The sequence below is a fragment of the Streptomyces sp. NPDC091376 genome, from assembly GCF_044757085.1.
Lineage (GTDB): Bacteria > Actinomycetota > Actinomycetes > Streptomycetales > Streptomycetaceae > Streptomyces > Streptomyces pratisoli.
In genome coordinates this window covers 1-92,218 of record NZ_JBIVUF010000023.1, presented here as the reverse complement: position 1 = coordinate 92,218, position 92,218 = coordinate 1, and the positions used below count along the sequence as shown (strand labels likewise).

The following is a 92,218-nucleotide window of genomic DNA, read 5'->3' as shown; positions in this document are numbered from 1 at the left end:
CGCCGGCGTGCAGGACACCAACGGCGGCAAACTCGTCGCTGACGAACTCGCTACGAAGCTGCCCAGCGTGACAAAAGCCTGGGTGGATGCCGGCTGCCGCGAGACGCGAAGCGGAAAGGCTTCGTAGTCCAGAAAGTCCGCTGGCGTGTGGAGCAGACCTTCGGGATCATGAACCGGTACCGGCATCTGCACCGCGACTACGAGGCACTGCCGACCCGGTCCCGGTCAATGATCCACTGGGCCATGGTCAACTCCATGACCAACCGGCTGACCGCCGACCCGGACAAAGTCGGGCAATACCTCCGCCCGAAACCGCCCGCAGCAGCCTGAAACAAGCACCCATTCGGCGTCTGGCCTGTCGGGCTGGCGCGATGACCGTGGTACGGGGTTGCTCAGTCAGGTCATCGAGCACGGCCGTCCGATCGTCTCATACGGAGTTGTGAGCTCACCCGAGTCTGCGACCGCTGGTGGCGGTTACCGAGGCCTTGTCGGTCAGTGGTGGGGCGATCTGCGGCCGAGGAGGTCGGGGTCCACTGCGCCGGAGGGTTTCAGCGGGACGTGATGGTCGTGCTGGGGTTCGCGCGTCGTTAGGCGCGTGGTTCGGAGGATGTGCCGCATGTGTCGGAGGACGTGGCGGATCTGGTTCATGGTGTGGTTTCCGGGTTCTGTGCGGGGTGGGGGTCCGGGGGCAGTGGTGGGTGGTGTGGAGCAGGGGTCCTGGGATGCGGCAGTCCCGTTGGTGGGGCGATGTGTTGGGGGGTGGTGATGGCGGTGGGTTTGGGGTTCGTGCCGCGTTTGGTGGTGGGGGCTGGTCCGCCGAAGACGAGGCTGACGTGGGCGCCTCCGGTGGCTCCTTCTCCGATGAGGAGGCGGCCGCCGGACATGGTGGCGGTGCGGCGTGCGATGTCCAGGCCCAGGCCGCTGGAGCCGCCGGTGCTGCGGCCACGTTCGATGACTCGGTAGTCGCTGAACCCGGGTCCGTCGTCTTCGAGGGTGACGGCCGCGCCTCCCTCGGGGTTCCTGGAGACCTTGATGCGCATGGCGGTTCCGTCTGGAGTGTGGGTGAAGACGTTCTCGAGGAGGGCGTCGATCGCCGCCTCGAGTTCCGGAGCGGGCACGTAGACCCAGCAGTCGGTGTGCTCGACGGTGAGGGCGCAGACGCGGTCTTGTTCCTCGGCGAGGGCGGACCAGAAGGCGACGCGCTCGGTCACGACGGCGTCCAGGCGGGCCGTGAGGCTGCCTTGGTGGCCGATGGGGTGTCGTGCGAGGCGGATGATGCGGGTCACTTCGTTGTTGAGGTCGCTGAGGCCGGTGAGGAGGCGTCGTGCGTCCTCGTGGTTGGTGACTGATTCCGCTTGGAGCATGAGCGAGGTGATGGGTGTGCGCAGCCGGTGGGAGAGGTCGGCCAGAGCCTCGCGCTCGTTGGTGATCAGGGCGTCGATGCGGGCGGCGAGGGTGTTGAGTGTCATGCCGAGGTGCTGGAGCTCCTTGGGGCCTTCGCCGTGGAACCTGGCGTCGAGTTGTCCTTGGCGCAGTTTGCTTGCGACGTCGGTCAGTTGCTCGGCGGTGCGTACGACGGAGCGGCCGAGTCGGTCGGCGACCAGGGCGGCGAGGATGGGTAGGACGACGGCGGCCAGGGCCACGGAGGCGAAGACGCCGTTCATCTCGCGGGAGACGTTGGCGGCGTCGACGGCCACGTCCACTTCGGCCCTGTGTCCGCCGGGCATTGCCACGGCTGTGCTTGCCACGCGGTGGCCGCCGCAGGTCCAGATGACAGGGGGGTGGGAGATCTCGGCTCGCGGTCGTTCGGGGCACGGCAGAGCCTGCCCGTATCGGTGGCCGGAGGGCAGGGTGACCGTGGCTCGGACGTTGACGGGCTGTTGCGCGATCCAGGAGGAGAGCGGTTCGGGGCCGTTGTCGGCGGAGTCCCTGGTCAGGCTGGCCAGCGTCTCGGCTTGTGTGGCGGCGTACTGGTTGGTGTTCCCGACGTAGGCGTGGTGGGCGTAGAAGCCCAGCGGCACGGCGAGGAGCAGCACGGTCAGCAGGGTGGTCAGTGCGCTGACGAAGGCCAGTTTCTTGCGCATCACGCTGCGGGGGCGGCCAGTTTGACGCCGACGCCACGGACGCTGTGCAGGTAGCGTGGCTCGGCTGCCGTCTCGCCCAGTCGGCGGCGCAGCCAGGAGAGGTGGACGTCGATGGTCTTCTCGCTGGCGCCGAAGGCGTCGTCCCAGAGTGCGGAGAGGAGTTCGTCCTTGCTGACCACGCGGCCGGCGTGCTTGGCGAGGTAGGACAGGAGGCTGAATTCCTTGGGGCGCATCTCCAGGAGGGCTCCGTCGTGCGTGACGACGTGGGCCTGTGGGTCGATCTTCAGGCCGCCTACTTCGTAGACGGTGTCTTCCCTCTTCTCCCCGGCGCGTCGGAGGACGGCACGGATGCGGGCGTCGAGGTGCTCGGCCGAGAACGGCTTGACGACGTAGTCGTCGGCTCCGAGGTCGAGCGCGCGGACGATGTGGGCTTCGTCGTCGCGGGCGCTGGCGACCAGGACGGGGGTCCTGACGAGGGCGCGGAGCATCTTGAGCACGTCGAGGCCGTCGATGTCGGGGAGTCCGAGGTCGAGGATGATCACCTGGATGGGGTCGGATGCCGCGCAGCTGAGGCCTTCGGCGCCGCGGGAGACCGCGTGGACGTCGTATTTGAGCCGCCTGAGCGAGGCTGAGAGGAATTCACGGATCTCCGCGTCGTCCTCTATCACCAACGCGCTCGTCCACGCCATGCCCGTCTCCATGTGATCGGTCTACCGGATGCGTCTTTGGACAACAGAGTGCGCTGCCCGACTTGGAAGCGAATCGGTCGACTGGGGGAAACTTGAGGAGAGCGATCGCCCGCCGATTGGATGACCGAAAGGGCACCACCGGTTAACGTACCTCAGCGCCTCTCATTCAATTCCCCTTGTTTCAGGGGCAGTTGGTGCTGTTGTTTGTGTGAAAGGCGTGGCGGCCGGTTTTTTGGCGGCCTCGGGAGGGTCCCGGGTTCTTGGTGGCGGGGAGTGTCGTCGTATCATGCGGGGGCTTGTCGGCGTGGGTGAGCAGCTCCCTTGGGTGCGGCTGTTGCATCCACCGGTGGTGCTGGTGTGTCGTGCAGCTTGTCCAGGTGGGGGTCTGTCGCCGGCTGGCGTGGTGTCCTGCTTCTCGCCGGAACCAGAGAGACCGTGGGGCCGCGCTTGAGAATGCCGCGACATCGGAGTCGGGCGTTTTTGATCTTAGCAGTGCGTTAGCGGGGAACTCCTGTGAGTTTTCAGAATCGCTTCCGTCAGCGCGCCCGGCTCCGGTGCTGTGGATCGATCACGGAAAGCTTTTTGGGGGCCGGTGATTGGCGTCTGGCATACAAATGACCGAACGGGCAGGGCTTTGCCGGTGCGGGCCCTTTTCGGGAATCGCTGAGAGCGTGGTTTCGCGGGGGTGCTCGGGCACGTCGCATCCAGCGGTTCCGGCGATCTTTCGGTGCGGGCGTCGCGGCGCTTGAAGATCTTTCGACCAAGGGGGTCGCGGGGCTGCCTTCTCCTCTTGATCACCGCCTCGGAGGGCCTGGCACAGTAGCTCGTGCCCTGTGGTGGCAGGGTTGTAGCTAGGAGGCGGCTGCGGTCCTGGGGGATGTGGCGTGGCGGGAGTGGCCGTCGGCAGGGTGCTGGGTGTGTGGTGTCGGTGCCGGGCTGCTTTTAGTCGAGCAGGCCGCGTCGCATGCCCTCGGCTACGGCGGCAGCCCGGTCGCTGACGCCGAGCTTTTCGTACACGTGCTGGGCGTGCGTCTTGATGGTGCTGGGGGCGAGGAAGAGTTTTTGCGCGATCTGGGGGATGCTGAGGCCTTGGGCGAAGTACCGCAGGACTTCCAGTTCGCGGGTGCTGAACACCGGTCCGGAGGACTGGGCTCGCATGCGGATCTCTTCGGCCACACCGCCGGCGAGGGTGGGGGGAATGACGGTCTTGCCGGCGGCTGCTTGGCGGACGGCTTCGATGAGCTCGGAGCGGTTGGCGTCCTTGGGGAGGTAGCCGGCGGCTCCTTCCTCGAGGGCGCGGAAGACCAGCTCGCTGTTCTCGAAGGCGCTGACGACGACGACCTTGGTGGACAGCTTCCACTGGCTGACGGCGTGGGTCACCGCGATGCCGTCCATTTCCGGCATCTTGTAGTCGACCACGGCGACGTCGGGCTCGAGTTCCTTGATCATGGTCAGAGCTTCTCGGCCAGTCGTGGCCTCTCCCACGATCTCGATCGAGCCGCTCCAGGTCAGAGCCCGTTTCACGCCTTCACGGTACAGCGGGTGATCGTCGGCGATGATCACCCGAAGGCGGTCGTCCATCAGGTCACCCTCTGGCTCGGGGCTCAGCCCCTCGAGGCGGAGCCTACTGACTTCGAGGATAGTCCAGCGGGCTCGCGGTGGCCTGGTGAGGTAGCGGCGCGGCGCTTTGCCGATGACATGGTGCGTCCTTCGGGGCTCCAGCCTCGCTCAAGGGCTGTCACACCACCCCAGATGCCGTAGGGCTCGGGACTGGCCTCGGCGTGGGCGCGGCATTCGGCGCGTACGGGGCAGGATCGGCAGATGGCTAGCGCGAGGGCGCGTTGTCTGCGGCCTTGTGCGAAGAAGATCTCGGCGTCGGCATCGAGGCATGCAGCGGCCCGCGTCCACTTTCCGAGGCCCTTTTCGATCCGCTGCACCGGTTCACCTTTCACACGAGAAAACCACCGTTTTATCGCAATTGTGATGAAAGGGGCATGTCCGATACCTCGACCAGTCGGCCGGCGCGGTGGTGGAGGCCCACTCCCCCGATCAGCACACCGGAATACACGCGCGGGGGGTGAGCCTGTCCAGGATGCGGGAGCGCAGGTCGGGCCATTCCGTGTCGAGTACAGAGAAGAAGGCGGTGTCTCTTACTTCCCCGTCCCTGCCGAGGGTGTGGGCGCGGCGGATGCCGTCGCAGGTGATCCCGAGTCGGGCGACGGCTGTCATGGACCGGGTGTTGCGCGCGTCGATCTGCAGCGCGACACGGCGTACTCGCCAGCTCTCGAAGGCGTGGGTGAGCAGCAGGTACTTGGATTCGGTGTTGATGGTGCCGCCTCTGGCGTCGGCGGCAAGCCAGGTCGCGCCGATCTGGGTGGCGCAGGGGACGGCGAGCGCGGGGTCTCCCGCGGGCAGGCGGGTGGTGTGGTGGGAGGGGGCGCGCCAGTAGTCGAAGCGACACAGCCGGGTGGACCCGACAACGCTCTCGTCGGCGAGGCGGACCACGGCGAAGGGCAGACTCGCGCCGATTTCCTGTTCCTCCAGGGCCTGGCGGATGTAGGTGTGGGCTTCCTCCAGGCCGTGGGGCACGGACAGGAAGGCGAAGGTCTCGGGTTGGCTGGCGGACACGGCGGCGAGGGCGGGCGCGTGCCGGTCGGCAAGCGGCTCCAGCCGTACGGCGCGGCCCGCCAGGGTGACGGGCTCGGGCATCAGGGGACTCCGTTCACCGGGTCAAGCGCCGGCCGCGGTGTCGGCGCTGGGAGCGCGGTTCAGCAGTCCCAGCGCCGACAGCAGGGTTTCGCAGTCGGTGGCGTCACGTGCGCTGGAGGCGACGAGCAGCTGGGCCGCCCGTGCCTGCGCATCGGCGGGGCGGTGGGATGCCGCCGTGCCGTCCGGCAGGAAGAGGTTGCGTTTTCTGTTCACGGTCGGTCCTGTGGCCGGGTTCGGGTCTAGAGCTTGAGGCCCAGGGACTGGAGGTAGGCGACGGGGTCGACGTCCTGGCCGTATTCGGTGCCGTAGCGGGCCTCGAAGTGCAGGTGCGGGCCGCTGCTGTTACCGGTGGAACCGACTCGGCCGATGACTTCGCCTGCCCTGACCTCGTTTCCGACCGACGTCTCGAACTTGCTGAGGTGGGCGTAGAGGGTGTAGCGGTCCTGGCCGTTGACCTTGTCAGCCATCTTCACCAGGACGTGCTTGCCGTAGGCGCCGCCATCCAGGACACGCACCACCTGTCCGTTGCCGACGGAGCGCACCGGAGCCCCGTCGATGCTCTTGCCGGTCGTGGTGCCGACGAAGTCGACGCCGGTGTGGTAGCCGCTGGACCAGACCGCGCCGCCCGCCTTGTAACCGCTGCCCATGGTGCCGTTGTCGACGGGCAGGGAGGCCTTGATGCGCTGGGGTGCGGTTGCCGGTGCGGCCTGCCGGGCGGTGGCGGTCGTGGCGGTGGACGCCGCGGCGGGGGCCTTGGCCGCGCCGAGGACGAGTTCGTCACCGGGCTGGATGACATTGGGGTCCGGGCCGATCTCCGCCCGGTTGGCCTCGTACAGCTGCTGCCAGGTCTGGTCGGTCTCGCGCTCGGCGATGCGGGAGAGGGTGTCGCCGGTCTTGACGACGTAGCGCGTGGACGGGCCCTTCTCGCGCTGCTGACTCTTCTCGCTCCGCTCGGTGGATGTCTTGGGCGGTGCGGACTTCTTCTCCGTGGTGTCCTTCTGCTCGGAGCCGGCGAGGTTCGGCTGGGGGCCGCCCTTTTGCAGGTTCGCAGCCTTACCGCAGACGGGCCACGCACCCGGTCCCTGGTTGGCCAGGACCTTCTCGGCCACGGCGATCTGCTGCTCCTTGGTGGCCAGGTCCGCCCTCGGGGCGTACTGCAGGCCGCCATGGCCTTCCCAGGTGCTCTGCTTGAACTGGAGTCCGCCGTAGTAGCCGTTCCCGGTGTTGATGCGCCAGTTGTCGGTACTCTCGCACGCGGCGACAGCGTCCCAGGTCTCCACCGACGCGGCGGAGGCCGGGGAGCTGAGCAGGAGTGGCAGTGTCGCGCCGGCGCCCGCGACGCCCGCGCTCGTGGCGACGCGCTTGGTATAGCTGGCCTTGTATCGCCGGTGTCGGCCGGTTCCCTTCGAGAACATAACTACGCACCCGGTCCTTTCGAAGCCGCAGCAGCGGAATAGATCTGTTGAAGCGTCACTTCCGGTGTTGTGTCGGCTAAGCGGTGCCGAGGAAGGGACTTCAGTCAACGTAGGCACTGCTTGGTTAACGGCGGCCTAGATGGACCTGGTCGCGGTGACAATGCTGTGACAGTCACTCCCGTCCCATCCGCACGTCACCTCAGGCCTCAAGGTGGGACGTTGGCGGTGAACTTCACGCCAGGCGAGAGGAAGGGAACGGCCCGTGGCGGCTCTTTTGGGCATGCCGTGACAAGCCAGTGGGACACGAATGCGTGGGATGTTCTCGCGTACGGCCGGTCAGGTTGCGCTGCTCGCGGCCGCCGGACGGCGCGGGGCGCGGCCGGCTCGGACGAGTCTCTTGGTGAGCTTGCCGGTGGCCCTGTACAGCACTTCGAAGCACTCGTCCTGCGGGAGGGGCTCGAGCGAGGTGTCGATACCGGAGAGGTCTTCCATCGTGAGGTTTGTGACGATGGTGTCGATGGCCCCGACCAGTTGCTGGTTCTTCTTGATGAGCTGGGCGGCTGCCTGGACGAGGACGGTGGCTATGACTTGTCGCTGGCCAGCCGGCTTCGTGTCGAGCCAGGACAAGAAGACGTCATCGCGTAGAGCGGCTCTCGGCAACGCGCCGCTGAGGTACTCGCCGGCGGCACGCAGATGCTCATTGCAGCGCTTCACGCTTTCGGCGATGTTCTCAATCGCCGCTGTGTCGGGCCGGTCCATGGATTCAAGGACTTCGCGGTAATGCTCCAGGACAGCCGTCTCGTCCCCGGCCTTCTCGATGCGTCTGATAATTCGTTGACGAATTTGCCCGTACAGCACAGAGCCCGAGAGCTGTTCGTATTTCGCCGGATCGTATCCCGCCTGCACGCAGACAGTTGTGCGGAATTGCGGCATCTCGGTTTTGAGGAAGAATTGAACCCCCCTCTGTGTATCATTGGCTTTTTGGCAGTAGGCCTGGACGGCGCTCTTGAGGTCGTCCAGTGGGACTTTTCGCTTCTTGCGGCGCTTGAAGACGGAGAGGAGCTTGTCGGCTTTGGTGCGGGGTCTCGGTTTGGGGCTCTTCTTCCGGGGCCGGGCCTTCGGCCGGGCCTGGTTCGAAGAGGCCGCGCCGTTCAGCCCCACTGCGGCCGGTGTCGCCGACGCGGGGGCGGGGTTCGACGTGGCCGGATTGTTGGACTCGGGCTTCGCAGCTACGGCGCCGGCGGCCGGAGAGTTCGCCGCGCGCTGCTGCCCGGCCGACGGGTAGACGGCGTTGTACACCTCGTTGACGGCGTGCGCCACCGCTGCTGTCAGTGCGTTGACGTCCGGCGGCGGTGGGGTGTCGAAGGATTGGTTCGGGGCGAGGGAGTGGTTGGAGACCACGGTGTCCCGGAGCGTCAGGGCTGCGGTGAAGAACTCCTCGTACGCTTTGGCGAGGTATTCCAGGGTCTGCCCCAGGAGATCCGGGGTAACGGTGTGCGGGAGCTCTCTCTTCACACTGTTTCGTATCCAGGTCCAGACCTCGTCCTGGGACATCCATGGGAGGAGTTCTTCGCACACCTCCCTGACCCATTTCACCTGCTGCGTGTGAATGGGCTCGAAATGGGTCACCCAATTGGGATTCTCCGGGATGTATTCCTCGAGCCAGGAAAAATAATTTCCACTGGTTTCTGCGATGCAGTAGGCTTCAAATTCTTTGAGCCATCCGGTGAACTCTTGTAGTAGGCCCTGACTCACGGGCGCGAGCACATCGCCGTCGTAGATGCGGTTCACCTGCGCCAGCGTCTGGAGGAACCTTTCGCGTGCCTGCGCGTAGTGGGTGGCTTGTTCCGTATGTGCCACTTAGGTTCAACTCCTTCTCGGCTCGGGCGTGGTGGAGGTGTGCAGGCGCAGTTCCTCGACGTTGCGCGCGATGGCGGCGGGTTCGGCCGGTGCGAGTTCGGCGGTCAAGGCGAGGTGGAGTGTGGTGCGCCAGGGGACTTGCGCGGCGGACCAGAGGTGGCCGGAGGCCGCGCCGCCTTCGGGGGCGAGGGTCAGGCGGGTCGCGGCGCCGGAGGCGAGGGTGCCTTCCAGGCACCAGGGGGGCAGGTGGTAGTGGGCGGCCAGGAGGGTCATGGCCCTGCTGAGCAGGTCGCTCTCGTCGTCGGGGCTGTGTGGGGACCAGGCCCACAGGATGTAGGAGAGCTGGAAGCGGCGGGCGGGGCCGCGTCGGGCGACGACTCGGCCGCCGCTGTCGCGTACGTCCTGCCAGTCGCCGGCCATGCCGCCGGCTTGTTCCTCGATCTGGTGCAGGAACACGCCGATGCCGCCGGGTCGGTCCGCTGCCTGGGCTGTCCAGTGGTGGAGGGACCCGGCGAAGACCGTCTCGTCGCCGTGGAGGGCGGACTGGAGGAGTTTGCGCAGCGAGGCGGTGGCATCGGTCAGGAACATGGTGCCGATTGTGCGAGCGCGACGGACACGGCGGCCGGGACGGGCGGCCAGCCCAATGCGCCGCGCCGTTGCCCGGGGCGTTGCCCGTTCGGCTGGCCGTCCTTCCTGCCCGCTCGTGCATGATTCGTGGTCGTTCGGCCACCTCTTTGCCTCTGCCGGACGAAGAGTGTCGCGGTAATTGTGGGCAGACGAGGATTTTTGAACGGCCGGAGGACAAATGCCCAATTACCTGTCACCAGGAGTCTACGTCGAGGAAGTCTCCTCGGGTTCCAAGCCCATCGAGGGTGTTGGCACCGCGGTGTGCGCGTTCGTCGGCTTCGCGGAGAAGGGGCCGGTGAACGAGCCCACTCTCGTCACGAACTGGACGCAGTTCGCCCAGGCCTTCGGTGACTTCATCGAAGGGTCTTATCTCGCTCACAGCGTGTACGGCTACTTCCTCAACGGTGGTGGCAGCGCGTACATCGTGCGGATCGAGGCTCCCGAGGGCACCGAGGTCGAGCCGGTCGCCGCCGCCGGGGTGCTGGTCGACGCCGCGGGTGGCCCTGCGTTGAGGGTTCGCGCCGCGCAGGCCGGCCCGCAGGGCAACACGCTGCGTGCGGTGGTCGAGGCGGCTCCGGAGCGTGGCGAGGAGCTCTTCAAGCTGACTGTGCTGAAGGACGGACGCGCAGCGGAGACGTTCACCCGGCTGTCGCGGGCAGGCGTCGTCGCCTCGGTCAACGAGCGGTCCCGACTCGTGGTGATCGAGGCCGCGGGCGAGGGCGCTGCGGACCCGGTGCCGCAGGAAGTGGTGTTGGAGGGCGGCGCGGCCGGCGGCGCGGAGCCGGTGTTCGGTCCGGCCAGTTTCGTCGGGGATGCGCTGGAGCGCACGGGTATCGCGGCGCTGGAGGCCGTCGACGAGGTCACGATGCTGGCGGTTCCGGAGCTCATGGCGGCCCTGGAGCGGGGTTTGCTCGACCGTGACGGTGTCAAGGCGGTCCAGCTCGCGATGATCGCGCATTGTGAGCTGATGGCGGACCGTGTGGCGGTCCTGGACACGCCGGCGGGCATGAATGCCAAGCAGGTCAAGGACTGGCGGGTGGACGAGGCGGGGTACGACTCCAAGTACGCCGCACTGTACTGGCCGTGGGTCAAGATCATGGAGCCAGCGTCGGGCAAGCCGCTACTGCTGCCGCCGAGCGGTCATGTGGCAGGAATCTGGGCGCGCAGTGACGACGCGCGGGGTGTGCACAAGGCCCCGGCCAATGAGGCGGTGCGTGGTCCGATCGCCCTGGAGCTGGCCATCACGCGGCGTGAGCACGACCTGCTCAACCCTCTGGGCGTGAACTGCATTCGGGCGTTCCCCGGGCAGGGGATCCGCGTGTGGGGCGCGCGGACTCTCAGCAGCGATCCCGAGTGGCGTTACCTGAACATCCGTCGGCTCTTCAATTTTGTGGAGGAGTCGATCCTCCAGGGCACCAACTGGGTCGTCTTCGAGCCCAACGATCCCAAGTTGTGGGACTCCGTCAAGCGGACGATCACGATGTTCCTGCGGGGTGTGTGGCGCGACGGGGCGCTGTACGGGCGTACTCCTGACGATGCGTTCTACGTGAAGTGCGATGAGGAGAACAACCCGCAGGAGAACCGCGATCGGGGGATTTTGACCGTGGAGGTCGGTATCGCGGCGGTGAAGCCGGCGGAGTTCGTCGTCTTCCGTATTGCGCAGTACTCCGAAGGCGCGTCGCTGGACGAGTAGTTGGCGCCCCTCGCCCGATTCGGCGGTGCCCGGCCGGTGCCGCTGAGGGGCGAGGGGGTCCGGCGTGTTCTCGCGCCGTGGGGCTTGTTCCCCGCTCTATCCGCATGATCATGAAGGGAGTCTGCCCGTGACGGTAGGACTCGATCAGCACGACGCGCTCACAGCGGCGCGGTTTTCGATCACCATCGACGGCTACGAGATCGCGTCGTTCTCGGAGCTGTCCGGCATCACCACGGAGGTGGAGCCGGTCGATTACCTGTCGTCGACCGACAAGGAAGTCATCTTCAAGAAGCTGCCCGGCAAGGCGAAGCCGCCGACGGTGGTGCTACGGCGCGGCAAGACCGGTGGTATGGAGTTGTGGGCCTGGCACCAGTCGGTGCTGGCGGGCAACATCGCTGCCGCTCGCAAGAGTTGTTCCTTGGTGATGTACAGCTTCGACGGCAAGCCGGTGGCTCGCTACTACCTGTCCAACGCGTGGCCTTCGAAGTTGGAGATCGGCGCGCTGAAGGCGGGCGCGACCGAGGTGCTCATGGAGACGGCCACGTTGGTGTGTGAGCACATTCAGCGGGTGTCGGCATGACGGACATGGCGCTGCGGACGGAGTACCCGTTCACGCTGCCGCGCGGATACGTGGATCAGCACGGCGCGGTGCATCGTGAGGGGGTGATGCGTCTGGCCACCGCGCGGGATGAGATCACGCCCCAGTCCGATCCTCGGGTCCGTGACAATCCCGCGTATCTCACGGTGCTTCTTCTGGAGCGCACGGTGCTGTCCTTGGGGGAGGTCCCCGAGGTGAACGGGTATGTGATCGAGAACCTCTTCGCTTCTGATCTCGCTTTTCTGCAGGACCTTTACAAGCGGGTCAATCAGCAGGGGCACACCGAGGCGGCCGTGTCGTGCCCGGAGTGCGCCCACGAGTTTTCAGTGGATGTGTCGGGTGATGCGCCGGGGGAATGCTGACGTACGCCGCTGACCGCCTCTGGGAGGAGGCAACGTATGTGGCGTACTACCTTCACTGGCCTTTGGATTCGATTCTCGGCCTGGAGCATCCGGCGAGAATTCGGATCATCGAGGAAATCGGAAAGATAAACCGGCAGCTTTCGGAGGAATGACCGGGGGCTGCCGGGGATGAGCCCAGCGCGTAAGGAATGAGATGATCTGGCCCTTCCGCCGCCGTGGCGGTGCCCGAGCAGGTCGGCGGCAGTCCGCTGTTCCCCAGGTCCAGGCTGCCGCAGCGCCGGGCGGCGGCAGCCCCACTCCGGCGTGGGCGGGGCTGCGGCCGTTGGCGGGCCCGTTGGCGCGCCGGAAGGCTCCGCTGACCGCTCCTGTCAGGACCGGGCAGGCCTCGCTGGCCGCCACGGACATGCTGACCACCGGCATCGCCGGGCCGGCCCCGTCCGAGGCCGCTGTGGTGGGCCGGGTGGAGGGCTTGGTCAAGGTCAGCTCCCTGCGGCATCCTTCCCCGCGCCGTCAGCCGGAGGGTGCACTGCCGTTCCCCGGCCTGCTGCCGCCGAGACCGGAGACGGAAGTGCCGGCGCCTGCCCCGTCGCCCATCGACGTGCCGCTGCCCGTGGTGCGCCCGGCGGTCGTCGACCGGGGGGCGCAGCCGCAGCCGGGCCTGCTGGAGGCGACGAAGTCGTTCGTGGGAGAACCCCGACCCGCGACCGAGTCGACCCATCCCCCGGCGTGGATGAACCCGATGGGCATGTCCGGCCTGCCTTTGGACCTGCAGTCTTTCCTCTTTCCCGCAGCCGCCGAGGACAGCACGCCCGCCCCGGGCCCGCCGGCCGCGGCGGCGCGGCCCGAACGGGCGCACCCGCCCCTGCAGCAGGCCGCCCGCTCCCGGCGACGGAATCTGGGCGAGAGCAGGCGGCTCGGGCTGGGCCCGGCGCTCTCGCACGCGCCACGGGCCGAGGAGCCCGACTCCCCCGGCGAGAGCAGGCCCCCGCCTGCCGCGCCGGCTGCCGACGTACCGCCCCCTGCGCCCGGCCACGGGCACAGCGCGACACCCACTCCCCCACCGGCCGTCCCACCGACCCTCGAGAGCGTCCCCTTCTTCCCGCCCGCCCGAAGCGCACCTCTGCCCGATGACGGGGGTATGCCGCCCGCCGCGCTGTGGCGGGACGACGAAGAGACACAACCCGCGGAACGCTCCCCTGCAACCGAGCTGGCTCACCGGCCCGCGGGGCGCAGTGATCGCCGCTCGCGTGCCCCCCAGGACCTGGCGAGCGCGATCTCCGCCCTGCACGGGGTCGACGTGACGTCAGCCACGGTGCGTCAGGGGCCCGAGGCGTCGCAAGAGGCTTCCGACATGTCCGCCCGGGCCTTCACGCGCGATCAGGAGGTGCACCTGCCTGAGGCGGCCGGAGACCCCGATGCGCCGCGCACCCGCGGACTCATCGCGCACGAACTGACGCATGTGGCCCAGCAGAAGCGCTACGGCGGAAGCCTGCCGGCGGAGAACACTCCCGCGGGCCGGGCTCTGGAGGCGGAAGCGCTGTCGGCGGAGCGGTACTTCCGCGGCGACGCCGGTGCCCCGCCGCCCCTGGTGCACCGCCGACCCGTCACCTCGGGACTCGACCCCGACGAGGTACGGCGTCTGGTCGCGCAGATGATGCCCGGGCAGCAGCGGCCCGCTCCCGAGCCCGAGCCGGGTGCCGGCCCGTCCTCGGGTCCGGAACCGGCGGCCCACGTCCACGAACTGGCGGGCGCGTCGTGGACGCCGGACACCGGGCTGGTGAGCCCGGGAGTCCAGCGGGCGAGCAGTGAGGAGATCCTGAAGGACTACATCGACGAACTGAACCACGAACGCCGCTACGACGGCCTGGAGAAGCTGTCCAACATCAGTGACCTGACTGCGCGCCAGAAGGACACCTACGAGTTCCGGGTCGGCCGCGAACGGGAGAGGGGCCGTCTGAACGCGGCGGACCAGGAGGACGTGATCGAGGGGCCGCTGGACGGCCATTGGCTCAGCGGTCAGGTCGGCCTCGGCCTCAGTCAGGGGCTCGCCTCGACATTCGGCGTGAACATGGACAAGGACCGGCGCGCCGCCGTACGCGATTTCTTCTCCGCGCGTCCCGAGGACGACGACGAAGACGACGACGAGGACGAGGACGTCGAGGAGGAGGGCGAGGGTCTGCCGGGCCAGGCCGCTGAGGCGCCCGCCCACGGTGGCACGGGCGGGCCGCGTCCGCCGGCTCGCGGCGCCGTACCGGCTGTTCCGGGTGCCGGGCGGCCGACCGCGAGTTCCGTACCGCCGGCGGTCGCCGCACCCCCCGCGATGTTGCCGGAAGAGGAGGAAACCCCCCGTAAGGGGAGGCTTAAGGGTCTGAGCGGGAAGAATGAGGAGCCTTCACAGCACTGGCTTCTGAGCGAGGCGAAGAAGTCGGTCACCGAGCAGCTGATGCGGCAGTTCGGTCTGGAACCGGGTGGGGCGCAGACCGCGGCGCGGGCCGAGGAGGTGGCGAAAGCCGCCCCCGCGCCGGCGCCTGCGGCCACGGCGCCGGCGAAGTCGGCGCAGCCCGAACTGGACGAGCTGTACCTGGACAGACTGGCCAGCAGGATCTACGGCCGGCTGCGCAGTCAGCTGCGCGGCGAGCTGCTGGTCGACCGCGAACGTTCCGGCAGATTGAACGACTTCGGCTAGGGAGAAACACATGGGACTGACCGACAACAGCACACTCGCGCTTGCCAACCGGTTTGCCGTCGTGATGGACGCCGGCGAATACGACCTGGGCAGTTGGAACAAGGTCCAGGGTTTGGACGTGCAGTGGAAGATGTGTGAGTACCGGGCTGGTGACTCCGGGAACGACCGTTGGTTCTTCCCCGGTTACACCGAGTACAGCACGCTGAAGCTGACGCGCGCCGCCTGCAACGATTCCCAGAAGGTGAAGAAGTGGCTGTCGAGCAACTCCTTCGCCAGCAAGCCCCACAGTGGGTCGATCACGCTGATGGATCCGTCCAACATGCCCGTGATCGCCTGGGAGATGCGGTGCATCATCCCGGTGAAGTGGTCGATAGACAGCTTTGAGGCGGGCCAGAGCAAGGTCGCGTTGGAAACCCTGGAACTTCAGCACAAGGGCTTCCTGGACGACGGCTGCCAGGTCTGACCGGGCCGCTGGCGCGAACGAGGCGGCGAACACGTGCGGATGAGACACGACGCGATGCTCGGCCTGGTCATGCGGTTCACGGTCACCGTGGACGGTATCGACCTGGGTGGCTGGTCCTCCTGCAAGGGCCTGGGAGTGCAGTTCGAGCACGAGGAGATCGAGGTCGGCAGCAACTACGAGTACAACGTACTGCTGCCCAAGCGGCTGAAGTACAACAGCATCACGCTGCAGCGGGCGATGAACTCCGAGGACTCGGCCCGGGTGCAGGCCTGGCTGCGCCATGTCAAGGACGACTGGTACAGCAGTGACACCGGCGAGGAGTTCGCGGGCAGCACGGCACGCATCACGCTGCTGGACGCCCACAACGATCCCGACAAGCCCGTGGCCAGTTGGTCGTTGCGCGGTGTGTTCCCCAAGACGTGGAAGGGCCCTGACATGGACGCCTCCAGCAGCCAGGTCGCGCTGGAGTCCCTCGAGCTCGCCCATCACGGATTCCTGTAGGAGGAGCCATGGCTTACGTCAACGCCATGCTGGTGTGCACCCAGGCGCCGATGGTCGGGGCGGTGCCCTTCCTCTTCCCGCCCGACAAGGTCCAGATGACGCGTGACGTCCAGTTCTCCTCTCACGGGAGTTCCTCGCCCAACGGCGCCAAGCCGGCGGGTGGTCTGGAGTCCTTCAAGAAAGCCGAACCACTCAAGATCAACCTGAGTGAGGTGCTGTTCTCGGGCCCGGAAACGAAGCCGTTGTGCGACCAGCTGCTGAACTGGATGAGCCCGGGTTCAGGCCGCCTGGGGCAGATGGTCGGCGGGGCGCTGGCCGTGAAGACGAAGAGCATGAACCACGTGAACCGGCTGCCCGTCCTGACGTTCCAGATGGGGCCTCCGAGCGCGGGTTTCCTCTATGACGTGATGCTGCAGAGCGCGCAGATCTCCTTCACGCGTTTCAACCGGACCGGGATCCCGATCCGCGCGCGGGCCACGCTCACGCTCAAGGAGCAGCCGAGTCTGCTGGGCACGTTGCCGACGAACCCGACGTCGGGCGGTCTTCCCGGCCGGCGCACCTACACCGTCACCGAGGGCGAGGACCTGGTCAACCTCGCCCGGTCGCACTACGGGGGCACCTCCGACTGGCGTCGCCTGGCCGACGCCAACGGCATCGACGACCCACTGCGGATGCGGCCGGGAACGACGATCTACCTGCCCAACCCCGACGAGTTCACCGACTGACACGGACCGAAAGGAGTCCTAGCAGTGCCTTCCCCCGTCGCCAGCCTGTCCACGGTCCGTGCCACGATCAAGATCGGCTCCATCAGGCCCGAGCCGCTGCGGCCGCACGTCGAGCAGAAGATCATCCGCACGGTGGTGGATACGCATCTGCACCTGCCGGACATGTTCGAGATCACCTTCCTCGACGACGACGCGACCGTCGCGCAGGAGGCGGGGTTGCGGGTGGGCGCCCGGGTGGAGATCTTCGGCGGCGCGTCCTCCAGCACCATGGCGAACCAACTGATCAGCGGCGAGATCACCTCGGTGGAAGCCGTCTGCGAGGCGATGACGATCTACACCGTCGTGCGCGGGTACGAGCGCGCGCACCGTCTCCAGCGGGTCAAGCGCACGCGGGCCTATGTGAACCAGAAGGACTCCGACATCGCCCGCGCCATCGCCAAGGAGGCCAGACTCGACATCGGGGAGATCGACGAGACCCGTTCGGCGCATCCCCATGTGGCGCAGATCGCCCAGACGGACTGGGATTTCCTGCGCGGTCGCGCCCGGGAGAACGGGTTCGAGACCGGTGTGGCGGGCGGCAAGTTCTTCTTCCGCAAGGCGTCGTCGGCCAAGAGCCTGGCCAGTGTGCTGAGCCGGCCCCCGGAGATCACTTTTCGCGACAACCTCCTGACGTTCCTGCCACGGGTCACCTCGGCGACGCTGACCCCGCGGGTGGAGGTGCGTACCTGGGACGGGCAGCGGGCGACGGCCGTGGTCGGCCGTGCCGCGACGGCCAGCGGCACGGCGGACCTGCCGGAGGATCCCTCCTCGCTCACGGGCCCGTTCTTCAGCCGCAATCCGCTGGCCGCGGTGGCCTCCCTACCCAAGCCGGGCGCGTCGCCGGAGCCGGCCGGGGACGCGCACGTGGTGGTCGACCGGCCGGTGGGTTCGGGCGCGGGCATCACCATCGCCGCCGAGGAGTTGGCGGGGGGCGTCGCGGAACAGGTCGCCAGTACCTTCGCCGAGGCGGAGGGCTACGCCTACGGCGACCCGGACATCCAGGCCGGGCGGCCGGTCCTGGTGGCCGGCGTGCCCGAGGACTTCTGCGGCACGTGGATGGTGACCAACGCGCGCCATGTCTTCTGCGAGGACGAGGGCGGCTACCGCACCCGCTTCTACGTCAGCGGGCGACAGGACCGGTCCCTGCTGGGGCTCGCCTCACACGGCGGGGCCGCCGCCGAGGAGGGCGGGCGGATCCGGGGCACGATGTGCGGGATCGTCACCAACGTGGCCGACCCGGTGCACCAGGGCCGGGTCAAGGTCATGCTGCCGTTGCTGTCGCCCACCTACGAGAGCGACTGGGCGCGCGTGGTCCAGTTCGGTGCGGGCAAGAACAGCGGGGCGCTGTTCCTTCCCGAGGTCGGGGACGAGGTCCTCGTGGCTTTCGAATGGGGCGACGCCCGCCGGCCGTACGTCCTGGGCGGACTGCTCAACAACGACAGCGGCTACTCGCTGGGCGGCCCGCCGGTCAAGATCGCGGGTGCTGCCGGAAGCGTCGTGCGGCGCGGGCTCGTCAGCACCAGCGGCAACAAGCTCGCCTTCCTCGACGAGGCCGCGCCCGGCGGGGCGCCGGCCGGCCAGTCGTCGATCGTCCTGGGCACGGCGCAGGAGGATCTGGCCCTGTCCATCGACGAGAAGGCCGGCCAGATCCTCTTGACGTGCAAACCCCGGCCCAAGGGCGGGGGCGCGTCCGGCGGAAACGGATCTGTCACCATCTCCACCGCCGGCGGTGTGATCAACATCGACAGCGGCGCCGGTGGCACGGTGAACGTCACCGGCGGGGACGTCAGCGTCCACGGCTCCCGCCAGCTCGATCTGCGCAGCGACGGCCCGCTCAACATCACGGGCCAGAAGGTGAAGATCACCGGCATGCCCATCGAGCTCAACTAACCCCGAGGAACAGTCATGCGCACCAACAGAGCCGACGACTTCGTCGGAGCCGGATGGGCCTTCCCCCTGGGTGTCAGCGCCACCGGTGGCATCGCTCTGGTGCGCCGGGAGAAGGAGCTGGAACAGGCGATGAACCTGATCCTGTCCACCTATCCCGGCGAGCGGCCCATGCGGCCGGGCTTCGGCTGTCGTCTGCGGGACTACGTCTTCCGCGACACCGGTCACCAGACCACCGCGCTCCTGGCGGACGAGGTACGCACCGCGCTCATCAGTTGGGAGCCCCGGATCGACGTGCAGACGGTCGTGGTCAGCCCCGACGACGACGAGCCCGGCCTGCTGTACATCGACATCACGTACCGCATCAAGGCAACCAACGACCGGAGGAACCTGGTGTTCCCCTTCTACACGATCCCGGAAGAGGAGGAGGACTACTGATGTCGCTTCCGGCACCCGATCTCGACGACCGCCGGTTCCAGGACCTCGTGGACGACGCCAAGCGCATGGTGATGCGGCGCTGTCCGGAATGGACCGACCACAACGTCTCCGACCCCGGGGTCACGCTGATCGAGACCTTCGCCTTCATGACGGACCAGCTGCTCTTCAGGCTCAACAAGGTCCCGGACCGCATGTACGTGAAGTTCCTCGAGCTGCTGGGCACCCGGCTGCTGCCGCCCGTCCCCGCCCGGGTGCCGGTCACGTTCTGGCTCTCGGCACCGGCCGGGAACACCCTGACCCTGCCTGCCGGCACGAGCGTCGCCACGCTGCGCACCGAGGCCGAACAGTCCGTCGTGTTCGCCACCATGCACGAGTTGGCCCTTCCGCCGGCCGGTCTGCTCCACCTGATGACGCTGCAGGCAAGCGACAACGTGCTTCTCGCGCGGGACGAACAGCACCGGCTTCAGGTCGGATTCCCCGCGTTCGGCTCCCAGGCCCCCACCGCCGACGACTGTCTGCTGATCGGGCTGAGTGAACCGGTCCCACGTGCCGTGGTAAGCCTGGACTTCACCTGCCATATCCATGGTGTGGGTGTCGATCCGGATCACCCTCCCCTGGTGTGGGAGGCGTGGGATGGCGACCAGTGGCAGCCGTGCGCGGTCCATTCCGACTCCACCAGAGGCCTGAACCGGCCCGGGGCGATCGTGCTGCAGATGCCGGAGGGGCATCAGCCCAGCATCCTCGACGGCAGACGAGCGGGCTGGCTGCGCGGGCGTGTGGTCGCGCCGCAACCCGGTATGGCGGCCTTCAGCTCCTCCCCGCTCATCGAGAACCTGACGGTGTCCGTGGTGGGCGGCACCGTCGAGGCGGTGCACGCGGAGGTCATCGAGAACGACGACCTCGGGGTGTCCGACGGCACCAGCAACCAGCGCTTCCAGGCCGCGCGCACACCCGTGCTCGACTCGGCGATCGCTCCCGTTCTCGAGGTCAGTCACGGCGACGGGTGGAAGCGATGGACTCAGGTGGAGCACTTCGCTGGCAGCGGCCCGCAAGACCCCCACTACATCCTGGACAGCACTCAAGGAACGGTACATTTCGGGCCTGCCGTCCGGGAGGCCGACGGTGGCCTGCGCCTGTACGGGGCGGTACCGCCCAAGGACGCCGTGATCAGGCTGCGGCGGTACGCCGTGGGCGGCGGACGGGAAGGCAACGTCGGCAAGGGATCCATCCAGACCCTCAAGACGTCCATCCCGTTCATCGCGCGCGTGGAGAACCTGATTCCCGCCACCGGCGGCGTCGACGGGGAAACCGTCGAGGAAGTCAAGGCCCGTGCCCCCATGCTGCTGCACACCCGCGGCCGGGCCGTGACAGCCGAGGACTTCGAGGTGATCACCCGCGAGGCAGCCCCCGAACTCGCACGCGTGCGGTGCCTGGGCCCGGGCGAGACGTCCGCGGACACGGCGATCAAGGTCCTGGTCGTGCCCAGCCTCCCCGCAACACCCGGACCGCCCCGGTTCGCCGACCTCAAACCCAAGCAGAGCACCCTGCGGACCATCGCCGAACGGCTCGACCGAGTCCGCCTGCTGGGCACCACCGTCCATGTCGAGCCGCCGCTGTACCGGGGTGTGACCGTGGTGGCGCGTCTGCGGGCTGTCATGGGGGCCCAGGTCACCCGCGTCACCGACGAGGCCCTGGCGGCCCTGTACGGCTACCTCAACCCGGTCACCGGCGGTCCTGACGGCGCCGGTTGGCCGTTCGGGCGCCATGTTCAGGCCGGGGACCTCTACGCGATCCTTCAGGCGGTCAAGGGGGTGGGAATCGTGGAGGAGGTGCGGCTGTTCAGCGCCAACCCGATCACCGGTGTCCGCGGGGAGGAAACGAACCGGATCACCGTGGACAAGGACAGCCTGATATTCCCCTTCGAGCACCAGGTGCTGGTTGAGGGGAGCGGCGCATGAGGGGAACACTGCCTGGGCTGGTCACTCCCTATCCCATCGGGCGTTACCTGCCCGCCGTCTATCAGGAGGACTCCTTCGCCCAGCGTTTCACCGCGGGGCTGGATGACGTTCTGGCGTCGGCTGTCGCGGTGCTCGACTCGCTGGAGGCCTATGTCGATCCCGACCTGACCCCAACCGATTTCCTGCCCTGGTTGGCGGGCTGGCTGGGAATGGAGGCGGAGGAGGACCTGCCCGAGGAGCTGCGGCGGAGCCGGCTGCGAGAAGCGGTGGGCTTGTTCGCGGCGCGCGGCACCCTGGCGGGCTTGCGGGCCGAACTCGCCATGTTCGTCGACGCGCACGTGCGGGTCGACGACAGTGGTGGGGTCTTCTACTCGGACACCGCGCGCGACTGTCCGCCGGGACCGGCCGAAGCGCGGATCACGGTGACTCTGCCGCCTTGGGCGGCTCCCCGGCTGCAGGCCGTGAAGACGCTGGTCGCCGCGTCGAAGCCGACTCATGTCACGTACTCAGTGGAAGTTTTCAACGATGATCACTTGCCGTAAGTGTGGATTCAACAACGGCTCGAGTGACACGTTCTGCGGTTCGTGTGGTTCGTTCCTGGAGTGGACCGGCAAGAAAAGCAAGATCGATCTGCCGGATGAGATCAAGCAGGAGGCTGAACAAGAGGCCAAGGCTCCCCGGCAGACCACCATGCAGCGGCTGCAGCGGAGTCTCTACAGCGACGTCGGAGAGCGCGATGCTCTGCCGGGGCGGACCGGCCCGGCCGGCCCTGGCCTGGGCGGCATGGGCGGCCCCCCGGGCATGGGACGCCCCGGCATGGGTGGCCCCCCGGGGATGGGACGTCCCGGCGCGGGCGGCCTGCCCGGCATGGGCGGCCCCCCGGGCATGGGTGGCCCACCCGGGATGGGCGGCCCCCCGGGGATGGGACGTCCCGGCATGGGTGGCCCACCCGGGATGGGCGGCCCCCCGGGCATGGGTGGCCCCCCGGGGATGGGACGTCCCGGCGCGGGCGGCCTGCCCGGCATGGGCGGACCACCCGGCATGGGTGGCCCACCCGGCATGGGACGCCCCGGCGCGGGCGGCCTGCCCGGCATGGGCGGCCCCGGCGCAGGCGGATCCCCGGGCATGGGCGGCCCACCCGGCATGGGACGCCCCGGCGCAGGTGACCCACCCGGCATGGGGTCGCGTGGTCCGGGCCCCGGTCCCACGCCGGACGATGACGACGAGGACGAGGACGACAAGTTCCTCGCCTCACTCCTGAAGAAGGACGGCAAATCCGCCGGTCCGTCGAGTCCGGGTGGGGCGATGGGCAAGGACGAGAACGACGAAGAAGAGGACGAGGACGAGGACGACGACTGGCTCGCCGAGCTCCTCAAGGAAGCCGACGAAGACGACGAGGAGGACGACGAGGAGGACGGAGACGGCAAGGACAAGGACGACGAGGACGAGGACGAGGAGGAGGACGACGAGGACTTCCTGAAGAAGCTGGTCGACGCGGAGAAGGACGACGAGGACGACGACTGGCTCGCCGAGCTCCTCAAGGAAGCCGGCGAAGACGAGGAGAACGCGGAAGCCGCCGAGCAAGGAGGCGCACCGGAGCCGGAGATGGTTTCTCCCGCCGACCCTGCCGTCAGACGGCCCGTGCCACAGCGGCAGCGGGCGACCCGGGCAGCGCAGCCGGGTGACCTGGTCTGTCCTGACTGTGGTGAGAACAACCCCGGGGAACGTCGCTTCTGTAGCAGGTGCGGCTGTTCTCTGGAACAGGCCGAGGCTGCGAGCATCTCGTGGTGGCGTCGGTTCAGGAACAAGCTGCGCCGAGGGCCGGCGGTGCTGGAGGCCGGTCAGCGTCCTGGACAGCCGGGGGTGAAGGACAAGAGACGGTTCTCCGCTTCCTCGCTGGTGGGACCGCTGCGGCTCGTGGGCAGCGTCGCGGCGCTGACGCTGACCATGCTCTACGCCGTGCATCCGCCGTTTCGCGCGGAGGTCGTGGAGCGCGCGACCGAGATTCAGAAGCGGCTCAAGGCGACGGTGAATCCTGAGTTCTCACCGGTGAACCCGTTCAACGTCGAGGGGAAGACCCATGAGCCGGGCCACCCGGCCACGCTGGCGTTCGACGGGATGACGAATACGGAGTGGTTGGTCAAGACCGCGGAGAAGGAGCCGGAGGTCCTGGTCGAGTTCAGCGAACCGGTCGACTTGACGCACCTCGTCGTGCTCAACGGCGCGTCCAAGGACTTCCGTGTCCACAATCGCCCGCACACGCTTCAACTGGTGTATCCCGACGGCCAGTCGCACTCGGTCACGCTTCGGGACACCCCGGACGAGCAGTCGATCAAGCTGGAACCGTACGGTAAGACCAAGTGGATCAAGGTGCGCATCATGGATGTGTACAGCTCTCCCCGGGCCGATTTGACAGCGTTGAGGGAAATAGAGTTCGTCACCACTACACGCGGCTACCTGTTCTGAGGCTTGGTAGCGCTCACGAGTCGTTGGTCGTGGGGCGCCCCGGGCGCGTCGACGTCAGTCGTCCAGGCGGCTCTGGAGAGAGACGACCGCATCACTCGATGTCCGCGCAGCCCATCGATTGGCCGTCTCCTCGGTCATGGCCTGGAATTCTGCCGGGTCGGCTCCGGGGATCGTGCCCGTGACACTCAGCCTGATGCGCGGGCCCTCGCCGTCTTCGCCCTCCACGTATCCGTTCACCTTGACGGTCACGTGTCCGGAGGTCTCCACCATTCGGTACAGCTCATCCGCCACGAAGGTCACACAGGCGGCGGCGAACAGCCCTTCGGGTCCCACCTGAAGGGCTGCGCCATCATGGAAAGGGGCGGTGATGTGGAAGTTTCCCGCCTCGTTCGATATGAATCGGACAGATCCAGTTGCCTTGCCCGTCTCGTCGTGATGCCGCATCGCCGAGATCGTGATCATGTGGAGTTCCTCGCCGGGGTCGTCGGAAACGATCGAGGCACAGCGCGCCTCGATTGATGAGCCCATGCGCGAATCCGTCGGACCGCCGCTGCGACGGCCGAAGCGGCCGTGACACGGAAGCCGCGCTACGAATGGGGGCTACTGGCGTTTGCGGGCCGTGGACCCTCACTCGTCGTCGTCCCTCTTGCATGGCTTGTCACTTCCAGTGTGAACTTCGCGTTCGTTCGCGCTGTCATCCGGTGCGCTCATCGTGCACCTGAAACCGGGGTCCCCCGATCGGCCCGCGTTCGCCAGCGGATTCCCGGGCGCCGACTCGAGGACCATGCCGCGCGGGAGGGTGCGATCGTCCGTGGTCCGGCGAAGGCACAGGACACGAAACCGAGGCGTTGAAGCCCGTTCCGGGCGCTCGGCGGCGCTGCGGGCGTTTCCCGCTGGTAACACCAGCGGTCCTGCGTGATGGATTGGCCGAGCACGATGGCGCCGGTGTCGCACGGCACGCAAGCTCGATGCCAACGACATAAGACTGCCACTGACGAAAGGGCGATGACGGATGAGCGAGATTGTTGACAATTTCAAACAAGAGCTACTGGCCTCGAGTCCCGAAAAAGAGGAAATCCGCAGCGTTTGGAGTGTACTGTCCCTCGCGGAAAAGGCCGAGGCAGTGAATTTCGACTTGTCGGACCACGAGTATTCTGTTTTTCTTTCCTCTCTCATGGCGGGCAACCCGCAGGGCCTGCAGGACTGGATCCAAGTCATTCGGGAGGACGTCGGCGGCGATTACGGAGAGTCCAGCGCGGACATCTACGCACACCGGCTCAACGATCAGATCCCCTTCGCCTGAGGTTCGTCGGCGATCCCGGCGCGGCGGTGTGGATCCACGCGGGCGTCTCGACCTCGGGCCTCCCTGTGGCGGATGGGGCCCAAATCGTTCGAACCTTGTTCGAACGGCCGGGTGACGCGGATCGGAACCGGGCCGGGGCCGTCGGCGGGTGCGGAACAGTCGCGCTCGGCGACGGTTTCGCCGAGGTCGACGCGGCCGGGCCGGCGACGCGGCAGGGTTCGGGACCTTCTCAGGTCCCTCTATGGTGCGGTTAGGGAACTCGAAAGTGATTCGGGGCTAGCGTCGTACGCATCCCGTAGTTCAGGAGCAATCCAGATGCTGGCCCTTGAGGTACCCGAATTCCGACTGTCCCGCCTTTCCTGGATGCAGGCCGCGCTGCGGCAGGCCGCTCGATCGGATTGCCGTTTCCAGGTGGGAGCTGCCCTGGTGCAGGGGAACCGGATTCTCGCCGCGGCTCCGAACAAGCGGCGGAACTCGCCTGTGATCGATTTCCGGAACAGTACTTTTCACGCCGAGGAAGCCGTGCTGCGTCGTGTTCGCAGGACCGCCGGCGCGTCGGTTTACGTGGCGAGGATCGACGCGCGTTTGCGTCCTGCCATGGCCAAACCGTGCCCGCGGTGTCAGGCAGCGCTGCGGGAGGCGGGCGTTAGACGCGTCTTCTACACCACGGATTCTGGGACTGTCAGAGGCATGCTGATCGCTTCGGGCGTCTGACCACCGCCCCGGGACCGGGAGTCCCTGTCCTTTTCACGGGCGCACAACTCGCCTTTATGCCGCAGCAAAGGTTGGGGTCTCCAGGATGGACAGGAACAAAACGTTTCGCCCCTGAGTGCCCGGAGGACTGCAATCCATGAGAGATGTGATTGACGTCGAGGTCGGCGACCCCGGGTCTTTTACTCCAGGCACCGCGCGTGAGCGGACTCTGGAACTGCTGCGCGCCACCGCACCGGGCGACGTGTCGCCGCAGGGTTCGGCCGATCGCTGCGAGACGGCGCTGTTGGTCGTGTCCGAACTGGTCACCAACGCCGTCAAGCACGGCCGTGGTGTGACGGCAATGCGTTTTCGTTGGCAGGGTCCCTGCCTGCGGATCGAGGTGAGTGACTACGCCGCCGCGGCCCCTGCCGTCCTCGCGGAAAGCGCGGACCGGGAAGGCGGCCGCGGCATGTCGATCGTGAGTGCCCTGTGCGAGGACTGGGGTGTTCGCCATCGGTCGCACGACCTCGCCACGGGTGGCAAGACCGTCTTCGCGACACTGCGGTTCCGGGATCCGGGATTCGGGGAGGGGCCGGCATGAGATGGATGTACCGGCTGCGGCACGGGCTGTGGCGCTGCGTCGCCCCGCGGCGGACAGCGGACGAATGGACGCAGCGGTGAGCCGCGGACGGACCGGAGTCGCCCGACGCCCCTCGGGCGACCGGGCCGAAGGCTCGGGCATACCCGTGTCGAGGCGTGAGGCGGGCTCGCTGCGCCGGGCACGACGCAGGAGTCGCGTCACGCGCAAGTGCCTCGTCGTGGTGCTTGTGCTGGCCGTGCTGGGCGGAGCGGGGGTTGCGTACGGTTTGTACGCGCGGCTCAGTGGCAATCTGACTGCTGCGGACATCGACTCGTCCTTGGGTGACGACCGGCCTGCGGCGCAGTCCGGCGCCATGAACATCGCCCTGATCGGTTCGGACAGCCGGGAGGGGACGAACGGTGCCTATGGGCAGGGGCTGACGAGTGCCCAGTCCGATACGCTGATGGTCCTCCATCTGTCAGCCGACCGGAAGCGGGCCACGGTCGTCTCCGTCCCCCGGGACTCCTGGGTCTCGATCCCGGCCTGCGATCTCGGTGACGGACGCATGTCGAAGCCGGAGACGTTCAAGATCAACAAAGCGTTCGCCACCGGCAGCGCGGGCGGCGGGGTGGCTGGTGGCGCAGCGTGCACGATCAAGACGCTGGAACACAACACCGGTTTGCGGATCGACCATTTCGCAGAGGTCAATTTCGGCGGGTTCAAGGACATGGTGAACACCCTGGGGGGCGTTCGGATGTGTCTTCCCGAAGCGGTGAAGGACGTCAAGGCCGGGATCTCCTTGCCGGCCGGCTGCCAGGTCCTCAAGGGCGATGACGCGCTCGGGTACGCCCGTGCCCGGTACAGCGTTGGTGACGGCAGCGACCTGGGGCGGATCTCGCGTCAGCAGACCATGCTGGCCGCTCTCGCCGCCTCGGTAAGTGACAAGAAGTTCGACGCGGTGAGCATGTACAAGATCGCGGACGCGGCGACGAAGTCGCTGACCGTCGACGCGAAGCTGGGCAAGCTCTCCGAGATTCTCTCCCTGGCGAAGACTCTGCAGTCGTTGCCCAAGGACAACCTGACGTTCCTCACGGTCCCGAACTACCCCCGGGAACTCGACGTTCCCTCGGACAAGGCCAACGTGGTCTGGAAACCCGAAGCGAAGGACCTGTTCACGGCACTGGCGCAGGACATCCCCGTGGACGAGCACGGCAAGCCGGTCCACACCCCCGCGGGAACCAAGCCCACCGCGCCGACACCGACACCGACACCGACACCGACGAAGTCCGAGCCGGCGGTGAAGGCGGACGTCAAGGTGAGCGTCCTCAACGCCGCCGCGGTCACGGGCAAGGCCGCGTCCGTGGCAAGCCGGCTTCGCAACGGCGACTTCACCGTCGTCCGGGTGGGCAACGCCTCCGCGCCGCTGACGCGCACGATCATCGAGCACGGGCCCGCGGGCAAGGAGCAGGCGCGGAAAGTGGCCGACTTCTTCGGCCTCGACCACTCCAGACTCCGAAGCAAGAGCCAAGCCGCCTCGGACGTCACCCTCCTGATCGGCTCCGACTACAAGAGCATCGGCTTCTGAGTACGTCGCGGAACAGCGACCCACCGGGGCCGCCATCGGCGATCGATGCGGCCCGCACTCGCGTCCACGGCTGCCGCGACGGGTCTGACGGCAGGACAAGGCCAGACGTGCACACCTCCACGGCGTGAATCCCCTGGGCGGTAGTCAGGATTGCGCCCAGGGCCTTGGCGTTCCCCCGCCGAGTGGGACCGACCCTGTCAATGCCGCAGAGCGTGCTCTGCGTCGTCGTGGCCAGTGACGACGCACGGTGCCGGCAGCTATTGATGATCGGTAGCAGCTCAGAGCGGGCAGCCCGCGCCCCTCGGCCGGTCTACGCAGCGACGCAACGCGCCCGAAGTGCACGAACGACACCGCTGATGAAGTCGACGTCCTCGACAGCCGGGCCGAACACCTCGCCCTGGCGAAACTTGCCTCCCGGCAGCAGGGGAGTACCCGGTGGGGGATGTGGTGACGGTTCGTTTCGGTCCGCCATCTCGCGGAAGCGGTGACGCACAATCTGAAGAGCGGTTCGGGCGTCGCCCGATGAAGCGGACACGCGGACGTGAGGCTGCCCAGGTGATGCGGTGAGCTGGATCAAGAGGGGCGGAGAGAAGCGTCCGGGGTTCACCGCACGTGAACGGGCGGCCGTTTACGGAGCGGGTGTCGCCGTTCTGGTGGTGCAGTTGGACTGGTTCGCCGTCAACGTCACACTGCCGCTGGTTGCGCGGGAATTCGCCACTTCGGTGACGGACCTGCACTGGGTTCTCTCGGGGTTCTTGGTGGCGTACGGGGCCTCGGTCACCGTCGCGGGTTGGGCCGCCGACACCCTGGGACGCCGGGAGACGGTCCTGTGCGGACTGCTCGTCTTCACCGTCGCCTCGGTGGCCTGCAGCACGGCTCAGAACCCCGGGTGGCTCGTGGCCGGTCGGATCTCCCAGGGTGTGGGGGGTGGTCTCGTCGTTCCGGCCGCCATCGCCCTGACCGCGGCTCGCTTCCCGGACGACAGACGCGGCCCTGTGATGGGCACCGTATTGGGGCTCGCCGGGGCGGGTGTGGCCATGGGTCCGTTCGTGGGAGGGGTGCTGGCCCAGGCGGCGGGCTGGCGGGCGGTCTTCTACGCCAACATCCCGGTGTGCGCCGTGGCCGCCTGTCTGATCGTCGTGTACGTACCCGTCTCCGCGCGGCCCCCGGTACGAAGCCGGTTCCCGTGGTGGGGCGTGGCGTTGAGTGTCACGGGGGTCGTGGGGTTGCTGGTGAGCACCGACCGCGCGGAGGCCTGGGGCTGGTACGGCACGGCCGCGGGGGTGCTGGCCAGTGCAGTGTTGTTGTTCGCCTTCTACGCGGTGGAGCGGCGCGGTGAGCGTCCCCTGTTCGGTCCCGAGGTACTGCGCGATGGCCGCCTCATCCGTGTGTCGCTGACCGGGGCGACGGGAACGGCCGCGTTCGGAGTCGTCTCCCTCTTCGCCGCGGTGTACGTGCATGGCCGGGAGGCGTCGTCACTCGCGGCTGGACTCGCGCTGCTGGCCCTGTCCGTGCCTGACGCGGTCGGAGCGGGTGTGGCGGGCCGGCTCGCGTCCAGGAAGCGGGGGACGGCGCTCATGGCGTGGTCCCTGGCCGCCTTGTCGATGGCGATGGCGGGGCTCGCGTTCGCGCGCGCCGTACCGGTGTACCTGGTACTCCTGGCCGTGTCCGGTCTGTGCATGGGACTGGCGGTGGGGCTGTCGACCGCGCTCGTCCAAACGTATGTGCCGCACGAGAACCTGGGGGCGGCGGCGAGCTTCTCGTTGGCTGTCAAGATGACGATCACGGCCGTCGTCCTCTCTCTCGCGGCGGCCTCGTACGAGAGCCTGCCCTCGCTGATGGGTCCCGGCTCAGCTCTGTCCCCGGCGGGCGTGATCCTGTGCTGTGTGGCGTTCCTTGCGCTGTGCGCCGCCGCTTCGTTCCTGCCGTTCCGGAGTTCCGCCGCCGACGACTGAGCGCTCGTCATCGACGGCCCGGCCGCCTGGCCCCGAGGCGCGGCGATCACCGGAGCCTGGCCGGTCTCGGCACGCGTCCGGTCCTGGGACCCGCCGGTCGCGCGGCCGGCGGGAGCCGTGACTCGTAGGAGGACCGGCCGTGATGTCCGGGCTCTCGGACCACGACGGCGGGTCGAAGGGTTAGGGGTGCGGAAAGGCCCGTCTAGCGTCCAGGTAGTTCCGCCGGACTCAGGCTGGGGAGCTCGCCGGCCGGGCGAGCGGGGACCGCCATCGTCCGAGGGCGCTGTCGGCCTGGGCCGGCGAGAAGGGCGCGTACCTGACGACGGAAGTGAAGAGCAAGAGCATGGGGATACGTCAGTTCTGGGTTTTGGTCGCCGTCGGCGCCATCGGAATGACAAGCGTGACCGGGGTGGGCGCCGCGCTGGCGGCCGAGGAGGGAGAGCGGAAGCGTCCCGCGTCGGCTCAGCGGATTGTGCTCCAGAGCGACGCGAGTGTCGTGGGTCAGCGGTCGAGTTTGCTGGGCACGGTCGAGGCACGGGCCCGGGACGCCCGAACCGGCTCCTGGTCCCTGCCCCGGGGCGCACGGCTGGACCTGATCGCCCTGGGAGCGGACAGCGGCGAGGAAGCCCGGGAAACCGGCGACGCGCGGCCGCCGATCGTCTCCCGCGCGGGCTGGGGAGCGGATGAGAAGCCGCTTCCTCCCGGCGCCGAGCTGGGTGATCCCTCGACCGTCCCCGAGGGCAACGCTGACGTGAAGGCGGTGTTCGTCCACCACACAGCCGGCACGAACGACTACGGCTGCGCCGAGTCCCCGGCGATCAGCCGCGCCATCCACGAGTTCCATGTACGGGTCAACGGTTGGAAGGACCTCGGCTGCAACTTCCTCGTCGACAAGTGCGGAACCGTCTTCGAGGGCCGCAAGGGCGGCATCGACAAACCGGTAATGGGCGCCCACACCCTTGGTTTCAACCGTGAGTCCAGCGGCGTGGCCGTACTGGGAAACCACGTTGCCGTGCCGGCCTCGCAGGAGACATCGGCCGCAGCGGACCCGGCGGGTACCGCGACGCTACCCGCCTCAGCGACCCAGACGAACTACTTCAAGCAACCCTTCGAAGCGGGCGACTCATACGCGTTCTCCCGCATCTCCAGCCACCGTGACGGCGTGCACACCGAATGCGCCGGCGACAGGCTCTGCGACCAGCTTCCCCTCATCCGGCAGCACGCGTCGGACTTCACCGACCACACCCAGCCGACACACAACGCCAGCCGGACGCCCCCCGGGTAGTCCGCTGCGCGGATGTCCTCGGCCTGTACGACGGAGCGCCCGTGCCCCTGCTCAGCCCCTCCCCCACACCGGTCCCTCCTGCCCCACCGAAGGCCGTCGGCTGGCTCACCGTGCTGCGCCTGCCCTATTGCGGCCGATCCCTCTCCGGTACCCTCGTCGGCCGCCTCCCGCTCGGCATGGCACCGGTCGCCCTGCTCCTGGCCGTGGAAGCCGAGGACGGAAGCCTCGCCTACGGCGCAGCGCTCGCCGCGGCGTTCGGCCTCGCGGTCGCCGCCGGACAACCCCTGCTGGGCCGGTTCGTCGACCGCGCCGGCCAGACCGTCCCCCTCGTCGTCGGCGCGGTCATATCCGCGCTCGCCCTCGCGTCCATCGCGGTTGTCGGGACCGGCGAACCACACCTGGCGCTGACCGCGGCCCTCCTCGCCGGCCTGGCCGCGCCGCCGCTGGAGGCGGCACTGCGCTCGCTGTGGGTCCAACTCGTGCCCACGCCCTCACACCTGCGTGCCGCGTACGCGCTGGACTCCGGCTCCCAGGAACTGGTGTACGTCGCCGGCCCGCTGCTGGCCACCTGCATCACCGCGTGGGCCGGCCCCACAGTCGCGCTCGCCGCCACCGCGGCACTCGGCCTCACCGGCGCCCTCACCGTCGCGGCCGGCGCACCCTCGCGTGCCTGGCGACCGCGACCGGACAGTCGCGGCGGCCTGCTCGGCGCCCTACGGCCACCGACCCTGCGTCTGCTGCTTCTGGCCCTCGCCGCCGTCGGCGCCTCGCTCGGCGCGCTCCACGTCGCGGCCCTGGCCACCGCCGACCGCTACGACGCCTCCTGGCTCGCCGGCGCCATGCCCGCCGCCCTGTCCATCGGCGCCCTCATCGGCAGCGCCATCTACACCCTCCGCCCCTGGCACGCCTGCCTGGGGGCACAACTCATCCTCACCGGCGCAGGATTCACCCTCACCTGGTTGCCGCTGTGCCTTGACCCACCACCGCTGATCGGTCTCGCGTTGGTCCTCCTGCCCGGCCTGTTCTTCGGACCGCTGCTGACCGCGGCGTACCTCGCCATCGGCGCGGTCGCCCGCCCCGGCATGGTCACCGAGTCCTACAGCTGGCTCGTCTCCGCCTTCGGCGTCGGCACGGCAGCGGGAACAGCGCTGGCGGGCCCCTGGGGCGGCTCGTGGATCGTCCCCGCCGTCACCGCAGCCATCGCACTCGGGCTGCTCCACCTCGTCCGCCACCGCCTTACGCACCGGACATAGATCCTCCCCTCTGGTCCGTGCCCGTCCCATCGCCGGATCCCGTGCCGGTCGAACAGCTGCGGGCGCAGCCGTGCTCGTGTCCGACGAACGGAGGAGTTTCGGCAGGTCACCGCGCCGGCTGGAGGAGGACACATGCCGGACTTCGGGCATCCCCTCAAACGACCTGCGGGTGGGGGGGCACGCATGCCCCAGGGAAGTGCCAGGATCAAGTCAGCACCGGGACCAACCCCCTTGGGCCGGTGCGAGTGGAGGCGCCGGTGCGGCGGACGGCTTAAACCCCCCGTCAGCTGATACCGCCAGCCGGTGGCCTCCCCCTTGCGGCGTGACACGGTGAGTCCACCGGTCGCGGCGCGCCGCCGACCGCGAGTGCTCCGCGGCGGCCACGGCGGTGGTCGGGCATCGAAGCGGACGATGCCCGACCACCCGCCCCTCGCTTCCGGATCGGGATCGGTCCGTCACAGGCGCGGCCCGTTTGGGGTGCGGGTTGGAGATCGCACGCGTAGCCCTGCTGGAACGGCTGCGGCGAGCCGGCGAACACGTGCCCGTGACTCCGCCCACCGCTGAAGCGGCGGGTTTCCCGCGTCGGTGGCTGTGCACCGTCGCAGAGGACCAGCCCGGCCCTGCTGAGCACGTTGAGCGCGCCTGCGTGGTCGGCGTTCGCGATGGGTCTCTTTCACGTCGTCGGCCGGGCTTCCTCGGGACACTCGACTCGGGCGCGTCGACGCCGGGCACTGCGGCACGTGAGCCCTGGCAGCGGGCGGCCGACACCGCCTCCCGCTCCACCGCGCTGTGCATCACCCCCATCGACGGCCGCGCAGGCTCGGCGTGCGGGGCGGTCCTGAACCGGGACATCAACGCGGCGCTCAACGTCGCCAGAGCGGCTGAACCGGCCTGTCGTAGCGCAGGTAGTGCACCGACGGTACCCGTGCCCGCGCAGCGCAGCGGGAATCCACCCCGGCACGCAGCCTTCAGCGCGATAGGCGGGAACGTCCTCCTTCGGGGAGAGAGGATGTCAATTGACCTCCAGGATGTCCGCCGGGGTGAGCCGGCTCAACGACACGCAGAATCTGCGGTGTGTCAGTTCCCGCCATCCTTGGACAGCTTTCGCGATGATGGCAGCGGTTTTCAACGCCTCGCGGAGGAGACGGATCCTGGGATCTCCTGGGGTCACGGGCTCGGGATGGCCGCTGTGTGTGCGCATCGCCTCGTCCCATTCCCTGAACTTGGCCAATGAGCTCTCACCGGCGGTGAGCATTTCAGGTACACCTTGGATGATCAGGTCGGCGTTCGCCTTCCGCACGAGGGAAAAGAAGTCGCTGATCACCCAGAAGGCGTCCGAGGTGGGATACTCGGCGTTGTCTTCGGAGTTGACGTCGACGACGAGTCGGGCCAGGCTGCGAACCTCCTTCGCCTCGTTGAAACGTAGAAGTGGCCTGGAGATCGGGCTGCCTCGGTCGTGCCAGTACCAAGACGTGAAGACGGGGTACCAAACCCCCTCGACACATTCGGATATGTTCACCGGACAGTCTTCGAGGGTGATGCGGGGGAACTCCTTGAAAGCGGCGGCCGCCCTGGCCGGCCAGTCGGGCTGATACATGCGGGAGATCGACCTCCAGACGCCGGGGATCGAGGCCACGTCCCGCGGGTCGAACCACGGCCGCCCGCTCCTGATCTCGGTCATCGCGGTGTCGAGATTCCGCGCCTTCTCCGCGAACTCCTTGGAACTCGTGAGTGTCATGGCCTGCATCGGGACGGTCAGACTCTGGAGTTCGTCGAGTGCGTGCTCCCAGCCACCTGGCTGGCGGGTCATGCCATGCAACTCGTCAACTTTGTCATAGGCGTAGTTCGTGAACTGGTTCGCCCCCGAACCGTATTCATCCCTCATCACCGGTGGGGTGTTTCGCAGAAGGTCACTCGCACGGCCGCGACAGCAGACGAGGTGCACCCTCTTTCCCGCCACTCGTGGATCCGCCAGGAGACCGACGCAGCCGTGAAGCGGTGGCCGGCACGTGTGGGGCGCCGCGCACAGCCTGATCCCGTTGTACAGTCCGAACTGGCCTATGAAGTGAATATCCTGCCCCGAATCCCACAGCACTTGGTAGACGTTGTTCATCTCAGTGGTCGAGAATTCGCCGAGTCGGTGATTGGGCACCAGCGACCCGGGAGGGTACTCGCATCTTTCCTCGAAGTCCCCCCACGCGTCCACCTCCCCGCACGCGGACAGCTCGGCCAGCGCGTTCGGCATGTTGTTCGCGAACCCGCTCTTCACGTAGTAGACAAGGGTTGTCCCATCCGGCACGAAGACCTCCTCCGTACCGGGCATTTCACCGTGTCCGATGATCCAGGATTCCAAGACGCTCTCCCGATGTGGCTTCGACATGCCTCAACCGCACTGTCACGGAAATCCTCGGTCGAGATCAGGGTCTTTCGGGAAGGATTTGAGACCTTTTTCCGTGCCTCTCCTCCGCCGGAACGGTCACGGAGACGGACACCAAGCCGGCTATCGACAGCAGTTGCCGGCGCATGCCCGACCAGTGGCTTGCCGAGGTCGATGTCCACGACGAGCACAGCCGCCGCGTCCGAGGGACTTCGCACTGTTGGCTCACACCCTGGGCACCCGGTTGATCAACCGCGATGTCCCGCAGAGGGGTCGTACGCGTCCCGCTCGACCACGGATGAACCAGCAGGTGCTCGGCAACCTCGACCAGGCCATCATCGCTCTGGACGCCGACGAGCCTCCCGGTGACACGGAGGTGGCCGATGCGGGCTGACGACTCCCGCCACATTGTCACCGCGGCCCACAGCCGGCACGAGTATGCCCGGGCCAAGGCGATCCAGGCCCTACGCGAGTTCGACGCCGCAGGCACAGTCGTCATCTTCGACATCGTGGCCCGCGCGGCCGGCGTCTCGCGGACCTGGCTCTGCACCAGGCCTGGCCTGCGGGCCGACCGGCAGCCGACCATCGGCGCTTCGCTGCTGCGGCGGCTGCGGGCAGCCGCCAACGGACACAACCTCCGACTTACCGAGGGGCACCGGCAGCTTTGAGACCGGCTCGCACGCCCGTTCCCACGGCCCGCCACCAGGGTCGCGGTCGGGCAACGATCGGCCCATGCCGAGCCGACCTCGGCAGGCTTCGGCGGATGCCTCTCGGACGGCGTCCTCACCGCATCGTCCCAGGTCGACGAAGTGCAGCGACGCGGAGTTCAAGACAACGCTCGGGACGAGCACCGGCATCCGTGCCATCGCGTCCACCGGCGAGAGCGAGGCGGCGCCGCCACGTGCGCCGGCACTTCATGGCAGTCGACAACCTGCGGGCTGCGGTGACCGGTGGGGCAGGACACGGCCTGCGCCTCTCCGACGCAAGAGCACATCGTCGACTGACCTGTGTCGGCCGGCTTCCTAAGGCCGCCTCGCAGATGATCTACGGCATGCTGGTTGACCAGCTCGTTTCCCTGTTACCCGGCGAGGGTGAGGTTGCGCAGGCGGGCGATGCCGAGCATGGCGTGGTGGACGCCGTTGCCTTCAGGCGTCAGTCGCGGAGGATCTTCCAGCTCTTCATGCGGGCGAAGACGTGCTCGACGCGGGCGCGGACCTTGCGGTGGGAGGTGTTGTATTCCTCTTTCCAGGCTGGGAGTTCGGTCTGGCCGCGTTCGGGGCGGTGCGGGATGACCAGGCCGGTGCCCCGGTAGCCGCCGTCCGCGATCACCGTGGTCTTGCCCACGGCGCCCTTCGCGCCGACAGCTTCCACGCCTTGCAGTCGTTGCGGTTGCCGGGCACCGGCCGGGCCGACAGCGACCACGAGGCGGGTGTCGGCGTCGATGACGACCCGGTGGTTGGTGGAGTACCGATAGTTCTTCGACTGCTCGGCGACCTGGTGGTCGCGGGTGGGGACCAGGGTGCCGTCGACGATCAGCACGGTGTCCTTGCGGAACGGGGCTGGAGCGCAGGGGAAGGGCGAGGTGGTCGATGATGCGGTCGGCGGCCGACTTCGACACCCCGAAGAGTGGGGCCAGTTGGCGCAGGGCAGGTTCGTGCGCCAGTACGCGGCGACCTGCAGGACCCGGTCCTCCAGCGGCAGGCTCCAGGGCCGGCCCTTGCGCACCGGGTCCGCCCCTTCGCGCCGCAGCGCGGTGACCAGCTTGCCGAACTGCCGCGGGCTCAGCCCGGTGAACGGCGCTATCCAGGACGGCTCCGACGCCGTGATCACACCAGCCACACCAAGATCACCTCACCCGCGGCCAGCAGTTACGGGACAGCCCTCAGCTCGTGATATACGTCTTAACGTGACGCCTGGCTTCATCTGCGGTGAATCCATAATTCTGGAGCTCGTCAGTTATGTCATCTGCGTCGAAGTCGCTCCGGAGGAAGAGTATCCAGCGTCGCGCAAACTCCTCCGTCGGCCTGGCGTCCCACACCCTTCCCCTGGAGTGGTCGAATTGACCGACCAGGTGGCACATTGGCCCGCTCAAGGAAGACAAGAGGGATCCGGCCTCGGGCACTCCTCCAAAAGAAAACCCCTCGGCTGCCGGATTGAAATCTTCAGACCAAAATACATTGCCCTTCATCGCCCAGGATCCAACCTTGCCGATTCGATCGGCACTCGGGGCGTTGTACCAGCTATCGTGAGGCGCTCCAGCGAGGCTTGCACCGTTGGCGTCTAGCACGAGACCATTCCGGACCTCCCATGCTTCCCAGTAGTGGCTGTTGTGCTCGTACTCAACTGCCACATCCGCGGTGCCGTAGGTTTCAGTCCGCCATATTTCCTGGAGTATGTAGCCGCTCATATCCGGCTCACACACCCATTGAAAGGATCGATTGAATCCCCCGAAGTCATCGGATTCGTCAGACATTTCCATAACCTGCACACTTGCCATCATGACTCCTGGATGATCGATGGTGTTCGAGGGATAATTGGTCAGCTGTGGGCGCTGACTCACGACGGAGGAGGGGAAGAGGAGCGGGCAGGCTTTGTCGCCCTGCTCGACTGCGCGAAGGGCCCCTTGGGTCAAGGCAATGGAACGTTTGGCTGTACGGGGATCTGGCGATCAGTGCGGAAGGGTCGGCGGTGAGGCGAGCGACCCGTCCGCCCGGCACCTCGCTGCGGCGCAGCGGGGGTGGGCATGGGGCGCCCGACGGTTCGCAAAGGGTGGTGCCCGTTGTGAAGGAGGGTGTGAGCGGAGTGCGTGTCGCTCATCTCCAGGCGGCTTGGATCTCGGCGGCGGCGTTGGGGTCGGTGGCTCCCAGGGCGTCCAGCATGGCCGTGGCCCGGTCGGTGTGAGGCAGGGCTTGCAGCAGGCGGACGGCGGCGACGGCTTTGGTGGTCGCCAGGAGGTTGAACAGGGCGGTGAGATCCCTCTGCGGCAGGGCGGCCACGAGTTCCGCCAGAACACCGTCGACCAGGTACATGACGATCTGGGCGGGGTCGTGGGGATGAGTGGCGGCGAGCGCGGCCAGCGTGGCCGCCGCTCGGTCGGTGTGATGGGCGCGGTGCAGGGCGCTGAGCAGGCGGGCGGCTGAGGCGGGCCTGTTGGCTGTCATCAGGGAGATGGACAGGGTGATGAGTTGTCCCTGCGGCAGGGCGGTCACGATCCCCGCCACTGCGGCGTCGGTCAGGTAGTCGACGATCTGGGCGGGGGCGTGGGGATGAGTGGCGGCGAGCGCGGCCAGCGTGGCCGCCGCTCGGTCGGCGCCGCCGACGCGGTGCGCGGTGTTCAGCAGGAGGCGGACTGCGGCGACGTCGTTGGTGGCGAGCAGGGCGGCGCACAGGGTGGTGAGATCCTGCTGCGGCAGGGCAGCCACGATCCCCATCAAGGCGGCGCCGGTCAGGTGAGCAAGGATCTGGGCGGGGGCGTGGGGATGAGTGGCGGCGAGGACGGCCAGCGTGGCCGCCGCTCGGTCGGTGTGATGGGCGCGGTGCAGGGCGCTGAGCAGGCGGGCGGCGGTATCGGTCTGGGTGGCGGCCAGGGCGGTGACAGCGGTGGCGACCGCTGCGGGGGCGAGGTTGGTCAGCTCGTCGTGTACGAGGGTGAACAGGTTGAGGTCATGGGTGGCCAGGGCTGCCAGCGCTTTACCAGTGTTGGCCGGTGGGCCGACGACCAGAATGGCTGCGACCGTGCCGGCGACCTGGGTGCCGTGTTCGGCCAGCCACACGCACAGCCGCACCGCGAGGGGGGCCTGGATGGCCAGCAGGTGGGTGAGGATCTCGGTGGCGCGGGCGGCGTCACTGCGGTGCAGGGCGGCCAGCAGTGTTCCCGGGGCGTCCAGTGTTCCGGCGTCGTCCTCATCGCCGGCCGCGTCGGCGGCGGCCGCCACCCCCGCGTAGAGGGTCCCGGCGGTCGCGAGGGGCAGGGCGGTCAGGACCTCGGCCAGCAGCTGGATGGTCCCGTTCTCGCCGTGGGAGGCCAGACGTCGGACCGCGTCGATCAATTCTCGCGGGCGGGCCTGCAGGGCGGCGGTCAGCAGGGCGGCAGGTGGCAGGGCAGGAAGGGCCCGCTGCCCCCGTAGGAGCAGGTCGAGCATGTCCTCCGCGTCGGCGGGGTCGTGGGCAGCTATGGCGGCCAGTGCCAAGGCCGCGGCGTGGACGTCGCCGGCCTCGTCGAGGAGTCGCAGCAGCTGCAGTCGGTGTCCGTAGCCGCCGTTGAGGGCCTTGCCGAAGGCGGCCAGCGGGTCGGGGCCGCCCTGCCTGGTGGCGGTCGTCGTGGTGAAGGTGTCGGGGGCATCGCCGTGGTCGGGGTCCTGGGCGGTCATCGCGGTGAACACCCGTACGGCGGTGGCCTGGTCCGGCCAGGTAACGGCGGCGAACACGGTCGCGGCGTCGCCGGCGGAGACCTCCTCGCCGGGGATGAGCAGGGCCGTGACATCGTCGATACGCCCTTGGTCCAGGAGGGCGCCGGCCACGTGGGCCGCGGTGACCGGGTGGGTATGCATGGCGGCCAGCAGGATCCTGGTGGCCTGCCGCTCGGTGATCTCCTTGTCGGCTTCGGTGAGCTCCAGCGCCTGGAGCGCGTGGACGGCCTGCCCGGCGGGCAGGGCCGCCACTACCGCCGTGGCCACGAAAGTGTCCAGGAGGCACAGTACTTCGGCCGCCGGGGTCCCGTCGGCGATCGCCGCCGTGAGCACGGGGACCATGACCTCGGGGTCCCGTGTCACCGCCGCTCTCACGGCCTGTGCCGCGGTGATCGGGGCGACCCCGTACAGCCCGACCAGCAGCCCGGCGGCGGCCGGTTGTCCGCCCTGTCCGGCGGCTATCCGGGCCAGCACCCGCCCGGCCGTCGCACCGGGTGTTGCGGCGAGGTGGCCGCCCAACCAGCGGGCCCACGCGTCGTGCGTCTGCCCGGTCAACCACGCCGCCAGCACCTTGGTTACCGCGTCGAGGTCCCAGCACACTGCCGCGGCCACTGCCTGGTCGGCGCCGGGCCAGTTGACGTAGTCCGGCAGCACCGCCAACGCCCCGCCCGGGTGGGCCGCGGCCATCTGGGCGAGCACCCACCCGGCTGTGGCCGGGGCCATCCCGGCCAGCACGGTGACCACTGGCTCCGGGTCGGCCTGGGCGAGAGCCCCCAACCACGGGGCCGTCCCCCTGGCCGCAGCCGCCGGCCTCCCCAACGCAGGTGCTTGTGTCACCGCCAGCTCGAAGACGGTCCGGCCCACCTCCGGATAGGGCACCAGCTCCCTGATCACCTCGGCCACCTGGTCGGGACTCGCCAACGGCCTGCCCACCCCGGGGTGTGTCAGCCCCCACAGTCCCGCCCACACGTCGATCGGGTCGCCCCCCGCGAGCTGCGCCGCGAACCCGGCTGGATCATTCAGCGCCTCCGGGTCCTTCACCACGAGTTCGAACACCGGGGTATTACCAGACCAGTCCATCACGATCTCAAATCGCTTCCGTTCGCCCCGTCGCTTTTCATCGCCCGATGCAATCACTTCGCCCGGTGGGCCGAGCGCGAGAGGAGAGGGCGTGCGTTCAGGACTTGGGCCAGCCCTTTGGGAAGTCCCGGGAGGGCTTGTCGGGAACGGGCCCGTCGACCGGCCCGCCGATGAACGTGATTCACCCCGGTGGCCCACCATGTCGGTGAGCGGAAAATCGCTACCGGAGGGACGTTGCCCCATGCCCAGAAGTTCCCGGGGCGGTGGCGATCGGACGACGTTCCCTCGGTCACCGGATCAGTCGACGGACGGCACCGCCCCGCCGGCACCAGAGCGATGCCGGCGGGCATCGGACCGCCCAGGCCCGGCACGGCGACCGCAGGAGCGAGGGAGACCGCCGGCGCGTACCCGGACCGCGCCTGCAAGGCGCAGGGACAGGACGCGGCAGGAACGCGGTGGACCAGAACACCCAAGACCGTTCGGGGCGTTCGGCTAAGTTGGCCGGGGACGGATTCGCTGGCGACGGTGAAGCCGAGCATCGCCGACTACGGCACGCCCTCCTGATCGTGCCCATCCTCCTCGTCCTCGGCGTCATCCCCGGCTTCTCAGCGCACTCAGGCCCATCGGACCAGGTCGCGGTCCGTGACCTGTCCTGCGCGTGGAAATGCTCCGATGGCCTCGCCTTGGCGCTGGTTCTAGCGTCGGAGCATGAACGCTCCCTCCGGCGACCCGAAGGACACGGCTCCCGGCCTGTCCGCGGGGCTGGTCGCGCTGGCTTGGCTGACGCAGTTCCTGGTGGGCACCGATCTCTTCGTCGTGGCACCACTGCTGCCTCATATCGCCGCGTCGTTCGGGGTCTCCGCGGCCGGCGCCGGTTTGCTGGTCACGGCCTTCTCGATCGCGTACGTGGTGGCTTCGCCCGTCGCCGGCTGGGTCTGCGACCGTTGGGACCGCGCCACGGTCCTGGTGGTGGCGCTGGTGCTGTTCTCCGTGGCCAATGTCGGCACTGCTCTGGCGCCGGGTTTCGGTGTGCTGCTGGCGGCCCGTGTGGTGGCTGGTGTCGCGGCCGCTGCGACCGGCCCCACTGTGTACGCCCTGGTCAGTACCCGGGCGCGGCCGCGGGCGCGGGCGCAGGTGCTGGCCGTGGTGGGTTCGGGTTTGCTGACCGCTTTGTGGGTGGGGGCGCCGGCCGGGTCGCTGCTGGGGCGGTATGTGGGCTGGCAGGCCGCGTTCGTCATCCTGGCCGCGGGCACGTTGCTGCTGGCCCTCCCCCACGCGTTCGTCTGGCGTGCCCGTCCGGTCCCGGTGTCCGCCGCCGGGCCGGGGGCGGCGGGGCGGGCCGGGCGGCCCGGAATGGGCGTGGTGGTGTCCGCGGTCGCGGTGACGGGCCTGTGGGCCTTCTCCGTGTACAGCCTGTACACCTTCCTGGCTGTCGCGCTGCATGCCGACGGCAGGGTCACGGTCGTGCCGTGGCTGCTGGTCGTCTACGGTGTCGGCGCTGTCGTCGGCGGGCAGGTGGGCGGCCGGTTGGCGGACCGGGTCGACGCTGTGCGTGTCACCAGAGCGGCCTTGGCGCTGACGGCGGTGGTGGAAGTCGTGGTGGCTCTGGTGTTCCCGGTCACCTGGGCGCTGTCCTGCGCGCTGGGGCTGTTCGCGCTGGCCGCTTATGCGTTCTTCCCCGCCCAGCAGCGTCATCTGGTCGACATGTTTCCCGAGCGGGCGAGCGCCGTGCTGTCGTGGAACAACAGCGCGCTGTTCGTGGGTCTGTCCGTCGCCGGCGCGGTCGGTGGAGGGATCACGCAGGCTGTGGGCTATCCGGCGTTGTTGTACATCGCGGCTGCCGTGGCGGTACTGGCGTGCCTCGTCGCTCGCGGCCGGCCGGGATGGGCCCGGAGACGGGAGGAGCGGGCCTGACGGGCGCCCGCTTCCGGTACGGGCTGCTCGGTTGGATTCCGGGCGCCCTCGCGAGGTGGAGTGCTGTGGCGAGCCGCGGTGGTCCGTGTAGATAGCCGGTCGTGGCGGCCGGTCCGGGTCCGGTTTGTTGGGGAGTGGGGGCGGGCACAGCCGCGGTGTGGTCGACGCCGAGGTCGCCGGCGACAATGTGGCCGGCGGGGCGGACGTCGCCGTCTGCCGGCTCGACCCGCCGAGATCGCTTCGACCGCTTCCGTCGCGAACCGGGCTCGGGCGGGCAGCAGGCGGGGCCCACCGTGATGTGGCCGTTGAGGTCCTCGCCGGACGCAGGCTGCACGGAAAGGCGTGCGTCCCCCTTCGCCCCCATATCCACGCGTCGGACGACTCCGCCCTGCCCCGGGCACCGAACGGACGAGCCCCTTTCACCGCCGACCGCCCGAGCGGGCACCCCGGTCGTCGCGGGGTACGGCGGTCGTGCCCTTTTGGTCGCCGCGCGCATGCTGTCCCTAAGCATCGCTTAGGGATGCGCGTCTTAGCGTGCTGGGCATGATGGCATCTCGCGTGCGAGGTAAGTGATGGTGTACACCGGCGGTATCTGGTCGGGCACGGACGAGTGCGCGCTGGCGACGTTCGTCGATCAGGCCGCCCAAGGGGCGTACGAGCCCGGTCTGGGTCACCTGCAGGCGTTCCTGGACAACTGGTTCGGGCCAGGCAGGCACGACGCACTGGACTGGCTGTCACGGGCCGGCGCCCACTCCCAGCTGGGCTACGGCACCCCGGCTGCCCACACGCGACCGGAGGACTGGCTGGTCCACATATGCCGGCCCGGATGGTCTGACGTCGATGAAGAGGCGCTGGTGGAGTTCGTTCACCAGACGGCCCAAGGGGTCTACGCCCCCAGTCTCGATCACTTGTGGGCGTTTTTGGACGACTGGTTCGGGCCAGGCAGGCACGACGCACTGGACTGGCTGTCACGGGCCGGCGCCCACTCCCAGCTGGCCCACGACACTTCGGCTGCCCACACGCGACCGGAGGACTGGCTGGTCCACATATGCCATACCTGGGCGTCGGCGCAGGTCTCGGTTACCCGGGAAGCCTCCTCTCCGCCGGGGATGACGGCTGCCGAGGACTGGCGGGCCGTTTGAGGATGTCGGACCGTGCCGGGTTCGACGAGGACGGTGTGGGGTGAGCGTTGGGTTTCGTGTTCCGCTGGTGGTGGACGGCCCCGTATACGCCGGATGGTGGCGCCGTCGCGGGCGAGGGGCCGGGCGCGTCCTGGGGCTCGACGCGCCGGTTCCCGGCTCGTCCCCTGCTCTGATCGGCTCCCGGGGCCGGGGACGGGCGTGTGCGGGTCGGTGTCTCGTCGTTCGTTGCGCGCCGCGTGGTTGTCGGGGGAATCCCGCTCCCCCGCGCACCGGCCGGTCGGGGGATGCGACGGGGGGTTGCCGCGTCATTACCGTGAAGCCGTCGCCTGACGATGCCCGTTCAGGCGGACCGCGGCCCGACCGCTCACCGGCATGGTGGCCGACCCACGGGGCTACCGGGCGGAGAAGCCGTGCGCGCCCTTTGCACACGGAAGGAGATACCACCGTTGTCGACCTACACGAGGCGAGCCGAGCTGACGCCCGAACAGCTCCGTCGCGTCCGGCAGGACGCCAAGCGTCGCAGGGTCCTTCTCAGCCTGGGGGCTCCTTCGCGCACGAACAGCATCGACGAGGTCCAGCGCCATGTACGGCAACTGTATTTCGACCGTGGGATACCGGTGTCGGCCATGGCACGGCAGAGTGGTGTGAACCGTGACACCATCATGCATCTCATCCGCGGGTTCCGGGTTGTTCAGGGGGAGCGGGTTCCCGTCACCGGTCTTCTGCGTTCCACTCTCGACAAACTGTGGACCATAACGCCTGATGGGGCATCGGTGGACGGGCGCCGTCGGCCGTCTCACGGCACGCGTCGCCGTCTTCAGGCCTTGTGCGCGCTGGGTTTCGACTGCACCTGGCAGGCGGCCCGCCTGAATGTCTGCCCCAGCAACCTCAACGCCCTCGTACTGGGTACCCGGGGCCGTCAGTTCGTCCTGGCCGCCACGGCAGAGGCGGCCGCCGCGCTGTACGACAAGTACCAGCACGTGGACCCGCGAGACGTCGGTCGGGGCGAGCGGCAGATCAAGGCAGCCAAGACCCGCGCCGCGCAGCACAGCTTCGCGCCCCCCTGGTGCTGGGACGAGGACACTATCGACGACCCGAACGCGATCCCCGAGTGGACCGGGGCCTGCGGCACCGCCCGGGGATACGCCATTCACATGCGTGACCGGATCCCGTTGTGCCAGGCCTGCCGCGAGATACGACGGAAGAAGGACGGTGAGGCGTCGGTCCTGGACCCGGACAAGCTGGCGTCCGCCATGGCCGGCAGCGGCATCGGCATCGCCGATCTCGCTGTCAGCCTGGGATGCAGCAAGCAAGCGATCTACGCGTGGCGGTCGGGCGACTACGTGCCCCGTTCCCAAAGCATCGATCGTGTGGCGCGGGCACTGGGGGTGCGTCCCGCCGACCTGCTCAGGGATCGGGCCCAGTCCCGGGGTGAGCTCTGAGATCCGTAGCTCACCGCCGACACGTGGCCGGCCCGCTGCTGACGGACGCGCGCGGTCCGGCGGCCGACGTCGTGCGCGTCCCTTCGGCAGGGGCCAGGACCGGGTGATCGCAGGCCCGGGCCGGTCGGCCGAGTCCCCTATGGCTGCCGCTCTCGCGTCACACCGGGATCAAGAACCGGGGGTGCCTGGCCGCGATGGCGACAGTCGCGTCCACCGCCCTGTGCCCGGCCGGGCCGCGTCGTGTCCCCGTGTGCGGGGCGCGGATGGACGGGTCAGATCTCGGCCGGGTACGGGGGGAGTTCGATGGCCACGGACGTGACGCTGTGGGTCGAGGTGATGGTCATCGTGCCGCGTGCCGCTTCCACCCTGATCCGCAGGGACGCCAGACCGATGTGCCCTTGGCCGACTTTGCGGCGGGCCTCGTCGACGGCGATGCCGCGCCCGTCGTCGGTGACCTCCAGGTGCCACGCCCGTCCGCGTTCCTGAAGCGTCACGTGGAAGGACGTGGCCTCGGCGTGGGTGACGACGTTGTTGAGCAGTTCCCGGGCCGCGTTGAAGACCAAGGTCTCCCGGGGGTCGCGGGCCTGCGCTCGCGCGAGGGTGATGGAGCACTCTCCCCGTAGGCCGGAGCGGGTGATCGTGCTCTCGACGAGCGTGTTCAGGCTCTGCCGGATTCCGTTGGCCTCCAGCACCACCGGGTGCAGTTCGGCCGTCAGGTCCCGCAGTTGGCGTGAGATGTCCAGCAGCCGCCGGCGGGCGATGCGGACCACTTCCGGGTCGGCGGACCGTTCGGCCGCCCTCAGCTGCAGGCGGACGGCCAGGACGGACTGGAGGGGACCGTCGTGGAGGACCTCCGCCAGGGCGGCGCGTTCCCGTTCCTCGGTCGTCATCACCTCGGCCAACAGCCGTGCCCGCTCACGGGTGAGTTCGGTGATCCGGGCCGCTCGCTCCTGCTGCTGGCGGGCCACGACCAGACAGGCGACGCAAGTGAGGACGAGGAACGCGAGGACCACCATGGCGTTCTCGTCGACGGTGCGTACACGCAGACGCGCGTCCACGGCCAGCAGCAGGCAATACGCGACAACGGACAGGCCGGCGACCATCGCCGTGTGGCGTACCGGCACTTGGAACGCCGCGAACATGGGGATGAGGAAGACAGCCAGCGCCAGCGCCGGTGATCCGTCCGAGAAGATTTGCAGCAGTGCCACGGCGGTGATGTCGGCGCACAGGACGAACACGGCGAGGGTGGTGTGGAGTCGGCAGCCGGAGATACCTCTCCAGAGGAACGATGCGGCGATGGCCAGGATGCCGTAGCAGGTCAGTACCGCCGCCTCGGCCCCCGAGATGTGGCTCGCGCCGATGGGGTCGAACACGGTTGCCACGGTCAGGATGCCGACGAAGCCGAGTCTGAGGTATCCGCCGATGCGGTGGACTTCGGCTCGGTGGGCGTGCAGCACGTCGTCGAGGTTGGAGTCCGTTACCTCGCGGCGCAGGCCGGGCAGGACGGCAACGCGCCCGCCCGGCTTCACCGCCACATCCCTAGGTGAGGATTCCACGGCGCATGGCCTCGGCGACCACGGCCGCCCGTCCGGAGACGCCGAGCTTGTCGCACAGGTGCTGCAGGTGGGTCTTGACCGTGGAGGGGGCCAGGTAGATGGCACGGGCTATGTCGGGAGTGGACATGCCGGCGGCGAGCAACTTCAGGACCTCCCTCTCACGGTCCGTCAGGCTGGGGCGGCGCAGCTCCGTGCGGCTGCGGATCTCCGAGATCAGACCCGCGGCCAACTTCGGCGGCAGGACGGGATCCCCCCGGAAGCAAGCCTCCACAGCCTTGGCGATGTCCTCCGGCTCCGACTCCTTCGTCAAATAGCCGCATGCACCGTCCTGCAGGGCCTGATAGACCGTGGAGTCCTCGGTGAACGCCGACAGGATGAGGATCTTGGTCGAAGAGCTGGCCTCGGTCACCGCCCGCGCCACCTGACCACCGTTGAGGAGAGGCATGCGGTAGTCCAGGACAGCGACATCGGGTTCGCTCTCGATGATCGCCTTCAACGCCTCCTGGCCGTCCTGGCACACACCGACCACGTCGAAGCCGCCGGTGGCCTCCAGCTCCTGCGACACCCCGTTTCGATACACCGGATGATTGTCCGCTATCAGGACGCGGATGCTCGGACTGGTGACGCTCATGAACGGGTTCCTCCGTCGGTACAGATCGGTATCTCGATCCTGTCGGATACCTCGCCTGGCGAGAGGAGTCGTTCGGCCATCACTTCAGGCGATACATCCCCCTGCTTCCAGGGGATTGCGCGTAACCCCGACGCGTGATCAACGACGCGCACCAACCCACCCAGAAAGGCGATAACAATGATCAGATCAGCTCTTATACGGAGAAACTCGCTGCCCTGGAGAAATCGATAGCACGGAGTACGCGAACCCTCGCACTGTGTGTCCGTAGCGGTTGGTAATTGCAAGCATGTGGGATCTTCGCCCCCCTTTCGGTCACCCCCCGGACACCGATCGGCATAGGCCCTTGAGAGGTCCGTCCGGCGACCAAGCGGCCACAAGCACAAGCGCATTGGCCGAGGCGATCGGACAGGCACCACCCGTTCGGACGCCACCCCGACGCGCGACGCGGGTGAAGCGCCAGGGCCGGCCGCGCGGGACCCCCTGGGCACACGACCCCAGGAAGCGGGGCCCTCCCCCGCGCATCCATGCTCCACCGGGACGCCGGAAGCGCGCCCCCTTCGACCACCACCCACCGGACCGCGTCGACAACTCTCGACGACGGCCGGACGATTCAGCCGACGCCGGCAGCCAGAGGACAACGCGTGCGGCGGGCCGGGACAGAGGCGCATGGAGACAGGCGACATCCCTGCCGCCCGGGTGCCCTCCGGCACGACCCGCGACTACCGGAAACCACCGCCACGCGGCCAGGGGCACGCCGACGAGAGGCCAAGAGGCCTTCGAACGAACAAGGACCCGGCCCGCCCACACCACCAACGCCCCGCGCGCCTGACACCCGCAAGGCCACGAACGGACACCACAGATACTGACGCCAAGGCCCCCGCCGGCACCGGCCCGCTGGGCCCGCCCGCATCTGCGCCGCCGCCCCGCAACACCGGGCCGAGAACCCCGGTCGACCGGGATCAGTCGAGAGCCTCGACACTCACCACGCGGGCGCTCCAGGGGCAGTAGTAGCCGAACTCCCACACCTCGGTCCCCTCCATCACCATATGAGGCACGGAGTCACATTTGATAGAGCCGATCGAGACGAAAGAGAACGACTCGGGGGCAATGTGCCAGCCGTATCCCGGGTTGTCGGCAGAAGGCGAGCGCACGATCTTCCCGTGCGGGACGGCCTCGTCACCGCTCTCCCCGCGGAGAAGGCCCTTCGCATGCTCAATCTGCCCCTCGTCCTCCACCCGCACGCTGTAAGGCTCCCTGTCTTCCCCTACTTCGAACGTCACGAGCGCGGCACGCTTGGCCTCCGCAGTCGCGGACACCCCGGGCCGGGTGACAGTCTCCGTCGCGTCGGCCCGGGCGACACCGGCCGTGGCGAACGTGACTCCGGTCGCGGCGATCATCGAGACCGCGGCAACAGCGCGCTTCACAAGCATATTTCTCCTCACTGAACAGAACAGAAGCGTTCGTCAACGAAGACAGAGTATTAATCCCGCCCATTTCCGGCATATGCCCCGAGGGCATCCCTTCGGGCACCCATTCGTCCCCACAGCGGCGACGAGACGTCGGCGCGGCCGGAAGCCTGGGCCCTTCGCCCGCCGGCCGGGATTCGTATACTCCAGGGCGCCGTTCGGCGGGGACGCGGATCCACCCCGAGAGCCAGCCCCTCTCCATCAGACCGGGACCGGCGACCCGGCGGGCCGTCCCGTCCACACGGCCGGGACGTCGAACAGACCCACGCCCCCTCGCCCGGCACACCGACGCCGCTCCCGGGCGTCCGCGTGTGGGATGACGCCGACAAACGACGGCCGGATCCGACTGACCGTGCCACCTTCTGCCCCGGCCGCAGCCCTTTAGGGATTGATACACGCCACCCGTGATCGAAGGCTATTTCCGGACACACACTACTAAGCCCAGCAGGGAGAAAACCGTGGAAGCCCAGGGAGCCCTAGAGCTAGAAATGCCGGAGTATCTACGGCAAGACGATTGGATCCAGCTCTACACCCCCGAGATCCTTGAGCTCCTCAACTACAGGATGCAGGCAATCGGGGGATATGCACTTCTCAAGCGGCACTTCCTCGCATATTGCGCCCACTACCTCTCCATGCAAGTTAACGAAGAGGACAGAATCTATCCCGAAGAACGCAATTCTGATACCTGTCTCGATATTTGGCACCAATACTTGGAGCGCGATCGAGAGGCGACCACATTGCCGGGTGAACTCGGAACCTTCATGACAGAGTACTTGCAGCAACCCGATCTCCTGCACGCCGACCTCGACAGCCCCCGAGAGGTTTTTCCGACACTCTTGGGGCGCACGGACTGGTACAGCGTGGACAATGCCCTCACTCATTACCAAGTCGCGTTCCGCGCAGCGTACGAGGAGGTCACCGCAGCGCATGGACGGGCGATGACGATCACCACCGAAGGGCCACAAGGAGGAGCGAGCCCGGGTGGCCGTGAGGAGATCGGAAAACCGACTCCCGACCAGCAGAACTCGCCCGCGATCACCGGGACAGGCTTGGAACTTCCCGTAGAGATGAGCAGCGAAGCATGGGATAACTTGTACAGCTCCAGAAGCAAACGAAAGCTGTACGACTACTCGATTCCCGGCGATCTCCCCTCGAATACGAGCGACACGGAACTGGCCTTCATACAGCAACTTTTCAAACGCTACTGCCATCTTTACGCGACACAACTCGGACACAAAGAAAATGTCGATTTGTTCTGCGAAAGGCCACTGCACGATCCCCATGGGCCGCAGCCTGACATATGGACCATCATCAACCAGACCGGCCCTACCGCAAATAGCCAGCTGCGTGCCCCTGAGCGTATAATGCTCATCTTCACATACTTCCGGGAAAAGTTCTCCGAGCGTGTAGAAGTATCTCGCCGCCGTCTTCGCGAAACGGATGACGCGCAGACCGGTAACGCTTCCATCAAGAAGCTCACGCAAAGCGATAGGGAACTGCTCTCGAAAGTCCTCATGAGTGATCTTGTCTTCACCATGGCGTTCGCCGCGCTCGAGGCTGGCGTGGCAAGCGCGAAAAAATGGAAGACGCGCTCTTCCACAGGCCCGAGGGAACCCCACCGAGGGAACTCGCCTGGGGCAAAGCATACCGCCACAAGATCAACCGAGCCGATTACTCGCTCCTCAGGGAGATACTCAAGAACGCGGTGGTGAGCGAAGCCGTACGGAAACTGGGCGACGAGAAGGCCACCCGCGGCCGGAGACGGCAGCTGATCGCGGCGCTCAAGGCGGTCTCGGACGACCGGGCCGGGTGACCGACGGGAGAGGAAGGCGCATTGGCGAGCACGCGTGGGGTTCGAGCACACCGCCTCACAGGCCCGTCCTGTTCCGCTCGCAGCCGATGCGGCGCGGTCGGTGACCGATGCACGGAACGCCGGCTACCGGCCTGCTGCACGAGTCATCACGAGGCCGATCAGCGGATGCCCGGTGTTCCCTTCTCGCCGGCAGGCCGTACGGCACGGCTCGGCTGCCCTCGAACAGGGCCAGGCCTTCAACCAAGTTCATCCCTGAAGCGTTGCGCCTGGGCTGACGCGTCAGCAGGATGAGCTGACGACCGACCGGGACGGTGGCAGCGGGAGAAGGCCCGAGGTGGAAGACGCCGAAGAGGGCTGGGGCGTCACTGGAAGGCGGTTCGGCATAGCCGACGTCATGATCCGGGCACTCTCCGGCGAGGCCCCACCACGCCGATCCCGGCCCGATTCCACCCGACACCTCGGAACAAGTCGACGCCCTCACCGCCACGTATACCGCGCATCATGTATATTGATATACAACAACGTATATACCAGGGGGCGTCATGAGCCGCACCGTGATCGATCTCGACGACGACGCATTGGAAGCCGCAGCCAAGGAGCTCGGTACCACGACCAAGCGTGACACCATCAACACCGCCCTGCGGGAGGTCACCGCCCGTTACCGGCGGCTGCGCGCTCTCGGACAAGCCCGCGAACTGGTTGCCGAAGGCGCCCTGGACATCAGCCTGCTCCTCGACAAGCGCGAGTACCGGCCTCTGGGCGAGCCGGACGGTGTCCGTAACGCGGGAGCGGTGGAGTGACCGTCGCCGACTACTTGATCGACACCTCCGCGCTTGCCCGGGTTCTCCTCGGCCGGACCACGGCCGAGTGGGACGACAGGATCGGCGCGGGGCTCGTCGCCCTGTGCGACATCACCGAACTGGAAGTCCTCTACTCGGCACGCTCGGCCGCGGACCGAGAACGCATGAAGCGCACGCTGAATGCCCACTACACCTGGTGCCCCGTGCCCGACGGTGTCTACCGACGTGCACGCGTCGTCCAGGAACTCCTCACCGCCAAGGGCGAGCATCGCAGTGCAGGCCCCGTCGACCTGCTGATCGCCGCCGCGGCGGAAGAAGCGGGGCTTACGCTGCTCCACTTCGATCGCGACTTCGAGACGATCGCCCGTGCGACGGGACAGCCCGTCCGGGCGATCGACGTCAAAAGCTGAACAGACGCCGTGTACAGCAACCGGTGAGCAGCGCCGGGCCCCGCTTTGCCTTCACAGCGTCCTGGCTGACCGGGTTCCGCAGGTGCAACCGCCCCCACGAGCACCATGCCGCAAGTACCTGGCTCTGCCCCGGCCTCGCGGCAGCCCTGTGCTGCTATGAGCGGCTCCGTGGCCGTGCCCGTTGGCGGGAGGTCGCGGTTACGTAGGTCAGGGGTTCGCCGTGTTGAGGTGCGAGCCTGGGAGTCGCACCGTCGTCCGGTGCGGCGATGGGTTCGCGGGTTTCAGGGGGCGGTTTGCCGGGCGGGCGGAGCCTGAAGGGGCAGTGTTTGTGCCCGTCGGTCATCAGTCCTCTCTTGCCTCGGTCGACCCCCGTGGGGATCGCGATATAACGAGGTTCCGGTCGGCGACGCAAGGGGTCCGCGCGGAAGGGGGAAGCAATTGCCTACCTGGTCGAGTGATTGTTTCGGTTGGATCGACCCGGCAGACGACCTGGACTTCGTCTCGGGGCGTCGGCCGAGGAACTTGGAAGAGCTTCTCCGGGTCCAGAACAAGCGCTGGCTGGAACTGTTCTGGAAATGGCTTCCGTTGCAGGACGGGGTCGGCCTGGGAAGAGACTTTCGTAAAGTAGCGCACGACTGTCGCCTGCATGGTTTCCGGAAGGGGCTGTCGGCGGAGGCGAAGGAGGTCTGGGACGCGTGGGTGGGGAAGTTCCGGGAGGACTGCGGACGTCTGCGCGTGTTCCTGGCCGATGTGATGAAGGCCAGCGAGCTTGCGGCAGGGGGGAAGGCGACCAGGCAGCGCGTTCTTCGCGAGCGGACCAGGATCCTCCGCGAGGGGCGGAAGAGCCAGCACGCGAATCTGGCGGTGACTGCCGAAGCGGTCATGCTGTCGTACACCATGGGCTGCAAGCCGCGGTTCGCGGAGTTGTACCAGGGTTTTTGTGACACCGCGAAGAAGTCGACGTCCTGTGCATCGACGCTCGGCAGCTGTCTGGAACTGCTCGAGTCTCGCTACACGCGCATCCTCACCGAGGAGGCTCGCCTTCGTGAACTGTGCCGGGAGCTCCAAGAGGAAGGCGGGCAGGAGTCGCGGGAGCGGAACGTGCCGCGGCTGGAGGCGTCGTTCAGGGACTATCTGCACGCTTGGGAAGAGCTCGGCCAGGCGGTGAAGAAGGCGTGCGTCAAATTCTATAAGTGGGCCCAGGACGAGGCGGAGAAGAAGATGCGGGAGGAGTTCGCCTCGGCTTTCCCGGCCGTTCACGCCGTCCTGGTGGTCGCCGGCGCGCTGATCGCGGCTCTCAGGCTCGGGCTGCTGGCCTGCTCCTCCACTCCGCTGATGCCGGCCACGCTTCCGGTCTTGGCTGGCCTGGCCGTCGCGTGGGATGTGGTGCAGGAACTGATCCGCCGCGCGGTGGCGGCCGCCGCAACACATGATCCGGAAACGGTGAGAGAACATGTGGGCGTCTCCTACGACTACGCGGGTACTCACACGTCGGCCAAGGAGAACCTCGCGGAGGGCGCGGATCACGCGGTCCGCAACAACGCCCGGGGCATCACCATCGCCAGGCCGTTGAACCCGCAAGCGCTGTTTCTGGGCGAGCTGGCCGGTGTCGCGTATGTCGCCAAGGGAATCCACGACCAGTTCAACACCAAGGTCCTGCGGCCCGACGCGGACCGGGAGGAGCTCGTCGCCCTCTACGACCACGCACGCGAGCACATCCACGGGAGCGGCTACGACGTGCCCGACGCCGACGTGACACCCGATGCCGACGGCCGTACCGTCATCGACGGCGTCCCGGGAACGATCACGCACGGCAGATTCCACGAGACGGACCGCAGCAAGGCGTTCCTGGCCTCGGTGAGGGCGTGGCTGAGGACGCAGACGGGCGGCCTTGCGATGCTGGAGCAAAGATATGTCCTCCAAGGGCCGTCCGGGGCCGCCGACCTGGCCACCTTCGCGGACCCGGGCTGGGTGGCGCACGAGGAGGGGGAAGGCGGGTTCGACGTCCGGGCCGTCGCCACATGGAAACGGTCGGTGTCTCCCGTGTGGACCGCCTGGTACCAGGCCGGCTTCTTCCTCTCCTATGAGGGCACGGTGGCCCGGCCTGTCCTGGTCTTCACCGGCACGCTGTCGACACCCGCCGGCTGCCGGGTCTTCGCCGACCTCGCCGATGTCTCCTCCCCCGACCAGCTGCTCGCGTTCGACATGGCGGAGTTCGACAGCCTTCGGGAGAACCACGGCTGGACGGGCAGCACGGACTTCCAGGTGTGCGTGGTCGACGGCGTGACGCGCCTGAAGGACGAGAACGGCGACGTCCTGTCGGATGCGTCCGGCTCCCGTCTGCGACTCGAAGACGGTGCCTACGTCTTCGACGATCCTCGTGACAACCATGGAGCCCTGGCCGAACCTTGAGGACGAGACCGATACGTTCGGCAAAGCTGCGGTTCGCGGGCCGTCCAGGCAGGCATGGCGCCTGTCCGAGGGGACACCGGCGGGCGGCACACACGCTCGGTCCGCGCCGTACGTGCGGGAGGCAACCTCCACGCCTTCGTCGACCAGTACCCGCTCGGCCGTGGAAACGGACCGGTTCAATTCTCTTTGTACCTGTCCGTGAGCTCGTGCGGCTGGGAGAACCACAGGTGTGTGCAGCTTTCCGGGGTGTAGAAGCCATCCCACTCGCTGCTGCGCAGGTCGTCGGGTATTTCCATGGAGGTCTCCGGTCGGCTCGAGAGAGCTTGATCTTCCGCCATTGTGAGGCGTGGCGGGGGCGCCGTCCCAGCATTGGCGTGCGTCTCACCGGGCAGCACCCTGGAGTCTTTGGGCGGACGGACAGGCACGCCGCCCCGCCTCGGGTGGTGGCGTGCTGGTGTGTGAGGGTCCGGGTACGTCGGCGTCGTTGCGGTGCCTGGCGTGCGGGTTCGTGGAGTCCCGGTCACGCGGACGGTTCCCCCGGGGCCAGGGTGTGGTTGGTCCGTCGTTTTGTCCGTACACGGTGGTGAGGGGTGCCAGGTGGGCGGGAGGTACCGGGGTGGGGCTGGTCTCGCGCCGGGAGCGGTGGCGTTGGGCACTGGGTGCCGGTGGGGCGACGCGGGCTTGGGGCGTGGCGGCTCGACGAGAGCCGCGGCCCGTTGTGGGCGCCGGCTCTGTGGCATGCGCGGTGTTCCCAGGCGAGGAGGGTCCGCGTGGCGCGTGGGGCCGGTTGTGGTTCGGGTGGGCCCGCACGGGCACGGGGTCGGTCGGGGTCGCCCGTGTGGCGCCGTGGTGTCGGGTATCGCCCGCGGGGCGTTGTCGAGGCCGGGGGCGGGGAGGAGAGTGGCTTTACCGCCGCGGCTGCTCGTTGGCGCGGAAAGGGTGTGTGGGTTCGGTCCTGGTCGGTTCGGGGGCGTGTGGTGGGCGGTGCCCGTGGCGAGAGCGCCGTGGGTGTGTCAGGGGGTGGTCTCCTGGAGGGTAGGCCGTGGTGGCTGGTAGCCGTGGGAGGGGGGCTGGTCCGGGTAGAGGTCGTGGTGCACGGCGCGGGCCAGCCGCTCGATGGTGTCGATGCCCTGGAACCAGCCGTGGTGGGCCGGTTGGGCGTGTGGGATCGGGTTGTTCTGTGTGAGGACGACCAGACCCTGGTCGTAGGGGCCGCCGGTGAGCGCGCTCATGCTGTTGACTTTCCAGTCGCCGCGGTCGCGGGGGTCGGCGGGGCCGGTCCATGAGCGTTGGAGCCAGCCGTTCTTGACGTGGATCGTGGCTGCTTGGGGGGGCTCCGGCGGGGGTGCCCCATCGCTGGTCGCCTTGGACACCGTGCATGAGGTCGAGGGCGTAGGTGCGTGCGGGGCGGTTCAGGACGGAGTCGTCGTGGCCGGTGAACAGGCGCAGGAGGGTGGCCAGGTCCGCGGCGGTGACCTTGGTCAGGCCCCAGGAGCCTGTCGTGTCGAGGGTGGTCTCTTTCATTCCGGCCTTGTCGAGGAAGCGTTGGATTGTGACCGGGTTCGGGGTGTTCGGGTGGGTGGGGTCGGACAGTTGGCGCCACAGGGTGGTGGTCGCGTCATTGTCGGAGTTCTGGATCATTGCGCGGGCCAGTGTCCGCTCGTGCTGGGTCGGTTGCCCGTTGCGTGCCGCAAGGAGTGCTCCGAGGACGATGGTTTTGACGACGCTGGCGGAGTCGTGGCGTTGGTGCGCGTGGTAGGTGCAGGTGGTTGAGGTCGGGCGGTCGTAGAGGGCGATCGAGGCGTCGCTGCGGTCGGCCCTCAACGCTCGTGTCATGTCGCGGGAGAGGCGTTTGGCCAGCTCATGGTTGGTGGAGTGGCAGGTGACGGTATCGCCGCCGGCCGTGTTCTTCGCGGGCGTGCCCGTCCCCTGGGACGGGGCGGGATTGTGGGGTGCGGCGCTCGCCGGTGTGGCGGCGGCCAGCGATACCGCCAGGGCCGCGAGTCCTGTCGCCAGCTTCGATGCCTTCTTCATGCGTGGTCCTCGCGTCCCTTGGATCGGCTCGCTGTGGATGCGAGCCCGGTACGGGCCCGGCGCGACCGTCCTCTGGGCCGGGCCGTGAACGGGGTGATGTCGACGGCGTCCTTCGTGTCGGGCCGCCAGGATGGCTTGGCGTGCCCGGTGGGCGCCTCCTGCGGTCGGGGGTCTGGCGTGGGTGAAGGGGGTGTCCCCCGGGTGGGGCTCGCGGCGGCGGGGCACGGGCCGCTTCACCGGGGTGTGCGGCGGGCCGGGCCCGCGGCCGTGGACCGCGATGCCGAGGGCACCGTTCGGGATGCGGAGCGGGTGGGGCGTGCGGCTTCCGATGGGGGGAGGCCGGTTCGTCCCGGGTGGGGCCCATCGGTGGAACCGCCGGCCGCGTGCCCGGGCGCAGGGTGGGGCATTGCCCAGGCTTCCCGATCGCCGGCGGGCCACGGTCCGTGCGGCAGGCTTTGACGCAGGAGTGGTGTATCCCGTGAGTTACCGATTTCGTCCCGCTGTTGTGGTCGCGGCGGTCGCGGCGGTCTCCGTCGCCGTTCCGGTGACGGCGTATGCGGCGGCCGGTGCCGTTGCGCCGCCCTCACAGTCCGTGAACGTGACCGCCGCCGCACGGAAAGCGCCAACCGCCAAGATCGTCATCTCTCCCCCGGACGGTGCCCAGGGCGCCGGCATCAACAGGGGAATGAAAGTGACGGTCAGCGGCGGCACGTTGGTGTCCGTCGCGATGAACTCCGTTCCCAGCGGCACCCAGACCGTCGGCGTCATGTCCCCGGATGGCAGCAGCTGGCGGCCGGAGACCGCCCTCGCCCGCGGCATGACCTACGCGGTCAAGGCGACGGCGAAGGATTCCCGAGGGCGGAGCGTGACCCGCCAGGCCAGGTTCACCACGATCGACCCCGACAAGAGCTTCATCGCCTACTTCACCCCCGAGGACGGCGAGACCGTCGGTGTTGGCATGCCCGTGTCGTTCACCTTCGACAAGCCCATCACCGCCACGAAGGCCGTGCAGGCCGCGATCCAGGTGTCCTCCACCAGTGGCCAGAAGATCGTCGGGCACTGGTTCGGCCCCACCCGATTGGACTTCCGGCCCCAGCACTACTGGAAGCCGGGCTCCGATGTCACCGTCAAACTCGCACTCGACGGAGTGCGGGGCGGCAAGGGCATCACCGGGGTGCAGGACCAGACGGTCCACTTTCACATCGGCCGCTCCCAGATCTCCACCGTCGACGCCACGACCAAGAAGATGACCGTGGTCCGCGACGGGAAGGTCGTCAAGACCCTCCCCGTCTCCGCCGGCGCGCCCGACAGCCCCACCTACAACGGGCAGATGGTGATCTCCGATAAGCACGACGAGATGCGCATGAACGGCTCGAGTGTCGGTTTCACCGACGATGACGGCAAGCCGGCCTACGACATCCCCGACGTGCCCCACGCCATGCGCCTGAGCAGCTCCGGCACCTTCCTCCACGGCAACTACTGGGCCCCCAAGAACGTGTTCGGCACGACCAACACCAGCCACGGCTGCATCGGGCTCAGCGACATCAAGGGCGCGCACGACCCCAGCACCCCCGCCGCGTGGTTCTACGCCCACTCCCTCATCGGTGACATCGTCACCGTCACACACTCCGCCGACAAGACCATTCGGCCCGACAACGGCTTCAGCGACTGGAACATGCCCTGGAGCACCTGGACCAACGGCTCCGCCAGGTAGGAGAACCCGCCTGCCGAATCCGGGGGCCGGGCCGGGCCCGGATCCGGAAAGCGTCACCGGTGACACGACCGGGCGAGGTCAGGGGATCCGGCGGCGTGCGACGTGGCCGTTCCGCGTTTCGAGACGCTGAGTCACGTAGGCGCCGCGTACGGAGCGGTTCCGGGTTTCCCGCTCGTGTCCGCGGGCGACGCGAACGGGAAAGCCGGTGCCGGGCGTGCCGCGCTCCCTCCTCGCCGTTCGCGCGTCCTTTCCGCGGCCCGTGCGATGCCGCCGAGCGTGCCGTCGGCGTTCTGTGACCTGATGGCCCGGTGCACCCGCCTGGACCGCCGCGACGGCATCGACGTACAGGCCCTGAGCTCTTTCCAACCTGTCGGGTTGGACCGGTAGTTGGGCTGACAGACAGGTGAAGCCCCTGGTAGATGGGTTCTCGACCAAGAAATCCGTCTCCACCAGAGGCTTCGTGTGCTTGTTCGCCCGTCGGGCGTCGACGTGTCCAGCTCTGCCCTTCGCTTCCTGTCCGCCAAGCTCCGGCAGCGCCACCGAGAGCTCGGTACCCGCCGGCGGCGCCTGAGTGTCGGCCGGCAAGCGCTGCCCACTCTCGCCCATCTCCGCAACGGCCAACCGTATGCGCAGCTCGCGGCCGGGTTCGGTATCGGGACCACAACCGCGTACCGGTACATCACCCAGGCCGTCGAGGTCCTGGCCGCTCTCGTGCCGAGCCTTGCAGAGGCGGTCCGGACAGCATCGTCGAAGTCGTTCGTGCTGCTGGGCGGGTAGAAAAGGCGGTCCCGCGGCCCGACAACGTCCCCGGGAGGCGACTGACCCTTCACGCCGGGGCAAGAACGCCGGGCGGTCGCCGGCGGCCTGGCCGCGACGCTAAAACGCACCGCGATGCATCACGCCACCTACCGTCCCGACTGCTCCTCGGCCTACGCACCACGCCTTGAGGTGCGGGAGCATTCCTGTGTCGGCGGGTGGAATGCCGCGTAAGCGCCCGCACCGGCGGCGATCGCGGTGACGCATCCGGCGAAGACGAGGCCCGCCGTGCGCAGCCCGAGCACCATGGTCAGTGCACCTACTCCCACCACGGGCAATGCGAGGCCGGCGTACGCGAGGACGAAGAACGCCGAAATCGTCCCCGCTCGTTTGTGTGGCGGAGCCGCGTCGTTGATCAAGGTGAGGGCGCCGCGGAAGGCGAGGCCCTGGCCGGTACCGCCGACGAGGGCGCCCAGGACGAGCAGGGGCAGGGACTCGGCGAGCAGGGACGAGCCCACGAGCAGCAGCCCGACGACGAGGACTGCGCAACCGACGGGGAGCGCGCGGACGGCGCCGGCCTTCGGTGTCATCGACTGGCCGATGGTCGAGGCCAGGAACACGGAGAAGGCGACGGCGCCCGAGACGGCGAGGTTGTGCACGTCCAGGGTCATCGCGACGAAGCTGGGCGCCACCGCAGTGAACAGCCCGAACAAGGCGAAGCCGGCAAACGCCGCGACGGAGGCGGGCACGAAGACGCCCTTGATCCCGGTCGGTACGGAGATGCCTTGCGGGCTCAGCCGTGGCCACCGGTTCGGGTTCTCGACCGTCTCCGGCAGCAGCCAGGTGAGGACGCAGGCCACCGCGATCAGGCCCAGATCCACCCAGAAGACCAGCGTCAGCGGTCGGGGCGCGTACTGCGCGAGCATGCCGGACAGCAGCGGGCCGCAACCCAGGCCGCTCATCTTCGCGGCGGTGGCCGCGAAGGCGGCGCGCGCCTTCTTCGCGGGCGGGGCGAGTTCGATGACGGCGGCCGTCGCGGCGCCGCTGAGGAGCCCGGCCGAGAGACCAGACAGCAGCCGTCCCGCGAACAGGAATGGCAGACCGGTCTCCAGCAGGAAGCAGCAGGCACTGGCGGCCGAGAAGCCCATGGCTGCCAGCAGGACGGGCCGGCGACCGACGGCGTCGGAGTAGTTCCCGGCGACCAGCAGGGTGGTGATGACCGCGATCGCGTACATGGCGAAGACGACCGTCACCATCAGCTCGGAGAAGCCGATCTGCTCCTGGTAGAGCCCGTACAGCGGGGTGGGGAGCGTCGTCCCCACCATGCCGATCGCGAACACGGCCGCAGCCGCCGGATATCCCGGTCGCCCTCTCTTACCTGTTCCGACCGTGCGATCGACCATCCCAGCACCCTATGAATCAAGGCCGTTGAAACCGCCAGGTTGTGTCATGGATCAGGTGTGAGCTTCCCCTGAAGGAGTCACCTGATGAGCACGACGGTTGGTCACCTACTTGAGGCGGCGGTCGGTGTGTGGCTTGCCGAGGGCGTGAACGGCGCTCAGGGTGCCGACGTGAGGACGACGAGGGCAGGGCCCTCGGTGAATGGGCTGAGTTTGCCGCTGCTGGACGAGTTGGAGATGCCGGCCACCGAGCAGTTCCGGGCAGGTGAGGGCCTCCGGCTGCTGGGGGATGAGCTGACCACGGTTCGTGGCAGTCCCTGAAGCCAAGCTCATGCTCCCCTGGCCGAGGGACAAGCACAAGCAGTGCCGGCACAACCTCGTAACTCCGACGAGCTCCGCGAGCGAGCCGTCCGTGAGGTCCGCGCCACCGGCCGGCCGATCGCGCATGTCGCGATGGAACGACCTGGGCCGCTTTGCACCGAGCGTCCCGTCTCCGGTCGCAGTCGCAACTCGGCCCGGCCCGACTTGTGGCGGGGCTCGACCCGGCTCACCGAGACCGGACACGGACCGCGCCCGAAGCGGAACGGATCGCCTTGCCGGCGACGACCCGCCGGGCGGGCGACAAGACGCCCGGCTGGCACCCGCGGATCAGGGAACGCAGTAGACGAAGGAGTTGAACGACAGGTTGTTCGCGGTCGGGTTGAAGGCCTGGATCTGCCAGCTGTCCCCCGCGGGACCTTGTCGGGAGGCCTGGGGGATGAGCCCCGCGCCCAGGAAGTAGCCTCCGGAGATCGCCGTCTGGCCCGCGGGACACACAGCGGTACTGACGCGGGCGTCTCCAGGGGGCACCATCATCGTCGGTCCCGCGATCTCGATGGTGGTGATGTCCCCCGGACCCGTCGGACCTGTGGGGCCCGTCGGACCGGTCGGACCCGTCTCCCCCGTCGGACCGGTCGGACCCGTCGGCCCCGTCGGACCGGCGGGACCGGTCGGGCCTTCCTTGTCCTTGTCCTTGTCCTTGTCCTGTCTCTCGCACTGGCGGTGCTTGTCCTCCCGGCACTCGTGGTCCTGACCCGCCGCCGGCACCTGCACCGGCTCGGCGGGAATGGGCCGCACCACCGCGGCGGTGGCGCCGGCGCTCCCGGCGAGGACGAGGACGAGGACGAGCGACGCGAGCGCGCTACGCGTCAACCGTCCTCTCTTCCGGGGAAGCGGCCCCAGGAAGTTTCTCCGTCGACACTCGCTCATCCGCGCTCCCGCACTCGTGATCGACGCCGCGGCGCCGTCACTCGTCGCGCCCGCGGCCCTGTGCCGATCACAACCGTGTTCTCGGCGCTCCGCACTCCCGACGCGGCGTTGGAGGGACATTCCCAAGGACGGCACGCGGGCCTTGCGCCGCCCGCTCGGCTACACAGAAAACGCCACGGCGCGACCCGGGTGAGCGGCGCGCAGGGGGCTCGGACCTCGCGCTTGTGGCGGGCGCGAGGTCCGTTCACGAGAACGCGCCGGCGGCCTTCGGGTGCCGCATCCGTGACCGGCCCGCCCGGGCACGTGTTCGCCCGGTCCTGGCTCGGCGTCACGTGGTGACCCGTACCCGGGGCACTCGATGGTGTCGGATACCTTACCCTCGTCCGGTTCGGCGTCCACGAGGCCCGGCCACCACGGCGGCCGCCCGTCCACCGGTCGCCCGTTGAGCTAACCCCCGACACCGCGACCCGCCCGATTCGCCGTTCTCCGTCCTGGCCATAGCGCGCGGTTAACCCGGCCGTCTCTAGCGTGCCGGGAGATACGACCCGGCGCGAGGGCGGTGGGTCGCGGGAGATTCGGAGGAAGCGGTGGAGATCTGGGACGGCAACGACGACGTCCTGTTGGAGGGGTGCCTGCGGGAACTCCACGACCGCCAGAGCATCTGGGAGCACGACGCGGGAGTGCCGCTGGCGGGGATGTTCGTCGCGGCGGTCGTCGAGGATGTCCTGGCTCAGAACGCGCTGGGCCCCGCGTACGCGGTGGACTGGCTGGTCCGGGCAGCAGCCATCGCACCGACCAGCGGGCGCGTCCCCTCCCTGACGGCGAGTTGCCAAGATGAGGCCACCACATGGCTGAACGACCTGTACAACGCCTACCGGTTCGAGCCGCCCCACGGGGCCTGCGCCTTCTGCGCTGCCCGACACACCCGGCAGGTGGCCCAGGCCGCCTGCTCCAGCCCCCCGGTGCCCGCACCCGACCGGACCTGCGCCACTCACGTCGGCGGCGGTTACGGCACGGCCACCATGGCCGAGGACGGAGCCGGCGCGGGCGCCTCTGAGGTGGCGGACGGACCAGCCCCCAGCACACTGACCACGCGGCGGGTGGCCGAAGGCGCCGCCCCCGGTCCCGGTGACCCGCCCGCCACGCACGGGGCCACCACGGGGCCCACCGCCGGCGACGGGCCCACCCGCGTGGTCCCCGTTGCCTACCACGGAACGCATCCAGACGCGGCGCGGAGGATCCGCGACGAGGGCTTCAGACTCGACGTCCCGGAGTCCAACGCCAGAAAGTTCGGATCGGGCGTCTACTTCAGCGAAAGCGAGAAAATCGCACGCGGATGGTCCTCGGACGTGCTGGGCGGCGGGGGCAGGGGGAAAGGCCCCGTCATCAAGGTTTCCATCGGCGGGCGCATAGCCGAACTCGACGAGCCCGCACTGCGGTCCGCCCTGCCACGGGGCGACTTCTCCGGCTTCCCGTTCATCAGGAACGACGAGGACACAGCAGAGCTCAAAGAACTCCTCGCCCTCGATCACTTCGGCGCGGGATCAGCCCTGTCAGCTGCGGGAATCTTCTTGAAGAACAGAGGATACGCGGCCATGTATCTCAAGCCATGGCGGGAGATCGTGGTGTTCGACCCCTCCATCATCGACATACTCGACATCACATGACGCACTCTCTTCCCCTCGCCAGCGCCGGGAGGCACATCCCTCTGCCGCCCGGAGGCGGGCCCGACACACGGGTGCGCCCTGCGAACTTCCTTTCCGGCAGCCGGAATCCGCCACCAAGCCGATGACCGGTCCACGGTCATCCGGCCCGCGTAGATCGTCGCCACCGCCCGACATCCACGTCAGCTGTCCCGCACGAAAGTAGACCGGTCCTCCTCCTTGCCGGGCGGGACCGATCCTCAAGCGGCTGGCGCCGGGAGGTGTTCGGAGCAGGGATCTCGGCGAGGGTGCCGACCTGCGGGCGGACTTGAACGTCAGCACGTCACGGTGCGGCCCGTGCTTCAGTGGGGGAACAGCCGTTCGCAACCTCCGCAACGGCGTTCCTCCCCGGCTTCCCTCCTGGCGCGGACTCGGCCCCTGTTTTCGTGATGTGCAGGTCTGTCACCACGGCAGTGCTGTACCTCTCGGCGAGGACAGTGGTCAACCGCGGCGCACTGTTCCAGCGAAAAGTTGATCGATCCGGTCGTGGGTGGCCTGCAGCCGGTTCGAACCGCGCGCCGCGCGCCTGCGGAAGGTCTCGCGGTAGACGGCGCGCTGTTCCAGCGGAGCGGTCGGCCTCCTTGTTCGTCGGGGTGCCGCGGGTCCCGGCCTGTACCCTCTGCAAGACGGACAAGGCGCCCCGTGGGCCTGGTGGTGGCCGGCGCCCCGGCCATGACGGCGCCGCCCCATCGGCGTTGGTCACGGGCAACGGCCCAGGAACAACCCGCCGGCTGCCGTCCCAGCCGTCGTGAACCCCACGCCCGCCACAACACGGACGCACCACGCCAGCGACCGGCCCGGAGCCCCGGCGCAGCCGTACACGACCGTCCATCGGGTCACGATGAACACCGCAGACCTCACGCAACAACGACATGCCCACATGCTCTTGACCAGCCTCCGGCGAGTACCCGCGACGAGTTGGTGCAGTCGGTTGACCAACTACCCCATGCCCGACGCCGGTTCACCGTGCCGCCGACCGGGCATACCGCCGCTTTCGCCCATTCGGTCGCCCGCCACCTGTCGGACGGGTTCCCTGACGCACCGGTGGAACAGGCCGACCAGCCCCTTCCGGCCCGCGGCGGAAGGCGGACGGCGGCGAACGCCACGCTCCGGTAGACACCGACGCCGCCGGCCATTGCGCGCGGCGTGGCCAAGGAGTGCCTGCGGTGTTCGCCATGCATACGACGACTGGGCGGTTCGTCGCAGTCCGGTCGCTGCGACCGGGACCGAGGCGAGCCCCCCGAACGGCCCCGGCGGGTGAGCCGAGGCCACACGGGCTTCGGAGACGAGAGCGGCACGCTCCCGCGTCATCGCCAGCTGACCGGATCGGCGACACCAAGCAGGCGAGGATCCACACCGCCCGCCACGGCACCACGCCCGAACGCTCCTTCAATGATTCCGTCGGTTCGGTCACCGGGAGTGCGCTCGCGGGGTCGTTCGGGTCGTTCGGGTCGTTCGGGTCGTTCGGGTCGTTCGGGTCGTTCGGGTCGTTCGGGTCGTTCGACACGACGATCCCGGACACCCCCGTTCCTCGTCTGGCCGGCCCGAACTGTCCGGGGATCGCTCATGCAGGTCCGCTCCCGGCCCGGGCACGGACTCCTTGGGCATGGTGGATCACCGGGGCCGTCAGAGCTCGCCGATCGTGCCGTAGCCGGATGCAGACCCGTCACTGCCACCGCGGCCGGGCTCGGACCGCGGCAGACGCTCCGCCCCGTCCAGGGTGTGCTCGATGGTTCTGACCTTCCTCGACAGCTCCTTCATGACACGGTTCTTCAGGGCCGCCGAATACGGGTCCACGTGAGGGCCGAGGTCGCCGGCGAGGCCGCTGGGCAGCTCGACCGAGACGGCGTCGTAGTCGCCGTTGAGGCTCAGCCGCAGATCCTGGTGACCCGGATCGTTTCCCGAGCCCTTGAGGGTGACCGGCACGTTCCCGGACAGGCCCATCCGGCGCAGGATCGCCACGGCGATCCCCGTCTCACCGGGATTGGGCGTGTAGTGGCCGCTGGTGTCGTTCAGACCCGTGACCCGGCCGTCACCGGCCACGGTCATCATCCCTGCGCCCTTCACGAGCGATCCGGCCATGGGAGTGCTGTGATGCGTCAACTGCACTATCGCGCCGATGTCCGTCAGCGCCTTGACCTGCATCATGTCGGTGAGTTTCTCGACCTGCCACTCTCCCTCGCCACGCTTGACCCGCATCATGTTCGGATCGAACAGATACAGGTGCTCGTCCGGGGAGATGACCCATCCCCACGGACCGCGGCCCACCCATGACCCGTTTGCCCAGCACAGCTGTGTGGAATCCGCGTGAGGGAAAACAGCCTCGAGATCCACCCGTTCGCTCGCCAGGCAGTACCAGGTCGACGTCCTGCCCTGGGACCAGGACTCCTCCCAGCTGCGGAAGACGTCCTCGTCCTCGTATCGGGGGTTGTGGACCTCAAGGTAGTCCCTGGAGTCGGCCAGTGACGTCGAAGACGGCCTGGAGTAAGCGGAAAAGGGCTCGATCCGGCTCGCCATCTCCCGCGACGCGCAAACCTCCACCAACTCGTCCGCATGCTGGACCAGACCCGCGACCTGTTCCACCACATAGTCAACACCGAGATCACCGAGGTGCGGCCACAGCTCCAGCAGCCCCTTCAGCCCCCCACCCCCGCCGAAGGCCCCCTCACCCGCCAAAACACCCCACACATACGTCAGCCGTTCCTGGATCCCCCCAGCCAGATACGCGGCATGCTCGAAACACTCCGGCGCGCTCGGCTCACCCCGCCTGGACACGTCATCCGGATAACCTCCCCCACCCGAGACAGTGACCGCCGGCGTCGGAACCTCGCCCAGCTCCCACACCAACGCCCCCTCCGCAGCAAGGACGTCCAACGCCTGCACGACCTCCACCTGCCCAGGACCCAACTCCGCCACAGCCTCCGCGCCCATCGCCAACCGCGTCCGCGCCGCCCACCGGGAAACCTCCTCGCACTCGTCCAAGAAAACGAGGAACCGGCCATTCCTATACAACGAATTCCACACCATCGGCTCCAGGACTCAAAAGAACGACAAAAGCACCACCCGCACATCCTCACCACGACACACCGACAGCTCCATCCCCTTCAGGCACACCCCAGGGAAACACCCCCACCCCCCACGCACCCCGCCCGACCCCGGGCAACATGCCCTTCCCTCATTCCGGGTGACACCCCCCGGGGACAACCCGCCCGCCCCCCTTTCCGAAGAGGCCGATGGACATCCCCAACCCGCCAAGGCAGACCACGCATCACCGACGCCATCACGAAGCGTCCGTGAAGAGCACGCCGGCCCGCCCGGCGAAACCCGCAGACCCCCTGGGAAAGCGTTCCGGGCACGGGCAAAGCCCGACCCCAGTCGCCGGGCCGGCGTACGGCCCTGTGAACATGCACGGCCCCGGCCCTGCAGGCCACCGGCCAAAACCGCTCCAACCGCGCGCCGATGACCAGTTGCTGGTCAATGCCCATGTCTGGGGGCAACGCGTACGGGTCCCCGGAGCGGCAGCTTCGGCGAAGCGGGGGAAGGCGGGATGTTCGACACCCACGCCGAGAGCTTCGACCCGGTGCGGCCGACGGCGGCGCCCGCACGACACCAGGGACAACCATGGCACCGACCGAGGACGACGACGACCCGAACACGCCCAAGCCGAACAGCATGGCGGTCGCGGCTTCGGCCGTCGTCACCGGCATCCAGCGACGCATCCTGCCCCAGCGCCGCAACCGGCTGCCGCCGTCCGACCGCCCCTGCCAGTGAACGCTCCGACGACAAACAATCAACCCGCACAACGATGAAGCCGACGGCTCCCGAATGCCCCCGGTCAGCCTCATTTGCACAGGTCAGTCTGCTAGTGCCGTGTCAGGCAACGTTTACCCTGCCCCAGTGTGACGTGTAGTGCGTGGAGGTCGGTTCAGGCCCGTGGAGCGATTTCTTCGAGGTCGTTGATGGTGCCGGTCATGACGGCCTGGATGTGTTCGGTGAGGTGTTCTGCGGGCCAGTCCCACCAGGCGAGGGCGAGCAGGCGGGCGATGTCGTCGTCGTTGTAGCGGGTGCGGATGAGTTTGGCGGGGTTGCCGCCGACGATGCCGTAGTCGGGGACGTCGTCCCCGACTACGGCGCCGGAAGCGATGATTGCGCCGTGCCCGATGCGCACTCCGGGCATGATCATGGTGTTGTAGCCGAACCAGACGTCGTTGCCGACGACGGTGTCGCCCCTGCCGGGCAGGCCGCTGAGCAGGTCGAAATGCTCGGCCCAGGAGCCGCCCATGATGGGGAAGGGGAACGTGGAAGGGCCGTCCATGCGGTGGTTGGCACCGTTCATGATGAACCGCACCCCGGTTCCCAGTGCGCAGAACTTCCCGATGACCAGCTTCTCGGGCCCGTAGTGGTAGAGCACATTGCGGGTCTCGAACGCGGTCGGATCCTCCGGGTCGTCGTAGTAGGAGTACTCCCCGACCTCGATCAGCGGCGAGGTCACCAGTGGCTTCAGCAGGACCACGCGCGGCTGGTCAGGAAACGGGTGAAGCACCGTCGGGTCTGCGGGAAGGCGATTCATGGGGGCACTCTCGGTCGACAACAGCTGGCGAATGCCCCCATTCTGCGCATGACGCACAGCTGATCCGACGATGTGCCGCCAGGTTCACGCCAGGGCCTCACACGCAGAGCATTCTGTGGTCGTGACCAAGCGAGGCGGGTGCGGGAGATCGATGACGACGAGGGACGGCGTCGACCGGCTCCGCCACCCGGCTCACATCGGGCCACCCAGGGTGACAGCGTCCGGCTCACCCAGGACCTCCGGCCAGCAAGTGATGCCATTGCGCCGGCCTGCCCGATCAGTGGGGAGACAACCGGCCGCCGCCAAAGAGCCGTAACTCCTGGCCGCTCTTGGGAAAACGAAGGCCCTTCGACACTTTCGCGAAGCCCGTGATCCCCGGGCAGCTCTTCACGGTGGCCGATCATGCGGTTGAGCTGCTGAACGCATCATTTCCACACGTGTCTTAGGTGATGGTCGACGCTGTCGTCTCAATCGGCACGTCGGCGGTACGGATCGCAGCCGGATACACCGCGGCGACAGCTCGCCGTCCCGGCTACGGCACAGTCCCGGTCCGCGTACACAGCCCCTACCGTCTCAGGCTCGCCGCACCGCGGCCTGCCGGACGCGCCCGGGACGACCGACCCACCAGCCCGCCACCCGCGCCGAACCCCTCGCAAAAGGGGCGCACTCACCCCTGCCCCCACCACCCCACCCCCCGAGGCCTGCCCCTGATCACTCCCGCGCCAGAGCCCGGACAAGCGGCACGGACTGACCCATCGACACCACACCACCCGCCCTTGGCCCCGGAGCACTCCCGCGCGAGAGTCCGGGCAAGCGGCACGGACACGCGCCCCGCGACACCCCGGCCTGCCCGCGCGACCGACCGCCAAAGCCCCTCAGCCCAGCCCCCACGCCTTCACAACAGGGCAAGATTCAGACAAACCTGAACAACATAATCAAGCCAAACCGCGAGGCTCGACACAAGGAACCGACATGGAAATCAACCAACCCGCCGCGAATTTCTGGTACAGCATCGCCTCAGGCGTGAACTACCGCGAGTGGTCCGACCACGACCTCAAGCACGCCTTCTTCCTGGACGGCACCGCCACGCCCTTCCACGTCGCCCGCACCAAGTGCAGCCGGTACGAGGACCTGCGGCCCTGGGTAACAACGTACTACCGGATCCTCGGCGACCTGTGCGACGACCTCTGCGCCAACGGCCGATGGGAGATCGGACGACTCATCGCCCAGCGCATCGACTGGGACCTCGGCTGGAACGCCGAAGCCGACGACCACGGCAAAACCTGGCCACCCAGCATCATGGACCACCGCCACCTGGCCACCACCCAACGCACCGAACTCCTCGCCAACCTCTCCCTCGAAATCGTCATCACCAACACCGACACCGGCACCGAGTCGCACTACGCACCCATCCTCGAGGTCTGCGAGCACCTGTTCACCACCGGCGACACCCACGCCGCACTACTCGCCGAACACCTACGCGCCCACGCCCTCAACCAGGCCCTCGGCGACCCCATACCCGCCGACCTCAGCGACCTGTACGCCTTCCAGGCCCACCACGTCGCCCTCGAACCCTACGGAACCAACGGCCTGCCCACCCTCACCTACGACTGGACCCACGTCGCAGACCGGTACAACACCCTCGTGCAAGCCATCAACGTCTACGTCACCGCCACCCTCCTCAAACTCGACGTCAACATACCCACCCACCCCCACGACGAAGAATCCCTCATCGACTCCGACACCGGCGAATCCCTCATCGACTCCTCAACAGAGCACCCCTAAACACCACCAGCCCGCAACCGGAACCACACAGAACCAGCCCCAACGCACCGGCCCACAACCGGCCGAACGGCACCGGCACTGGACACGGGGGGCGTGGCAGCACCCATCCGACAGCCCGCCGGCACCGCCCCTCCCCGCCCCGGGCGGTGCCGGCGGGGCAGTCGGCCCGTGGGGAACCGCACCACATCTCACGAACCCACCCGTCTCCCGTTTCGGCGGAGCGTCCCCGGGCCGGGATCCGCACAAAGGAACCGTCCTCACCGACCGGCGGCATCATCAACAGCCGCACACGCCCGGCCCGGACGGCCAAGAAACGACGACACCACGATCGGCACCGGGCCGCCGCGAGCCCGACCTGGCGGCCGATGACGGCCAAGGGCTGACGCGGCCGGCGGAACCAACACCCCCTGCTACCGGCCCAACAACCCCAAGTACCCCGCCCCGGGAGATGCCCATCGAGGCCATCCACACGGTCGACCGCTCCGCCACGGACATCACCCACAGCAACGCGTCCCACACCCCACCCACGCGAAACCACCCACCCCGCCCGGGCCACCACCACAGCAACCGCAACGGCGGGACCCCGGCAACCCAACCGCCCCGGGTTGCACCACCACCGCCACACACGAACCTCGAAACCGGTCCGCAAAGACCACACCCGTCAACCGGCTCCTGCCCTGCCCTGCCCTGCCCGCTACTTGTAGCGACCCACGCAGCTCAGCCGCAGGTGAACACCGGGATATGAACCCATCGCCGACAGCGCAGGACGTGTCAGCGATCTTGCGTAAGTGGCCTGATTCACGGCGCGAGGCACGGTCGGCGGTCGACGCCGCAGACACATTGGATCCAGTGGATGCAGTGAACGCGGGGCGTCAGGGCCCCGAAACGGGGATGGACCGGACCGCCCCACGAGCAAGCGAGACCGACCGTGAGGCCGAGCACCCGCAGACACAACACGGCACCGGGCCACAGGCACCCAAAGCGTGGTGCCGTCGAGGCGGTCCGGAGCCTCACGACCACCCCGAACACCAGAAGTCCGCATGCGAGGCGGTCTCCCCGACCGGCACCCGGACGCTCTGCCCACGACACGGACCACGACAGGCTTGCCCAGATCACGAGGCGACAGCACACAGCGGCCAGGACCGGGAAGCGAGGGGCGAAAAGCTCGCGGGCCCGGCGCCACCAACCGGCCCTGCATCACGGTCGCAACGCCGAACCCCACCCCCCGCGACCTGACCATCCCCGCCGCCACCGCACAGCGACCAAACAGGGCACACTTCAAAGAAGGGGACCCGGACCACCCCCACCGGCGCACACGGTCCACACCCTCAGGAGACACCGTAGAGCCGACCCGAAGCGGTTGCGTCCTGGGAAGTGGTGCACGGGTTAGACCCAGGGTTGCCCCGGCATCGGGACCTGCATGGACGAACGGCCACCGACTGATCTTTCAAGACGACCAAGTCCTTGAAGGAGATCAGCACGACGACCACACCCGACGGTGCGCCCCTGCACGCCCTCGCCGCAAACCCCCTCACCACGGCGGGTCCCGATCCGTTGCGCGCGATGGTCAGGACGTTCACCGACGCGCTCGTGTCGGCGCAGGCCAACCTCCTCTGCAACGCCGAGTACCGGCAGGTCGGCGACGACGCGTCCACCATCGCAACGGAAACCGCCCACGCGAGTGAAACACCCGGGCCGGCACCGTCACACTCGCCGGCCCCGAACTCCGCAGGACGGCCACTTCCCGCACCAGCTCCTCGAACACCGCCGGGCCGAACAGGGGCTCATCCCGGTGGTCTCCACCGCCTACCCGCTCGACATCCCCCTCCACCGCCTCCAGGAACCCGCCGAGTCCTCTGGCGTCACCCAGCTGTCGAAGTCTCAGGTCAGCGCGATGGCCAAGCACCTCGACGAACACGTCACCGCGTTCCGCAACCGGCCGCCCGACGCCGGCCCCTCCACCTTCGTCCCGGTCGACGCCCCGACCCAGAAGGTCCGCAAAGACGGCCGGATCATCAACGTCCACGCCCCGGTCGCGGTCAGCGTCAACACCGACGGGCACCAGCCACCGACCGGTCCGTGCGTCCCCCCTCGAGCGCCGAACCCGACCCCGAGGGCCCCGACCGGCCCTCCCCCACAGCCACGCCAGGAACGGCCGGGCCGCAAAGAAGAAGATGGCAGAGCGACCACCGGCGCTCACGACCACATTCCCCGAGAACCCAGTGGAGCCGGACGAAATACCCCCACGCGATGCCAGACCTCGAACACACACCGCCCCGGAACCGGGCTTCCCGCGCGCTGGGCATCGACGAGCGGAACCACCGACGCCGAGCGCCAAGAGCCCCTGCCCATGACACGGCCCCCGCCTGGCCGCGCCGCCGTCAGCCCTGCCCGTGAGACGAACAGGGCTACCGGGCCGTCGTCGGCATCGCCCGCCGCCTACGCACCCGGCCGGGACAGCTCGGCGGCCAGAGTCTGCCTGACGCGGCTCCCCTTCTTCCTGTCGCCGAGCTCTTTGACGACACCGACAAGACCGTCCCACGCGAAGAACGGAAGGACTTTGTCGCCGTTCCTCAGCTTCTTCCTGAAGTACTTGGACACCGGACCCTTGGCCTCCCAGTCACCTCTCAAGGCCTCCTCTCCGTAAACCCCGTTCTTCGCCGCGAAATGGATCACGTCGAAATACCGATCCGTCTTGAGCACGTCGATGAGCAGCTTGATCTCCGCTTCGTTCAGCCGGCGACGGCAGTACTCGGCCAGGCTCGGCACATCGCCCTCATCGCGAAGAGAAGAAATCCTCTTCTGCTCACGGACCTGATCAGAAAATGCCGCCACGAAGCTGGATTTCACCACTGCAAAGAATTTCTCGCCCTCAGCTTGGCCGATCATCTTGCAGAGGCCCGGGTAGTCGTACGGCCGGTCGCAGAATTCATCCCGCTCCACAAATAGCCCGCGCGAACTAAGTACAGGATGAATGCACTCGTACAGGTATCTCTTATAGACGTACCTGAGCCGCCCGCGATTCCCTTCGTCTCCGATGAACGGTTCCTGCCGGGGAAAGGAGGATTCATCATCGCCCAGCACATACAGGTGTTGCGGGGTGTACAGCGAGGCGTACGGCGCGGTGGTGAGGTCCTCCGGGATCAGGATACGGCTCCTTTCCGGACGCTTAAGAGCATCATCCACAGCGAGCTTGAGATCCGCTCCCGCGGCCGGATTACCAGTGCCGCACAGATTTCCCTGCTGCGGATTGCGGGCCAGCAGCTCATTCGCGATCTCCGCGCGTTCGTGCGGTTTCAACTCCTTGGCCGAAATATTGTGGACGAGCTTTTCGACCCTCGAATCGGCGTCCTTACGGAGTGTCTGCTCGAACAGAGCCGGATCGGCGATGATCTTCGCCAGACTGATGGCTTCCTCCGGTGTCAGCCATGAGGCTTGATCCACCCATGCCGCCGCTGCCCTCTTGCAGGCCGTCTGATGTACGTGCCACTCGAAGACCGCCACCAACTCTTGGTGCAGCGCCCTGTGCCACTCGCCCTCGATGTCATGCACCTCCGGAGAAGGCGACGCCAGGCCGCGCTGGAGCTCGTCGAGCCCTGCAGCCCCGTACAGGAACCGCGACCACAGGTCCTTCACGTCCGTCTGGTGCGGTGTTCCGTTCGGCCAGAGACCCGACACACACGCTTCGGAGAACAGCTCGGCGTAGCCGCCCTCGTCACCCAGCCCGGGAAGAAGGCCGGGAAGCTGGTACACCGAATCGACCAGCTTGAGCTGGACGAGGGCGTCCTGCGTGTAGAGAGAGGTCCATTCCGGCGCGAGGAGACGCGAGGGTATTTCCATAGCTCATCCAGGTTCTTCGACGTTGATACAGCTCCTTGCGGAAAGATCCACGACACGGACAGCCCCCGAAAGGGCGCACCAGCCAAGACTTGGCGCAGCCCCGCGGCATCACCCCCACCCCCGGCAGTGCGCGGACCCGGGGTGCCGCGGGCCGACGGGCCCGCACGCTCGCCAGGCCGTAGAAACGGGCGGCGTCCGACACACCCGTCCCTGGGTCGGACGTGTCCAGGCGATCCGAGGCAACGCCGGCAGTGCCACGAGCTGTCGGCGACGACGAGCCAGACCTTCAGCGGTAGGTAGCCGTCCAGATGAGCAGCGGCGCCCTGCCTGGTCGTACGCTGCCGGGTCGGTGGAAATCAGCCCGGAAGCTCACGTCAGGTTCGGGGGGCAGGGAAGAGGTCAAGAAGCGTCGTTGAGATCATCCGCGGACGGATGACCGGCGAACGTTTCACAGCAAGCACTGCCGCGCTTCACTCGTGGTCAGACTTCTTCCTCGCCTCGCCACTGCGACCTCATCACCTCGCGGCGCTGCCAGCGGGAAGCACACCAAGTCATGCCTGACCGGCGACTCACCCACCACTCGAATACCACGTCTGGCCTCCCTGGCCACGCCGCGCGGTACACGGACCGCGCCCCGCGCACGTAACCGATCGGTGGAGCGGAATCAACCCGATGGGGGGCGTAAGCCAGCACTCTGCATGGCCAGGTGGTCGACGCGAACGGTCCAGCGTCTCGGCTGTGATGGATGTCATCAGTTCGGGAAAAGCCGAGAACGAAAGCAGGACGAGCCATGACCACGGTAGCCGAAGAGGTACTGAGGACTGTGCATCCGGGTGGCCGAGAGGGTGCGGTGCGCCAGGCGCGAGAGATGGTGTCCGACGTGCTGGAGGCATGTCGAGAATTTGGATGCCTGGTCGATAATGGCCGGGCAGACGATGTCTTGCTGGTCGTTTCGGAGCTTGTAACAAATGCCTGCCGCCACGCCGGTGGTGCTGACGAGGTCCGCGCGCTGTGGCGTGGGGGCAACCTCACCATTGAGGTGGCGGATTCTTCGAACCAGTTGCCTCGGGAGCCCGCCGAGGAAGCTAAGGGTGAGAACGGTGGGTACGGCTGCCAGTTGGTCACCGTACTTGCGGATGGATGGGGCGCGTCACGCCGGATAACCGAGTCAGGCGGCAAGATTGTGTATGCATCATTTTCGCTACGATGATCGGCACATGGACCGCACCCGATCAAATTGTTGCCCATTGCGCAGCGCAGGCTGTCCCGCCCCTCCGGCCAAGTGAACCATGATGATGAATGCCGAGTGACGTCGAGACCATCACAAATCGGCTGCGTCGATTTCAATTCGATCGCTCACCGTATTCACGAGATGCAAGCCGACGAGGCACGGTTCCTTGCTCGTGATCTAGTGGTCGCAGAACTCCTTGACCCTTCTCCCAAACACATAGGACGAGTTCTGGCGATCAGCTCTCCAAATCCCTAGGATTTATACCCCGTCGGCATCTACACTTAATTCAATCGCAAGCAATTTCTCTTATAGCCTTCAATGTGAGCCTCAAGCCACTACGCAGCAAGGCGTCAAAGCGATCGGGATAACGACTTCGATGTTGCGCAATTGCTTCTTCTGCGGCTTGAAGAGAAATCGGAACGTCGCCTCCGGACAAGGCTTGATCGAGGGCGTATGCAGTAGCGTTGACTAGCGGCGCAATACTTGCCATCCCTGGAGGCAGAGGGCCGTTGCGACGGAGACCTGTTTCAAGCTCTTCCGCGAATAGATGGAGTGTGATCGTGCAGCGCTGAGCCAATTCAATTCTCGGGACCAATGCCTGCAATTCCGGGAGCTTGTGACGATGAATTGGGTATCGACTAATTCCACGTCGAGCCGCAGCCAACCGAACTGCCATATTGTCCGGTACACTCCTTACGGATTGGATGCGTGCTGCGATCGGCTGCACTCGTGCGGTCACGACCTGATGAGAGGCATCGGTCAGTATCTCACTAATCTCTTGCCGGAAGGTGGCCAACCGTACAGTGAGCTCCTGCGCGACGTCGGGCGGCCACAATAGTGGCCCCAGAACGATCACGACCACGATCCCGATCACAGTCTCTAGCAGGCGGGCTTCAGGATAGTTGGGTACAGGGCTGGCGAAAACCATCAGCATAGTGATAAGCACCTGCTGATTCGGGGCCCTCCGGTAGCGGAAGACCAACGTCCCAATGCTTCCGAGCACCAGGAGAAAAATGAATGTCAGAGTCGACGCACCAAACAGCCGGAGGATAACGACGCTTAGGAATACGCCAGCTAGAACTCCGAGCATTCGCTGCGAAGCCTGCCTGGGGGCCTCATATATTCCGCCAGGCAAGAGCAGGACGGCCACGATTGCGGCTGAGACAGGAGCTTCACTGATTCCGAGTCCTACGCATACGAACCAAGACACGGCCGAGCACACCAAAATACGCGCCGCCGTGGACACGTCGTCCCGACTTGGCCGCACCGGAAAGGGCCAGTTGACGTTACAGCCGCAAAATAGATCTGAAGCTTTCATAGCGGAACCCCTTTTGACGGCCCGAACGCCCCAGGGGTAAAATCTTCACTGAAAGGGGGCGGGAGAATTGAATCATCCCTCACTCGCCGACTTTACTCTACTTTCAAAATAGATTTCCCCGTTTCTTATTCATAATCATGGGAACACCGTCTGCCCTTGACTGCGCCTAGGCTGGCCATACGGGCCCGTGGCGGCTTCTCGGCTGGTGCTCATGCGGCTTACATGAGGTACTCCGTGGGGAGCACCGGCTCGCCGCGCGACAGCTGGGTCGCGGAGATCGGAAGCGCGGCGCGCGCCACGATGTGCCGTTCGCGCGCCGCGTCCAACGGCTCGCAGTCGACGACCTCACCGCCCTTGACCAGCTGTGTCAGCAGCTGCCGGTCCACCAGGGCCTCGGGCACCGGGCCGGTGCCGAGCACTTCGGTCTCGGCGACGCCGTACTCGTCCTGCCGGCGGGCGGCCCACTTGCGGCCGCCCACGGACAGCTTCCCGCCCGTCGACTTCTTCGCCACCGGCACCAGCGCGTCCGGGTCGGCCGAGCCGGCGCGGGCGACCAGCTTGTAGACCATGGAACAGGTCGGGTGACCGCTTCCGGTGACCAGCTGCGTACCCACGCCGTAGGCGTCCACGGGCGCGGCGGCCAGCGACGCGATCGCGTACTCGTCCAGGTCGGACGTCACGACGATCTTCGTGTCACGAGCGCCGAGGTCATCGAGCTGCCGACGCACCCGATGGGCGACCATCAGCAGGTCCCCGGAGTCGATGCGCACGGCTCCCAGATCGGTGCCGGCGATCTCCACGGCCGTACGGACGGCCTCGCCGACGTCGTAGGTGTCGACGAGCAGGGTCGTGCCGCGCCCGAGCGAATCGACCTGGGCCCGGAAGGCGTCCCGCTCCGTGTCATGCAGAAGAGTGAAGGCGTGCGCGCTGGTGCCCACCGTGGGGATGCCATAGCGGAAGCCCGCGGCGAGATCGGAGGTGGAGTGGAAGCCTCCGACGTACGCCGAGCGCGCGGAGGCGACTGCGGCGAGCTCGTGGGTGCGCCGGGCGCCCATCTCGATGAGCCGGCGGCCCACGGCGGCCGCCGACATCCGCGAGGCCGCGGCCGCGATCGCCGAGTCGTGGTTGAGGACCGAGAGGATCACGGTCTCCAGCAGCACGCACTCCGCGAAGGAGCCCTCCACGCGCAGGATCGGCGAGCCGGGGAAGTAGACCTCGCCCTCCGGGTAGCCGTGGATGTCGCCGCTGAAGCGGTAGCCGGCCAGCCAGCGCAGCGTCGGTTCGTCCACGATGCCGCGGTCCCGGAGGAACCCGAGCACGCCCTCGTCGAAGCGGAAGTTCTCCACGGCGTCCAGGACGCGTCCGGTGCCGGCGACCACGCCGTAGCGGCGGCCTTCAGGCAGCCGGCGGGTGAAGACCTCGAAGACCGACCGGCGGTCCGCGGTGCCCGCCTTGAGGGCGGCCTGCAGCATCGTGAACTCGTACTGGTCGGTGAAGAGCGCGGTCGACGGCACGGAGACCGGCAGACCCAGATCCTCGGCGTGCACAGCATCATCCTCGCATTCTTCAGCATCGCTCAGCCGAGATTTATATCTGAAATTTCTGATCAACATGCAGTACAACAACGAATTGAGTCCTTGAGTCAATCCACCATTCCTGCATCACCCACCAACTGCTTCAGTCGAAATGGGCAGCCACCGTCCGCTTCGAGTCAGGCTCTCTGCCGCGACAGGACCCCAACTGTTCGGCTTGTATTCGTCAGGAATGATAGGACTGTTCAGGATTGGGTCAACGATTCGCCATGCCTCCTCAACAGTGTCCTGCCGAGCAAACGTACGCGGATCGCCAGAGACCGCATCGCTGAGAATGCGTTCGTAGGGCTGCTCCATAGGGCCCAGGGCTTCCGTGAGGTCGACAGAAACGCGGACAGGACTGGTGGCTACGGCCCTTCCTGGCGATTTGGCTTGAAGATCGAACAAAATGGATGGATTTGGCTGGAGCCGAAAGCGAATCACATTGGCTGCAGGACGCCCAGCGTCAGGGGAAAGAAACAACATACGGGGAGGCTGGTGAAACTCAACGGCTATCTCGGTCGTGGTTGAAGCCAGCCTTTTTCCGGCTCGTACAGTGAAGGGCACATCGGACCAACGCCAGTTGTCAATCCAAAGGCGCACTGCAGCATACGTCTCCGTCCTAGATTTCGGCTCGACGCCGGGCACGGATTGATAACCGCTATACTGCCCCAGAACGACATCTGCCGAGCTCAAGGCTCGAACACTCCGCAACACTCTAGGCTTTTCGGCCCGCAGCGCCTCCGCAGAGGACTCGGCCGGGGGCTCCATTGTCAAATATGCAAGAACCTGAAGAAGGTGATTCTGCACGACGTCCCGAATGGTACCGACAGAGTCATAGAAGGAGCCCCTGCCCTCCACGCCAAACGATTCAGCCATGGTGATCTGAACGGATGCGATGTGGGATCGATTCCACAGCGGTTCGAGCAAACTATTAGCGAATCTAAAAGTCAAGATGTCCTGGACCGACTCCTTTCCCAAATAGTGGTCGACCCTTCGCAGTCGATCCTCTGGAAAATGCCGTAGCAAGCACCGATTGAGCTCCCTCGCTGACTCATGGTCATGACCGAATGGCTTTTCCACTACTAGGCGACTTCGACGCGAGAGCCCCGACGATGCCAACCCTTCCGCAACCACAGAGAAAAGCTTGGGGGGTACAGCTAGGTAGTGCACAGCAAACGCGTCCGAATCAACATGGCGATCAATCTCGGAGTAGACTGCCGACCCCGCCATGTCGCCAAGTATTACTGTGATCTTTGACAGGAACTCACGATAGGCAGCTTCATCCCGCTCCCCCTTATGCCACTCGGAAACCCTATCCAGTGGCTCTCGAGTTGAACCCGTGGCGGCACTTGGACGATCCACGCCAATGACCGGCACCGTGAGTGCGCCCCGACTTGCCAGCTGATATAGCGCTGGGATGATCTTCTTTTTGGCAAGATCACCCATTATTCCATAAATTATCAAGGCTTTTGCGGGCACGAAAGACATCATATCCCCAAATTCAGATACCCCGCCTCGGCGGATTTATGCAACTTGGGACAAGTCGACGATCTCGCTTCTCATACTCTAGGCCATAGCCCTCCTCTTCGCATGCGCCGCATGCAACAAGGGGCGATTCCGAGGCACGGGTGAGGCAGGACAACGCCGCCGCCACGGCATCACCCCTTCCCCGAATCATTACCAAGACGATCTAGGCACGACTCCATACTGAACGGTCATTTGCCGGGAAGGATACAGAATCGAGCACCGTTCAGCAGCCTCTTCAACCCTTGCGCCAGTCGCGTTTTTCTTCCATGTCTACATCAAAGATGACGTGATATTGGCATGGTTTATATGGTGCGTGACGTTGCCCCTCCGACGTCGGCTCGCGCGCGATGGCAACACGGACGGCCGGCGAGCCTTTAGCTTGGCGCTTATCGTGGTGAGCGAGCATGGCCTCGAACTTGCCCGCGTTTTCGGCTGACTGCCTGACATGAGAGCGGCCTTCGCCTGATCCTGTGCTCCGTGACAGAGGCACTTGACCAGCACGAAGGCCGTAGCGATGAGTCTGCTGCAGAGGGATTCCCCGCGGGATGCGTTTGCCGAACTGTCATGCCCCCGGATGGAGTTCTATGCCTGCCTGACCCAGAGGCCCGACGCGTTGTTCGAGCTGAGTACTGAATTCGGCTCGTTAGGGTGATCTTTCTGGAAGTCCCTGACGAGCCCGGGGCGTTGTCTGTATCTCGTGGTGTATGAGGTATGCGGATGGGGGCGGGATTGACCCCTGCAGGATGCCGACGCCGGGAGACGGTTCGGATGCAGGCGGCCGAGCTGTTCGAGCAGAACATCAAGCCGCCGGACGTGACACGGCGCCTGCGGGTGAGCCTGAAGTCGGCCTACCTGTGGCATCAGATGTGGCGGGACGGCGGCGTGCAGGCTCTGGCCTCCCGCGGCCCAAGCGGATCGCGATGCCGCCTGTCCCCGCGCTGCCTGGAAAAGCTGGCCGGCTACCTCGATGAAGGGCCGACCGCGCATGGCTGGGTGGAGGACCAGGTGTGGACCGCGGCGAGGGGGCGGGGCTGATCGGCAAGAAGTTCCACGTCTCCTACAGCGTCTCCGGTGCCACCCGGCTGATGCACCGGCTCGGCTTCAGCCCGCAGGTCCCCGCACGCAGGGTCGCCGAACGCGACGAGCAGGCTGTCATGGTCTGGAAGGAGGCGACCTGGGCGGAGGTAGAAGAGCCCAGGCGGCCTCGGGTGGCTACATCTGCTTCGAGGACGAAGCAGGCTTCACCCGGAAGCCGCCCCGGGGACGCACCTGGGGCAGGCGCGGACACACCCCGGTCGTGACGGTCAGCGGACGCCGTTCGGGACGCCTGTCCGTGGCGGGACTGATCGCGAAGCGATCGGGCTCCCGCACCCGGCTGTGCCACCGCCTGCGCACCCACCGAGCGGGCAAGAGCAAGCGCCGCAGCATGGGCGAGCGCGACTTCATCGCGCTGATCGACGGGACCCATCACCTCGTCAAACCGATCGTGCAGGTCTGGGACCGGCTCAACACCCACGTCTCCCGCGCCATGCGTGAGCTGATCGCCGAGCGGGAGTGGCTGACCGTGTTCCTCCTGCCCGCCGACTCGCCCGACCTGAACCCCGTCGAGTAGGTCTGGCGCACGTCAAACGCAGCCTGGCCAACCTCGCTCGCCCTCGACCGGCTCGAAGCCCTCGTCCGCAACCGACTCACACGCCTCCAGTACCGGCCCCACACCCTCGACGGCTTCATAGCCGGCACCGGCCTGACCCTCGACCATCCACTCTCACGTTGACGAGCCGAAGTCAGTAACGCCTTGCTGTGTGCGGACGGCCCGGTGAGGACGTTGGTCGAGCTGTCCCTTGCACCTGAGCATCAGCGTGTGCATGGCGCGTTGTACGGCGGGCTGAACCGCGGGCATCTGGATCTGTCTCGGCTGCGCAGGGCGCTGGCGGGGCTGCCACTTCCCCGGACGGGATAGGGGCGGCTGATCCTGGCGACCGATGTCAGCAACTGGCTGCGGCCGGATGCGAATACCAGCCCTGATTTCACCGGGTCATATGAGGACCACTCCTCCGGTGACATCGGGAGCCAGTGTTGGGCCGTTCGTGGAGGGGATGTACTCGACGCCGGATGGTGATCTCCGGCGGGATCGGGAGCCACTGATCGGGTGGGTTTCCGGCCGGGGTGGAGTGTCTGGGGGGGCTTGCCGGGGGAATGTCGTTAGCGTGTGGCTGCGGGTCCCGGAAGCCACCTCCCTGACAAGTCGTGGCCGGGGCCCGTTTGCGTGCGCGGCAGAGACTTGGGTTTATGGCGCGCGGTGTTGCTCGAGGTCATCGAGGATGCGCTGGAAGGGCCTGCGCAGGGCTGTGGCGGCGGGGCGGCTGTCGGCACGGGCGTAAGCGGCGAGGCGTTCACGGGCCGTGGTCTGCGCCTGCCGTGGGCTCGCTTGGTCCAGGGTGTCCGTGATCGCTTCGGCGGTGGATGCGGCAAGTCCGGGCAGGTGCTGACGGGCGTCGTTGAGGACCGGGGCGAGTTCCTCCCTGCCGGTGAACGTGGCGGTTTCTCTGGCCAGGACCGTCAGGTGCGGGGTGAGCCGGTCAGCGGTGGTGATGGCGCGGGTCAGGCGTGTGACGGTGTTGCGGTGCCGGCGGCGCAAAGGGTTGAAGCGCATGGCGCGTTCGGCCTCGCGGGCGCGGACGGCATGGCCGCGGATGGCTTCGATATCACTGGTGACGGCAGCCAGGTTGTCACGGGCCGAGTCGGCATCGGTGCCGAGGACCGCGATGGTGCTGGTGAGGGCCTGGATGAGGCGAGTGCGGGAGTCCGCGGCGAGAGTGGCCAGGGTGCGGCGGGGATCGGGGGGCCATAGCAGCGGCGCGAGGAGGATCGTCACGGCTGCTCCTGCTGCGGTCTCCCAAAGGCGGTGCAGGGCGTAGGCGTCGGGAGAGGTGCTGGCGAAGACCAGGAGGGAGGAGGCAGGGACCTGGACGTTCATCGGGCCGCCGGCCCGCAGGGCCATTCCGGCGGCCAGGCCCAGGGCCACGACCAGGGTGAGCGCGACGGTAGAGGGGTGCAGGACATTCAGGACGGCGATGCCGATGCCGATGCCCGCGACGACGCCCAGGACGCGCTGGAGAGAGGTGGCCAGGGCGGTCAGGGGGTCGCCGCGCAGGGCCACGAGCGGGACGATCGCGGCGTAGACGGGCGGCTGGTCCGCTCCCAGCCACAGGGCCGTCTGCCATGCGGCGGCGACGGTGACGACGATCCGTGCCGCGGCCGGTCCCTCGGTGACGATGATGTCCCGGGCCCGGCCGGATCTCTTCGTGCGTGCGGCGGGGCTGTTCATCCGTGAGTCTTGGCGCGGCGTTCACTCTCGGTGGTCTGGTAGCGGTAGGAGTCGGTGCCGGTCTGGATGAGGGTGCAGCGGAAGGTGATCCGGTCGGCGATGGCCGCGCAGAGGCGTGCGTCGCCGAAGGTCTTGTCCCATTCGGTGAACGGTGAGTTCGTGGCGACCGCGGTGGCTTTGCGTTCCTCGCGTTCGGTGAAGATCTGGAACAGTAGTTTGGCGCCCTTGCGGTCCAGGTTGAGGTAGCCGAACTCGTCCAGGCACAAGAGGTCGATCTTGCTGTAGCGGGCGATCACGGAGGACAGACGGCGGTTGGCGTCGGCTTCGGCGAGCTCGTTGACCAGCGCGGATGTGGTGGTGTAGCGAACGGAAAGCCCGGTCTCGGCGATCGCGGTGCCGATCTCGATCAGCAGGTGGGACTTGCCGGTGCCGGAGTCTCCGATCAGGACCAGGGGCCGTCCCTCACGGACCCAAGTCGGCGATTTCAGGTCCGCGACGACCTCGGGGGCGACGTTCGGGTTCTTCTCGAAGTCGAAGTCCTCCAGCCGCTTGGGGCGGGGGAAGCGGGCCAGCCGCAGGAGCCGCTGCTGGCGGCGAAGGTCCCGGTCGGCGAGCTCGGCCTGCAGCATGTCCAGCAGGAACTGCTTGTAGGTGGCTTGCTCGCGCCGGGCGGTGGTGGCCAGGTCGATGAACCGGTCGCGGAACGCCGGCAGGCGGAGCTCCCGGCAGGCTTCGTCGATGAGCATGTCCTCCGGTGGCAGGGACATCCTGCGGCCGGGGACGCTGCTGGTGTCCGGTGCGTCGTCCTGGTTGGTGACGGTGACGGTCGCACTCATGCGCCGTGGCCTTTCTGGGTCTGGCTGTCACGGCCACGGGCCGGGCTCAGCAGCCGGTCGTACTTACTCATGTCGGGCAGTGCCTGGCGCGGGTCGGGCGGCAGACGCCGTGCGTGCAGGGAGATCACCCGGGCCCCCGCGGGGTCGGCCGGGCAGTCGTCCGCGACCGCGTCGTCGGGGCCGGCCAGGAGCTCGGCGTCCTCGGCATCGGTACCTTCCATTGCCTTGCGGGCCTCGATCGCGACGAGGTCGGTGGAGAGTGACCCGATCCGCAGACAGGTCTCCATCGCCGCCACCAGCGCATCGCCGGGCAGTTGGCGGTGCAGCAGGAGCACCTCGATCAGCATCCGGGTACCCTCGCGGTCACCGGCCTTGGTCTTCGCGGCCGCCCAGAACGCTTCGTGGACCTTGCTGAAGCCGCCTTCCGCGCGGGCTTGGGCGAGCGCGGAGGCCCCGGCGAACGCGCCGGGCTTGACCAGCAGGATCTCCAGGTAGTGGTCCAGGATGTCGTGGTAGGTGTATCGGCGTGTCAGCCGGGGATGGCGGGCTACGACCCTGCGTCCCTCGAACACCCACAGCTCGTTCGCCCGCAGTTTGACGCGGACTTTGGTCCCGATGAACTTGGCCGGGACCGAGTAGTAGCAATGCCGGACCGTGATCCGGGAGTTGCGTGCGACGGTGGGCGTCAGGTCGATCCCGCAGTCGTAATCGTCCGCCGGTAACGGCCGCAGCTTCTCCCGTTCGGCCTCGAAGTCGAACCCGATCGAGGTCGGCCGGCCGTGGATGTGCCGGGCGTCCTCCGCGATGTCGATCGCGGCCAGCCGCTCGTTCAGCTCCGCCAGGGAGCCGACCGCGGGTGGCGGGACCAGATGCTTGCGGCGGAACCGGCCGCCCTCGTGCTCGACCCCGCCCTTCTCGTGGGCGCCGTCCTCGCCGGGCGCGCAGTAGAACGCGGAGAACTGGTACCAGGACTTGAACGAAGCCCATCGCGCCGACTCCAGCCGGGAGTGGCCGAACAGCACCTGCTTGACCGCGGGCTTCAAGTTGTCGTACCGGATGTGCACCGACGGCACCCCACCCAGCACGGTGAACGCCTCCAGATGCCCTTCCAGGAACGCCTCCTGCGAGGCGGTCGCGTAAACCCGGTGGACCGCCTTGCCCGAATACGACAGCCGCAGCGTGAACAGCACGCACTTGCGGCGCTGCCCGGCCAAGTCCAGCCAGAAGTCCGCGAAATCGACCTCCGCCTCCTCACCAGGCCTCTTCGCCTGCGGGACCATACCCTCCAGATGCCGGCGGCCCTCCAGGGCCTCCGCACGGATCTCCGGACGCCGCTTGCGCACGTACTCCCAGACCGTCGTCGCACCGGCCAGCTCGAAATCGTGCTCCGCCGCCAGACGCTCCATGACCCGCGGGATCGTGTGCCTCTGCTTCGCAGGCGCGTCCAGGTCCTCACGCAGCATCGCGTCGATGAAGCCCTTCACCGGCTCCAGCACGCTCTGCCGTGGCGGCGGGGCCTTACGTTTCGGCGGCACCGGCGACTCCAACGCCTTCCGCACCGTGCTCCGCGACACCTTGAACCGCGCGGCAAGCTCCCGCCCCGACAGCCCCTCCTCACGCCGGGCCTGGCGGATCCTCTCGAACAGCCACTCCCGTGACCTGTGCACCAGCGGTCTCCCTGACCTGGACCGTGATCAACAGGCACAGCGTGAGGCCAGACGGCGCAAGCATGAGCGATTACTCCGAAAGCGGCATGTTCCACACCATCACACCAACTGGCTCCCAAACTCACCGAAGAACAACCGGCTCCCAATCCCACCGGAACCGTGGCTCTACTCCACCCCGATAAAGACAATCAGGATTCCGTAGGTCTGCTCGACTCTCCATCGCTTCGGCTGCGGCACGAGCCCTTTGACTTGCGGGTTGCGTTGGACGATCTCGACGTCGATGCCCAGGGCGGCGCCGTGCGTGACGACCTGGTTCTTGAAGCCCTGGTCGACCAGGGCTTTGCGGACGGTGCCGCCGACGTGCTCGGTGACCTGGTTCAGCAGGACGATGCCCGCAACGTTGTCGTGGGTGTTCGCGGCGAGGACGGCGACCGCGATGACCAGCCCGAGGACGTCCACGGCCAGTCCGCGTTTGCGGCCGGCCACCCGCTTGGCCGGATCATGGCCGGTCGTGGCGGCGGGGACCCCGGCGGCCGCGTGGACACTCTGGGTGTCCAGGACCACCAGAGTCGGGTCCTCTAATCGGCGGGCGCGTTCACGGACCTGGCAGCGCAGGAGTTCATGGATGACCTGGTCGGTCCCGTCGTCCCGCCAGGCCGCGAAGTAGTAGTACGTCGCGCTCTTCTGCGGAAGGTCGTGCGGGAGGTAGGCCCACTGACAGCCGGTCCGCCCCTGGTAGAGGATCGCGTTCACGATTTCCCGCATGTCATAGGCGCCCCGATGGCCGCTGACCGAGCGGTGCCGGCCCTTCCATGCGGTGATCACCGGTTCGATCAACGACGACTGCTCGTCCGATAAGTCGCTCGGATACGGTTTGCGTCCACTCACCCGATCACATCACCAGAACAACAACCGCCGACCGGCAGATTCCGCCCCGCCACCACACCATCAGGCGACAACAGAATCACTCAAAGACTCACGAACCGCCCACTAAAAGCCGGGACGGACGTCGTGGACTGCCATGCTGGACGTGGTCCGGCTGTGTCTGTGGGATGACGCGATCGCTGTCACCGCCGCCCAGGTTCGGGATGTGTCCCAGCGGCTGTATGTGGCAGGCCAGTGGCAGATCGGTGACCCGCCCGTCCTGATCGTCGTCGATGCCATCTATGACGTGACCCGCGTGGCTTTCCTGCCCGCGGACCTGCCCGTTGAGCTGCTGGGCCGGATGCGTTCGGACCGCGTCCTGTACTTCCCGCCCCCGCCACAGCTGGCGGGCAAATGCGGACGCAAGCCCAAGCGCGGGGCGGAGTTCGCCTTCGAGGTTGCGGCCGCTCAGCCGGCCCCGTCCGTCACCACGGTCACCGACACCACTCACTACGGGAAAACCATCGCTACTGCGTGGGACCGCCTGCACCCGCTGCTGATCCGGCTCTCGGCCTGGGCCGACCACTCCGAAGGAGAGCTGCCGGTCATCGAGGGCACTGTCATCCGTCTTCAGGTCGACCACCTCCGTGGCGACCGCAGCCCCAGGCCGGTCTGGCTGTGGTGGTCGGCCACCCCCTACTGCTGAAGATGTGGACCGGCTCTGGCAGGCATTCCTGCGCAGATTCGATCTTGAGCACACCTTCAGGATGTTCAGGCAGACGTTGGGGTGGACTGCTCCCAAACTCCGCGATCCGGCCGCCGCCGACCGCTGGGCCTGGCTCGTCATGCCGCCCACACCCAACTCCGCCTTACCGGCCCCTCGCAGAAGACTCCGCAAGCCCTGGGAGCGGCCCGCACGCCAAGGGCGTCTCACCCCCGCGCGTGTCCGTCGAGGATTTCGCCGCCTGCACGGGAGAACCCCTCAGCCGACCAGTGCACCGAAACCCAGCACTGCAGGCCCCGGCCGGCCAACCGGCATGAAGAACAAGCACCGTGCTCGCGAGCACCCCGTCGGGACAGGACAAACCGAACCTCGCGGCAGCCATCACAAGCCGAAAAGCCCCTTGAACACCAAGCTAAGGGCTTGCAGATCATTAACACGTAGTTTTGACCTTGTTGCTGGGCTCGTCGGTCAGGGCGAGGCCTGAGCCTTTCCCTTGATCGTGGGCACCTGGAGACTGGGATCTTGAGGTTCCAGCGGAGTGGCACCAGGTGGGAAGCAAGTACACGAAGCGGTACACCGAGGAGTTCAAGCGGGACGCGATCGCGCTCGTCGACTCCTCGGGCAAGACGGTCACCGCGGTCGCCCGGGAGCTCGGCATCAGCTCCGAGTCCTTACGCGGCTGATACCGCCGGGCAACTCGATCCGGTTCAGCAGCCGGTGGATGCGGTCCGGACCGTCATGCCCAGCCTCCTCCGCCAGCGTCCAGCCATTCTTCCGCTCCAGCGGAGCGACCAGCCCGCGCAGATACGCCAGCGACGACTCACGCGGCGCCTTCGCCCGCATGAAGACCTGGAAGATCCTCCGCGACTGCCGCCTGAAAGGCGACGGCGTCCACCACGCCATGCTCGGCATCGCCCGCCTGCATAACCTCAGCCTCGCCGAGTGACAGGTAGACTGGCTGGTCAACCGGCATCCCATAGATCATTTACGGGACAGCGCTTAACGAGCCGAAGTCAGTAGTTAGCCCACGAGCACCCTACCGCTCGGCCCGCTCAGCCTCACGTTGCATCGATTGAGACTAGATTCGAACCATGCAGTCGACTAATCGCAACTCAGTACTCGTCGCTGATGTTGCCTGACTCGCCACTTGACTCACTAGAAAGTTCGATGTATCGATCTCGCACATGGATAGGTGAATCCTCTCTTGAGGAAATTTCTTCCTCATTGAAATAGACCCCCTCATATTTAAAAGGATTGCCAGACGGCACGAAGGCCGGAGTTTCGTCCTGAAGGGCCGTTGCCGCCCACCGCTGCACGCTACGCAGTACCTCTCTCGTGGCTTCGTCACGAACCTGCTCAACCGCCCCATCAACAAACGCCATGCGAGCCTCGGAAGGTAGCTGCCTACAGGCGCCCTCACGCATCTCTTCTGCCATGAACATGGCCAACCAGCTCTTGACTCCATTGTATTGCTGCCACGATTCAGGACGCGGGCCGTCTGCTGCAAGATAGAAATCTTTCTCAGTCTCAGTGAGAGATTCCACCCAAATATAGAAGCCGACCGCGTTGCAGTCCTCCAGCATTTCTCCGGCATAGTGGGAGTAGCAGTACTTCCTGATGGCATCACGCTGTAGCAGCAGCACCTGCAGTTCGGGGTTCCGGCGCCCTAACGCCTCAAAAGCCGCCATGACCTGTCTACGGGCCTCTGACCCATGCGCCTGGCGCATGACGGTAATCCAATCTTCCTGTTTCCTGGAGATATTATCGAAGAATTCAGGGCTCTTTTCGCCTGGCAGCGTGTCAGTGACTAGAAGTGCGTGCCCCGTCAGGCTCTCGCCGTCGACAGTCGGCTCCTGGCAGGAGATCAGACGAATATCCGTGTCTCCGTAGACAGACAAGGGGCCGTTCGAGCCGAGGATTCCGTCGCAGTCATGCACGTCCGAGCAATTCTCCCCGGTGCACAACCCGGTCGGGGCGTCGAAGTCGTGCCCGGCGAGCAATATCCTCACATGCGGGCCGTGAATGGTGCGGTAGTCGAGCGCTTCAACGAAAGTCAATGCTTCTAGGCGATAGTTGGGCATCTGCTCCCTGGAGCCAGTCACGTGCGTGACTTCCGGTGCAATCCCCGTGCGGGCTATTTCATATCCCACCACCTTTTCCAAGACCGTTCGGTCGTTACAATAGGTCGAGACACTCCAACCATCGGGCACCGTTACCTGGCGGGCGCCAAGTTCCTCATGCCCATGCCCTGCCAGCCAAATGGTCATCGCAGTCCTTCATTCGAGAGTTTTCGAGCCATCGCTCCGTCCAGCGTTTCTCGGCGGTTAGGCGCCTACTGACACGCTGACTTGCGTTGGGTACTCTGCGCCATCACTTCGGCGCAATTGATAGGGCACGAAGACCTGCCCAAATTGCGCCAACTGAGATGGCTCCTCTGGGGTGATGCCTCTGACCTCTGGTTCGACGTGATGGATTTGACCTCGGCCGAATTGCGGTGCTGGGGCGGGGATCGTACTGGGCTCATTGGCGCGCTAGAAGAATTACACCATGCGTAGTCCCGAGGGGTTCTCGACAAACCTTGCGTGGCGTATGGCTCGGGAGGTCGGCTACCTATTGGCAGGGCACTGGTACCCCAGCCCTTGTAGCGAGCGGGCCCAGGACTCCGCCCAGGCAGGCGCACGTTCCCTCGGACCGGGTCGGCGGGGCCCTTGGGCCACGGTGTCCCGTGAGCCTGGTGGCACTCGGAATTTGCACAGTTCTCCCACTTCATCAGACACGGAGCCTCCTCCTTCCTCGAGCTGGCTAGATGCAGGGCGAGGACGGCCTGGACGAGGCTGGTGACGCGGGCGGTCGAGCACCGGAACCTGCGGAGGAGCCGCCAGGATTTGAGGGTGGCCATGGCCTGCTCGACGAGTGCGCGAATCTTCGCGTGGGACCGGTTGACGGCCTGCTGACCGGTGAAAAGGGTTTCCCAGCGGCCCCAGTAGGGGGTGCGAACGGTCCCGCCGGCACCCCGATATGCCTTGTCCACCCAGCACTTGATGTCGGCCGTGGCAAGGGCGTCGACGATGCCATGCTCGCGGGCCGCGCGGACATCGTGGACGGCGCCGGGCAGGGCCGGCGAGGCCCACAGCAGCCAGCCGAAGCGATCCGTGAGTACCTGCAGGTTCATCCCGTGCTTCTTGTGTTTCTCGAAGTAGAAGGGCCGGTCCGCGGCCATGCGGTCGGTCGGCAGGAGTGTGCCGTCGAGGATCTCGAACGCCTTCGTCGACGCGACCCGGATCGCGTCGGCCAGGGTGGGCACGAGGCCTGCCAGGAGTTCGACAGCCACGGTGGCATACCGGTAAGCGGTCATGGTTCCGATATCGAATCCTGCCGCGAGCTGGGCATACGTGTTTCCCATCCGCAGGCGGGCGAGTGCGAGCAGGGCCCGGCGGCCGGGGTTCAGACGCCGCCAGCGGGAGCCGATCGCGCGACGGTGCTGCCGCAGACGGGCGGACAGGAAGCGCAGGGCAGAGCTGGACACGTCGACGCTCGACGGGCAGACAAGCATACGAAGCACTCTGGTGGAGACGGTTCTCTTGGTCGAAAAACCCATCCACCAAGGGCTTCACCACGTTGTCAGCGCAACCGGCTCGCTGCTGCCACAAGTTGGAAAGGGCTCAAGGTCACGCAAGAGTTCCAACCTGCTGCTTCAGCCCGGCAGCTGGTGTGACAGACGAATGAAGCCCCTGCTAGACCGGTTCATGAACAAGATCGCCCGATCTGTCAGAGGCCTCACGTACCTGTCTCCTGTCCGGACGGGACCTGTCCAGCTCGCATCATCCTCCCCTTCCTCACTGCCCGCCTCCGTGAACGCCGCCGCGCGATCGGCAGCCCATGACGTCGGCTGAATGCCGGTCAACAAGCCGTGCTCGCGCTCGCCCACCTGCGCCAGGGCCACCCGTACACCCAGCTCGCGGCCAGGTTCGGCATCGGAACCACGACCGCCTACCGGTACATCGCCGAGGCTGTGAAAGTCCTGGCCGCGCTTGCTCCCAGGCCTTGCCGAAGACGCAGTAGGGACCGCCTCATCGAAGGCGTTCGTACTGCTGGACAGAACACTGCTGCCGACCGATCGGACTGCCGCGGACCGGCCCCTCTACTCCGGCAAGACGGATCCGGCGGGATGGCCGCTGTGGGCGCCTCACCAGCCCAGCCGGGCGCGATCCACGACATCCACGCCGCCCACGAGCACGGCATCATCGACGCTCTCGCCGAGGCTGGCGCCAGATGCTGGGCGGACCAGGCTACCCGAGGAGCCGGAGGTCCGTTCGTGTCCGATGTCCCTGATGAGGCCGCTAGGAGAAGCTCTCCTCAGGTCAGCAGGCCGCCAACCGGTCCCACGCCAAGATCCGGGCCCTCGTCGAACCCGCCACCGCCACCCTGACGACCTGGCGCCTGCTGCGAAAACGGCGCTGCTTGACCACCCACGTCACCCAGCTCGTCCAGGCAGTCCTCACCACTCCACCTCACCAGCACGACCTGAGGTTGGAAACGCTCAGTTCGCCAGACGCACCCGGGGCCTGACTGTCATTGACCTGGGCAGCGACTTCCCCTACGCCTCCCAGGCCACGAGGATCGTCCAGCACCGCACACAAGCATCAGGACACTGGGAAGCGCGCCGTGGAATGGGTCTGTGTCATTACGGAACTGTCCAGCCGACAGACGGCTCCGGAGCAGCTCGCACGGATAGCCCGCTCGCAGAGGACGATCGAGAACCGGCTCCACATCATCCTCGACAACACCTTTGCCGAGGATGTCTCCAGCATCCGCACCGGCAACGGTCCGGAGAACATGGCCATCTCCGCACCTGCAAATCAACCTGCTCCGCACCCCTCGCCACAGGAACATCGCCGTCGCGCTACGCGAGGTCTCCTACCAGCCCCACAAACGGCCACTGGACCTTTTCGGCCTCCCTTGACCATCACCGACCCATGATCACCAGGGCTCCTACCTTCGGCAGGGGCTGTTTCACGGGGCTGTGGCCAATTTGCCGACCGAGCCTCCTTGAGACTGGCGAGCTAGGAACGCTGCAATTCCAGCAGTGATCCCTCTCGCTGCCCTCTGCCGCCAGGCGGGATTCTCTAGCAACAGAGCGTCTTCCGCATTGGCCATGTTGGCGCACTCTACGAGGACGGTCGGCGCTGTCGACAGGTTCGTGATCACTAGGTCTCGCCGCGCTACTAGACCGCTTCCATCACCTACGTACCCAGCAGGCGCAGAGGACGTAGCCTCGGCGTAACGCGTCCTAATCGCCTCGCCGAGGAAGCGAGACGACGCAGCGACCTCCCTAGTAACCGTACGGCGAGCACCGGAGCCGACTGGGATAATAATGTGAAACCCCCGGGCTCTCGGCGCCAAACTGCCGTCGGCATGGACCGAAACTACGGCGTCGGCGTCCGCATCACGGGGGATTCGGGCACGCTCATCCACGCAGGGGCCCCATGGGCGGTCACCATCATGCGTGAGCCGTACTCGAGCTCCTTGAGTAATCAGCAGGTCCCGAATCCTGCGGGACACGTCAAGATTGAATCTGGCCTCGGCATAACCGCTACGGGTGGCCGTTCCTGTGTCGTCACACCTCGTCATCCGGGTACTGCCCGGCACTAGACGTTCCGTCTCGGCTATGTGTAGGTGGTTGGTCGGGTTGTGTCCCGGGTCAACAACCACTGTCTTACCGCTCAGTGGGAGCTTGGTCAGTGGAGGCTGTGTAGCGCGGGCGTGACCTTCTCCAGGAGGGGCCTTAGCTCGTTGTGTCATCGACAACATAATGCCAATCAGGCAACATATGACCCCAGTCGCGCACACCACCACAAGCCAGTGGCGGCGAGTAGCCGCCGCTGTGTTCTGGCAGATACGCATAAGCTGCCTCACCCTCAAGACTCACTCAGGAGCCAACAACACACCTAACAACTGGCCTGAGCCGCTGGCGCACAGATACCGCCACATCATGCTCGCTCCTGCCCGAGGACCTTGCCTCCTCTTGTCTGCCCATCGAGTGAACCGGCCTCACTGAGCCCATCGTCACCCGTGAGGGTGGCCGACGGCGCAAGCTCCCGCCGCACCGGCGCGCACTCGTCGCACTCGTGTTCCTGCACCACCACATGCCACAGGCGCATTTCGCCACCCTGATCGCTAATCTAGTAGCCGCCAACTCCTACCGCCCCGTCGCTCTCCTGCTGGTTGCCCTGGATAGGGCCGGCCTCAACGAGCAAATCGACGGAGTAACGGCGGGCGTAACTAACCGGAGGGCTCTAGGCGCTGCCCTCAGGCGAAGGGGACGTCCGTCCGCGCTAGCGGACCGGCTCGGCCTGTGAATCGTGAGCTGAACCTCGATGGGTGGGGCCTTTCCCTCTTGAGCGTGGACACCTTGGACACTGGGTGTCGGCCTACGGACTTGTCTCCCCAGCCCGGTGCGAGCGAACGTCCTCGGCTGCTTGGTCGCCGCATGGCCGGGGCCGGTCGATAGTCAGCCAGCCTCGGTACAGGGCGGTAGTTCCAGGGTGGGGCCTAGCCTCATCGCGCAGCGACGCCTGTAGGGCGCCCTTGACGGACCGCTCTGTCCCGAGGCTGGGAAGTCGGATGTGGCCCCGGCCTGAGCCTTTCCCTTGATCGTGGGCACCTGGAGACTGGGATCTTGAGGTTCCAGCGGAGTGGCACCAGGTGGGAAGCAAGTACACGAAGCGGTACACCGAGGAGTTCAAGCGGGACGCGATCGCGCTCGTCGACTCCTCGGGCAAGACGGTCACCG

At 67.3% G+C, this 92,218-nt stretch carries 70 protein-coding genes and 12 pseudogenes; 47 read left to right on the top strand and 35 right to left on the bottom strand.

The window, feature by feature from the left end; translation table 11 throughout:
• Positions 1–78: 78 nt before the first annotated feature.
• Positions 79–330 carry a transposase gene (locus ACIQMR_RS33680; protein WP_401395546.1) on the top strand — a complete coding sequence of 84 codons (252 nt, stop codon included), beginning with the start codon at positions 79–81 and terminating at the stop codon, positions 328–330.
• Between the two features lie 314 nt (positions 331–644).
• On the opposite strand, the gene ACIQMR_RS33675 is transcribed toward ACIQMR_RS33680, so the two are convergent.
• From ACIQMR_RS33675 to ACIQMR_RS33635, 9 genes are all read right to left on the bottom strand, one after another.
• Positions 645–2,084, bottom strand: a complete 1,440-nt coding sequence (locus ACIQMR_RS33675; RefSeq protein ID WP_401395535.1) for a sensor histidine kinase — start codon at positions 2,082–2,084, stop codon at positions 645–647.
• Entirely contained in the window at positions 2,084–2,773 is a 690-nt protein-coding gene (locus ACIQMR_RS33670) for a response regulator transcription factor (protein ID WP_362889612.1), read from the bottom strand. The genes ACIQMR_RS33675 and ACIQMR_RS33670 overlap by 1 nt, the downstream gene beginning before the upstream one ends.
• 942 nt (positions 2,774–3,715) lie before the next feature.
• Entirely contained in the window at positions 3,716–4,336 is a 621-nt protein-coding gene (locus tag ACIQMR_RS33665) for a response regulator (RefSeq protein ID WP_401395531.1), read from the bottom strand.
• 41 nt (positions 4,337–4,377) lie between these two features.
• Positions 4,378–4,710: a WhiB family transcriptional regulator gene (locus ACIQMR_RS33660; protein WP_401395529.1), complete on the bottom strand. Its 333-nt coding sequence runs from the start codon at positions 4,708–4,710 to the stop codon at positions 4,378–4,380.
• 112 nt (positions 4,711–4,822) lie between these two features.
• Entirely contained in the window at positions 4,823–5,482 is a 660-nt protein-coding gene (locus ACIQMR_RS33655; RefSeq protein ID WP_401395526.1) for a GNAT family N-acetyltransferase, read from the bottom strand.
• A gap of 21 nt (positions 5,483–5,503) precedes the next feature.
• The gene (locus tag ACIQMR_RS33650; protein WP_401395523.1) at positions 5,504–5,695 is read right to left on the bottom strand and encodes a hypothetical protein; all 192 of its coding nucleotides are present in this window, start codon (positions 5,693–5,695) and stop codon (positions 5,504–5,506) included.
• A gap of 26 nt (positions 5,696–5,721) precedes the next feature.
• Positions 5,722–6,897, bottom strand: coding sequence for a transglycosylase family protein (locus ACIQMR_RS33645; RefSeq protein WP_401395521.1), 1,176 nt, complete (start codon positions 6,895–6,897; stop codon positions 5,722–5,724).
• 336 nt (positions 6,898–7,233) lie between these two features.
• Entirely contained in the window at positions 7,234–8,757 is a 1,524-nt protein-coding gene (locus tag ACIQMR_RS33640) for a hypothetical protein (protein WP_401395518.1), read from the bottom strand.
• Positions 8,758–8,763: 6 nt separating this feature from the next.
• A complete protein-coding gene (locus ACIQMR_RS33635; protein ID WP_401395515.1) occupies positions 8,764–9,345 on the bottom strand; it encodes a Pvc16 family protein in 582 nt (193 codons plus the stop codon).
• Between the two features lie 217 nt (positions 9,346–9,562).
• Between ACIQMR_RS33635 and ACIQMR_RS33630 the strand changes: the two genes are divergently transcribed.
• From ACIQMR_RS33630 to ACIQMR_RS33570, 13 genes are all read left to right on the top strand, one after another.
• Positions 9,563–11,077, top strand: coding sequence for a phage tail sheath family protein (locus ACIQMR_RS33630; protein ID WP_401395512.1), 1,515 nt, complete (start codon positions 9,563–9,565; stop codon positions 11,075–11,077).
• A gap of 127 nt (positions 11,078–11,204) precedes the next feature.
• Positions 11,205–11,657, top strand: coding sequence for a phage tail protein (locus ACIQMR_RS33625; protein ID WP_362889593.1), 453 nt, complete (start codon positions 11,205–11,207; stop codon positions 11,655–11,657).
• The gene (locus ACIQMR_RS33620) at positions 11,654–12,037 is read left to right on the top strand and encodes a hypothetical protein (protein ID WP_401395509.1); all 384 of its coding nucleotides are present in this window, start codon (positions 11,654–11,656) and stop codon (positions 12,035–12,037) included. Before ACIQMR_RS33625 ends, ACIQMR_RS33620 begins: the two co-directional genes overlap by 4 nt.
• Positions 12,031–12,189, top strand: coding sequence for a DUF6760 family protein (locus tag ACIQMR_RS33615; protein ID WP_401395506.1), 159 nt, complete (start codon positions 12,031–12,033; stop codon positions 12,187–12,189). The genes ACIQMR_RS33620 and ACIQMR_RS33615 overlap by 7 nt, the downstream gene beginning before the upstream one ends.
• A gap of 41 nt (positions 12,190–12,230) precedes the next feature.
• The gene (locus ACIQMR_RS33610; RefSeq protein ID WP_401395503.1) at positions 12,231–14,723 is read left to right on the top strand and encodes a DUF4157 domain-containing protein; all 2,493 of its coding nucleotides are present in this window, start codon (positions 12,231–12,233) and stop codon (positions 14,721–14,723) included.
• Positions 14,724–14,733: 10 nt separating this feature from the next.
• The gene (locus tag ACIQMR_RS33605; RefSeq protein WP_362889586.1) at positions 14,734–15,186 is read left to right on the top strand and encodes a phage tail protein; all 453 of its coding nucleotides are present in this window, start codon (positions 14,734–14,736) and stop codon (positions 15,184–15,186) included.
• Positions 15,187–15,225: 39 nt separating this feature from the next.
• Positions 15,226–15,687, top strand: a complete 462-nt coding sequence (locus tag ACIQMR_RS33600) for a phage tail protein (RefSeq protein ID WP_401395500.1) — start codon at positions 15,226–15,228, stop codon at positions 15,685–15,687.
• A gap of 8 nt (positions 15,688–15,695) precedes the next feature.
• Positions 15,696–16,412: a LysM peptidoglycan-binding domain-containing protein gene (locus ACIQMR_RS33595; RefSeq protein ID WP_401395498.1), complete on the top strand. Its 717-nt coding sequence runs from the start codon at positions 15,696–15,698 to the stop codon at positions 16,410–16,412.
• Between the two features lie 24 nt (positions 16,413–16,436).
• On the top strand, positions 16,437–18,341 hold the full coding sequence (locus tag ACIQMR_RS33590; RefSeq protein ID WP_401395495.1) for a VgrG-related protein: 1,905 nt from the start codon (positions 16,437–16,439) through the stop codon (positions 18,339–18,341).
• A 15-nt stretch (positions 18,342–18,356) separates the two neighbouring features.
• Positions 18,357–18,776 carry a GPW/gp25 family protein gene (locus ACIQMR_RS33585; protein ID WP_401395492.1) on the top strand — a complete coding sequence of 140 codons (420 nt, stop codon included), beginning with the start codon at positions 18,357–18,359 and terminating at the stop codon, positions 18,774–18,776.
• Entirely contained in the window at positions 18,776–20,734 is a 1,959-nt protein-coding gene (locus tag ACIQMR_RS33580; RefSeq protein ID WP_401395489.1) for a putative baseplate assembly protein, read from the top strand. Before ACIQMR_RS33585 ends, ACIQMR_RS33580 begins: the two co-directional genes overlap by 1 nt.
• Positions 20,731–21,276, top strand: a complete 546-nt coding sequence (locus ACIQMR_RS33575; protein ID WP_401395486.1) for a phage tail protein — start codon at positions 20,731–20,733, stop codon at positions 21,274–21,276. Before ACIQMR_RS33580 ends, ACIQMR_RS33575 begins: the two co-directional genes overlap by 4 nt.
• A 448-nt stretch (positions 21,277–21,724) precedes the next feature.
• Positions 21,725–23,200: an NADase-type glycan-binding domain-containing protein gene (locus ACIQMR_RS33570; RefSeq protein ID WP_401395483.1), complete on the top strand. Its 1,476-nt coding sequence runs from the start codon at positions 21,725–21,727 to the stop codon at positions 23,198–23,200.
• A gap of 54 nt (positions 23,201–23,254) precedes the next feature.
• Here ACIQMR_RS33570 and ACIQMR_RS33565 read toward each other — a convergent pair whose 3' ends face one another.
• Positions 23,255–23,728, bottom strand: coding sequence for a hypothetical protein (locus ACIQMR_RS33565; protein WP_401395480.1), 474 nt, complete (start codon positions 23,726–23,728; stop codon positions 23,255–23,257).
• A 484-nt stretch (positions 23,729–24,212) separates the two neighbouring features.
• On the opposite strand from ACIQMR_RS33565, the gene ACIQMR_RS33560 reads away from it, so the two are divergent.
• The 7 genes from ACIQMR_RS33560 to ACIQMR_RS33530 all read left to right on the top strand — a co-directional run bounded on the left by ACIQMR_RS33560 (position 24,213) and on the right by ACIQMR_RS33530 (position 31,854).
• Entirely contained in the window at positions 24,213–24,503 is a 291-nt protein-coding gene (locus ACIQMR_RS33560; protein ID WP_401395477.1) for a hypothetical protein, read from the top strand.
• A 315-nt stretch (positions 24,504–24,818) separates the two neighbouring features.
• On the top strand, positions 24,819–25,217 hold the full coding sequence (locus ACIQMR_RS33555) for a hypothetical protein (protein WP_401395474.1): 399 nt from the start codon (positions 24,819–24,821) through the stop codon (positions 25,215–25,217).
• A 145-nt stretch (positions 25,218–25,362) separates the two neighbouring features.
• Complete coding sequence (locus tag ACIQMR_RS33550; RefSeq protein WP_401395471.1) at positions 25,363–25,797, top strand: ATP-binding protein; 435 nt, start codon at positions 25,363–25,365, stop codon at positions 25,795–25,797.
• 76 nt (positions 25,798–25,873) lie between these two features.
• The gene (locus ACIQMR_RS33545) at positions 25,874–27,361 is read left to right on the top strand and encodes an LCP family protein (RefSeq protein WP_401395469.1); all 1,488 of its coding nucleotides are present in this window, start codon (positions 25,874–25,876) and stop codon (positions 27,359–27,361) included.
• A gap of 563 nt (positions 27,362–27,924) precedes the next feature.
• Positions 27,925–29,316: an MFS transporter gene (locus tag ACIQMR_RS33540; RefSeq protein WP_401395466.1), complete on the top strand. Its 1,392-nt coding sequence runs from the start codon at positions 27,925–27,927 to the stop codon at positions 29,314–29,316.
• 343 nt (positions 29,317–29,659) lie between these two features.
• The gene (locus tag ACIQMR_RS33535; RefSeq protein WP_401395463.1) at positions 29,660–30,601 is read left to right on the top strand and encodes an N-acetylmuramoyl-L-alanine amidase; all 942 of its coding nucleotides are present in this window, start codon (positions 29,660–29,662) and stop codon (positions 30,599–30,601) included.
• A 41-nt stretch (positions 30,602–30,642) separates the two neighbouring features.
• Positions 30,643–31,854, top strand: coding sequence for an MFS transporter (locus tag ACIQMR_RS33530; RefSeq protein WP_401395460.1), 1,212 nt, complete (start codon positions 30,643–30,645; stop codon positions 31,852–31,854).
• 1,012 nt (positions 31,855–32,866) lie between these two features.
• Here the strand turns inward: ACIQMR_RS33530 and ACIQMR_RS33525 are convergent.
• Positions 32,867–34,207: a putative adhesin gene (locus ACIQMR_RS33525; RefSeq protein ID WP_401395457.1), complete on the bottom strand. Its 1,341-nt coding sequence runs from the start codon at positions 34,205–34,207 to the stop codon at positions 32,867–32,869.
• Positions 34,208–34,614: 407 nt separating this feature from the next.
• On the opposite strand from ACIQMR_RS33525, the gene ACIQMR_RS33520 reads away from it, so the two are divergent.
• Positions 34,615–34,899 (top strand): hypothetical protein, encoded by a 285-nt coding sequence (locus ACIQMR_RS33520; protein WP_401395454.1) that lies wholly within the window; start codon positions 34,615–34,617, stop codon positions 34,897–34,899.
• Between the two features lie 484 nt (positions 34,900–35,383).
• On the opposite strand, the gene ACIQMR_RS33515 is transcribed toward ACIQMR_RS33520, so the two are convergent.
• The 3 genes from ACIQMR_RS33515 to ACIQMR_RS33505 all read right to left on the bottom strand — a co-directional run bounded on the left by ACIQMR_RS33515 (position 35,384) and on the right by ACIQMR_RS33505 (position 39,696).
• Positions 35,384–36,070: a transposase gene (locus tag ACIQMR_RS33515; RefSeq protein ID WP_401395451.1), complete on the bottom strand. Its 687-nt coding sequence runs from the start codon at positions 36,068–36,070 to the stop codon at positions 35,384–35,386.
• Between the two features lie 43 nt (positions 36,071–36,113).
• A complete protein-coding gene (locus ACIQMR_RS33510) occupies positions 36,114–36,704 on the bottom strand; it encodes a hypothetical protein (RefSeq protein ID WP_401395448.1) in 591 nt (196 codons plus the stop codon).
• A gap of 340 nt (positions 36,705–37,044) precedes the next feature.
• Positions 37,045–39,696 (bottom strand): hypothetical protein, encoded by a 2,652-nt coding sequence (locus tag ACIQMR_RS33505; protein WP_401395445.1) that lies wholly within the window; start codon positions 39,694–39,696, stop codon positions 37,045–37,047.
• Positions 39,697–40,428: 732 nt separating this feature from the next.
• Between ACIQMR_RS33505 and ACIQMR_RS33500 the strand changes: the two genes are divergently transcribed.
• From ACIQMR_RS33500 to ACIQMR_RS33490, 3 genes are all read left to right on the top strand, one after another.
• Positions 40,429–41,634 carry an MFS transporter gene (locus tag ACIQMR_RS33500; protein WP_401395442.1) on the top strand — a complete coding sequence of 402 codons (1,206 nt, stop codon included), beginning with the start codon at positions 40,429–40,431 and terminating at the stop codon, positions 41,632–41,634.
• A gap of 572 nt (positions 41,635–42,206) precedes the next feature.
• Positions 42,207–42,776 (top strand): hypothetical protein, encoded by a 570-nt coding sequence (locus tag ACIQMR_RS33495; RefSeq protein ID WP_401395439.1) that lies wholly within the window; start codon positions 42,207–42,209, stop codon positions 42,774–42,776.
• A gap of 446 nt (positions 42,777–43,222) precedes the next feature.
• Entirely contained in the window at positions 43,223–44,218 is a 996-nt protein-coding gene (locus ACIQMR_RS33490; RefSeq protein ID WP_401395436.1) for a helix-turn-helix domain-containing protein, read from the top strand.
• A 272-nt stretch (positions 44,219–44,490) separates the two neighbouring features.
• On the opposite strand, the gene ACIQMR_RS33485 is transcribed toward ACIQMR_RS33490, so the two are convergent.
• The 3 genes from ACIQMR_RS33485 to ACIQMR_RS33475 all read right to left on the bottom strand — a co-directional run bounded on the left by ACIQMR_RS33485 (position 44,491) and on the right by ACIQMR_RS33475 (position 47,835).
• A complete protein-coding gene (locus tag ACIQMR_RS33485) occupies positions 44,491–45,753 on the bottom strand; it encodes an ATP-binding protein (RefSeq protein WP_401395434.1) in 1,263 nt (420 codons plus the stop codon).
• Positions 45,754–45,757: 4 nt separating this feature from the next.
• Complete coding sequence (locus ACIQMR_RS33480) at positions 45,758–46,405, bottom strand: response regulator (protein ID WP_401395431.1); 648 nt, start codon at positions 46,403–46,405, stop codon at positions 45,758–45,760.
• A 959-nt stretch (positions 46,406–47,364) separates the two neighbouring features.
• Entirely contained in the window at positions 47,365–47,835 is a 471-nt protein-coding gene (locus ACIQMR_RS33475) for a hypothetical protein (RefSeq protein WP_401395428.1), read from the bottom strand.
• A 494-nt stretch (positions 47,836–48,329) separates the two neighbouring features.
• Here ACIQMR_RS33475 and ACIQMR_RS33470 point away from each other — a divergent pair, with 494 nt between their 5' ends.
• From ACIQMR_RS33470 to ACIQMR_RS33455, 4 genes are all read left to right on the top strand, one after another.
• Positions 48,330–49,583: a hypothetical protein gene (locus ACIQMR_RS33470; RefSeq protein ID WP_401395425.1), complete on the top strand. Its 1,254-nt coding sequence runs from the start codon at positions 48,330–48,332 to the stop codon at positions 49,581–49,583.
• Between the two features lie 643 nt (positions 49,584–50,226).
• Positions 50,227–50,484: a type II toxin-antitoxin system VapB family antitoxin gene (locus ACIQMR_RS33465; RefSeq protein WP_401395423.1), complete on the top strand. Its 258-nt coding sequence runs from the start codon at positions 50,227–50,229 to the stop codon at positions 50,482–50,484.
• Positions 50,481–50,894 (top strand): PIN domain nuclease, encoded by a 414-nt coding sequence (locus ACIQMR_RS33460; RefSeq protein ID WP_401395420.1) that lies wholly within the window; start codon positions 50,481–50,483, stop codon positions 50,892–50,894. Before ACIQMR_RS33465 ends, ACIQMR_RS33460 begins: the two co-directional genes overlap by 4 nt.
• A gap of 522 nt (positions 50,895–51,416) precedes the next feature.
• The gene (locus ACIQMR_RS33455) at positions 51,417–53,306 is read left to right on the top strand and encodes a hypothetical protein (RefSeq protein WP_401395418.1); all 1,890 of its coding nucleotides are present in this window, start codon (positions 51,417–51,419) and stop codon (positions 53,304–53,306) included.
• Positions 53,307–54,319: 1,013 nt separating this feature from the next.
• On the opposite strand, the gene ACIQMR_RS33450 is transcribed toward ACIQMR_RS33455, so the two are convergent.
• Together ACIQMR_RS33450 and ACIQMR_RS33445 are read right to left on the bottom strand one after the other, a co-directional pair.
• Positions 54,320–54,538: a hypothetical protein gene (locus ACIQMR_RS33450; RefSeq protein ID WP_401395552.1), complete on the bottom strand. Its 219-nt coding sequence runs from the start codon at positions 54,536–54,538 to the stop codon at positions 54,320–54,322.
• 181 nt (positions 54,539–54,719) lie between these two features.
• Positions 54,720–54,947, bottom strand: a pseudogene (locus ACIQMR_RS33445) (hypothetical protein); the annotation flags it as partial.
• A 241-nt stretch (positions 54,948–55,188) separates the two neighbouring features.
• Between ACIQMR_RS33445 and ACIQMR_RS33440 the strand changes: the two are divergent.
• The 3 genes and pseudogenes from ACIQMR_RS33440 to ACIQMR_RS33430 form a co-directional block, all read left to right on the top strand.
• Positions 55,189–55,428 carry a hypothetical protein gene (locus ACIQMR_RS33440; RefSeq protein ID WP_401395549.1) on the top strand — a complete coding sequence of 80 codons (240 nt, stop codon included), beginning with the start codon at positions 55,189–55,191 and terminating at the stop codon, positions 55,426–55,428.
• Between the two features lie 456 nt (positions 55,429–55,884).
• A complete protein-coding gene (locus tag ACIQMR_RS33435; protein WP_401395543.1) occupies positions 55,885–57,054 on the top strand; it encodes an Ig-like domain-containing protein in 1,170 nt (389 codons plus the stop codon).
• 462 nt (positions 57,055–57,516) lie between these two features.
• Positions 57,517–57,828: pseudogene (locus ACIQMR_RS33430) on the top strand (transposase family protein); the annotation flags it as partial.
• A 155-nt stretch (positions 57,829–57,983) separates the two neighbouring features.
• Here the strand turns inward: ACIQMR_RS33430 and ACIQMR_RS33425 are convergent.
• The gene (locus ACIQMR_RS33425) at positions 57,984–59,213 is read right to left on the bottom strand and encodes an MFS transporter (protein WP_401395416.1); all 1,230 of its coding nucleotides are present in this window, start codon (positions 59,211–59,213) and stop codon (positions 57,984–57,986) included.
• An 84-nt stretch (positions 59,214–59,297) separates the two neighbouring features.
• Between ACIQMR_RS33425 and ACIQMR_RS33420 the strand changes: the two genes are divergently transcribed.
• Positions 59,298–59,531, top strand: coding sequence for a hypothetical protein (locus tag ACIQMR_RS33420; RefSeq protein WP_401395413.1), 234 nt, complete (start codon positions 59,298–59,300; stop codon positions 59,529–59,531).
• Between the two features lie 327 nt (positions 59,532–59,858).
• Here ACIQMR_RS33420 and ACIQMR_RS33415 read toward each other — a convergent pair whose 3' ends face one another.
• A complete protein-coding gene (locus ACIQMR_RS33415) occupies positions 59,859–60,401 on the bottom strand; it encodes a hypothetical protein (RefSeq protein WP_401395411.1) in 543 nt (180 codons plus the stop codon).
• A 644-nt stretch (positions 60,402–61,045) separates the two neighbouring features.
• Between ACIQMR_RS33415 and ACIQMR_RS33410 the strand changes: the two genes are divergently transcribed.
• On the top strand, positions 61,046–62,125 hold the full coding sequence (locus ACIQMR_RS33410) for a hypothetical protein (protein WP_401395408.1): 1,080 nt from the start codon (positions 61,046–61,048) through the stop codon (positions 62,123–62,125).
• A 1,662-nt stretch (positions 62,126–63,787) separates the two neighbouring features.
• Here the strand turns inward: ACIQMR_RS33410 and ACIQMR_RS33405 are convergent.
• Entirely contained in the window at positions 63,788–65,053 is a 1,266-nt protein-coding gene (locus tag ACIQMR_RS33405) for a hypothetical protein (RefSeq protein ID WP_401395405.1), read from the bottom strand.
• A 729-nt stretch (positions 65,054–65,782) separates the two neighbouring features.
• Here ACIQMR_RS33405 and ACIQMR_RS33400 point away from each other — a divergent pair.
• Positions 65,783–65,896 (top strand): annotated as a pseudogene (locus ACIQMR_RS33400) (DNA mismatch repair protein MutT); the annotation flags it as partial.
• Between the two features lie 190 nt (positions 65,897–66,086).
• On the opposite strand, the gene ACIQMR_RS33395 reads toward ACIQMR_RS33400, so the two are convergent.
• Positions 66,087–66,731, bottom strand: a complete 645-nt coding sequence (locus ACIQMR_RS33395; RefSeq protein ID WP_401395402.1) for a CatB-related O-acetyltransferase — start codon at positions 66,729–66,731, stop codon at positions 66,087–66,089.
• A 972-nt stretch (positions 66,732–67,703) separates the two neighbouring features.
• On the opposite strand from ACIQMR_RS33395, the gene ACIQMR_RS33390 reads away from it, so the two are divergent.
• Positions 67,704–68,516, top strand: a complete 813-nt coding sequence (locus tag ACIQMR_RS33390) for a hypothetical protein (RefSeq protein WP_401395399.1) — start codon at positions 67,704–67,706, stop codon at positions 68,514–68,516.
• 1,498 nt (positions 68,517–70,014) lie between these two features.
• A pseudogene (locus ACIQMR_RS33385) lies at positions 70,015–70,521 on the top strand (transposase); the annotation flags it as partial.
• A gap of 434 nt (positions 70,522–70,955) precedes the next feature.
• Here ACIQMR_RS33385 and ACIQMR_RS33380 read toward each other — a convergent pair.
• Entirely contained in the window at positions 70,956–72,356 is a 1,401-nt protein-coding gene (locus tag ACIQMR_RS33380; RefSeq protein ID WP_401395396.1) for a hypothetical protein, read from the bottom strand.
• A gap of 790 nt (positions 72,357–73,146) precedes the next feature.
• Here ACIQMR_RS33380 and ACIQMR_RS33375 point away from each other — a divergent pair.
• Positions 73,147–73,566, top strand: coding sequence for an ATP-binding protein (locus tag ACIQMR_RS33375; protein ID WP_401395393.1), 420 nt, complete (start codon positions 73,147–73,149; stop codon positions 73,564–73,566).
• Between the two features lie 307 nt (positions 73,567–73,873).
• On the opposite strand, the gene ACIQMR_RS33370 is transcribed toward ACIQMR_RS33375, so the two are convergent.
• The 3 genes from ACIQMR_RS33370 to zwf form a co-directional block, all read right to left on the bottom strand.
• Positions 73,874–74,905, bottom strand: a complete 1,032-nt coding sequence (locus ACIQMR_RS33370) for an FUSC family protein (RefSeq protein WP_401395390.1) — start codon at positions 74,903–74,905, stop codon at positions 73,874–73,876.
• 218 nt (positions 74,906–75,123) lie between these two features.
• A complete protein-coding gene (locus ACIQMR_RS33365; RefSeq protein ID WP_401395387.1) occupies positions 75,124–76,452 on the bottom strand; it encodes a nicotinate phosphoribosyltransferase in 1,329 nt (442 codons plus the stop codon).
• A 114-nt stretch (positions 76,453–76,566) separates the two neighbouring features.
• Positions 76,567–77,958, bottom strand: a complete 1,392-nt coding sequence (zwf, locus tag ACIQMR_RS33360) for a glucose-6-phosphate dehydrogenase (protein ID WP_401395384.1) — start codon at positions 77,956–77,958, stop codon at positions 76,567–76,569.
• An 816-nt stretch (positions 77,959–78,774) separates the two neighbouring features.
• Here zwf and ACIQMR_RS33355 point away from each other — a divergent pair.
• From ACIQMR_RS33355 to ACIQMR_RS33340, 4 genes and pseudogenes are all read left to right on the top strand, one after another.
• A complete protein-coding gene (locus ACIQMR_RS33355; protein WP_401395381.1) occupies positions 78,775–79,041 on the top strand; it encodes a helix-turn-helix domain-containing protein in 267 nt (88 codons plus the stop codon).
• A gap of 50 nt (positions 79,042–79,091) precedes the next feature.
• Complete coding sequence (locus ACIQMR_RS33350) at positions 79,092–79,307, top strand: winged helix-turn-helix domain-containing protein (RefSeq protein ID WP_401395540.1); 216 nt, start codon at positions 79,092–79,094, stop codon at positions 79,305–79,307.
• A complete protein-coding gene (locus tag ACIQMR_RS33345) occupies positions 79,223–79,618 on the top strand; it encodes a transposase (protein WP_401395537.1) in 396 nt (131 codons plus the stop codon). Before ACIQMR_RS33350 ends, ACIQMR_RS33345 begins: the two co-directional genes overlap by 85 nt.
• 168 nt (positions 79,619–79,786) lie before the next feature.
• Positions 79,787–80,032 (top strand): annotated as a pseudogene (locus ACIQMR_RS33340) (transposase); the annotation flags it as partial.
• A gap of 261 nt (positions 80,033–80,293) precedes the next feature.
• Here ACIQMR_RS33340 and ACIQMR_RS33335 read toward each other — a convergent pair.
• The 4 genes and pseudogenes from ACIQMR_RS33335 to ACIQMR_RS33320 form a co-directional block, all read right to left on the bottom strand.
• A complete protein-coding gene (locus tag ACIQMR_RS33335) occupies positions 80,294–81,334 on the bottom strand; it encodes an aromatic acid exporter family protein (protein ID WP_401395378.1) in 1,041 nt (346 codons plus the stop codon).
• Positions 81,331–82,170: an IS21-like element helper ATPase IstB gene (istB, locus tag ACIQMR_RS33330; RefSeq protein WP_401395375.1), complete on the bottom strand. Its 840-nt coding sequence runs from the start codon at positions 82,168–82,170 to the stop codon at positions 81,331–81,333. The genes ACIQMR_RS33335 and istB overlap by 4 nt, the downstream gene beginning before the upstream one ends.
• Entirely contained in the window at positions 82,167–83,837 is a 1,671-nt protein-coding gene (gene istA / locus ACIQMR_RS33325; protein WP_401395372.1) for an IS21 family transposase, read from the bottom strand. The genes istB and istA overlap by 4 nt, the downstream gene beginning before the upstream one ends.
• 183 nt (positions 83,838–84,020) lie before the next feature.
• Positions 84,021–84,725 (bottom strand): annotated as a pseudogene (locus ACIQMR_RS33320) (IS5 family transposase); the annotation flags it as partial.
• 130 nt (positions 84,726–84,855) lie between these two features.
• Between ACIQMR_RS33320 and ACIQMR_RS33315 the strand changes: the two are divergent.
• Positions 84,856–85,407 (top strand): annotated as a pseudogene (locus ACIQMR_RS33315) (transposase); the annotation flags it as partial.
• A 566-nt stretch (positions 85,408–85,973) separates the two neighbouring features.
• Positions 85,974–86,108, top strand: a complete 135-nt coding sequence (locus ACIQMR_RS33310; RefSeq protein WP_266921137.1) for a transposase — start codon at positions 85,974–85,976, stop codon at positions 86,106–86,108.
• Between the two features lie 13 nt (positions 86,109–86,121).
• On the opposite strand, the pseudogene ACIQMR_RS33305 reads toward ACIQMR_RS33310, so the two are convergent.
• A pseudogene (locus tag ACIQMR_RS33305) lies at positions 86,122–86,253 on the bottom strand (IS701 family transposase); the annotation flags it as partial.
• A 4-nt stretch (positions 86,254–86,257) separates the two neighbouring features.
• Here ACIQMR_RS33305 and ACIQMR_RS33300 point away from each other — a divergent pair.
• Positions 86,258–86,371 (top strand): annotated as a pseudogene (locus ACIQMR_RS33300) (IS5/IS1182 family transposase); the annotation flags it as partial.
• Positions 86,372–86,537: 166 nt separating this feature from the next.
• On the opposite strand, the gene ACIQMR_RS33295 reads toward ACIQMR_RS33300, so the two are convergent.
• Positions 86,538–87,692, bottom strand: a complete 1,155-nt coding sequence (locus ACIQMR_RS33295; protein ID WP_401395369.1) for a putative adhesin — start codon at positions 87,690–87,692, stop codon at positions 86,538–86,540.
• Positions 87,693–88,219: 527 nt separating this feature from the next.
• A pseudogene (locus ACIQMR_RS33290) lies at positions 88,220–88,978 on the bottom strand (transposase family protein); the annotation flags it as partial.
• Between the two features lie 210 nt (positions 88,979–89,188).
• Here ACIQMR_RS33290 and ACIQMR_RS33285 point away from each other — a divergent pair.
• Positions 89,189–89,994 (top strand): annotated as a pseudogene (locus ACIQMR_RS33285) (transposase family protein).
• A gap of 444 nt (positions 89,995–90,438) precedes the next feature.
• On the opposite strand, the gene ACIQMR_RS33280 reads toward ACIQMR_RS33285, so the two are convergent.
• The gene (locus tag ACIQMR_RS33280) at positions 90,439–91,227 is read right to left on the bottom strand and encodes an N-acetylmuramoyl-L-alanine amidase (protein WP_401395366.1); all 789 of its coding nucleotides are present in this window, start codon (positions 91,225–91,227) and stop codon (positions 90,439–90,441) included.
• Between the two features lie 248 nt (positions 91,228–91,475).
• Between ACIQMR_RS33280 and ACIQMR_RS33275 the strand changes: the two are divergent.
• Positions 91,476–91,595: pseudogene (locus ACIQMR_RS33275) on the top strand (IS5/IS1182 family transposase); the annotation flags it as partial.
• Positions 91,596–92,218 lie beyond the last annotated feature (623 nt).

Excerpts from the sequence above, each read along its gene's own strand:
- ACIQMR_RS33480 (WP_401395431.1), bottom strand. The coding sequence starts at position 46,405 with ATGAGCGTCACCAGTCCGAGCATCCGCGTCCTGATAGCGGACAATCAT.
- ACIQMR_RS33575 (WP_401395486.1), top strand. The coding sequence starts at position 20,731 with ATGAGGGGAACACTGCCTGGGCTGGTCACTCCCTATCCCATCGGGCGT.
- ACIQMR_RS33375 (WP_401395393.1), top strand. The coding sequence starts at position 73,147 with ATGACCACGGTAGCCGAAGAGGTACTGAGGACTGTGCATCCGGGTGGC.
- ACIQMR_RS33605 (WP_362889586.1), top strand. The coding sequence starts at position 14,734 with ATGGGACTGACCGACAACAGCACACTCGCGCTTGCCAACCGGTTTGCC.
- ACIQMR_RS33610 (WP_401395503.1), top strand. The coding sequence starts at position 12,231 with ATGATCTGGCCCTTCCGCCGCCGTGGCGGTGCCCGAGCAGGTCGGCGG.
- ACIQMR_RS33600 (WP_401395500.1), top strand. The coding sequence starts at position 15,226 with ATGAGACACGACGCGATGCTCGGCCTGGTCATGCGGTTCACGGTCACC.
- ACIQMR_RS33655 (WP_401395526.1), bottom strand. The coding sequence starts at position 5,482 with ATGCCCGAGCCCGTCACCCTGGCGGGCCGCGCCGTACGGCTGGAGCCG.
- ACIQMR_RS33570 (WP_401395483.1), top strand. The coding sequence starts at position 21,725 with ATGGGACGTCCCGGCGCGGGCGGCCTGCCCGGCATGGGCGGACCACCC.
- ACIQMR_RS33520 (WP_401395454.1), top strand. The coding sequence starts at position 34,615 with ATGCGGGCTGACGACTCCCGCCACATTGTCACCGCGGCCCACAGCCGG.
- ACIQMR_RS33535 (WP_401395463.1), top strand. The coding sequence starts at position 29,660 with ATGGGGATACGTCAGTTCTGGGTTTTGGTCGCCGTCGGCGCCATCGGA.
- ACIQMR_RS33495 (WP_401395439.1), top strand. The coding sequence starts at position 42,207 with ATGGTGTACACCGGCGGTATCTGGTCGGGCACGGACGAGTGCGCGCTG.
- ACIQMR_RS33565 (WP_401395480.1), bottom strand. The coding sequence starts at position 23,728 with ATGGGCTCATCAATCGAGGCGCGCTGTGCCTCGATCGTTTCCGACGAC.
- ACIQMR_RS33645 (WP_401395521.1), bottom strand. The coding sequence starts at position 6,897 with ATGTTCTCGAAGGGAACCGGCCGACACCGGCGATACAAGGCCAGCTAT.
- ACIQMR_RS33420 (WP_401395413.1), top strand. The coding sequence starts at position 59,298 with ATGAGCACGACGGTTGGTCACCTACTTGAGGCGGCGGTCGGTGTGTGG.
- ACIQMR_RS33465 (WP_401395423.1), top strand. The coding sequence starts at position 50,227 with ATGAGCCGCACCGTGATCGATCTCGACGACGACGCATTGGAAGCCGCA.
- ACIQMR_RS33280 (WP_401395366.1), bottom strand. The coding sequence starts at position 91,227 with ATGACACAACGAGCTAAGGCCCCTCCTGGAGAAGGTCACGCCCGCGCT.
- ACIQMR_RS33580 (WP_401395489.1), top strand. The coding sequence starts at position 18,776 with ATGTCGCTTCCGGCACCCGATCTCGACGACCGCCGGTTCCAGGACCTC.
- ACIQMR_RS33595 (WP_401395498.1), top strand. The coding sequence starts at position 15,696 with ATGGCTTACGTCAACGCCATGCTGGTGTGCACCCAGGCGCCGATGGTC.
- ACIQMR_RS33675 (WP_401395535.1), bottom strand. The coding sequence starts at position 2,084 with ATGCGCAAGAAACTGGCCTTCGTCAGCGCACTGACCACCCTGCTGACC.
- ACIQMR_RS33450 (WP_401395552.1), bottom strand. The coding sequence starts at position 54,538 with ATGAGCGCGCTCACCGGCGGCCCCTACGACCAGGGTCTGGTCGTCCTC.
- ACIQMR_RS33335 (WP_401395378.1), bottom strand. The coding sequence starts at position 81,334 with ATGAACAGCCCCGCCGCACGCACGAAGAGATCCGGCCGGGCCCGGGAC.
- ACIQMR_RS33500 (WP_401395442.1), top strand. The coding sequence starts at position 40,429 with ATGAACGCTCCCTCCGGCGACCCGAAGGACACGGCTCCCGGCCTGTCC.
- ACIQMR_RS33390 (WP_401395399.1), top strand. The coding sequence starts at position 67,704 with ATGGAAATCAACCAACCCGCCGCGAATTTCTGGTACAGCATCGCCTCA.
- ACIQMR_RS33560 (WP_401395477.1), top strand. The coding sequence starts at position 24,213 with ATGAGCGAGATTGTTGACAATTTCAAACAAGAGCTACTGGCCTCGAGT.
- ACIQMR_RS33475 (WP_401395428.1), bottom strand. The coding sequence starts at position 47,835 with ATGCTTGTGAAGCGCGCTGTTGCCGCGGTCTCGATGATCGCCGCGACC.
- ACIQMR_RS33510 (WP_401395448.1), bottom strand. The coding sequence starts at position 36,704 with ATGTCTGACGAATCCGATGACTTCGGGGGATTCAATCGATCCTTTCAA.
- istB (WP_401395375.1), bottom strand. The coding sequence starts at position 82,170 with ATGAGTGCGACCGTCACCGTCACCAACCAGGACGACGCACCGGACACC.
- ACIQMR_RS33380 (WP_401395396.1), bottom strand. The coding sequence starts at position 72,356 with ATGGAAATACCCTCGCGTCTCCTCGCGCCGGAATGGACCTCTCTCTAC.
- ACIQMR_RS33370 (WP_401395390.1), bottom strand. The coding sequence starts at position 74,905 with ATGAAAGCTTCAGATCTATTTTGCGGCTGTAACGTCAACTGGCCCTTT.
- ACIQMR_RS33350 (WP_401395540.1), top strand. The coding sequence starts at position 79,092 with ATGCACCGGCTCGGCTTCAGCCCGCAGGTCCCCGCACGCAGGGTCGCC.
- ACIQMR_RS33630 (WP_401395512.1), top strand. The coding sequence starts at position 9,563 with ATGCCCAATTACCTGTCACCAGGAGTCTACGTCGAGGAAGTCTCCTCG.
- ACIQMR_RS33615 (WP_401395506.1), top strand. The coding sequence starts at position 12,031 with ATGCTGACGTACGCCGCTGACCGCCTCTGGGAGGAGGCAACGTATGTG.
- ACIQMR_RS33355 (WP_401395381.1), top strand. The coding sequence starts at position 78,775 with ATGCAGGCGGCCGAGCTGTTCGAGCAGAACATCAAGCCGCCGGACGTG.
- ACIQMR_RS33670 (WP_362889612.1), bottom strand. The coding sequence starts at position 2,773 with ATGGCGTGGACGAGCGCGTTGGTGATAGAGGACGACGCGGAGATCCGT.
- ACIQMR_RS33555 (WP_401395474.1), top strand. The coding sequence starts at position 24,819 with ATGCTGGCCCTTGAGGTACCCGAATTCCGACTGTCCCGCCTTTCCTGG.
- ACIQMR_RS33635 (WP_401395515.1), bottom strand. The coding sequence starts at position 9,345 with ATGTTCCTGACCGATGCCACCGCCTCGCTGCGCAAACTCCTCCAGTCC.
- ACIQMR_RS33295 (WP_401395369.1), bottom strand. The coding sequence starts at position 87,692 with ATGACCATTTGGCTGGCAGGGCATGGGCATGAGGAACTTGGCGCCCGC.
- ACIQMR_RS33620 (WP_401395509.1), top strand. The coding sequence starts at position 11,654 with ATGACGGACATGGCGCTGCGGACGGAGTACCCGTTCACGCTGCCGCGC.
- ACIQMR_RS33585 (WP_401395492.1), top strand. The coding sequence starts at position 18,357 with ATGCGCACCAACAGAGCCGACGACTTCGTCGGAGCCGGATGGGCCTTC.
- ACIQMR_RS33425 (WP_401395416.1), bottom strand. The coding sequence starts at position 59,213 with ATGGTCGATCGCACGGTCGGAACAGGTAAGAGAGGGCGACCGGGATAT.
- ACIQMR_RS33395 (WP_401395402.1), bottom strand. The coding sequence starts at position 66,731 with ATGAATCGCCTTCCCGCAGACCCGACGGTGCTTCACCCGTTTCCTGAC.